The 115,077-nt window shown below is 71.5% G+C and carries 97 protein-coding genes and 1 riboswitch (2 of these 98 only partly in view); of the genes, 39 read left to right on the top strand and 58 right to left on the bottom strand.

All coding sequences use genetic code 11. The annotated features are described in order from the left end of the window. The 5 genes in view from ABZT06_RS02035 to ABZT06_RS02015 are tightly spaced (at most 26 nt apart) and all read left to right on the top strand, a layout consistent with a single transcriptional unit that may run on beyond the window. On the top strand, positions 1-2,583 hold the 3' portion of the coding sequence (locus tag ABZT06_RS02035) for an amino acid adenylation domain-containing protein (protein ID WP_355733393.1). It extends 2,445 nt beyond the left edge of the window; the window shows 2,583 of its 5,028 coding nt (coding positions 2,446-5,028); its start codon lies off the left edge, out of view; its stop codon occupies positions 2,581-2,583. 1 nt (position 2,584) lies between these two features. Then, positions 2,585-3,301 carry an alpha/beta fold hydrolase gene (locus ABZT06_RS02030; protein WP_355733390.1) on the top strand — a complete coding sequence of 239 codons (717 nt, stop codon included), beginning with the start codon at positions 2,585-2,587 and terminating at the stop codon, positions 3,299-3,301. A gap of 26 nt (positions 3,302-3,327) precedes the next feature. Then, entirely contained in the window at positions 3,328-4,185 is an 858-nt protein-coding gene (locus ABZT06_RS02025) for a glucose 1-dehydrogenase (RefSeq protein WP_355734089.1), read from the top strand. Further along, positions 4,182-7,034: an amino acid adenylation domain-containing protein gene (locus ABZT06_RS02020; protein WP_355733387.1), complete on the top strand. Its 2,853-nt coding sequence runs from the start codon at positions 4,182-4,184 to the stop codon at positions 7,032-7,034. Before ABZT06_RS02025 ends, ABZT06_RS02020 begins: the two co-directional genes overlap by 4 nt. After that, positions 7,031-8,248: an ATP-grasp domain-containing protein gene (locus ABZT06_RS02015; RefSeq protein WP_355733384.1), complete on the top strand. Its 1,218-nt coding sequence runs from the start codon at positions 7,031-7,033 to the stop codon at positions 8,246-8,248. Before ABZT06_RS02020 ends, ABZT06_RS02015 begins: the two co-directional genes overlap by 4 nt. 229 nt (positions 8,249-8,477) lie before the next feature. On the opposite strand, the gene ABZT06_RS02010 is transcribed toward ABZT06_RS02015, so the two are convergent. The 5 genes from ABZT06_RS02010 to ABZT06_RS01990 form a co-directional block, all read right to left on the bottom strand. After that, positions 8,478-9,803: an LLM class flavin-dependent oxidoreductase gene (locus ABZT06_RS02010; protein ID WP_355733383.1), complete on the bottom strand. Its 1,326-nt coding sequence runs from the start codon at positions 9,801-9,803 to the stop codon at positions 8,478-8,480. After that, positions 9,800-10,855, bottom strand: coding sequence for an aliphatic sulfonate ABC transporter substrate-binding protein (locus ABZT06_RS02005; RefSeq protein ID WP_355733381.1), 1,056 nt, complete (start codon positions 10,853-10,855; stop codon positions 9,800-9,802). The genes ABZT06_RS02010 and ABZT06_RS02005 overlap by 4 nt, the downstream gene beginning before the upstream one ends. A 61-nt stretch (positions 10,856-10,916) precedes the next feature. Further along, entirely contained in the window at positions 10,917-11,648 is a 732-nt protein-coding gene (locus tag ABZT06_RS02000) for an ABC transporter ATP-binding protein (protein ID WP_355733378.1), read from the bottom strand. Further along, positions 11,645-12,538, bottom strand: coding sequence for an ABC transporter permease (locus ABZT06_RS01995; protein WP_355733376.1), 894 nt, complete (start codon positions 12,536-12,538; stop codon positions 11,645-11,647). The genes ABZT06_RS02000 and ABZT06_RS01995 overlap by 4 nt, the downstream gene beginning before the upstream one ends. Further along, positions 12,535-13,431 (bottom strand): TauD/TfdA family dioxygenase, encoded by an 897-nt coding sequence (locus ABZT06_RS01990; RefSeq protein ID WP_355733373.1) that lies wholly within the window; start codon positions 13,429-13,431, stop codon positions 12,535-12,537. The genes ABZT06_RS01995 and ABZT06_RS01990 overlap by 4 nt, the downstream gene beginning before the upstream one ends. An 849-nt stretch (positions 13,432-14,280) precedes the next feature. Here ABZT06_RS01990 and ABZT06_RS01985 point away from each other — a divergent pair. From ABZT06_RS01985 to ABZT06_RS01945, 9 genes are all read left to right on the top strand, one after another. Beyond that, entirely contained in the window at positions 14,281-15,384 is a 1,104-nt protein-coding gene (locus ABZT06_RS01985) for an LLM class flavin-dependent oxidoreductase (protein ID WP_355733371.1), read from the top strand. Beyond that, positions 15,381-16,781 carry an NtaA/DmoA family FMN-dependent monooxygenase gene (locus tag ABZT06_RS01980; RefSeq protein ID WP_355733368.1) on the top strand — a complete coding sequence of 467 codons (1,401 nt, stop codon included), beginning with the start codon at positions 15,381-15,383 and terminating at the stop codon, positions 16,779-16,781. The genes ABZT06_RS01985 and ABZT06_RS01980 overlap by 4 nt, the downstream gene beginning before the upstream one ends. A gap of 133 nt (positions 16,782-16,914) precedes the next feature. Beyond that, positions 16,915-17,838: an LLM class F420-dependent oxidoreductase gene (locus ABZT06_RS01975; protein ID WP_355733365.1), complete on the top strand. Its 924-nt coding sequence runs from the start codon at positions 16,915-16,917 to the stop codon at positions 17,836-17,838. Positions 17,839-17,927: 89 nt separating this feature from the next. Next, positions 17,928-18,752 (top strand): DUF1684 domain-containing protein, encoded by an 825-nt coding sequence (locus ABZT06_RS01970; protein WP_355733363.1) that lies wholly within the window; start codon positions 17,928-17,930, stop codon positions 18,750-18,752. Between the two features lie 89 nt (positions 18,753-18,841). Then, positions 18,842-18,955, top strand: a riboswitch (SAM riboswitch). Between the two features lie 19 nt (positions 18,956-18,974). Next, entirely contained in the window at positions 18,975-19,106 is a 132-nt protein-coding gene (locus ABZT06_RS01965; RefSeq protein WP_355733361.1) for a putative leader peptide, read from the top strand. 214 nt (positions 19,107-19,320) lie between these two features. Continuing rightward, entirely contained in the window at positions 19,321-20,940 is a 1,620-nt protein-coding gene (locus ABZT06_RS01960; protein WP_355733358.1) for an ABC transporter substrate-binding protein, read from the top strand. Between the two features lie 4 nt (positions 20,941-20,944). Continuing rightward, a complete protein-coding gene (locus ABZT06_RS01955; RefSeq protein WP_355733355.1) occupies positions 20,945-21,904 on the top strand; it encodes an ABC transporter permease in 960 nt (319 codons plus the stop codon). Next, a complete protein-coding gene (locus ABZT06_RS01950; RefSeq protein WP_355733352.1) occupies positions 21,901-22,824 on the top strand; it encodes an ABC transporter permease in 924 nt (307 codons plus the stop codon). The genes ABZT06_RS01955 and ABZT06_RS01950 overlap by 4 nt, the downstream gene beginning before the upstream one ends. Continuing rightward, entirely contained in the window at positions 22,821-24,494 is a 1,674-nt protein-coding gene (locus ABZT06_RS01945; protein ID WP_355733349.1) for an ABC transporter ATP-binding protein, read from the top strand. The genes ABZT06_RS01950 and ABZT06_RS01945 overlap by 4 nt, the downstream gene beginning before the upstream one ends. A 322-nt stretch (positions 24,495-24,816) precedes the next feature. Here ABZT06_RS01945 and ABZT06_RS01940 read toward each other — a convergent pair whose 3' ends face one another. Then, positions 24,817-26,871, bottom strand: a complete 2,055-nt coding sequence (locus ABZT06_RS01940) for an alpha-L-fucosidase (RefSeq protein WP_355733346.1) — start codon at positions 26,869-26,871, stop codon at positions 24,817-24,819. 155 nt (positions 26,872-27,026) lie between these two features. Here ABZT06_RS01940 and ABZT06_RS01935 point away from each other — a divergent pair, with 155 nt between their 5' ends. Beyond that, positions 27,027-28,016, top strand: coding sequence for an SDR family oxidoreductase (locus ABZT06_RS01935; protein WP_355733343.1), 990 nt, complete (start codon positions 27,027-27,029; stop codon positions 28,014-28,016). Between the two features lie 87 nt (positions 28,017-28,103). Here the strand turns inward: ABZT06_RS01935 and ABZT06_RS01930 are convergent, their stop codons facing one another. Further along, complete coding sequence (locus ABZT06_RS01930; protein WP_355733341.1) at positions 28,104-29,354, bottom strand: cytochrome P450; 1,251 nt, start codon at positions 29,352-29,354, stop codon at positions 28,104-28,106. Between the two features lie 127 nt (positions 29,355-29,481). Here ABZT06_RS01930 and ABZT06_RS01925 point away from each other — a divergent pair, with 127 nt between their 5' ends. The 7 genes from ABZT06_RS01925 to ABZT06_RS01895 all read left to right on the top strand — a co-directional run bounded on the left by ABZT06_RS01925 (position 29,482) and on the right by ABZT06_RS01895 (position 34,223). Beyond that, positions 29,482-30,192, top strand: a complete 711-nt coding sequence (locus ABZT06_RS01925) for a DUF2071 domain-containing protein (protein ID WP_355733338.1) — start codon at positions 29,482-29,484, stop codon at positions 30,190-30,192. Continuing rightward, positions 30,189-30,863: a hypothetical protein gene (locus ABZT06_RS01920; RefSeq protein ID WP_355733335.1), complete on the top strand. Its 675-nt coding sequence runs from the start codon at positions 30,189-30,191 to the stop codon at positions 30,861-30,863. The genes ABZT06_RS01925 and ABZT06_RS01920 overlap by 4 nt, the downstream gene beginning before the upstream one ends. 81 nt (positions 30,864-30,944) lie before the next feature. Further along, positions 30,945-31,136, top strand: a complete 192-nt coding sequence (locus ABZT06_RS01915) for a hypothetical protein (RefSeq protein WP_355733332.1) — start codon at positions 30,945-30,947, stop codon at positions 31,134-31,136. Between the two features lie 175 nt (positions 31,137-31,311). Continuing rightward, positions 31,312-31,716 carry a hypothetical protein gene (locus ABZT06_RS01910; protein WP_355733329.1) on the top strand — a complete coding sequence of 135 codons (405 nt, stop codon included), beginning with the start codon at positions 31,312-31,314 and terminating at the stop codon, positions 31,714-31,716. Further along, positions 31,713-32,285 (top strand): hypothetical protein, encoded by a 573-nt coding sequence (locus ABZT06_RS01905; protein WP_355733326.1) that lies wholly within the window; start codon positions 31,713-31,715, stop codon positions 32,283-32,285. The genes ABZT06_RS01910 and ABZT06_RS01905 overlap by 4 nt, the downstream gene beginning before the upstream one ends. A gap of 164 nt (positions 32,286-32,449) precedes the next feature. After that, positions 32,450-33,652, top strand: a complete 1,203-nt coding sequence (locus ABZT06_RS01900) for a hypothetical protein (RefSeq protein ID WP_355733324.1) — start codon at positions 32,450-32,452, stop codon at positions 33,650-33,652. Between the two features lies 1 nt (position 33,653). Continuing rightward, on the top strand, positions 33,654-34,223 hold the full coding sequence (locus ABZT06_RS01895; protein WP_355733322.1) for a hemerythrin domain-containing protein: 570 nt from the start codon (positions 33,654-33,656) through the stop codon (positions 34,221-34,223). A 79-nt stretch (positions 34,224-34,302) separates the two neighbouring features. Here ABZT06_RS01895 and ABZT06_RS01890 read toward each other — a convergent pair whose 3' ends face one another. Next, entirely contained in the window at positions 34,303-36,204 is a 1,902-nt protein-coding gene (locus tag ABZT06_RS01890; RefSeq protein ID WP_355734086.1) for an ABC transporter ATP-binding protein, read from the bottom strand. Positions 36,205-36,354: 150 nt separating this feature from the next. On the opposite strand from ABZT06_RS01890, the gene ABZT06_RS01885 reads away from it, so the two are divergent. From ABZT06_RS01885 to ABZT06_RS01875, 3 genes are all read left to right on the top strand, one after another. Beyond that, positions 36,355-37,329 carry a lysylphosphatidylglycerol synthase transmembrane domain-containing protein gene (locus tag ABZT06_RS01885; protein WP_355733320.1) on the top strand — a complete coding sequence of 325 codons (975 nt, stop codon included), beginning with the start codon at positions 36,355-36,357 and terminating at the stop codon, positions 37,327-37,329. Positions 37,330-37,363: 34 nt separating this feature from the next. Beyond that, complete coding sequence (locus tag ABZT06_RS01880; protein ID WP_355733317.1) at positions 37,364-37,519, top strand: hypothetical protein; 156 nt, start codon at positions 37,364-37,366, stop codon at positions 37,517-37,519. Between the two features lie 159 nt (positions 37,520-37,678). Beyond that, positions 37,679-38,761 carry a mechanosensitive ion channel family protein gene (locus ABZT06_RS01875; RefSeq protein WP_355734083.1) on the top strand — a complete coding sequence of 361 codons (1,083 nt, stop codon included), beginning with the start codon at positions 37,679-37,681 and terminating at the stop codon, positions 38,759-38,761. Between the two features lie 204 nt (positions 38,762-38,965). Here ABZT06_RS01875 and ABZT06_RS01870 read toward each other — a convergent pair whose 3' ends face one another. Beyond that, on the bottom strand, positions 38,966-40,498 hold the full coding sequence (locus tag ABZT06_RS01870; RefSeq protein ID WP_355733315.1) for a M1 family metallopeptidase: 1,533 nt from the start codon (positions 40,496-40,498) through the stop codon (positions 38,966-38,968). Between the two features lie 206 nt (positions 40,499-40,704). Here ABZT06_RS01870 and ABZT06_RS01865 point away from each other — a divergent pair, with 206 nt between their 5' ends. Then, the gene (locus tag ABZT06_RS01865; RefSeq protein ID WP_355733312.1) at positions 40,705-42,924 is read left to right on the top strand and encodes an NADP-dependent isocitrate dehydrogenase; all 2,220 of its coding nucleotides are present in this window, start codon (positions 40,705-40,707) and stop codon (positions 42,922-42,924) included. Positions 42,925-42,985: 61 nt separating this feature from the next. Here ABZT06_RS01865 and ABZT06_RS01860 read toward each other — a convergent pair whose 3' ends face one another. After that, the gene (locus ABZT06_RS01860) at positions 42,986-43,315 is read right to left on the bottom strand and encodes a DUF5713 family protein (RefSeq protein WP_355733309.1); all 330 of its coding nucleotides are present in this window, start codon (positions 43,313-43,315) and stop codon (positions 42,986-42,988) included. 47 nt (positions 43,316-43,362) lie between these two features. Between ABZT06_RS01860 and ABZT06_RS01855 the strand changes: the two genes are divergently transcribed. Beyond that, positions 43,363-44,136, top strand: a complete 774-nt coding sequence (locus tag ABZT06_RS01855; protein WP_355733306.1) for an N-formylglutamate amidohydrolase — start codon at positions 43,363-43,365, stop codon at positions 44,134-44,136. 240 nt (positions 44,137-44,376) lie between these two features. Here ABZT06_RS01855 and ABZT06_RS01850 read toward each other — a convergent pair whose 3' ends face one another. From ABZT06_RS01850 to ABZT06_RS01840, 3 genes are read right to left on the bottom strand one after another with little or no spacing between them, the layout of a single operon-like run. Continuing rightward, on the bottom strand, positions 44,377-44,862 hold the full coding sequence (locus ABZT06_RS01850) for a hypothetical protein (RefSeq protein ID WP_355733303.1): 486 nt from the start codon (positions 44,860-44,862) through the stop codon (positions 44,377-44,379). Next, positions 44,859-45,434: a sigma-70 family RNA polymerase sigma factor gene (locus tag ABZT06_RS01845; RefSeq protein ID WP_355733301.1), complete on the bottom strand. Its 576-nt coding sequence runs from the start codon at positions 45,432-45,434 to the stop codon at positions 44,859-44,861. The genes ABZT06_RS01850 and ABZT06_RS01845 overlap by 4 nt, the downstream gene beginning before the upstream one ends. A 59-nt stretch (positions 45,435-45,493) precedes the next feature. Further along, complete coding sequence (locus tag ABZT06_RS01840) at positions 45,494-46,921, bottom strand: S8/S53 family peptidase (protein WP_355733299.1); 1,428 nt, start codon at positions 46,919-46,921, stop codon at positions 45,494-45,496. A gap of 148 nt (positions 46,922-47,069) precedes the next feature. Here ABZT06_RS01840 and ABZT06_RS01835 point away from each other — a divergent pair, with 148 nt between their 5' ends. Next, complete coding sequence (locus ABZT06_RS01835; protein WP_355734081.1) at positions 47,070-49,637, top strand: CHAT domain-containing tetratricopeptide repeat protein; 2,568 nt, start codon at positions 47,070-47,072, stop codon at positions 49,635-49,637. Positions 49,638-49,744: 107 nt separating this feature from the next. On the opposite strand, the gene ABZT06_RS01830 is transcribed toward ABZT06_RS01835, so the two are convergent. Continuing rightward, entirely contained in the window at positions 49,745-51,445 is a 1,701-nt protein-coding gene (locus tag ABZT06_RS01830) for a LuxR C-terminal-related transcriptional regulator (RefSeq protein ID WP_355733296.1), read from the bottom strand. A 95-nt stretch (positions 51,446-51,540) separates the two neighbouring features. Here ABZT06_RS01830 and ABZT06_RS01825 point away from each other — a divergent pair, with 95 nt between their 5' ends. Then, complete coding sequence (locus ABZT06_RS01825) at positions 51,541-52,626, top strand: M12 family metallopeptidase (protein WP_355733293.1); 1,086 nt, start codon at positions 51,541-51,543, stop codon at positions 52,624-52,626. 142 nt (positions 52,627-52,768) lie between these two features. Next, complete coding sequence (locus ABZT06_RS01820) at positions 52,769-53,281, top strand: AAA family ATPase (protein ID WP_355733290.1); 513 nt, start codon at positions 52,769-52,771, stop codon at positions 53,279-53,281. On the opposite strand, the gene ABZT06_RS01815 is transcribed toward ABZT06_RS01820, so the two are convergent. Both ABZT06_RS01815 and ABZT06_RS01810 read right to left on the bottom strand, forming a co-directional pair. Further along, on the bottom strand, positions 53,262-53,705 hold the full coding sequence (locus ABZT06_RS01815; protein WP_355733287.1) for a GNAT family N-acetyltransferase: 444 nt from the start codon (positions 53,703-53,705) through the stop codon (positions 53,262-53,264). The two genes, ABZT06_RS01820 and ABZT06_RS01815, sit on opposite strands and share 20 nt — an antisense overlap. An 8-nt stretch (positions 53,706-53,713) precedes the next feature. Beyond that, a complete protein-coding gene (locus ABZT06_RS01810) occupies positions 53,714-54,694 on the bottom strand; it encodes a WYL domain-containing protein (protein ID WP_355733283.1) in 981 nt (326 codons plus the stop codon). Positions 54,695-54,790: 96 nt separating this feature from the next. Here ABZT06_RS01810 and ABZT06_RS01805 point away from each other — a divergent pair, with 96 nt between their 5' ends. Then, positions 54,791-55,159, top strand: a complete 369-nt coding sequence (locus tag ABZT06_RS01805; protein WP_355733280.1) for a hypothetical protein — start codon at positions 54,791-54,793, stop codon at positions 55,157-55,159. Here ABZT06_RS01805 and ABZT06_RS01800 read toward each other — a convergent pair. The 12 genes from ABZT06_RS01800 to ABZT06_RS01745 form a co-directional block, all read right to left on the bottom strand. Continuing rightward, positions 55,138-56,286 carry an LLM class flavin-dependent oxidoreductase gene (locus ABZT06_RS01800; protein ID WP_355733277.1) on the bottom strand — a complete coding sequence of 383 codons (1,149 nt, stop codon included), beginning with the start codon at positions 56,284-56,286 and terminating at the stop codon, positions 55,138-55,140. The genes ABZT06_RS01805 and ABZT06_RS01800 overlap by 22 nt on opposite strands. Then, a complete protein-coding gene (locus ABZT06_RS01795; RefSeq protein ID WP_355733274.1) occupies positions 56,279-57,412 on the bottom strand; it encodes an LLM class flavin-dependent oxidoreductase in 1,134 nt (377 codons plus the stop codon). Before ABZT06_RS01795 ends, ABZT06_RS01800 begins: the two co-directional genes overlap by 8 nt. Next, positions 57,409-58,788 carry an NtaA/DmoA family FMN-dependent monooxygenase gene (locus tag ABZT06_RS01790; protein WP_355733271.1) on the bottom strand — a complete coding sequence of 460 codons (1,380 nt, stop codon included), beginning with the start codon at positions 58,786-58,788 and terminating at the stop codon, positions 57,409-57,411. Before ABZT06_RS01790 ends, ABZT06_RS01795 begins: the two co-directional genes overlap by 4 nt. Positions 58,789-58,809: 21 nt before the next feature. Beyond that, positions 58,810-60,012: an LLM class flavin-dependent oxidoreductase gene (locus ABZT06_RS01785; protein ID WP_355733268.1), complete on the bottom strand. Its 1,203-nt coding sequence runs from the start codon at positions 60,010-60,012 to the stop codon at positions 58,810-58,812. Between the two features lie 81 nt (positions 60,013-60,093). Further along, positions 60,094-60,180: a putative leader peptide gene (locus tag ABZT06_RS01780; protein WP_342364948.1), complete on the bottom strand. Its 87-nt coding sequence runs from the start codon at positions 60,178-60,180 to the stop codon at positions 60,094-60,096. A gap of 56 nt (positions 60,181-60,236) precedes the next feature. Then, the gene (locus ABZT06_RS01775) at positions 60,237-60,965 is read right to left on the bottom strand and encodes a GNAT family N-acetyltransferase (RefSeq protein ID WP_355733266.1); all 729 of its coding nucleotides are present in this window, start codon (positions 60,963-60,965) and stop codon (positions 60,237-60,239) included. Positions 60,966-61,062: 97 nt separating this feature from the next. Continuing rightward, entirely contained in the window at positions 61,063-62,082 is a 1,020-nt protein-coding gene (locus ABZT06_RS01770; RefSeq protein WP_355733262.1) for a transporter substrate-binding domain-containing protein, read from the bottom strand. A gap of 69 nt (positions 62,083-62,151) precedes the next feature. Continuing rightward, positions 62,152-62,931 carry an amino acid ABC transporter ATP-binding protein gene (locus tag ABZT06_RS01765; protein WP_355733259.1) on the bottom strand — a complete coding sequence of 260 codons (780 nt, stop codon included), beginning with the start codon at positions 62,929-62,931 and terminating at the stop codon, positions 62,152-62,154. Then, positions 62,928-63,911 carry an amino acid ABC transporter permease gene (locus ABZT06_RS01760; RefSeq protein ID WP_355733256.1) on the bottom strand — a complete coding sequence of 328 codons (984 nt, stop codon included), beginning with the start codon at positions 63,909-63,911 and terminating at the stop codon, positions 62,928-62,930. Before ABZT06_RS01760 ends, ABZT06_RS01765 begins: the two co-directional genes overlap by 4 nt. A 441-nt stretch (positions 63,912-64,352) precedes the next feature. After that, positions 64,353-65,219 carry a glutathione S-transferase C-terminal domain-containing protein gene (locus ABZT06_RS01755; RefSeq protein WP_355733253.1) on the bottom strand — a complete coding sequence of 289 codons (867 nt, stop codon included), beginning with the start codon at positions 65,217-65,219 and terminating at the stop codon, positions 64,353-64,355. A gap of 99 nt (positions 65,220-65,318) precedes the next feature. After that, positions 65,319-65,441, bottom strand: a complete 123-nt coding sequence (locus tag ABZT06_RS01750; RefSeq protein WP_355733251.1) for a putative leader peptide — start codon at positions 65,439-65,441, stop codon at positions 65,319-65,321. Positions 65,442-65,557: 116 nt separating this feature from the next. Next, entirely contained in the window at positions 65,558-67,270 is a 1,713-nt protein-coding gene (locus ABZT06_RS01745) for an IlvD/Edd family dehydratase (RefSeq protein WP_355733249.1), read from the bottom strand. A gap of 174 nt (positions 67,271-67,444) precedes the next feature. On the opposite strand from ABZT06_RS01745, the gene ABZT06_RS01740 reads away from it, so the two are divergent. The 4 genes from ABZT06_RS01740 (at position 67,445) to ABZT06_RS01725 (ending at position 70,433) form a co-directional block, all read left to right on the top strand. After that, the gene (locus tag ABZT06_RS01740) at positions 67,445-67,783 is read left to right on the top strand and encodes a hypothetical protein (RefSeq protein ID WP_355733246.1); all 339 of its coding nucleotides are present in this window, start codon (positions 67,445-67,447) and stop codon (positions 67,781-67,783) included. A gap of 177 nt (positions 67,784-67,960) precedes the next feature. Further along, positions 67,961-68,992: an alcohol dehydrogenase catalytic domain-containing protein gene (locus tag ABZT06_RS01735; protein WP_355734076.1), complete on the top strand. Its 1,032-nt coding sequence runs from the start codon at positions 67,961-67,963 to the stop codon at positions 68,990-68,992. Next, the gene (locus ABZT06_RS01730; RefSeq protein WP_355733243.1) at positions 68,989-69,588 is read left to right on the top strand and encodes an acyltransferase; all 600 of its coding nucleotides are present in this window, start codon (positions 68,989-68,991) and stop codon (positions 69,586-69,588) included. Before ABZT06_RS01735 ends, ABZT06_RS01730 begins: the two co-directional genes overlap by 4 nt. Before the next feature lie 146 nt (positions 69,589-69,734). After that, positions 69,735-70,433 (top strand): phosphatase PAP2 family protein, encoded by a 699-nt coding sequence (locus ABZT06_RS01725; RefSeq protein WP_355733240.1) that lies wholly within the window; start codon positions 69,735-69,737, stop codon positions 70,431-70,433. A gap of 12 nt (positions 70,434-70,445) precedes the next feature. Here the strand turns inward: ABZT06_RS01725 and ABZT06_RS01720 are convergent, their stop codons facing one another. From ABZT06_RS01720 to ABZT06_RS01620, 21 genes are all read right to left on the bottom strand, one after another. Continuing rightward, a complete protein-coding gene (locus ABZT06_RS01720) occupies positions 70,446-71,771 on the bottom strand; it encodes a glutamate-1-semialdehyde 2,1-aminomutase (protein WP_355733238.1) in 1,326 nt (441 codons plus the stop codon). 7 nt (positions 71,772-71,778) lie between these two features. Beyond that, on the bottom strand, positions 71,779-72,330 hold the full coding sequence (gene rfbC, locus ABZT06_RS01715) for a dTDP-4-dehydrorhamnose 3,5-epimerase (RefSeq protein ID WP_355733235.1): 552 nt from the start codon (positions 72,328-72,330) through the stop codon (positions 71,779-71,781). Continuing rightward, complete coding sequence (locus ABZT06_RS01710; protein WP_355733232.1) at positions 72,327-73,547, bottom strand: polysaccharide pyruvyl transferase family protein; 1,221 nt, start codon at positions 73,545-73,547, stop codon at positions 72,327-72,329. The genes rfbC and ABZT06_RS01710 overlap by 4 nt, the downstream gene beginning before the upstream one ends. After that, positions 73,544-74,491, bottom strand: coding sequence for a glycosyltransferase (locus tag ABZT06_RS01705; RefSeq protein WP_355733229.1), 948 nt, complete (start codon positions 74,489-74,491; stop codon positions 73,544-73,546). The genes ABZT06_RS01710 and ABZT06_RS01705 overlap by 4 nt, the downstream gene beginning before the upstream one ends. Then, on the bottom strand, positions 74,488-75,786 hold the full coding sequence (locus tag ABZT06_RS01700; RefSeq protein WP_355733227.1) for a hypothetical protein: 1,299 nt from the start codon (positions 75,784-75,786) through the stop codon (positions 74,488-74,490). Before ABZT06_RS01700 ends, ABZT06_RS01705 begins: the two co-directional genes overlap by 4 nt. Continuing rightward, a complete protein-coding gene (locus ABZT06_RS01695) occupies positions 75,783-77,066 on the bottom strand; it encodes a DUF4910 domain-containing protein (protein WP_355733224.1) in 1,284 nt (427 codons plus the stop codon). Before ABZT06_RS01695 ends, ABZT06_RS01700 begins: the two co-directional genes overlap by 4 nt. Further along, positions 77,054-78,079, bottom strand: coding sequence for an SDR family oxidoreductase (locus tag ABZT06_RS01690; protein WP_355733221.1), 1,026 nt, complete (start codon positions 78,077-78,079; stop codon positions 77,054-77,056). The genes ABZT06_RS01695 and ABZT06_RS01690 overlap by 13 nt, the downstream gene beginning before the upstream one ends. A 3-nt stretch (positions 78,080-78,082) precedes the next feature. Continuing rightward, positions 78,083-78,730 carry a PIG-L deacetylase family protein gene (locus ABZT06_RS01685; protein WP_355733218.1) on the bottom strand — a complete coding sequence of 216 codons (648 nt, stop codon included), beginning with the start codon at positions 78,728-78,730 and terminating at the stop codon, positions 78,083-78,085. Further along, complete coding sequence (locus tag ABZT06_RS01680; protein ID WP_355733215.1) at positions 78,727-79,521, bottom strand: glucose-1-phosphate cytidylyltransferase; 795 nt, start codon at positions 79,519-79,521, stop codon at positions 78,727-78,729. Before ABZT06_RS01680 ends, ABZT06_RS01685 begins: the two co-directional genes overlap by 4 nt. Next, positions 79,518-80,786, bottom strand: a complete 1,269-nt coding sequence (locus tag ABZT06_RS01675; protein WP_355733212.1) for a class I SAM-dependent methyltransferase — start codon at positions 80,784-80,786, stop codon at positions 79,518-79,520. Before ABZT06_RS01675 ends, ABZT06_RS01680 begins: the two co-directional genes overlap by 4 nt. Continuing rightward, positions 80,783-82,024 (bottom strand): glycosyltransferase family 4 protein, encoded by a 1,242-nt coding sequence (locus tag ABZT06_RS01670; protein WP_355733209.1) that lies wholly within the window; start codon positions 82,022-82,024, stop codon positions 80,783-80,785. The genes ABZT06_RS01675 and ABZT06_RS01670 overlap by 4 nt, the downstream gene beginning before the upstream one ends. Before the next feature lie 2 nt (positions 82,025-82,026). Further along, positions 82,027-83,259: an O-antigen ligase domain-containing protein gene (locus ABZT06_RS01665; RefSeq protein ID WP_355733206.1), complete on the bottom strand. Its 1,233-nt coding sequence runs from the start codon at positions 83,257-83,259 to the stop codon at positions 82,027-82,029. A 1-nt stretch (position 83,260) separates the two neighbouring features. Next, complete coding sequence (locus ABZT06_RS01660) at positions 83,261-84,808, bottom strand: right-handed parallel beta-helix repeat-containing protein (RefSeq protein WP_355733203.1); 1,548 nt, start codon at positions 84,806-84,808, stop codon at positions 83,261-83,263. 8 nt (positions 84,809-84,816) lie between these two features. After that, entirely contained in the window at positions 84,817-86,745 is a 1,929-nt protein-coding gene (locus tag ABZT06_RS01655; RefSeq protein WP_355733201.1) for an alginate lyase family protein, read from the bottom strand. Further along, positions 86,745-88,937, bottom strand: coding sequence for a bi-domain-containing oxidoreductase (locus ABZT06_RS01650; RefSeq protein ID WP_355733199.1), 2,193 nt, complete (start codon positions 88,935-88,937; stop codon positions 86,745-86,747). Before ABZT06_RS01650 ends, ABZT06_RS01655 begins: the two co-directional genes overlap by 1 nt. Positions 88,938-88,953: 16 nt before the next feature. Beyond that, a complete protein-coding gene (gene asnB / locus ABZT06_RS01645) occupies positions 88,954-90,888 on the bottom strand; it encodes an asparagine synthase (glutamine-hydrolyzing) (RefSeq protein WP_355733197.1) in 1,935 nt (644 codons plus the stop codon). Positions 90,889-90,891: 3 nt separating this feature from the next. Beyond that, a complete protein-coding gene (locus ABZT06_RS01640) occupies positions 90,892-92,412 on the bottom strand; it encodes a Wzz/FepE/Etk N-terminal domain-containing protein (RefSeq protein WP_355733194.1) in 1,521 nt (506 codons plus the stop codon). Then, positions 92,409-93,779 (bottom strand): Wzz/FepE/Etk N-terminal domain-containing protein, encoded by a 1,371-nt coding sequence (locus ABZT06_RS01635; protein ID WP_355733191.1) that lies wholly within the window; start codon positions 93,777-93,779, stop codon positions 92,409-92,411. The genes ABZT06_RS01640 and ABZT06_RS01635 overlap by 4 nt, the downstream gene beginning before the upstream one ends. Next, on the bottom strand, positions 93,776-95,044 hold the full coding sequence (locus tag ABZT06_RS01630) for a glycosyltransferase family 4 protein (RefSeq protein WP_355733188.1): 1,269 nt from the start codon (positions 95,042-95,044) through the stop codon (positions 93,776-93,778). Before ABZT06_RS01630 ends, ABZT06_RS01635 begins: the two co-directional genes overlap by 4 nt. Beyond that, on the bottom strand, positions 95,034-96,350 hold the full coding sequence (locus tag ABZT06_RS01625) for a nucleotide sugar dehydrogenase (RefSeq protein ID WP_355733185.1): 1,317 nt from the start codon (positions 96,348-96,350) through the stop codon (positions 95,034-95,036). The genes ABZT06_RS01630 and ABZT06_RS01625 overlap by 11 nt, the downstream gene beginning before the upstream one ends. 73 nt (positions 96,351-96,423) lie before the next feature. Then, a complete protein-coding gene (locus ABZT06_RS01620; protein ID WP_355733181.1) occupies positions 96,424-97,902 on the bottom strand; it encodes a sugar transferase in 1,479 nt (492 codons plus the stop codon). Positions 97,903-99,104: 1,202 nt separating this feature from the next. Here ABZT06_RS01620 and ABZT06_RS01615 point away from each other — a divergent pair. From ABZT06_RS01615 to ABZT06_RS01605, 3 genes are read left to right on the top strand one after another with little or no spacing between them, the layout of a single operon-like run. After that, the gene (locus ABZT06_RS01615; protein WP_355733178.1) at positions 99,105-99,341 is read left to right on the top strand and encodes a hypothetical protein; all 237 of its coding nucleotides are present in this window, start codon (positions 99,105-99,107) and stop codon (positions 99,339-99,341) included. 5 nt (positions 99,342-99,346) lie between these two features. Further along, a complete protein-coding gene (locus ABZT06_RS01610) occupies positions 99,347-100,210 on the top strand; it encodes a hypothetical protein (protein WP_355733176.1) in 864 nt (287 codons plus the stop codon). Next, positions 100,207-100,707: an RDD family protein gene (locus tag ABZT06_RS01605; protein WP_355733173.1), complete on the top strand. Its 501-nt coding sequence runs from the start codon at positions 100,207-100,209 to the stop codon at positions 100,705-100,707. Before ABZT06_RS01610 ends, ABZT06_RS01605 begins: the two co-directional genes overlap by 4 nt. A gap of 757 nt (positions 100,708-101,464) precedes the next feature. Here ABZT06_RS01605 and ABZT06_RS01600 read toward each other — a convergent pair. From ABZT06_RS01600 to ABZT06_RS01565, 8 genes are all read right to left on the bottom strand, one after another. Continuing rightward, positions 101,465-101,911 (bottom strand): hypothetical protein, encoded by a 447-nt coding sequence (locus ABZT06_RS01600; RefSeq protein WP_355733169.1) that lies wholly within the window; start codon positions 101,909-101,911, stop codon positions 101,465-101,467. Between the two features lie 31 nt (positions 101,912-101,942). Then, entirely contained in the window at positions 101,943-102,407 is a 465-nt protein-coding gene (locus ABZT06_RS01595; protein ID WP_355733166.1) for an SHOCT domain-containing protein, read from the bottom strand. 739 nt (positions 102,408-103,146) lie between these two features. Then, on the bottom strand, positions 103,147-103,809 hold the full coding sequence (locus ABZT06_RS01590; RefSeq protein WP_355733163.1) for a DUF308 domain-containing protein: 663 nt from the start codon (positions 103,807-103,809) through the stop codon (positions 103,147-103,149). Positions 103,810-104,316: 507 nt separating this feature from the next. Continuing rightward, complete coding sequence (locus ABZT06_RS01585) at positions 104,317-104,514, bottom strand: hypothetical protein (protein WP_355733160.1); 198 nt, start codon at positions 104,512-104,514, stop codon at positions 104,317-104,319. Between the two features lie 123 nt (positions 104,515-104,637). After that, positions 104,638-105,156 (bottom strand): hypothetical protein, encoded by a 519-nt coding sequence (locus ABZT06_RS01580; protein ID WP_355733158.1) that lies wholly within the window; start codon positions 105,154-105,156, stop codon positions 104,638-104,640. Between the two features lie 15 nt (positions 105,157-105,171). Then, positions 105,172-106,800 (bottom strand): MFS transporter, encoded by a 1,629-nt coding sequence (locus ABZT06_RS01575; protein ID WP_355733156.1) that lies wholly within the window; start codon positions 106,798-106,800, stop codon positions 105,172-105,174. 111 nt (positions 106,801-106,911) lie between these two features. After that, positions 106,912-109,590, bottom strand: a complete 2,679-nt coding sequence (locus tag ABZT06_RS01570; protein ID WP_355733153.1) for a LuxR C-terminal-related transcriptional regulator — start codon at positions 109,588-109,590, stop codon at positions 106,912-106,914. A gap of 253 nt (positions 109,591-109,843) precedes the next feature. Further along, a complete protein-coding gene (locus ABZT06_RS01565) occupies positions 109,844-111,658 on the bottom strand; it encodes an ABC transporter ATP-binding protein (protein ID WP_355733151.1) in 1,815 nt (604 codons plus the stop codon). A gap of 167 nt (positions 111,659-111,825) precedes the next feature. Here ABZT06_RS01565 and ABZT06_RS01560 point away from each other — a divergent pair, with 167 nt between their 5' ends. Further along, positions 111,826-114,786: a GH59 galactosidase gene (locus ABZT06_RS01560; protein ID WP_355733149.1), complete on the top strand. Its 2,961-nt coding sequence runs from the start codon at positions 111,826-111,828 to the stop codon at positions 114,784-114,786. A 221-nt stretch (positions 114,787-115,007) separates the two neighbouring features. Here the strand turns inward: ABZT06_RS01560 and ugpC are convergent, their stop codons facing one another. Next, positions 115,008-115,077: the end of a sn-glycerol-3-phosphate ABC transporter ATP-binding protein UgpC gene (gene ugpC, locus ABZT06_RS01555; protein ID WP_355733147.1), read on the bottom strand. 1,118 nt of this gene lie beyond the right edge of the window; 70 of the gene's 1,188 nt are visible here — the last part of the coding sequence; its start codon lies off the right edge, out of view — the gene reads right to left on this strand; it ends in the stop codon at positions 115,008-115,010.

The following is a 115,077-nucleotide window of genomic DNA, read 5'->3' as shown; positions in this document are numbered from 1 at the left end:
CAGCAGCTCTTCAAGCACCAGACCATCGCCCGGCTCGCCCACTGCATCGAGGACGCGGACGAGTCCGCGACGGCCGAGGCGGACGTCGCGGCCCGCGGCGCGTTCCGGCCCTTCGAGCTGATCGGCGACGCCGACCGAGCCCTGCTCCCGGAGGACGCCGAGGACGCCTACCCGCTCTCCATGCTCCAGGCCGGTCTGATCTTCCAGACCGAGATCACCGGCGGCCTCGGCCAGTACCACGACGTGCTGAGCTACTCGATCACCGGCACCTTCGACACCGAGGCCTTCACCGAGGCCGTACGCCTCCTCACCGCGCGCCACGCGATCCTGCGCACCACCTACCACCTCACCGGCTACAGCGAGTTCCTCCAGATCGTGCACCGGGAGGTCGACCCGCCGCTGACCGTCGCCGACCTGCGCCACCTCGACACCGCCGGGCAGGAGGCCTGGCACCAGGAGTGGCTGGCCGCCGAGAAGGCCCGCCGCTTCGTGTGGGAGGAGGGCGGGCTGGTCACCCTGCACGTCCAGGTGCTCGGCGACGACCTGTTCCGCTACACCGTCAGCCAGCACAACTCGGCGCTCGACGGCTGGTCCATCTCACTGCTGCACACCCAGCTGTTCGAGCTCTACCACCAGCTGCGCGAAGGCCGCGACACCTCCCACCCGCCCGTCGACAACCACCTGCGCAACTTCGTCGGCCTGGAGACCGAGGCACTGCGCTCCCCTAAGTCCCGGGACTTCTGGCTGAAGGTGCTGCAGGACCCGCACCCCGCAGACGTGCCGCCCCGGCCCGGTGCCGAGCCCACCGACGACTTCCGCGTCGTCCTGCGGGACGTGCCCCTGCCGAGCGGGCTCACCCAGCGCATCGAGGCCACCGCCGACGCCCTGTCGGTGCCCTTCAAGGACGTGCTGCTCGCCGCCCACATGAAGGTCCTCGCCCTGGTGTCCGGCCAGGACACCGTGATGACCGGCTACGAGCACAGCGGCCGGCCCGAGCTGCCGGGCGCGGAGACCACCCTCGGCCTGCACCTCAACACCGTGCCCTTCCAGATCGACCTGGCCGGCGGGACCTGGGCCGACCTGATCCGCCGCGTGTACCGCGCCGAGGCCGACCTGCTGCCGCACCGGCGCTACCCGATGGCCCGGATGAAGCAGGACCTCGCCACCCAGCGCGTCCTGTTCAGCACCACGTTCAACTTCACCCACTTCTACCTGCTCCAGAACCTGAAGAAGCTGCCGGAGTTCTCCATGCTGGACATGCGGGTCGACTCCGAGACGGAGTTCCCGTTCCGCACCGAGTTCTCCCAGCACTTCTTCGACGACGAGCTCCAGCTCTGCCTGCACTTCCACACCCACCTGTACGACGAGGCGCAGATCGACCGCATCGGCGGCTACTTCGTACGGGTGCTGGAGCTGATGGCCGCGGAGCCCGACGCGCCGCACGACGCCCACGCCCTGCTCGCGGACGAGGACCTGGTCCTGCTGGGCCGCACGCCCGGGTCCTCCACCCCGGCGGCGGCCCCGGCCGCCGCCACCGCCGGCAGCGCGTCCGAGGCCACGGTCACCCGCATCCGGGAGGCCTGGGCGAACGTCCTCGGCACCCCGCCCTCCGCCATCGCCCGCGACGGCGACTTCTTCGCCCTCGGCGGCAACTCCCTGTCGGCGCTCCGCGTCGTGCTGGAACTCGACGGACTGGTCACCCTCTCCGACCTCACCCGCATCTCACGCCTCGGTGAACTGGCCGCCCTGGTGGACGAGCGCTCCGCGCGCGAGGAGGGCGCCGGCCAGGAGGACGGCGAGCTGCTCCAGCGGCTGACCAGCACCCCGGGGGAGGCCGCCCTCGGAGCGGTGATCTGCGTCCCGTACCCCTGCGGCCACCCGGTGAACTTCAAACCGCTCGCCGAGGCGATCGAGAAGCTCACCCCCGACCTCGTCGTGTACGGCGTCGAACAGCCGGGCCACAGCCCCGAGCGCCGGGGCGAGTTCACCGACGTCGCCGAAACCGTGGTGCGGATCGTCGACGAGATCGAGCAGCGCGCCGACCTGCCGCTGATCCTCTGGGGCCACTGCGGCGGCGCCGCCGTGACCGTCGAACTGGCCCGCGTCCTGGAGGAGCGCGGCTTCGACCTCCGGCACGTCTTCATCGGGTCCAAGCTGCTGCCGCCCGCCTCCGACATGCGCGAGTCCATCGCCATGATCGACGGCTGGAGCGACGAGGAGATCATCACGTACATGGTCGAGGAGACCGGCTACAGCGAACTGGACGGCCTCGACCACCGCTACCTCTCCTTCCTCGGCGACTCGTTCCGCCACGACGTGTGCGGCGGCTACCGCTACTTCATCGGGCGGACCGAGCAGCCGTCCGGGCGGCGCATCGAAGCGCCGTTCACGGTCGTCGTCGCCGACGACGACCAGGGCCTCACCCACGCCGCCGAGGCCCACCGCTCCTGGGAGCTGCTCGCCGAGGACGTGCGCTTCCAGCGGCTGGCGTGCGGCGGCCACTACTTCGTACGAGGAAACCCCGCCGGCACCGGCGAACTGATCGAGCGGGCGTGGGCCACCACGACCGAGATGGAGGGCTGACATGCCGCAGATACCCGTCCTGTGCTTCCCGTTCGCCGGCGCCGGCGCCTCGGTGTACCGCCGCTGCCAGGAGTACGGCAGCGACACCGTCCTCATCACCCCCGTCCAGCTCCCGGGCCGTGAGGAGCGCTTCGGCGAGCCGCTGCACACCGACGTCGTCGCCGCCGTCGACGACCTGCTGCCGTCCGTGCTCGACCGGATCGCCGGCAGCCCCGCCGTCGCCCTGTTCGGCCACAGCCTCGGCGCCGTCCTCGCCTACGAGATGGCCCACCGGCTGTCCGCCCTGGGCCGGCCCGAGGTGGTCAAGCTCATCGTCAGCGGCTCGCCCGGCCCCTGGACACAGCGCCGGACCAGGGCCACCGGTCTCACCGACGAGGCGTTCCTGGCGCAGGTGCGGAAGTTCGCCGGGTACACCCACCCGGCACTGGAGCACCCCGACCTGCGCGAGATGCTCCTGCCGCCGCTCCGCGCCGACGTGGAGATGCACGAGAACTACCGGGCGCCCTCCGGCAAGCCCCTCCCCGTCCCGGTCGTCTCCGTGCGGGGCGACCACGACGAACTCGTCTCCCGCGACGAGGCGGCGGAGTGGGAGGCGGCCACCACGGCCGCGTACCACCACGCCGAACTGCCCGGCGGGCACATGTACGTGGTGGAGTCGCCCGACGGCCTGATGCGCCTGCTCGACGCCGAGCTGGCCGGACTGGCGGTGCGACGGTGACCACACCGGCCCCCACGGCACACGACGTGCCGACCGCACCGGCCGGGCGCCCGCCCGGCCGGCTCGCCGGGAAGACCGCCCTGGTCACCGGCGCCGCACGCGGGATCGGCCGGGCGTGCGCGGTGGCGTATGCCCGGGCCGGCGCCGACCTGCTCCTCACCGACATCGGCCGCGACCTGCCCGGGGTGCCCTACCCGCTGGGCACGGCCGACCAGCTGGCCCACACCGCGCTCCTCTGCCGCGAGCAGGGCGCCGGGTCCGTCGTCACCGTGCCCGCCGACGTCCGCGACACCGAGGACGTGCGCGCCGTGGTGGACGCGGCCCTCGACAGGTTCGGCAGGATCGACGTCCTGCTCAACAACGCCGGGATCGCCGCCCCCTCGGGCAAGACCGTGCACGACATCACGCCCGACGAGTGGGACCTGATGCTCGACGTCGACGTCTCCGGCGCCTGGCGGATGATCCGGGCCGTCGGCAGCGCCATGACCCGGCAGCGCTCGGGCAGCATCGTCAACGTCGCCTCGACCGCCGGCCTCGTCGGTTACCGCCACTTCGCCGGGTACGTCACCGCCAAGCACGCGCTGGTGGGCCTCACCAAGGCCGCCGCCCTGGACCTCGCGCCGTTCGGGGTCCGGGTGAACGCCCTGTGCCCCGGCTCGGTGCGCGACGACGAGGCGGCCGAGGGCCGGATGCTCAGCGAGATCGCCCGGTCCCTCGACGTCCCCGTCGAGGAGCACGAGCAGACCTTCATGGCCGCCCAGCCGATGAACCGGCTCATCGAGCCGGACGACGTGGCGGGAGCCGCGCTCTGGCTCGCGTCCGACGAGTCCCGACAGGTGACCGGTTCGACGGTCACCGTGGACGGAGGGTTCACCAGCCGATGACCGACGACCACCTTTACGATCCCTCCGCCGCCGGGCGGCTGTGCCGCGCCGTCGCCCTGCGCGTCCACACCGGCGCCGACCCCGAACGGCTGGGACGCGACCTGGCGCTGCTCACCGGCACCGCCGGCGCCCGCCTGTGGGTCGAGGACGTGCCCGACGGGGCGGAGTCCCCCGCCGCGGCCCACGCTCGGGAACGCGAGCTGACCCGCCCCACGGACCCGGACACGGGACCCGGCCTGCGGGCGGTCCTGCTGCGGTACGCCGACGGGGGCGCCGACCTCGTCGTCGTCGCCCACCGGGCGGTGCCGGCGGACCCGTACGAACTGGCCCGCGCCCTGCTGGACCCGGCCGCCCGGCCCACCGCCCCGGTCACCGCGCCGCACGACGCCGCTGGGCGGCTCGGCGAGCAGGTGGCCCTGCTCGGCCGGGCGCCGGCCCCCGACTGGGGCCTCGGCGAACCCGGCGCGGCCGGCGCGGGCAGCCGCTCCTTCACCCTGCCGGTCCACGGCGACGCCCCGGCGGCCGTCACCGCCGCGGCGGCGCTCGGGCTGGTCCTGGCGCGCTGTGCCGGCGGCCCCGACGTCGAACTGGGCACCGGCCCCGGGCACAGCATCACGTTCACCGCCGACCCCACCGCCACGGTCGGGGAGTACCTGGAGCGGGTACGCCACGCCGAACCGGTGCCGTCCCGCGCCCCCGCGGCCGGCCTGTACGTCACCGAGCCCGCCGAGGTGCTCACCGGCGAGGGCCTCAAGGCCGAGGTCATCGAGGACCGGCCGTTCCTCGCCCCGCTCCACCCGCTGTCGGTGCACGTGGCGGACGATGGCTCCACCGTCCTGTCCGGTGTGTGCCACCACCGGCGCTCCGCCTTCGGCGACTCCGCCGTCGAGTGGCTCACCGGCATGCTGGTCACTGCCCACCGCGCGCTGGTCACCGCACGGCCTGACACGCCGCTGGCCGACGTCCCGCTCTTCGACGACGAACAGCGGCACCGCCTGGCCGTCCTGGGCGGCCTGGGACGCGCACCCGCCGCGCCCGAGGCGGCCGGCGAACGCATCGAGCGGACCGTGCGGTCCTGGGCCGAACGGACCCCGGACGCGACGGCCCTCACCTTCGAGGGTGAGGAACTGACCTACCGTCAACTCGACGAGCGGGCTGGTCGGATCGCCGGCGCGCTGCGGACGCTCGGCGTCGCACCGGCGGACCGGGTGGGCGTCTGCCTGGACCGCACGGCCGACCTCGTGGTGATCATGCTCGGGGTGCTCAAGACGGGCGCGGCGTACGTCCCGATGGACCCCGCCTACCCGGCCGACCGGCTGGCGTACATGACCGAGGACGCGGAACTGTCCCTGGTCGTCACCGAGTCCGACGCGTTTCCCGCCGCGGAGGGCGTGCGGACGGTCCACCCCGGCGCTCTCGCCGGGGTGGACCCGGACGAGCAGGCGCCGGTGCCCGGACCGCTCTCCGCCGACGCCGCCGCCTACGTGATCTACACCTCCGGCTCCACCGGCCGCCCCAAGGGCGTCGTCGTCCCGCACCGCAACGTGGCGGCCCTCATGGACGCCACCCGCGCGGACTTCGGGCTCGGCGGCCGGGACGTGTGGACCCTCTTCCACTCCAGTGCCTTCGACTTCTCCGTCTGGGAGATCTGGGGCTGCCTGACGACCGGCGGCCGGCTCGTCGTCGTGCCCTACTGGGCGTCCCGGGACCCGGAGCGGTTCGCCCGGCTGCTGGGCGAGGAACGAGTGACCGTCCTCAGCCAGACCCCGAGCGCGTTCGCCCAGCTGATGGAGGCCGACCGGGCCGAACCGGTGACCGACTCGGTGCGCCTGGTCGTCTTCGGCGGCGAACCGCTGGACACTCGCCCGCTGCTGTCCTGGCTGGACCGGCACCCGGCGTCGCGGTGCCGGCTGGTCAACATGTTCGGCATCACCGAGACCACCGTGCACGTCACCGCCCAGACCGTCACCCGCCGTGAGGCGCTGACCGGTTCGAGGTCCGTCGGACACCCGCTGCCCGGCTGGCACCTCTACGTCCTCGACACCGAGGGCCGCGAGCTGCCCCCGGGCGTCGCCGGCGAGATCCACGTCGGCGGGGCCGGAGTGGCCGGCCAGTACCTGAACCGGCCCGAGCTCACCGCGCAGCGCTTCGTCCCCGACCCGTACGCCCCCGGCCCCATGTACCGCAGCGGCGACCGGGGCCGGCTCCTGCCGGACGGCAGACTGGAGCACCTGGGGCGCCTCGACAACCAGGTGAAGCTGCGCGGCTTCCGCATCGAGCTGGACGAGATCCGCGCCCGGCTGCTGGACGCGCCCGGTGTCGCGGCGGCCGCCGTGGTGCTGCGGCAGAATCCGGGCGACGCGGCCGGGGCGCGGCTGGACGCCTATGTGGTGCTCCGCGGCGAGGACGGGGGCCCGGGCCCCGACGGTGCCGCGCCCTCGGCCGGAACCGAGGAGGTGCGGCGCCACGCGGCACGATTCCTGCCCGAGCACATGGTCCCGTCGACGGTCACCGCGCTGCCCGCCCTCCCACTCACCCCCAACGGCAAGATCGACACGTCCCGGCTGCCGGAGCCCCTCGCCGGCGTGCGGAGCACACCGGCCGCTGCGGACGAGGAGGCCGACGACCTGGAGACCCGGCTGCGCGGCGTGTGGGAGAAGGTCTTCGGGTTCCGCGTCGGACCGGACGACGACTTCTTCACCCTCGGTGGCAACTCGCTGCTCGCCGTACGGCTGCTGGCCGCGCTCCGCGAGGCCCGCATGCCCGTCTTCCCCCTGCCGCAGCTCTACCTGCACCGCACGGTACGCACCCTGGCCGCCCACCTCGCCGAGGCGGAGGCACGCGCATGAGGAGAACACTCGCCCTCGTCGGCGCCGGCTCGCAGATCTATCGGGAGTACCTGCTGCGCTCGGTGGCCGGAGAGTACGACGTCCACCTGCTCGCCGACCGCGCGCCCACCTGGGAGGCGCCGTACCTCACCGGGCACACCGTCCTCGACACCGCCGACCCGGCCGCGCTGGCGGCCGCCGCCCGGGGCCTGGGCTGCGCCGGGGTCATCACCTGGGACGACACCCGGGTCGTGCAGACCGCCGAACTGGCCCGGCTGCTCGGCCTGCCGGGCAGCCCGCCCGAGGCCGTGCTGCGGTGCCGCGACAAGCGGGCCACCCGCGAGGCGCTCCGTGCCGCGGGGGTGCCGCAGGCCGAGTCGGTGCCCGTCACCTCGCTCCCGCAGGCCCGCGCCGCCGCCGCGCGGGTGGGCTACCCGCTGGTGCTCAAACCCCGGGCGCTGAACGCCAGTACGGGCGTGGTGAAGGTGGAGTCCGCCCACCTGCTGGCCGGCCGGTTCCGGCTGGCCCGCGCGGCGACCGCGCCCGGCGCCGTGGAGGTGGCCCCCGGGGACGTCCTGGTGGAGGAGTACCTCGACGGCCCCGAGATCAGTGTCGACGCGGCCTGGTACGAGGGCCGGATGTCGCTGGCCTTCGTGGCCCGCAAGGACTGCGGCTACCCGCCGTACTTCGAGGAGGTCGGCCACCTCGTCGACGGTCGCGACCCGCTGATGGACGACCCGCGCGTACGGGACGTGGTGGCCGGTGCGCACCGGGCCGTCGGCTTCACCACCGGGTGGACCCACACCGAACTGCGGCTGACCGCCGCCGGCCCCAAGATCGTGGAGATCAACGCCCGGATCGGCGGCGACCGCATCCCGGACATCGGCCGGCTCGCCCTCGGTGTCGACGCCGCGCTCGTCGCCGCCCGCGTGGCCTGCGGCGACGAGCCCGACTTCCGCTCCGACCGGCACCGCGTGGCGGCCGTCCGCTTCCACTATCCGGAGGCGGACTGCATCGCCCGCCACGTGTCGATCGACCGCGCGGCGCTGCCCCCCGGGGTGGACGCCGCCCTGGCGGTCGCCCTCCCCGGCCAGGAGCTGCGGCTGCCGCCGCACGGCCATGTCGCCGGCCGCTACGCCCTGGTCACCGTCGTCGGCGACACCCGCGAAGGGTGCCTGGCCGACCTCGACAAGGCCGCGCCCGCGATCGGTCTGGAGGTGCTGCGCCCCCTGTGACGCAGGGCGGCCACCCGGCTTGCCCGGTGGCCGCCTCAGCCGCGCACGGGGCCGACGAGAGCAGTAGGCGATACCTGCGGCCGGCGAGCGGACCTGTTTGCAGGGCGGGATCCTCCTGACGGTGCATCAGACCTCGCGAAGGGCGCTCAGGTCGTTCTCGCTCCCCTGGGCGCCCCTTCGCGAACGGCCGCGACCAGCGTACGCAACGGCCCCCGAAGACCTCAGCGGGTCAGTCGTGGAACTGGTTCGCAGGCACCGGGAGCCCGTAGTGCTCGCGGAGGGTCGTGCCTTCGTACTCCTCGCGGAACAGCCCCTTGCCGCGCAGGATCGGCAGGACGTGCTCGGCGAAGGCCGCCAGGCCCGACGGGAGAGCGGGGGCCATGATGTTGAAGCCGTCCGCGGCACCGCCCTCGAACCAGGCGATGATCGTGTCCGCCACCTGCTCGGGTGTGCCGATGAACTCGAAGTGACCGCGGCCGCCCCCGAGCCGGGAGATGACCTGCCGGACCGTCAGCCGCTCGCGCACCGCGAGATCGATGATCAGGTCGGAACGGCTCTGCGAGCCCTCCAGCTTCGGCCTCGCCAGGATGAACTCCGGCAGCGGCTGGTCGAGTTCGAAGACCGACGGCTCGGTCTCGAACACCGCGGCCAGCTGGCGCAGCCCGTACTCCGGGACGCGCAGTTCGTCGAACTGCCGCGCGAGCGCCCGGGCCTCCTCCTCGGTCGAGCCGATGTACGGGACGATGCCGGGCAGGACGATGACGCCGTCCGGGTCCCGCCCCGCCGCCCTGGTCCGTGCCTTGATGTCGGCGTAGAAACCGGCCGCGCGCTCGTACGTGGTGTGGGCGGTGAAGATCGCCTCGGCGTGGCGGGCCGCGAAGTCCTTGCCGTCCTCGGAGGAGCCGGCCTGGACGAGCAGCGGGTAACCCTGGGGCGGGCGCTCGACGTTGAGCGGGCCGGCCACCTTGAAGTGCGCGCCCTCGTGGCCGAGACGGTGCAGCCGCGCGGGGTCGGCGTAGCGCCCGGCGGCCTTGTCCGCGACGACGGCCTCGGACTCCCAGCTGTCCCACAGCGCCTTGGCGACCTTCAGGAACTCGTCGGCCCGGGCGTAGCGTTCGGCGTGACCGGGGCGGTTGTCGAGGCCGAAGTTGGCGGCCTCGTCGGCCCCCGCCGAGGTGACGATGTTCCACCCGGCGCGGCCGCCGCTGACGTGGTCGACGGACGCGAGCCGGCGGGCCAGGTTGTACGGCTCGTTGTACGTCGACGAGACGGTCGCGATGAGGCCGATCCTGCTGGTCGCCTGGGACAGCGCGGTCAGCAGGGTCAGCGGTTCGAGCTGGCCCGGGGGCCGGAACTCGCCGGTCCCGATGAGGGCCGGGCCGTCCGCGAGGAACAGCGAGTCGAACTTGGCGCTCTCCGCCAGCTGGGCCAGTTCGATCCAGTGCCGCAGGTCGAAGTCGGCACGGGGGTTGCTGTGCGGGAGCCGCCACGCCGCCTCGTGGTGGCCCGCTTCCATGAGGAAGGCGTTGAGGTGCAGCCGCCGTCTCCCGCTCATGAGGTGACCTTCAGCTTCGAGCTGTCGTAACCGGACGGGAGGAGGTTGTCGGTGATCGACTTGACGTCGACCTTCTTGGTGATCTGGCCGGCCTCCAGGAAGACGTCGGCGAGCTTCTGCTCCAGTTCGATATCCGACTGCTCCACCGGGGTCACCCGGTTCGAGTAGGCGGCCAGGGACGCCTTGGCGTCGGCGAGCGGGATGCCCTGTTCCTTCGAGAGAGCCTGCGCGTACTTGTCGGGGTTCTTGATGCCCCAGGCGAACTCTCGCGACAGCCGCTTCAGGACGTCCGTGAGAGCGGCGCGCTTGGTCTTGTCACTCAGCGACTTGTCGGTCGCCACGTAGTAGCTGCTGGTTTGGTCGACCGGCGGGAGGCCCTTCACCAGGATCCGTGCGCCGTTCTTGACCGCGATCGCCGACTGCGGGTTCCAGATCGACCAGGCGTCCACCTTGCCGGTGTTGAACGCAGTCGCGCTGGCCGCCGGGTCGAGGAAGACCAGCTTCGCGTCCTTGGGACCCAGGCCGACGCTTTTCAGCGCGTTCAGGGCCAGACCGTGCGCCGAACTGCCCTGCGGAACCGCGATCTTCTTGCCCTTGAGGTCGGCGGCCGTCCTCAGCTTCGAGCCCTTGGGCACGATGATGTTCTCCACGGCCTGGTCTGGCGTGAGCGAGCGGTTGACGGCGACGACCTTGAAGCCGTACTCCTTCGCGGCGCCGGTGATCGGCGGTACGTCGCCGACGCTGCCGAGGTCGATGTCGCCCGACACGGCGGCCTGCACGAGCGGCGGGCCGTAGGTGAAGCGGGCGAACTTCACCTTGTAGGGCGCGTTGTCGAACACGCCGGTGATCTTCGCCAGCTCCTGGCTGCCGTCACCGCCGTTGTCGCCGATGGTGAAGGTGTACTTGCTCCACTCGGGGTGCCCCGCGTCGCTCGCGTCCGCGGCGTTGCTCAGCGGCGCGGTGGTGTCCGAGGAGGATCCGCAGGCGACGAGGGTGCTCGCGAGGGCGAGCGAGCCGACGGCGCCGATGAGTCCGGTCGTTGTTCTTCGCATGGTGACGGTGCTTTCTGTGCAGGGTGAGGGTGTTCGGGGAGGTCAGTGGTGTTCGGGGAGGTCAGTGGTGGCCGGCGAGGCCGAGGTCCGCCAGGAGTCGGGCGCGAAGTTCCTCGCGTGCGGCGCTCGCCTCGCGGTTCGCGGCGGAGAGGTCCACCTCGTGCGAGCTGCCGATACGACCGCTGCCCATGACGACGATGCGGTCCGCCAGCGCGATGGCCTCGTCGACGTCATGGGTGACGAGCAGCATGGCCGCCTGATGCCTGGTCCGCAGCGCCCGTACGAGGTCGTGCATGCGCAGCCGGGTGATCGCGTCGAGGGCGGCGAACGGCTCGTCGAGCAGGACGAGTTCAGGCTCCGAGACCAGCGCGCGGGCGAGCGACACCCGCTGGGCCTCGCCGCCGGAGAGCTCCTTGGGCCACGCCTTCTCGCGGCCAGCGAGGCCGACCTCGGCGAGCACGTCGCGGGCCCGCTGCTCCGCGTCGGCACCGTGCAGGCCGAGCGTGACGTTACGCAGGACGCGCTGCCATGGCAGCAGCCGGTCGGCCTGGAAGACGATCGCACGCCGTGCCGGGACTTCCACGCGCCCGCCGTCGGGCCGGTCCAGTCCGGCGAGCAGACGGAGCAGGGTGCTCTTGCCGCAGCCCGAGGGGCCGAGCAGGACCACCAGCTCCTCGTCCGCGATGGTGAGGTCGAGGTGGTCCAGCACCACCCGGTCACCGAACTGACGGACCACCTGCTCGACGACGGCCCCGGTCTGCCGACGCGGCTCCGTCGCGATCGTGCTGCTCATGACGCCTCATAACTGGGTCGCCACCGCAGCAGCACCCGCTCGAGAGCCCGGACGACCTGGTCGGCGATCAGACCGAGGAGCGAGTAGATCACCAGCCCCACGAAGACCTGGTTGGTCTGGAGATACGTCTGCCCCTGGGTGATGAGGAAGCCAAGTCCCTTGTCGGCGTTGACCGTTTCGGCGGCGACCAGGCCCAGGACGCTGTAGGCGAGGGAGAACCGGAGGCCGACGAGGAACCCCGGCAGGGCTCCGGGCACCAGCACCCGCGTCACCAGGCGCCACGTTCCCGCGCCCGTCGTGCGCGCCATCTCGATCAGCCGCTGGTCGACACCCCGGATCGCGGCGAACAGGTTGAGGTACATCGGGACACCGGCGCCGAAGGAGATCAGCAGCACCTTCGTGAGCTCGTCGATGCCGAACCACACGATCATCAGCGGCAGCACCGCGAGGAGCGGGATCGTGTTGAGCACCTGCACGAGGCCGTTGAACAGGTACTCGCCGCTGCGCAGCAGCCCCCCGAGTACCCCGGTGACGATGCCCACGGTCAGACCGATCGCGAGACCGATGCCGGCCCGCTGCAGCGAGATGGCCAAGTCCGGCCCGAGGACGCCCTGTTGCCACAGGGCTACGGCGGATTTCACGATCGACGTCGGCGCGGGGGCGTAGGTCTTCGACACCGCTCCGGCCCGGGCGAGGATCTCCCAGGCGAGGAGGATCACGACCGGGGTCGTGTAGATGCCCAGCGGCCAGCGCAGGCGCTCGCGGAGTGTGCTGAGCGGCGTCCGGCCGCGGGCGTCGCGTGGCAGGAACACCTCGCGTTCCCGCGCGTTCGTCGTCTCGGCGTCCGGGGCCTTGGTGACGGCCGGTGCCTTGATGCTGAGTTCGGTCATGCCGCCACCGCCGGCACGCTGCTGTAGTGCGAGGCGTCGCCGACGAGCTGCTCGCTGCGGCGGCCGTCGACACCGGTCGGTACCTCTCCCGCGATCGTCACCCGGTTGAGGCGGCGCGGGTGGTCGTCGTAGTTGTCCACCGCGTAGTGCTGGGTGATCCGGTTGTCGAAGATCAACAGCTGGTTAGGGGACCATGTCCAGCTCAGGATGTTCTCCGGACGGGTCACGTACGACTGGAGGATGCGCAGCAGATCGGCCGAGTCGCTGCTCGACAGGCCGACGAGCCGCTTGGCGAACCCGCCGATGAACAGCCCGCGTTCGCCGGTGAGCGGATGGACGCGCACGACCGGGTGCTCGGCCTCGTAGGGCGTCGAGACGAAGGCCCGGTCGTACTCCTGTCGCTGCGCCGTCGTGGCCGCGGAGCGCGCGTAGTCGTACTGGTTGGTGTGCACGACCCGCAGCGTGTCCGCCAGGGCGCGCAGCGGTTCGGGCAGGTCGCGGTAGGCCGCGGCGGCGTTGGCGATGAGCGTCTGGCCGCCATAGGGCGTGGTCACGATGGACCGGAGCGTGGTGAGCTGCGGCGGGTTGACCACGAAGGTGACGTCCGTGTGCCACTCGTTGGCCTTGGACGTCGCGCTGTCGACGGCGAGGACGTTCGTCGTACCGTCGGCGGCCGGCACGTTCGGGTGGGCGGTGGTGAGGTCGCCGAACCACCCGGCCACGCGCTCCTGGCCGGCGTTGTCGAGGTCGACGTCGGCGAAGACGATCGCCTTGTGCTCGTTGAGGGCGTCACGCAGCGCCGTGACCGTCGAGTGATCGGGAGGCGCCGCGAAGTCGACGCCCTCGACGACCGCGCCGATGCGGCCGGTGAGCTTGCGGATGGACGGAGGCATGAGGAGGTCCCTCCCAGGCAGTTGGGCACGCCAAGGGGTGCTGGGGAACGGGCAGTTGAGTGAAAGGGGTCGGTGCTGCGCAGGACTGGCCGACCACGCGGAACACCGGACCGGGCCGGCCGGAGAGAAGACCCGTGGTCGCGGAAGACGCGTGGCCGAAGAAGACCCGTGAGCTCAGGACCGCTACAGCCGCGTTCTCAGTGACCGAGTCGGCGTGCGTGAACAGGCTCCCGGCTCATACGAGAAGGAGATGAGAGGAGAGGGGAGCCGTCAGGAGAGGGAAACGACGATCCCTTGCCGCGTCAGCGACAACAAAACGCGCTGGAGACGTGCGCCAGATCGATGTGGCGCCGCCGAGTGAGGTCCACGCGCGGGTTCATAAGACTGGAGTTCAGCAGAGTTCAGCCACGTCGGTCAATAACTTTCCGGACAGGTCTTGCATTGCGGACACGGAGAACACCTCCGCCTGTTCGTGGAGAGCGCACAGGGCGCCGCACTTACCCCTCACGTGCGCGTCAAGAGCCGGCGTCGGCGCGCACGCACCGAAGCGCTACCGCCGCAGCACCGTGTGCGCCGTGCCCATGGTCGACCTTGACATTCACAGGGGCGGACGACATACGTTGAACGGGAAAATTGCTGACCGGTGGAGGCTTTGATGCACGTACTGGGCGCGGCACCGCGAGGTGTGTGCACTGGTGCGCGGCTGATCACCCGGCGGCACGTCGACTACTGCCGCACCTCCTCCGCCGTCTGTCCTTCCGTACACGTCTGACTCCTGCCGGCCAGTCCGCCGGCTGTCTCGTCGTGGCCCCGTGGCCGCGAATCGCCGTGTTTCCCGGAAGGAACCCCATGTCCGGCCCCGCCCTGCACCTCGCCGTCGAGATCGACGGCGACGGCGCCCACCCCGCGGCCTGGCGCCGCGCCGCCCACTCCCCCGATCAGCTGCTCGCCCCGCGCCGTGTGGCCCGGGTCGCCGCCATCGCCGAGAACGCCGGCTTCACCCTGATCACCCTGGACGACGGCGTGCTGCCGCCCGGCGCCTCACCGGATCCGGTGGGCCGTATCGGCGCGGTCGAGCGGGCGGCCTTCGTCGCGGCGTCCACGAGCACCATCGGGATCGCACCTGTCGTCCCGGTGACCTATGCGGAACCCTTCCATGTCTCCAGCCAGTTGGCATCGCTGGACCACATCTCCGCCGGTCGCGCCGGGTGGGTGGTGACGGAGGAGGAGCGCCCCGAGGCGGCCCGCGCCTGGGGGCGCTCGCCGGTCGCCGACGCGGACGCGCGGGCCCGGGAGTCGAGGGACGGGGTGGAGGTGGCCCGCGCCTTGTGGGACTCGTGGGAGGACGACGCGGTCATCCGGTCGGTGGCCACCAGCCGCTACCTCGACCGGGAACGGCTCCACTACATCGACTTCGCCGGTGACACGTATGCCGTGAAGGGCCCGGCGATCGTGCCGCGCCCGCCGCAGGGACAGCTCGTCGTCCTGGGCCGGCCCGACCGGGTTCCCGCCGCACAACTCGACGTCGCCCTCGTCGAGGGCCGCGACCCCGCGTCGGTCGCCACGGCCGCCGCCGGCGCCGGAACCCCACGCGTCTTCGCCGAGGTCGAAGTTGCGCTGGACACCCCGGTGGCCAGGGCCGTCGAACGCGTCGCCGACCTGGAGCGGCACACGCCGTGGCGGGACCGGGGAAGACTCCGGCACATCGGTTCCGTCGGCCAACTGGTCGCTCTCCTAGGTGATTTGAGCCGCCACGTCGACGGCGTACGGCTGCATCCGCTGGTGCTGGACGAGGACCTCGCCGTCCTCTCCCGCCTCGTCCTTCCGGCCCTGTCCGAGCGGCGTCTCGTCGCCCGCCCGCTGCCCGGTACCTCTCTGCGCTCGACCCTGGGTCTGGAGCGCCCCGCCAATCGCTTCGCCGCCGCCCCGGCCGGCCAGGAGGACGCCCGATGACCCGCACCGATCCCCTCGACGTCCCCCGGCCGCACGCCCAGCTCCACTTCGGGGTGTTCTTCCAGGGCGTGAACCACTGGACCGTCTGGTCGGCCCCCGACAGCGGCTCCCAGATCGACCCGGCCTCCTTCCGCCGGGTCGCCCAGACCGCCGAACGCGGGCTGTTCGACGCGTTCTTCCTCGGCGAAGGGCTGCGGCTGCGCGAGGTCGACGGCAGGATTCACGATCTCGACGTGGCCGGACGGCCGGACGCCATCACCCAGCTCGCCGCGCTGGCCGCGGTCACCCGCCGCATCGGCCTGGTCTCCACCTCCAACTCCACCTTCAACGAACCCGCCGACCTGGCCCGCCGCCTGTCCGGCCTGGACCTGCTCTCCGAGGGCCGCGCCGGATGGAACGTGGTGACCACGGACAACGCCTGGACCGGCGCGAACTTCCGCCGCGGCGGCTACCTCGACCACGCCGACCGCTACCGGCGTGCCGAGGAGTTCCTCACCGTGGCCCGCGCCCTCTGGGACGGCTGGCAGGACGGAGCCGTCGCCGACTCCGCCGGCGCGCCCGCCTGGTCGGCACCCGGCGCCGTACACCAAGTACGCCACAAGGGACCGCAGTTCGACATCGACCTCACTCCGACCCTGCCGCGCAGCGCCCAGGGCCACCCCGTGATCTTCCAGGCCGGTGACTCCGGCGAGGGACGCGACTTCGCCGCCCGCAACGCCGACGTGATCTTCTCGGCGCACGGCAACGACTTCGACGACGCGCTGGCCTTCGCCGACGACATCCGGCACCGGCTGCGGGCGGTCGGGCGGCCCGACGACGATCTGCGGATCCTGCCGGGCACCGAGATCATCCTCGGCGCCACCGAGGAGGAGGCCCAGGAGAAGAAGCACTGGATCCGGCTCCAACAGGTCACCCCGGCCACGGCCTTGGGGATCGCCGGACTGCTGTGGGGCATCGACCTGTCCGACCGCGACGCGGACGGGCCGCTGCCGAAGGAGGACCCGGTCGTCAGCGAGAACGACGGCTCCTTCTGTGCCCGGCGCATCGCCGACCCGCGCACCGTCGTGGCCGAATGGCGGGCGAAGGCAGCGGCACACGGCTGGTCGCTGCGCGAGACCGTCATCGCGCTCGGCCCGCAGCGCGGGCACGTCGGCACCCCGTCGGGTCTGGCCGACAAGTTCGCCCACTTCGTACGGCACGGCGCGGTCGACGGCTTCAACGTCACGCCGTACCTCATCCCCGACGGCCTCGACGACATCGTCGACCTGCTCGTCCCGGAACTGCAGGAACGCGGGATCTACCGCACGGAATACACCGGCACCACCCTGCGCGAGAACCTCGGCCTGCGCGCACCTCTCACCCACCGGGCCGCAACGGAACGACGACAGGCGGGCTGAGCACCCGAGCCGGCCCTCCACCTCATAACCGAGTGCACATGACTGCTACTCATGACTGCGTACACATGACTGACAAGAAGCTGTCACACACGGACCGGAATGCGGGTTCGACCGACGACCGTTCTGAACTGACATGACTGTTGGAGTAGCGCTCAACGCGTCCGACGCGCCGAACCAGATCGACGCGACCGTCCAACTGGCCGAGGAGGCCGCGGAGTTCGGTCTCACGTCGGCCTGGTTCGGGCAGACCTTCGGCGCGGACTCACCCCAGCTCGCGGCGATCGTCGGGCGGGCGGTCCCCGGACTGCAGGTCGGCACCTCCGCGATCCCCGTCTTCGGCCGCCACCCCCTGCTGGTCTCCAGCCAGGCCCAGACCGCCCAGGCCGCGACCCACGGCCGCTATCACCTCGGCCTGGCTGTGGGCACGAAGCTGCTGACCGAGACGGGCTTCGGCCTGCCCTTCGATCGGCCCATCGCCCGGCTGCGCGAATTCCTCACCGCCCTCAGGCAGTTGACCGAGACCGGCACGGCCGACTTCCACGGCGAGCTGCTCACCGCCACCACCCCGATCCCGGCGCGGGTGCCGGGCGCCGAGAACGGCGTCCCCCTGCTCGTCGCCGCGATGGGCCCGCAGGCACTGCGGGCCAGCGGTGAGCTGGCCGACGGGATCCTGCCCTATCTGGCGGGACCGCGCGCCCTGGCGGACCACATCGTGCCCGCCCTGACCGCCGCGGCCGAGGCAGCAGGCCGCCCCGCGCCGAGGATCGTGGCCCTGGTGCCCGGCGTGGTCACGGACGACGTCGACGCGGTGCGGGCCAAGGCCACCGAGAACCTCGCCTTCTACGAACAGATCCCGTCCTACGCACGGGTCATCGAACTCTCCGGCGGCCGGCGGGCCGCCGACCTGGCCGTGATCGGCGACGAGAAGACGGTCGAGGCCGAGGTACGCCGTTACCGCGATGCCGGCGCCACCGAGGTCGTGTTCTCGGCCACCGAGATCGCGGGAGAAGCCGACCGTCGACGCACCTGGCGACTCCTGGGCGAACTGGCCGGCTGAGTACACGCGTCGCCTCGACGACCCCCTGCACCCCCTGCACCTCCTGCACCCCCTGCCCGAAGGCACCCCCGGCACAAAGGAGATTCCCCATGACCACCGAGGCCACCACCACGGACCTCCATGCCTTCACCGAGACCTGGCTGGAGTGGTACCGCGCCCAGGAGGCCCGGCTCGCCGCCCCGCACGGGTTCCTGGCGATCACTGGTCTGCACTGGCTCGACGACCGGCCCCAGCGCTTCCCGGACGCGCCCGGCGCGTGGCGCACCGGCCCCGAAGGCGTCGTCGTGGACCTCGACGAGGGCGAGGAACTGGTCGTCGACGGCACGCCGGTGCGCGGCGAGCACCGCTTCGGCGTGCTTCCCGAGCGCGGCGGCGTCGACGCCGTCTGGAAAGACGCCGTCATCGAGGTCGCCAAGCGCGGCGGCCAGGACATCGTGCGCCCCCGGCACCCGGACGCACCGCTGCGCACCGCCTTCACCGGAACACCCGCCTACGCCCCCGACCCGCGCTGGGCCGTGACGGGCCGCTACATCCCGTTCGACACTCCGCGGCCGACCACCGTGGGCGCCGCGGTCGAGGGCCTCGAGCACGTGTACGTCGCGCCGGGCAGGGTCGAATTCGAGCTGGACGGGCAGCAGTTGTCGCTCACAGCGTTCCCCGGCCATGGTGCGGGCCGGCTGATGGTGCTGTTCACCGACGCGACCTCCGGAGTCACCACCTACGCCGCCAACCGGACGCTCGCCCTCGATCCGCCCACCGCGGACGGCACGGTCCTCCTGGACTTCAACCGCGCCGCGAACCTGCCGTGCGCCTACACGGACCTGGCAACCTGCCCGCTGCCCCCGGCCGAGAACCGGCTGCCGGTGGCGATCGAGGCCGGCCAGAAGATCCCCCGCGAGCGCGGCGGGTCCTGAACCGGACGCGATCCCGACCCGAACTCCCCGGACAGGGCGTTCTCTTGCGCCATTGACGTACGACAAGACCGCTCCGTACGATCACGAACGGCATTGAGTGTCAGCGTCAAGCCCTGGCTCGCTGACCGGCAACCCTCCCACGCGGTGGGGTGCTCCAGGTGAAAGCCCGGCGGGATCACCGACGATCTCCGCAAGCGCGTGGCCCCGTGACCGGGGCCGGACATGTGGAGGACCGATATGCGGCACGGTGGTGAGCTCAGCGCCCGGTTCGCCGGCGCCACCGTGTTCTCCCGGCTCTCGCGTCGGCGCCACATCGACCTCAAGCGCTCGACCAGCTGTCTCTGTCAGGCCTGACGGGTCTTCCGCCCGCTGGTCGCAGTGCGGCACCTGTCGTCGCCGTACCCATCTGCGCCTGATCTCCGTCTGTCGTTGATCCGCGTTTCCCCCTGATCCCCGTCTGCACAGCGCTCCCCGGCGCCGGCGTCGCGCCGGCCGGGGCCGCATGCCCGCGCACGGCCGCGCCCTGCACCACCCCCGTGCCCGGTGACACGAGTAGGAGAAGCCCTCCGTGACTGCACTTTCCGATGTCAGAACCTCCCGGTGGGCGGCACTGACCGCCCTTGTGACCACCAGTGTTCTGCTGACCGCCTGCGGCTCCGGCGGCGGCGACTCCGCCACCGGTTCCGGGCAGCCCCGGTCCGGCGGCACCCTGAACTTCGCGGTGGGTTCGGACGCCGGCTGCGTGGATCCGCAGCAGGTCGGCAGCAACGAGACCATCTACTCGGTGCGCCAGGTCGTGGACTCGCTGACGGACCAGGACCCCAAGACCGGCAAGATCGTGCCGTGGCTGGCGAAGAGCTGGGACGTCAGCTCCGACGCCACGACGTTCACCTTCCGTCTCAGGTCGGGCGTCACCTTCAGCGACGGCTCGAAGCTGACCGCGCAGGTGGTCAAGGACAACTTCGACGCGGTGCCGAAGCTGGGCGCCCTGGGCACGCTCGCCGAGGGCTATCTGAGCGGCGTCAAGAACACCACGGTGGTCGACCCGCTCACCGTCAAAGTGACCTTCAGCCAGCCCAACGCCCAGTTCCTACAGGCGACTTCGACTCACTCGCTCGGAATCGAGTCGTCGGCGAGCGTGAAGAGGACCCCGCAGCAGAAGTGCAGCGACGGGGTGATCGGGTCCGGGCCCTTCGTGCTGAAGCAGTACGTGCAGAACCAGTCGATCACCCTGGCCAAGCGCACGGGATACGCGTGGGGTTCCTCGCGGTGGAGCAAGAAGGGCGAGGCATACCTGGACAAGCTGGTGTTCAAGGTCGTCCCGGAGGCGGGCGTACGGGCCGGAAGTCTCCAGTCCGGCCAGGTCGACGCGATCAGCAGCGTGGGCAAGGCCGACGAGGCGGCGCTCAAGGGCGGTCAGGTCACGCTCCAGCGACGGGCCAACCCCGGCGTCGTGTTCGGTCTCGGGCTCAACAACTCACGGCCGGCCCTGAAGGACCCGAGGGTGCGCCAGGCGATCCTGTTCGCCGTCGACCGGCAGCAGGTCGCCGACACCGTCTTCCCCACCGGCACCCAGGCGGCGACCAGCGTCCTCGCGCACACCACGCCCGACTACACCGATCTCACCTCCGACCTGACCTTCGACGCGGCCAAGGCCAAGTCCCTGCTGGATGCGGCCGGTTGGAGGGCCGGCAGCGACGGCATCCGCGCCCGGGCCGGCAAGAAGCTGAGTCTGACCGTCAAGTGGTTCCCCAACGCCTCCACCAACCAGCCCGCGCTGGAGCTGATCCAGCAGCAGCTCAAGGCCGTAGGGGTCGACGTGGTCCTCAAGCAGCTCCAGGTCACGCAGTTCGCCGCGACCCTCCAGTCGGGTGACTTCGACGCGGTGTGGGGGAACGTGACCCGCGCCGACCCGGACATCCTGCGCAGCTCGTTCTCCACCGAGCTGGCCAACTCCTATCAGCTGCCTGCGAGTTCCCTCGACACCGCGCTGTCCGAGCAGGCTGCGACCGTCGACTCCGGCAAGCGCCGGCAACTGGTCGGTCAGGCACAGCAGTCCCTCGTGCGGAACGCCTACTACGTGCCGGTCGTGGAACTCCAGACCCAGCTGGGCGTGGCGAAGAAGGTGCACGACCTGAACTTCGACGCCTCCAGCCGCATCCAGCTGCACGACACCTGGGTCGGCTAACCGCATGCGCCGCTATGTGATCAAACGGCTCGCCCAGGCGGTCGGGGTGCTGTGGGCCGCCTACACGGTCTCGTTCCTGGTGCTGGACTATCTGCCGGGCGACCCGGTCACCGCGATGGCCGGCGCCGGAATGGACTCGGGGCAGGTCGACCCGAAGCAGATCGCCGCCCTGCGGCACGAGTACGGCTTCGACAAACCGGTGCTGGTGCAGTACGCCGAGTCCCTCGGCCGGGCGGTGCGCGGGGACTTCGGCGACTCGGTGTCCACCGGCCGTCCGGTGACCTCGACACTGGCCGACGCCCTGCCCCAGACACTGCAGTTGACCGGCGCGGCTCTGCTGCTCGCGGTGGTCCTCGGCGGCGGTCTGGCGGTGCTGGCGACCTACACCGCTCAGCGCTGGCTGCGGCAGCTGCTGCTGTCGCTGCCGCCGCTGGGAGTGTCCGTCCCGACGTTCTGGGTGGGGCTGCTGCTCGTCGAGACGTTCTCCTTCCGGCTGCACTGGTTCCCCGCGTTCGGCAACGGCGGATTCAAGGGGCTGGTACTGCCGGCGCTGACGCTGGCCATCCCGACCGGCGCGCAGATCGCCCAGGTGCTCGCCAAGAGCCTGCTCACCGCGCTGGACCAGGCGTATGTGGAGACAGCGCGGGCCAAGGGCGCCGGGCGGTGGCGGGTCCATCTGCGGCACGCGCTGCGCAACGCGTCCCTGCCGGCGCTGACGGTCGTCGGCCTGCTGGTGGGGCAGCTGATCGCCGGTTCGGTGGTCGTCGAGACGGTGTTCTCCCGCGACGGCCTCGGCCGGGTGACCGCGGCGGCGGTCACCGCCCAGGACATCCCGCTGGTCCAGGGGGTGGTGGTGTTCGGGGCGCTGATCTTCGTGACCACGAACCTGGTCATCGACCTGGTCTATCCGCTCCTCGATCCGCGGATCGTGGTGGCCTCGGGCAGAAGGGCGGCACTCGCATGAGCCAAAACCTTGTCGACGACCCCGCCGAAACGGCACTGGGACTGGCCCGCCCGGTCGAGGCGGGGCCGGAGCCTGATCCCGGGCGCCGTGTGGACGTACGGCGGCTGCTGCGGTTCGTGGTGCGCCGCCCGGGATTGGTGCTGTCGGTGGTCGTCCTCCTGCTGGTGGTGCTGGCCTCGTTCCGGCCCGGTCTGTTCACCTCGCAGGACCCGCTGAAGGGCGTGCCGTCGGAGAACTTCCGTGCTCCGAGCGGCAGTCACTGGTTCGGCACCGACGAGTTGGGCCGCGATGTGTTCTCCCGGGTCGTCCACGGCGCCCAACTGTCCCTTAAGGCGACGCTGATCGCGGTGCTGGTCGCGTTCGTGGTCGGCGGTCTGCTGGGCGTGGTCGCCGGGTTCGTGGGCCGCTGGGTGGACGACGTACTGATGCGCTTCGTCGACGTGCTGCTGTCCATCCCCGCGCTGTTCATGTCCCTGGCCCTGGTCACCGCGCTGGGCTACGGCACGGTGAAGGTGGCGGTCGCGGTCGGCATCGCCAGTGTGGCCGCGTTCGCGCGGGTGGCGCGCGCCGAGGTGCTGCGGGTGCGGCAGGCCGTCTTCGTCGAGGCCTCACGCGCCGGCGGAGCGCGCTGGTACTCGGTCCTTGCCCGGCATGTGCTGCCCAATGCGGCGGGCCCGGTGATCGTGCTCGCCACCCTCGACTTCGGCTCCTCCATCCTGGCCGTGTCGGCCCTGAGCTTCCTCGGCTACGGCGCTCCCCCGCCGGCTCCGGAGTGGGGGACGTTGATCTCCGACGGGCGCAACTACCTCGCCAACGCCTGGTGGCTGACCGCGCTGCCCGGGCTGGCGATCGCCGCGACCGTACTGGCCACCAACCGCGTCGCCCGGGCACTGGACGGCGAATGGTCCCGGCAGCGATGACCGACGAACCCGAGATCGGCGAGAACGGTGACGACGTGAGCACACCACTGCTGGAGATACGCGGGCTGTCGGTGTCGTACCGCACCCGGGGCGGCACGGTCGAGGCCGTCCGGGGCGTGGACCTCGACGTGTGGCCGGGACAGGTGACGGCGGTGGTCGGCGAGTCCGGCTCCGGCAAGAGCACGACCGCGCACGCGATCACGCGGCTCCTGTCGGCGAACGGCCGTATCGACGCGGGCACGGTCCGTTTCGGCCGGCACGACCTGGCCACGCTGTCGGAGGCGGAGCTGCGCACCGTGCGCGGAGCACGGATCGGACTGGTGCCGCAGGATCCGACGGTCTCCCTCAACCCAGTCAAGCGGATCGGCGACCAGGTCGCCGAGGTGCTGCGCATCCACGGCCTGGCGACCCGCCGCTCGGCTTTCGCCGAGGCCGTCGCCGTGCTGGAGCGGGCCGGGCTGCCCGACGCGGCCACCCGCGCCCGGCAGTACCCGCACGAACTCTCCGGCGGCATGCGGCAACGCGCCCTGATCGCCATCGCCATCGCCGCCCAGCCCGAGCTGATCATCGCCGACGAGCCGACCAGCGCGCTCGACGTCACCGTGCAGCGGGTCATCCTGGACCATCTCCAGCGCCTCACCGAGGAGTCGGGCACCGCGGTCCTGCTCGTCACCCACGATCTCGGGGTCGCCGCCGACCGGGCACAGCGGCTGGTGGTGATGTCCCAGGGCAAGGTCGTCGAGGCGGGCCCGACCCGCGACATCCTGGCGGACCCGCAGGACGACTACACCCGGCACCTGCTGGCCAGCGCCCCCAGCCTGACCACCGCCCGGCCCCGCACTCCGGCCGCCGCCGTCCCCGAGCCCGATACGGCGCCCCTGGTCGAAGTGCGCAGCCTGGTAAAGGAGTTCAGGCTGCCCCGCGCCGGGGACGGGCCGCGCACCCTGCGCGCCGTCGACGACGTCAGCTTCACCCTGCACCGGGGCCGGACCCTCGCCCTGGTCGGCGAGTCGGGCTCGGGCAAGTCCACCACCGCGCGACTGGTGCTGCGCCTCGCCGACGCGAGCGCCGGACAGATCCTCTTCGACGGTGCCGACGTCACCAGCGCCAGGGGCGCCCAGGCCAGGCGGCTGCGCCGCCGCGCCCAGCTCGTCTACCAGAACCCGTACGCCTCGCTCGACCCCCGCTTCTCCATCGGCGAGGTGATCACCGAACCCCTCCGGGCCTTCGAGGTCGGCGACCGCGCCTCCCGGCTCACCCGCGCACGCGAACTGCTCGACCGGGTGGCCCTCCCGGCCGCCACGCTGGAGCGCCGCCCGGCGGAACTGTCCGGCGGGCAGCGCCAGCGAGTGGCGATCGCCCGCGCCCTCGCCCTCTCCCCCGACCTGGTGGTGTGCGACGAGCCGGTCTCCGCGCTCGACGTGTCCGTACAGGCCCAAGTCCTGGACCTGCTGGCCGAGTTGCAGGCCGACACGGGGGTGGCGTACCTCTTCATCTCCCACGACCTGGCCGTCGTGCGTCAGATCGCGCACCAGGTCGCCGTCATGCGGGCAGGCCGAGTCGTCGAGACAGGCCCACCGGAGGAACTGTTCACCCGCCCCCGCCACGAGTACACCCGCGAACTGCTCGCCGCGATCCCCGGCGGCCGCGTCGCCACCACCACGAGCTGAGAAGCGGCCTCGCATGAGCACGCTCCCGATCGCTTCCCTGACCTTTCTCACCCTGGGCAACTTCGCCGACGACGATCCGTGCACCGGCCTGGAGCCGGTGTCGGGCAGGCCCACGTCCCGGGGGCCGAGCTACGCGCGGCGCCTTGAGGAAGGCCCCAGTTCGTCCAGGCTCGGGTCGCGTCGCACACGCACAGCTTGGGAACACGCCGCCTTTCCCGCATCGAGGAGAACACCGGCGTGCCTGTCCCAGGAACCGCTACAACGAGCACCACATGTCCCTGGTCGGCAAGTAGGAGAAAGACCTCGCGGCGGGCTTCCTCAGTCAGGCGACCGGGCGGAACGTCCACAGCAGGTTGGTGCTCTGCTGCCACGTCCACTGCTTGGTCACGGCCCCCGCGGCGACGGCACCACCACCGTCGAGGACCAGTCCCGTGCTCCGGTTCGCCAGGGAGTACTGGCCCTGACCGCGGTGGACGATCTGCCACTGCTGGGTGTCACTGCCGTCCCAAACCTTCTGCCGGGCCGGGTCGCCGTTGCCGGTGGCGCCCCAGCCGTCGGCGACCATGCCGTTGGTGCGGTTCACGAGCCGGTAGTAGCCGTTGCCGAGTTCGACCGCCTGCCACTGGAGGTTGGTGTGGTCGATGGACTCCCACTGTTTCAGGGGCGAGCCGGCGGCTACCTTGCCGCCGCTGTCCAGCACCAGGTGGTTGGTGACGTTGGTCAGGCGGAAGTACTGGTCGGGCCTGAACGTCACCTTCAGCGAGGCGATGACGTCGTTGTTGCCGGTGACCCGGAGGTCGGGGGTGTCCGAGGTGAACGTCCAGGCGGTGCCGGTGAAGTTGTCGCCGGAGTAGCCCGTCACCTGGTAGCCGTCGGGCACCAGGACGGAGGAGGTCATGGCGGGCCCCAGGCCGGCGGCGGACAGTTGGGAGGAGGTGTAGCCGCCCAACGGCAGGACTGCGCGGGCGCCTTGGTAGCCGACGTTCTGGCACACCGTCGCGGAGACCCTCACGGGCATGCCCTGGACCTCGACGCACACCACGGAGACGTCGGCGTTCGGTGCGCCGGCCGGCACGGTGACGTCGATCTGGTCGGTGACGGCGTACGGAAGCGAGACCGAGGGGTTGTTCAGCAGGTAGACGCGGCTGATCGTGTTGTCGATCGCCGGGATCCGGAGCTGACCGTTCGTGGGCCAGGTGAAGACGTGGGCGAAGAGCTTGCCGTTCTTCCTGGTGACCTTCCCCCACGCGGGTTCGGTGGCGAACGGGCTGCCGCTGGTGCCGTGCACGCTGTCGCTGTGCACCGACATCCACGAGGCCAGGCCGTTGAGGACGGTCTGGGTTCCGGCGGTGACGGAGCCGTCGCCCTTGGGGCCGATGTTCAGCAGCAGGTTGCCGTCCCGGGAGACGACCGTGATCAGCTCCTGGACGATGTCCTTCACGGATCTGTAGGAGTTCTCACTCGACGCGTTGTAGCCCCAGGCGCCGTTCATGGTGCTGCACCGCTCCCACGGCCGGTTCATCGGCTCGGCGGGTATCCCGAACTCCGCGACCGCGTAGTCGCCCAGACCGTGGTCCCGCTTGACCCGCTCGTTGACGATCAGGCCGGGCTTGCGGGCGATGAGCCAGTTGTAGAGGTCGACTCCGTCCGATGTCAGCCACCAGTCCTGCAGGGTGGGGCTGGAAGGCTCGCCGAACCAGTCGCCGTCGAACCAGAGCAGGGCCGGGTCGTAGCGGTCCAGCAGCTCCTGGAGCTGCGCCTTCATGTCTGCGATGTAGGCGGTGCGGGCGGTCTGCGAGGACATCGTGGTGAGACCGCCTTGGTGACGGTCGGTCTGGGACGGGTGGTTCCAGTCGAGGATCGAGTAGTACAGACAGAACTTGATCCCCCGGCTCTCGCACGCTGTCTTGAGTTCCATGAGCGGGTCGCTCTGGACGCCGTTGTAGTCGTGCAGGTTGTACAGCCTGGTGGCCGTGGTGTCGGTGAAGCTCGCCACGTCGGAGTTCCACATCGCGAAGCCCTCGTGGTGCTTGGCTGTGATCACGAGGTACTTCATGCCCGCGTTCTTCGCCAGTTCGGCGACGGCAGCGGCGTCGAACCGGGTCGGCGCGAAGTTCTTGGTGACCTGGTTCTGGTAGTCGGCCTTGCTCCACTGCTGGCTGTCGAACGCCCACTCGCCCTGGCCGAGCTGCGAGTAGGACCCGAAGTGGATGAACATCCCGAACCTTGCCTGGTACCACCAGTCCATCTTCGAGGGGACGGCGTACGCCTCGGCGGTGGTGGGCCACAGAGCCTGGGGCAGCCCGAAGACCGCCACTCCTCCGGCAAGAGCGGCGGCCTTCATCAGAGAGCGTCGGCTGAGGGAGTCGGAGGGCATGGCGCGGCTCCATGTCTTGAGGGGGAACTAGACATCGGATGGATTTATAGGTGCCGAGAGCTAGCCGCGTCTACAGTCAGGACAGTATTGGCCAACACACTGCGAAGGCCGCGTCATAGATAGGATGTATTCGCGCAACTCTGCGTATACGACGTATGGGACTGCGCGAGCATGTGGTGGTGGTGACCGGAGCGTCGAGCGGCATCGGACGGGCCACGGCCGAGGCTTTCGCCCGCAAGGGCTACGCCGTGGTGCTGGCCGCGCGCCGCGAGGAGGCGCTGGAGGCGGCGGCCCGGGAGTGCGAGAAGCATCGCGGGCCACGGACGCTGGTCGTACCGACGGACACGACGGACGCCGGAGCGGTCGAGAACCTCGCGCGGCGGGCGGTCGCGGAGTTCGGCCGGATCGACGTCTGGGTGAACAACGCGGCGGTCAACGCCTTCGGTCGCTTCGAGGACGTGCCCCTGGAGGACTTCCGCAAGGTCCTCGACGTCAACGTGATGGGATACGTGCACGGGGCCCGGGCCGCGCTGCCGGTGATGCGGGAGCAGGGGACGGGGACGCTGATCAACGTCTCGTCCATCGTGGGCGCCGTGTCCCAGCCTTACAGCCACCCGTACGGCATGTCCAAGCACGCCGTCCGGGGGCTCGGTTCGAGCCTGCGGCAGCAGCTGAGGGTGGAGGGCGTGAAGGGCGTACACGTGTGCACGGTGATGCCCGCGACCATCGACACCCCGCACTTCCAGCAGGCGGCGAACTACACCGGGCTGAAGGTGGTCGCCATGCCCCCCGTCTACACCCCGGAACGCGTCGCCCGGACGATCGTGGACCTCGCCCGCCGACCCCGCCGCGAGGTGGCGGTCGGTCCGGCCGGCCGTGCTCTCGTACGCCAGTCGCGGTTCGCGCCCGGCCTCGCGGAGCGGGCCATGGCGCGGCAGACGGACAAGGGCCATCTCGATCACGACGAGGAGGCCCCGGCCACCCACGGGGCTCTGCACGTGCCGGCGTCCGGGGAGGGCGCGGTGCACGGCGGCTGGCACGGGCGGCGACGCACCGCGATGCGCAGGACCGCCGTCGCCGCCGCGCTAGCCGGAGCGGCCGTGACCGCCGGGCGCAGGATCAGCCGTGGCGCGGCGGTCGCCTGACCGGTGAGCGGGGTCCCTCCTCGGTACGCCGTTGCCCGCCCGGTGCGACACCGGGCGGGCAACGGAGTGACTCAGTGGCTCAATGGCTCAGTGAGCCGCCGCCGGTACACGCACCGGGAGCGCGTGGATGACGAACCCGCTGCGCACGCGCGTCGGCATGCGGTTCAGCGGGATCCGCAGATCCTGTTCGGGCACGTCGTACTCCAACCGGGCCAGCCTCGGACCGAGGGCTGCCAGTAGCGCGACGGTGACGTCCTCGCCGGGGCAGCGGTGGCCGGTGGCCCGGTCCGCGCCCCCCTGCGGAACGAGTTCGTCGCGCTGCGGCGGCCGCCCCACGAAGCGCTGCGGGGCGAATGCGTACGGCTCGTCCCAGAGGCCGGGATCGTGGTTCTGCCCGTACAGGTCGAGCAGGATCAGGGTGCCGGACGGGATCGGCTCGCCCCGCCACTCAAGATCGGTCACGGCCCGGCCGCCGAGGAAGGGCGCGAAGGGGTAGAAGCGCCGCAGCTCGTGGGCGAACGCCACGGCGTAGGCGGGGTCGTCCTCGCGCAGCCGTTCCCGCACGCCGGGGGTGCGCAGGGCGTGACCGGCGTAGGCGACGAACCAGCAGACGGCGACGGTGGGACGGATGACGTTGAGCAGTTCGACCGCGGCGGTGTGCGGGTCCAGGAGCCGGCCGTCGGTGTCGCGGTGCCGGACGATCGCGTCCAGCGCCGATCCGGTGGGCGCCGTGGCGTTCCCCGCCCGTACGTCCCCGACCAGACCTGCCAGCCATGCCTCACTGCGAGCCCGGGCCCGGCGGGCCCGCCAGTGGCGCGGTCCCGGCGTGGCGAAGCCGTCGACCATCGCGACCATGTCCCGGGCGGTGGAATCGGCGTCGTCCAAGGGGATGCCGACCCACTGGCAGACCCCCTGGGTGAGAATCCGGCTCGCTTCGTCGAACAGGACGACCGGGCGCTCGCACCACGACCGCACCGCCTCGTCCCACACCGCCGTGACGCGGTCGACCAGCTCGGCGACCGCCTTGGGGCCGGTGAGCAGGGAGAGGAACATCTCCTTGCGCCCGCGGTGGGCCTGACCGTCGAGGGTGTGCACGGCTCCGTGGCCGAAGAGAGTGCTGAGCACCGGGCCCGGGAGCGCGGTTCCACGCTCGACATGCCGTTCGTCGTAGAAGAACCGCACCGCCTCCGGGCCGTGCAGGGCGACCGCGTGCTGTCCCATCAGCCGGGTGCGCACGAGCGGGGCGTCGGTACGGCGCCGGCGGTCGGGAAGCCAGGTGTACGCCTTGGCGAGGAGGGCGAGCGAGCTGTCGGCAAGGGGCGGACGACTCTGATTCATGGCGCCGCGAGTGCCCGCCGCCCCCGACCGGAAACTCGGCCTGGTACGGCGGCATCATCTGCTCCGGTCAGGGCCCTTCCCGTGGCCTGTGCGTTTCCCGACCTCCTCGGGTGGGGACCCGGCGCTCGTGGTGGCGTACGGAGCGGAGCAGCGGGTACGGGTGCCAATTCTGCGGGCCCGGTGGCTGCGGCAGACGTTCGTGCACTGGCCGTTCCGGCCGGCCGCGGTGCAGGCTCTGCTGCCGCGGGGGCTGGTCGTGGACGAGTACGACGGGGCGGCGTGGGTGGGTTTCACTCCGTTCGTGATGGCGGACGTGCGCCCCGGGGGTGTCCCCGCCTCGGTACCCGGGGTTCCGACGTTCGCGGAGACCAATCTGCGGACCTATGTGCGACGCGAGGACGGACGGGACGGTATCTGGTTCCTGTCCATCGAGGTGGCCTGCCCGCTGATGCTGGCGGCTCGTGCCGTCGGGGCGCCGTACACACTGGGCGACCTGCGCGTCAGCACGGACGGCGACACCGTGTCGTACGCGGGCTCGCGCGGGGCCGGGCGGGTCTCGTACCGCCTGGACGTGCGTCCCGGTGATCTCGTCCAGCCGACGGAGCGCGATGTGTGGCTGACCTCGCGTTGGCGGGCGTACACCCGCCGACTCGGGGTTCTCCTGGAGACGCCCGTGGAACACGAGCCCTGGCCGCTGGCCGGCGCGGCCGTGGACGTGCTGGAGGAGACGCTGACCGCCGCGGCGGGTCTGCCCGCCCCGCTCGACGAGCCCGTCGTGCACTTCTCCCCCGGGGTCCGGCACGTCCGGCTCGGGCCCTCGCGGCCCCTTTTCACGTGAGCGGGCGGTCGGGCGATGCCTTCCGTGGCGGGCGGCTGCGCTTCGACGGCTGGATCGCCGGCCTGGGCACGGCCTCCGGGACCCGCATCGTGCTGGGCCACTGGCCACGGTCGCCCTTCGGGCCGTTCAGCGATGTGATGCTGGAACGGCCCGACGGGGAACGGCTGTTGCTCGCCCCCACCCGGGAGACGGCGGATTTCGTCAGCGGCACCTACGTCTTCGACACCGTGCGCGTCGTCCCGGTCGCCGTGCGCGTCGTGGACGACGTCTGGAGCGTGACCGCCGGCCCCCTCGACCTGCGTTTCACTACGGGCCGCCGACGACTCCTCGGGCTGCTGCTGTGCGCGGTGCCCGGCGTGCTCGCCGCTCGACCGGGCTGGTCCGTGCTCACGTCCCTTCCCGCCCGCCTGCTGCTGCCCGGTGTGCGCACCCGCGGCAGCGCGCGTGCGGGCCGCCGTGAGTGGTACGGCGCCCGGGACCTGCGGCCGATCCGCACGGTGACGGGGGTCTTCGAGGGCGACGACCTCGGCCCGGCGGCCCCCGTCGCCCCGCCCGTGCGCTTCGGGTTCGGGTCGGTGCCGAGACGACCCGCGCTGACCAGAGTGACGACGACGGTGGCCGTGGAGCCGGAGTGGGGACGCGTGTCCAGGGGTACCCGGCCGCGCGGATGAAGAGGGGAATGAGCGCCCGGCCGCCGTCCCTCCGCCCATGTCTCCCCGGACGCATCCGGACCCCCGAGAGTGAGGCCGACGATGAGTGAGCAGACCCCGTCCCAGGCGGAAGGCGAACCGCTGGAGACCACGCCGGACGAGGAACAGCAGTCCGGCCGTCGTGACGCCCCCCGGACCACCCCTTCGCAGGCGGAGGGCGAGGACACGGAGGACGAGGACGGCGAACAGAGCGAAGAGCGCGAGGCAGGGGAGAGCGGCTGGTCCGGTCCGTGAGGCGGGACGAGGTCCGGGACTCTCGGCGGCGCCAGGAGCGGACGCCGGAGCCCGTCCCCGCGGCTGAAGCCGGCTTCCGTCGGCTGGCCCGGCTGCGCGGGGCTCCCGCTCTGCATCCGCAGGGGCTGACCTGCACGGCCACTCTGGACGTCGTGGACGGCGACGAGCACTGGGGGTGCCCTGGCTGGACGCGCCCAGGCGGTACGGCGCCACGGTCCGGCTCTCGCGAGCGGCCGGTCTGCCCCGGCGGCAGCCCGACGGACTGGGTCTGGCTGTGCGCGTGGAACAGGCCGACGGCCCGGACGACGCCCTCGATCTGCTGTTGACGAGCTGTGGCCGCGGCCGGGTCAGCACCGGCTTCACCGCCGCCGACCTGCGGCACGGCGCCGAGTGGATGTACTACGGCGGCGACCTCGTGGAGGCGGGGCCGGCCGTGCTGATGGGGGTGGCCTGGTACGCCGGCGCCGGGCGGGCCCGAGCCCGAGACCGGCGCCGGGGTCTTCAGGACACAGTGGTGGACCGGCCCGGCGGGGGCACTCGGAGGCCAACACAGGACTCCGGCAGCCGGAGGGGACCATGAACACGACGGCACGGACCTCCCTCGACGGTACGACGCGGCAGAAACGGCTGGTGATCTATCTCAACGACCACCTGGCCGGCGCGACGGCGGGCGTCGAACTCGCCCGCCGGATGACGCAGGAGCACCGCGGCTCGCCGTATGCGGAGACCCTGGAGAGCCTGCGGAAGGAGATCTCCCAGGACCGGCAGGCCCTGGTCCGCCTCCTCGCCGACCTGGACGTCCCCGTCAGGCGCTACAAGACGTACGGGGCGTGGCTCGGCGAGAAGGTCGCGCGGATGAAGCCCAACGGCCGCCTGCTGCGCCGCTCCGGCCTCGCCCTGCTGGTCGAGACCGAGGCACTGCGGCTGGGAGCGCAGGGCAAGGCCTCGCTGTGGCGCGGGCTGCTCGCCGCGTCGGCACAGGACGCGCGTCTGGACGCCGACCGGCTGGAGGAGCTGCTGCGCAGGGCGGTGCGGCAGGTCAAGACGCTGGACTCCCTGCACGCCACGGTCGCCACGGCACTGCTGTTTCCCGTGACGCGGCCGGAACCCGCGTCGACGCCCCCCACGGAGACGAACTCCTCCGCCTGACCTCGCCGGCCCACCGCCGGTACGGACGGGATGCGACAGGCGGTGCAGGCGGTCCTCGTCCGTCTGGCCGATTCCGTCCCTCCACACTCTTCACCTCTCGGTTACACCCCGGGGGCACGGGTACCCGCGCGGCTCCGCTCCGGCCCACAGCCGAGGAGAACCCCATGGGCTTCAACCCACTGGAACATCAAGGCATCCCCCTGGACCGCCAGTTGCGCAACTGGCGCGAGCTCGACGTCGAGCCCGTCGACCCCGACCACGGTGACCCGTACACCAAGTGCCGCATCATCGCGATGAACGGCATCGAGGTCGAGGCGATCCTCTTCAGCCATCAGTTCGCCCGTCACTGTCCCGACCTCGACGTCAAGCGGCAGCTGGCGGAGGTCCGTTACATCGAGCAGCAGCAGCAGAAGGCCGTCAACTGGCTGCTGCCCGGTCTCGCCTCGGTCCTGGAGACGACGATCTCCTACGAGCAGGTCGCGGTCGACCTCACCGGCTGGATCGCCCGCCACGAGCCCGACCCGTACCTGCGGCAGGCGTACGAGTTCGGCGTCCTGGAGGACTTCGACCACCTGTACCGGTACTCCAACCTCTACGAGATGATCGAGCACCGCAAGGCGGAGTCGATCGTGGAGGGCCTCACGGAGGTGATGCCGGGACGGCCGACCAAGTTCCATCACCGGCACCCGGCCGACAACGTGCGCGAGCCCTACGACCGGACGACGGTCGACCCGATCTCGCGGTTGCACGCGCTGACCATCATGGCGGCCGAGCAGCAGACCCTGAACTTCTACCTGAACGTCGGCCCCCAGTACATGGAGCCGATCGCCCGCCAGCTGTACCAGGAGATCGCCCTGGTCGAGGAGGAGCACGTCACCCACTACGAGTCCCTGGTCGACCCGGGCGAGACGTGGTGGGAGCAGCTGGTCAACCACGAGTACAACGAGTGCTACCTCTACCACTCCTTCATGGAGCAGGAGCCCGACCCGAAGGTGAAGGCGATCTGGGAGCTCCACCTGAACATGGAGCTCGAACACCTGCGGATCGCCTGCGATCTGATGCGCCGTCACGACGGCCGGGAGCCGCAGGAGATCCTCGCGCCGGAGCTGCCGAACGTGCTGACCTTCGAGGAGAACAAGCAGTTCGTACGGGGTCTGCTGGACACCCAGATGGACCTGACGACCCTGGGCACCGGCTATGTCCGGGACGCCCACGAGCGCTTCCAGAAGATGCAGGAGCAGATCCACGGCGGCGAGGAGCCGCCGAGCGAGCGGGTGATGGCCCAGCACCGGGAGATGTTCGGCCGCGAGTACCGCATCGAGTCGGAGGGCGAGCACCCCGACGTCGCCTCCCGGGAGAGGAGCTGACATGGCCGGGATCGCGGCGAGCGATGCCGACGTCGTGGCGCTGCTGATGCGGCAGCACGGTGACATCCGCAACCTCTTCGACGAGGTGGAGCGGACGGCCGGGGACGAGCGCCGGGCGGCGTTCCGGAACCTGGTCCGGCTTCTGGCCGTGCACGAGACGGCCGAGGAGGAGGTCATCCGTCCCTTCACCCGTACCTCCGTGCCGGACGGCGCGAAGGTGGCGGACGAGCGGCTGGCCGAGGAGCGGGAGGCGAAGGAACTCCTGTCGCGGCTCGACGGGATGGACACCGACGACCCCAAGTTCCTTCCCGAACTGCTGACGCTGCGCCTGGACGTGATGAAGCACGCCCGCGCGGAGGAGCGGTACGAGTTCAACCACATCCGCCGCCACGCGGACCAGGCACGCCTGTCCTCGATGGCCACCGCCCTGAAGGCGGCCGAGACCGTGGCCCCGACCCACCCCCACCCCGGGACCGAGTCGGCGGCCAAGAACATGGTCATGGGGCCCATGGCCGCCCTGGTCGACCGTACGCGGGACGCCGTACGCAAGGCCATGGGCAAGGACGGCTGACCCGGCCCCGACCCCTTGTCCCGCACCACAATCCTGGGCTGTGGCTTCGGCAGTGACGGCCGCGGCTCAGGAGACGTGTCTATGCCACGGTCTCGCCCGCTGCCGCGATCTCCGGCAGCCCGCTGTCGTGTGCGGTGAACTGGGTCCGGTAGAGCTCCGCGTACCGCCCGTCGACGGCGAGCAGTTCCTCGTGCGTGCCCCGTTCCACGATCCGCCCGTCCTCGACCACCAGGATCTGGTCGGCCGTGCGGATCGTCGACAGACGGTGGGCGATCACGATCGCCGTCCTGCCCTCCAGCGCCTCGGTGAGCGCTTCCTGGACGGCGGCCTCCGAGGTGTTGTCCAGGTGGGCGGTGGCCTCGTCGAGGATGACGACACGCTGGCGGGCCAGCAGCAGCCGGGCGATGGTCATGCGCTGGCGTTCGCCGCCGGAGAGCCGGTAGCCGCGCTCGCCGACCACGGTGTCGAGGCCGTCGGGCAGGGACCGTACGAGAACGTCGAGGCGGGAGCGGCGCAGCGCGTCCCACAGCTCGCCCTCGGTCGCCTCCGGGCGGGCCAGCAGCAGGTTCGCGCGGACCGTGTCGTGGAAGAGGTGGCCGTCCTGGGTGACCATGCCGAGGGTGGCCCGCAGGGAGCCGGCGGTCAGGTCGCGGACGTCGACGCCGCCGATGCGGACGGCGCCCTCGTCGACGTCGTAGAGCCGCGGCAGCAGTTGCGCGACGGTCGACTTGCCGGCGCCGGACGAGCCGACGAGTGCCACGGTCTGGCCGGGTTCGGCGCGGAAGGAGACACCGTGCAGGACCTCGGCGCCGCCGCGGGTGTCGAGGGAGGCGACCTCCTCCAGGGAGGCCAGGGAGACCTTGTCGGCGGACGGGTAGCCGAAGCGGACGTCCGAGAACTCGACGGCCACCGGCCCCTCGGGAACCTCGCGGGCGTCCGGTTTGTCCTCGATCAGCGGCTTCAGGTCCAGCACCTCGAAGACCCGCTCGAAGCTGACCAGCGCGCTCATCACCTCGACGCGGGCGCCGGCCAGGGCGGTGAGCGGGGCGTACATCCGGGTCAGCAGCAGGGCCAGGGAGACCACGGCGCCGGGTTCCAGGCTGCCGCGCAGCGCGAACCAGCCGCCGAGGCCGTAGACCAGGGCGAGGGCCAGGGCGGAGACCAGGGTCAGGGCGGTGATGAACACCGACTGGGCGGTGGCGGTCCGGACGCCGATGTCGGCCACCTGACGGGCCCGGGCCGCGAACTCCACGGACTCCTGCTCGGGGCGCCCGAAGAGCTTGACCAGGGTGGCGCCCGGCGCGGAGAAGCGTTCGGTCATCCTGGTGCCCATGGCCGCGTTGAGGGTGGCCGCCTCCCGCTGCATCCGGGCCATCCTGCTGCCCATGCGCCGGGCCGGGATCACGAACACCGGGAGCAGCGCGAGCGCGAGCAGGGTGATCTGCCAGGACAGGGTGAGCATCACCACCAGGGTCAGCAGCAGCGTGACCAGGTTGCTGACCACGCCTGACAGGGTGTTGCTGAAGGCGCGCTGGGCGCCGATGACGTCGTTGTTGAGACGGGAGACGAGCGCTCCCGTACGAGTGCGTGTGAAGAACGCGACCGGCATGCGCTGCACATGATCGAACACAGCCGTGCGCAGATCGAGGATGAGTCCCTCCCCGAGCGTGGCCGACAGGCGTCGGGCGAGGATGCCGAGCGCGGCCTCGGCGACCGCGATCAGGGCGATGAGCAGGGCCAGGCGTACGACCTTGCTCTCGTCGTCGCCCGACACGATCGCGTCCACGACCTTGCCGGCCAGTACGGGCGTGGCCACGGCGAGCAGCGCGGTCGCCACCCCGATCACGACGAAGCGGGCGATACGGGTACGGTGCGGGCGGGCGAACGAGCCGATGCGGCGCAGCGTCGTGCGGGCGAACGGGCGGCGCTCCTGCTCGGCGTTCATGACACTGTGCAGCTGTGTCCAGGCTGTGGTCTCCATGCTCATGGGAGAGAACTTAGAACCTCAAGCGTTATCGAGGTCAACGCCCGCACTTCAACCGCCCGCCGGAAGGACTCGATGACCGTACGTAAGACCCTGGCCCCGCTTCCGCAACCCGCCGTTGGCGTGGCGGGGAGAACCTCTCCCGGTGTGACAGCGGTAGAACTCCCCCAGGGACGCTCTTTCCAGCGCCTCCCCGTCCGCCGTATCCGCCAGATCCTGTGTCTGGTCCCGCTCCTGCTGGTCGCCGTCGTGGCGGTGCGGCACCGTTCCGTGCTCGCCGAGGGCTTCGGTCATCTGCGCCACGCCGAGTGGCCGTGGCTCGTGGCCGCGGCCGGTACCACCTGTCTGACGTGGGTGGCCGCCTCCTTCACCCGGCAGGGCGCCGTGGTGGAGAGACTGCCCCGGCGGCGGCTGCTGGCCACCCAGTTCGCGGCGGGCGCGGCCAACCACCTGCTGCCGACGGGTCTCGGGGCGGGCGCGGTGAACCTGCGCTTCATGACCGTGTGCGGGGTTCCGCTCGCCCGCTCCTCGGCCGCACTGGCCCTGTATCTGCTGGCGGAGTCGGTCGGCCGGCTCGCCCTGCTGACCGCGCTCCTGGTGGCCTTCCCGGACGCGCTGCGGCTCGGCACCCTGCTGCCCGACACGGCGGCCGGGCCGCTGCTGCTGGGCCTGGGCGCGGTGCTGGCGGTGGCCGTGGGTGTCCTGGCCGGTGTCCGCCGGGTGCGGACAGCGGTGGGCTCCTTCCTGCGGACCGCGCTGTGCGAGGCCCGTTCGGTGCACACCCGGCCGTCCCGGGCGCTCGCCCTGTGGGGCGGCTCGCTGGCCTTCCCGGCGCTCCAGGCGGCGGGTCTCGCCGCGGTGGGGCAGGCACTGGGGCTGTCGGTGCCGCCCGTGCACATGGCCCTCGCGTATCTGGCCGCGACCTGCGCGGTGGCCCTGGTCCCCACCCCGGGCGGGGTCGGCTCGGTGGAGGCGGCCCTGGTGGTGGCCCTGGTGGCGGCCGGCGGACCGGTGGCCGTGGCCACGGCGGTGGTGCTCGCCTACCGGATCATCACGGTCTGGGTGCCGCTGGTGCCGGGCGCGCTGACGCTGGGCGCGCTGGTGCGGCTGAAGGTGATCTGACCGGTCGCGGACCGGGCCCGACGCTCCCCGGTCCGTGAGCCGTAGCGCGTCCGACTGCGGCTGCGCGCGGGAGTCGTTTTCAGCCGGGTCGGTGGAGCCCGGGCAGGTGGAGCGGCCTTCGTACGGAACGCCCACGACGGCCGCGTACTCGGACCGGGAGCGGGCCGAACTCGCCGAGGGCATCGTCTGAAACCCGGCGATCCGACGCCTCGCCCGGTACGAACTCCCGTGCCGGATACGGCAGGATGAGCGGTCGCGTCGGCCACGGAACCTCCACACGGCCGACGCGATCGCACTTCCGCAATTTCGAACAGGTGGCAACGTGACGGCATTTCAACGGGAACTCACCATGGACGACATGGTCGGCGCCGGCATCGCCGTGGTCGCGGGCCTGGTGGCGGCCTTCCTGCTGCGCATGCTGCTCAAGTGGCTGGGCAAGCACGCGGACCGCACCAAGTGGGGCGGCGACGACGTCCTCGTGGCCGCGCTGCGGACCGTGGTGCCCTCGGCGGCCGTCGCGGGTGGTGTCGCCGTCGCCGCGGCGGCCCTGCCGCTGACCAAGGCGGTCCAGCACACCGTCAACCAGGTGCTGACCGTGCTGCTGATCTTCGTGGTCACGGTGGCGGCGGCCCGGCTGGTCGCGGGGCTCGTACGGACGGTCACCACGTCCCGCTCCGGAGTCGCCGGTTCGGCCACGATCTTCGTCAACATCACCCGGGTGCTGGTCCTGGCGATCGGCTTCCTGGTCGTGCTCCAGACCCTCGGCATCTCCATAGCGCCCATGCTCACCGCCCTGGGCGTCGGCGGTCTCGCGGTCGCGCTGGCCCTCCAGGACACCCTCGCCAACCTCTTCGCGGGCATCCACATCCTCGCCTCCAAGACCGTCCAGCCCGGCGACTACATCCGGCTGGCCAGCGGCGAGGAGGGTTACGTCGAGGACATCAATTGGCGTCAGACGACCGTCCGCGCGCTCTCCAACAACCTGATCGTCGTCCCCAACGGCGAGCTCGCCAAGACCAACATGACCAACTTCATGCGTCCCGAGCAGCAGTTGACGATCCTGGTCCAGGTCGGGGTGGCGTACGACAGCGATCTGGAGCACGTCGAGCGGGTCACCTGCGAGGTCGTCACCGAGGTCATGACGCGGGTCGAGGGCGCGGTCCCCGAGCACGAACCGTTGGTCCGCTTCCACACCTTCGGCGACTCGCGGATCGGCTTCACGGTCATCCTGGGCGTCGGCGAGTTCAGCGACCAGTTCCGCATCAAGCACGAGTTCATCAAGCAGCTGCACAAGCGCTACCGCGAGGAGGGCATCCGGATCCCGGCGCCGACGCGGACCGTGGCCCTCCAGCAGGGCTCGGTGTCGATTCCGCACCAGCGCGGCGCGCAGACCGTGATCGAGCCGGGCGAGATGTCCGCCCGGCTCGACTAGGTCACGCCCTCCGGGCCAGGCCGGAGATGAGGAACGGCGCACCGGGCCTGGCTCGTACGGGGCTCGGAACGGCCAGGACGGGGCCCACCGCACCGCCCGGCCAGCCCCCCGCCAGTTGGACACGTCGGCGCCCCACAGGCCCGCGAAGCCGAAGCCCCGCGGGCCGTCCGGGCCGATCGGGAGCACCGGCCCCGCCGTGATCGGCTACAGGGTGGCCGAATTGTCGTGCGGGGCGCTCGGCCGGCTCTGCGGCTGCCGCAGCGCGGAGCTGACCGGCGTCACCGTCCAGTCCGGATGGCCGGGCATCCTCGGGGTCCTGGTGCCGTACAGCCAGTCCCGCAGGAAACCGGACTGGTCGGTGCCGGAGACCTCCGAGGCGACGGCGATGTAGTCGGCGGTCGACGCCGAGGCGTTGCGGAAGCGCTCCAGGAACGTGGACTCGATCGCGCCGAAGACGCTCTCGCCGACCTGCTGGCGCAGCGCGTACAGCACGAGGACGCCGCCGAGGTAGCGCTGGCTGTCGAAGAGGTTGGCCTCGTTCGGGGCGGCGACGGGGCCTGAGGACTTCCGCCACTGGTCGCCCCGCGCGTACGTGTCCTTCATGCGGGCTTCCATGGTGGTGAGGCCGAGGGAGTCGGTCCAGCCGCGCTCGTAGCGGTACAGCAGCCCGTAGAAGTCGGCGTGGCCCTCGTTGAGCCACAGGTCGGACCAGGTCGCCGGGCTCACGCTGTTGCCGAAGTAGGAGTGGACCAGCTCGTGCATCATGTGCGAGCCGATGCTCTTCTCCGCCTGGAGCAGGAAGTTCGGCTTGTACAGGGTGAGGGTCTGGGTCTCCAGGCCCGTGAAGTCGAAGGCGTCCGAGGCGTCGCTGTTGCAGGGCAGCAGGCCGTACGTCTCGAAGGGGAAGGCCCCGAGCCGCTGCTCGATCCAGCTCACCAGGTTCGGGGTCAGGGCGAGGGCGGGCTCCAGGGCCGTGGCACGGGCGGTCGGGACGACGTCCCTGAGCGGGAGTCCGTGCGGGCCCTGCCGGTCCTTGATCACGTAGTCGCCGACCGTGATCTGTACGAGCTCCGTGGCGATCGGCTCCCGGGACCGGTAGCTGGAGGCGGTCCGGCCGTCGCCGAGGTCCTCGGTGCTGACCAGGTGGCCGCTCGCGACGCCCTTGAGACCGGCCGGGACGGTGATGCGGAAGGTGAAGTCCGCCTTGTCCGAGGGGTGGTCGTTGCAGGGGAAGACGGTGTGCGCCGAGTTGGGCTGGGGGCAGACCGCGAAGCCGTCCGGGGTGGGGACCCAGGCGGTGTGGGCGAGGGCGGCCCGCGGGTCCGCCGTGTACGTCACGGTCACGGTCGCCGTGGTCCGCGCGGCCAGCGGGGCGGCCGGGGTGATCCGCAGCTTCTCGCCGACCTGCTCCCGGGCGGCCTGCACGCCGTCGAGCAGCACCTCGTGTATGTCGAGGCCCAGCGCGTCCAGGGAGAGGCGGGCGAGCTCCTGGGTGGTGGCGATCGTCAGGGTCGCCGTCGCGTCGACCAGCCGGGTAGTGGCGTCGTACGTGAGGTCGAGGTGGTAGGCGGAGACGCGGAAGCCGTCATTGCCGAGGCCCGGGAAGACGGGATCCCCGAGGGTCTCCGGGCCAGGGGTGGCGGTCTGCGGGTCCGCGTGCGCCGGGGCGGCCACGGCCAGGGCCGCCACGGTGCCGAGCAGAGCTGCCGGTGCCGTCACTCTGGTGCGATATCTCATGGTCTGCTTTCCCTCGGGCAGCCGGGTGGTCGGGCCCGGCCGTCGGATGACTGCGATCAACGTGCATGACTACAAGATCAGACGACTCGGTTGCCTCAGAGGCGGCACGAGATCTTCCGAAGCAGTCGAGGACCGCTGTCGAGCCCGGCTCGATCACGAGATATCTTGATGTCGAGCAATGTTGCAGACGTGGAGCGGAGCACCCGGTGACTGACTCGACCATCATCTATACGCACACTGACGAGGCCCCGGCCCTGGCGACGTATTCCTTCCTGCCGGTGGTCCAGGCGTACGCCTCGCAGGCGGGTGTCTCCGTGGAGACGCGGGACATCTCGCTGGCCGGGCGCATCATCGCCGTGTTCCCGGAGTACCTGACCGAGGACCAGCGGATCCCGGACGCCCTGCACGAGCTGGGCGAACTGGCGAAGACGCCCGAGGCCAACATCATCAAGCTGCCGAACATCTCGGCGTCGATCCCGCAGCTCAAGGCCGCCGTAGCCGAACTGCAGGCCCAGGGCTACGCGCTGCCGGACTACCCGGACGACCCGAAGACCGACGAGGAGCGGGACATCCAGGCCCGCTACGACAAGGTCAAGGGCTCCGCCGTGAACCCGGTCCTGCGTGAGGGCAACTCCGACCGCCGCGCCCCCGCCTCGGTCAAGAACTACGCCAAGACCCACCCGCACCGCATGGGCGCCTGGTCCTCGGACTCGAAGACGAACGTGGCGACCATGGGCGTGGACGACTTCCGCTCCACCGAGAAGTCCGTCGTGATCTCCGAGGCCGGCTCGCTGAGGATCGAGCTGGTCGGCGACGACGGCTCCACGACCGTGCTGCGCGAGTCCGTACCGGTCCTCGAGGGCGAGGTCGTCGACGCGTCGGTGCTGCACGTGGCCCCGCTGCGCGAGTTCCTCACGGCGCAGATCGCCCGCGCCAAGGCCGAGGACGTGCTGTTCTCGGTGCACCTGAAGGCCACGATGATGAAGGTCTCGGACCCGATCATCTTCGGTCACGTGGTGCGCGCGTTCTTCCCGAAGACCTTCGCGCAGTACGGCCCGACGCTCGCCGCGGCCGGCCTGACCCCGAACGACGGTCTGGGCGGCATCTACAAGGGCCTGGAGTCCCTGCCCGAGGGCGCCGAGATCAAGGCGTCCTTCGACGCCGAGCTCGCCGAGGGCCCCGCCCTGGCGATGGTCGACTCCGACAAGGGCATCACCAACCTGCACGTGCCGTCCGACGTGATCGTCGACGCCTCGATGCCGGCCATGATCCGCACCTCCGGCCACATGTGGGGTCCGGACGGCCAGGAGGCCGACACCCTCGCGGTCCTGCCGGACTCGTCGTACGCCGGTGTCTACCAGGCCGTGATCGAGGACTGCCGTGCGAACGGCGCCTACGACCCGTCGACCATGGGCTCGGTGCCGAACGTCGGCCTCATGGCGCAGAAGGCCGAGGAGTACGGCTCCCACGACAAGACCTTCGAGATCCAGACCACCGGCACGGTCCGCCTGGTGGACCAGAACGGCAACGCCGTCATCGAGCAGACGGTCTCCGCCGGCGACATCTTCCGCGCCTGCCAGACCAAGGACGCGCCGATCCGTGACTGGGTGAAGCTGGCCGTCACCCGCGCCCGCGCCACCGGGAACCCGGCCGTGTTCTGGCTGGACGAGACCCGCGCGCACGACGCCAACCTGATCGCCAAGGTCGAGCAGTACCTGACCGAGCACGACACCGAGGGCCTGGACATCCGCGTCCTGAACCCGGTCGAGGCGACCAAGCTGTCGGTGGAGCGCATCCGCCGCGGCGAGGACACCATCTCCGTCACCGGCAACGTGCTGCGTGATTACCTCACCGACCTGTTCCCGATCCTGGAGCTGGGCACCAGCGCCAAGATGCTGTCGGTGGTCCCGCTGATGGCGGGCGGCGGCCTGTTCGAGACGGGCGCCGGCGGTTCCGCCCCGAAGCACGTCCAGCAGCTGGTCAAGGAGAACTACCTGCGCTGGGACTCCCTCGGTGAGTTCTTCGCGCTGGTCCCCTCCCTGGAGCAGTTCGCCGACTTCACGGGCAACTCCCGCGCCAAGGTCCTCGCCGACACCCTCGACCGCGCCACGGCGACCTTCCTCAACGAGGACAAGTCCCCGACCCGTCGCGTCGGCGGCATCGACAACCGCGGCAGCCACTTCTACCTGTCCCTGTACTGGGCCCAGGAGCTGGCCGCGCAGACCGAGGACGCGGACCTGGCGAAGGCCTTCGCCGCGCTCGCCGAGACGCTCGCCGCGAACGAGCAGAAGATCGTCGAGGAGCTGAACACCGTCCAGGGCAACCCGGCCGAGATCGGCGGCTACTACCAGCCCGACCCGGCCAAGGCCGCGAAGATCATGCGCCCGTCGACGACGTGGAACGAGGCGCTCGCGTCCCTGAGCTGACGCGGACCCGCTGTGCGACACCGCCCCGGTCGGCCTGTGCCCGGCCGGGGCGGTGCGCGTCTCACCAGTCGCGGGGGGCGATCAGCTCCTCCACGTCCGCGTCGGCGAAGCCGTAGGCCCGGGAGACGAACCAGAACTCCCCGGCCAGCTCTTCGCGGGCCACGGTCTCTATGTCGAAGTCCTCGTCCTGGAGGTCGTTGAACTCCTCGGTGGCCGCGTGGGTCAGGACGTACAGCGCGGCGAGGTCCGCGGGCCGCTCGGCCTCGATGCGCTCGCACAGGCGCAGCAGGATGCCCTTGCCCCGGTCCACCGCGTCGTCGGGGTAGTAGCCGTCCTCGTAGAGCGCCTTCAGGAACGGGTGGGCGCTCACCTGCGTGTTGCTGATGTCCATGCTGAGATGGTGCACCACGCCACTGACAACGCCCCGGGAGCAGCCGTATGCCCTCTTTCGACCTGTTGCCCGGTGCCCCGGAATCGCCGGTGATCCTCCATGTCCCGCACTCCGCGCGGGAGATCCCGGCCGAGGTGCGGGCCGGGATCGTGCTGGACGACCTGGCGCTGGAGCGGGAGCTCGACCACATCGTCGACGCCCACACGGCGGAACTCGCCGAAGAGGCGGCAGCGCGCGCCGGTCTGATGCCGTGGCGGTTCGTGAACCGCCTGTCGCGGCTGGTCGTGGATCCCGAGCGGTTTCCGGACGGGCGCGAGGAGATGCTCGCCGTGGGGATGGGGGCCGTGTACACGAAGACCACGCAGCGGGAGGAGCTGCGGCCGGCCGGTGCCGATCCCGGGCCGCTGATCGCGCGCTACTTCCGGCCGTACGCCCGGGCGATGACCGACGCGGTGGCCCGGCGGCTGGCCGTCACCGGGCGGGCCGTCATCATCGACGTGCACTCCTATCCGAGCGCGCCGCTGCCCTACGAGCTGCACGGCGAGGGGCCGCGGCCGCCGGTCTGTCTCGGCACCGATTCCTTCCACACGCCGCCCGAGCTGCTCGCCGCGGCCCGGGAGGCGTTCGGGGAGGCCGGGCTGGACAGTCCGTTCAGCGGGACGTACGTGCCGCTGGAGTTCTACGGTCGCGATCCCCGGGTGAGCGCCCTGATGGTGGAGATCCGGCGGGACACGTACATGGCGGAACCGGGCGGGCCCGCCGGACCGGGGCTCCAGAGGCTCGCGCAGGTACTCGCCGCACTCGTGGACGCCCTGGCCTGACTTGGCCCGGAGCGGCGGTCACCGCGACGAGGAGTCAAGCCGGGGTTCGGCGGGGGCCGCGCGCTACTGCCCCGGCGCCGTCCTCCCGCGGCTCCGGACCGGGCTCCTCGCCGGCACGCTCCCCGGCCGGCAGCGGCTGCTGCCACTCTCGGTTCCGGGCGGCGACATCGTCCGGCGTCGGTGGACGATGATCCGCGGGCCGCAGATCCCGCCGTCACCTGGTGCGCGCGCACCCGCGGTTCAGACGGTCAGCCAGTCGGTGACGATCACTGCTTCGCCGGTCCGCAGCCGTAGCGCGAAGGGACCGGCCGGGGACGCCTCGTAGGTGAAGCGGCCCATGTCGTCGGTGGTGAGCGGCGCGCCCGCCTGCGGACCGCTGAGCACCTCGATCCGGGCCGACTGGGGTGGCAGCACCTGCCCCATGAGGCCCTGCGGGGTGAGTTCGACGTCGACCGTCACCTCGCCCGCGTGGAAGGTCAGCATCCGCGGCGCCCCCGTCGCTCCCCTCACCGGGAGGGCGTCCACCACCGAGTCGAAGGTCAGCTCGGCGATCCGGCTGTCCAGGTCGTGCAGTGCGAACGCCTCGACGGCGATCTGCCGCAGGGCGGGTGGTACGGGGTCCAGGATGGCCGTCGCCTGCCGGAGCTCCTCCTCCAGCAGTTCGAGGGCGAACTCCTCGTCCGGCAACGCCTCTTCGTCGAATACGTCGTCGTTCATGTCGCTCATACCGCCCCCCGGGCCTCGAGCCGCGCCCGCAGCCGCCTCAGGCAGCGCTGGCGCAGTGGTCCGATGCTGCCCACCGCGATCCCCAGGGCGGCGGACACCTCCTGGTAGCCGGGCCTCGGCGAGGCCATCAGAATCCGCAGCAACTGCCTGCAGCGCTCGCCGAGTTCCTCGAACTCCTGCCACAGGTACCGCACGCGCTCGCTCTGCGCGGCGGCCTCCTCGGAGTCGATGAACGACTGCTCGGGCGTACGGTCCTCGCTGATCCGGTCGAGGAGCTGCGGGTCGTCCGTGACGGTCAGCCGCCTTAAGCCCTTGAGCACCTTCAGGCACTCGTGGCGCGCGGTGCTCGCCAGCCAGGACTTGGCCTTGTCGGGTTCGCGGATGCGTCCGAGGTGCTGGGCGAAGCGGAACCACACGGTCTGGTACACCTCGTGCGCGTCGGCGTCGGAGAGCCGGTGCGCGCGCACCACGGCCCACACCAGTGGGCTCAGCCCTTCCACGAGCGCCTTCCAGGCCGCCGCGTCACCGTCGACGGCGGACTGGACCAGCGCACCGACGTCTGCTCGGTCCACGGTCCCACCCCTCGTGTACGGCAAGTCATCGTACGCCGTGGAAGGGACCACTCCGGCCCTCATGTGCCGACCGGGCGCTGCACGACCGGCACCGGGCGCCAGCCGGCCGGCTTCAGCGCCGGTACGTGCGCCCCGCGCACTTCGGCGAACTGCGTGTTCGCGGCGAGCAGTTGACGGCGGGCGGCGCGCGGGTCGGTCTCCTTGTCCGCGGTCATGTGGGCGGCGACCAGACCTGCCACGACCGGGGTCGCGAAGGAGGTGCCGCTCCAGTGCGCGTACCCCTCGAACATCACCTGGTCCGGCTTGGCGGTGGTGCCGTCCTCGCTCAACACGCCCACGTGGGACGGGGACTGGCAGGTGCACACGTAGGTGAAGCCGTACCGGCAGGCCTCGTAGGTGGAGTGCTGGTAGAGGTACGGCACCGGTGCGTCGAAGCCGGTGAGGGTGCTGGTGAGCCGCTCGCCGGGGGCGTAGACGTTCACCCAGGAGCCGTGGTTGCTGAAGCAGGCGCCGAACTCGCCGTCGCCGCGCAGCGCGCCGACCGACAGGACGACGTCCCGGTAGTCGGGCAGGTCGGCGTAGGCGGCGGGCCAGAAGGGGCTGGCGCTGGCGTTGTTGCCGGCCGCGGCGACCAACAGGGTGCCGTGGGCGCGCAGTTCCCGCATGAAGGCGTCCATGCCGAGCAGGCCGTCGGTGCGTCCGTTGGAGGTGCCCGCGGAGAGGCTGATGATGTCGGGCCAGCCGTCGGCGACCGCCTCGAAGAGCTTCTCGCCGAGTTCGGACTCGAGGATGGCGCCCGCGTCGTTGAGGGTGCTGCGGACGGTGATGTCGGTGTTGGGGGCGACGGCCGCGAGGACACCGGCGATGAACGTGCCGTGGCCGACGTACTGGAGGAGGTTGCCGGCCCCGTCGGTCTCGGTACCGTGCAGGTCGCCCTGGACGTGCGTGAGCAGCGGGACGAGCGCGTGGTCGTGGGTGAGGCCGTTGTCGACGACCAGGACGCCCACGGCGGTGTCGGGGTCGTGACCGCCTTCCGCGGGAGCCGGGTTGGTGCCCTGGCTGAGCGAGGCGGGCACCGGCTCGTCGCCGGGGCAGGAGTTGACCGCGATGGAGACCACGTGGTTGCGGCTGACCAGGCGGTGTCCTGCGCGTCCCTCGCGTTCGCTCATGGCGCGCAGGGCGTGGGTGACGGCACGGTCGCCGCGCCGGTCGCCGTGGCCGGGGTCGCCGACCTTGATCCGGGTGATGCCCGAGCGGTTGGTCTCGGGGCTGTCCCGCTGTACGTAGTCGCCGGTCAGGCCGGTCGCCTCGGTGAAATGGGTGCGGACGGTCTCCTCGACGAGCGCCGCGTCGCGGCCGTCCCGGGCGAGGATCACGCCCTTCTCGTAGATGAACTCCGAGGCGTCGTCGGGCCCCAGTGCCAGCGGGACGTCGGGCATGGAGCGTTGGATCTGGTCGAACTGCTCGTGGAATCGCTGAGGTGCCATGGCGTGTCCTCCCACTGGGGCGGCGGTCGTCAGTCAGAGCCGCGGGACCGTTGATTGATACAGCGCCAAACCGGTGTGGCCTGCCACCTGGGCCACTACCATCCTTTGAGTGACAGCGGGAAGCGACCAGGTTCTCGAACTGCTGCCGATGGTGTTCGCCGCCCCCAACCAGGCGCTGGCGAGGGCAGAGGAAGTACTCGGCTCAAAGCCCTCACCGCTGCACGCCTCCGTGGCCCACCAGGTCATCGGCATCTGGCAGCGGGACTGGGGCGACCTGCGGATCGCCTTGGACCACCTGCGCCGGGCCCGCGATCTCGCGGCCCGCTCGGAGTCGGCCGACCGAGAGGCGGACGTGCTGGCCGCGCTCGGGGTGGCGCTGGTGCACGCGGGGCGCACCCGGCAGGGTCTGGCCGCGCTGGAGCGGGGTGTCGAGGTCGCCAGCGGGCACACCCGCGCGCGCGTCCTGTTCCGCCGGGCCTACGCCTCGTGGGTGCTCGGGCAGCACCGGGCGGCGCTGGAGGACGTACGGCGGGCGGTTCCGGTGCTGCGGCAGGCGGACGACGTGATCTGGACGGCGCGGGCGCTGACCCTGCGGGCCACCGTGCACCTGGCGCTCGGGGCGGTGGAGCGGGCGGACGCCGACTTCACGGCGGCGGAGGCGCTGTGGGACACCACGGGCCAGGAGCACGACAAGGCCGACGCGGTGGAGAGCCGGGGCCTTGCCGCGTACCGGTCCGGGGACATTCCCGCGGCGCTGCGGCTGCTCGACGAGGCACAGGAGCGGTACGCCAAGCTCGGCACCCCGACCTTCATGCTCACCATCCGGCGCTGCGAGGTCCTGATGGCCGCGGGGCTCGCCCCGGAAGCGCTCGCGGAGGCGGACGCGGCGATCAAGGTGCTCGACGGGATGGGCGGGCAGTCCACCCTCAAGGCGGAGCTGCTGCTGGCCGCCGCACGGGCGGCCCGGCACACGGGTGACGCGCACACCGCGATCGCCCGCGCCGACATGGCCGTACGGCTGTTCGCCGGACAGCGGCGCACCTGGTGGGAGACGCATGCCCGGCTGGTGCTGATCGAGGCGCGGGTGGCCGCCGGGCGCGGCTCGGGCCGGCTGGTGGCGGACGCTGCCGCGGTCGCCGACCGGCTGGCCTCCTTCGGCGCCCCGGCCGCCCCGGAGGCCTCGCTGCTGGCGGGCCGGATCGCGCTCGGCCTGGGGTGGCGGGAGGATGCCCAGCGGCATCTGGAGGTGGCCGCCCGCAGCAGGCACAGCGGGCCGCCGCTGGCGCGGATGACGGGATGGGCGGCGCGGGCGTTGTGGGCGCGGGCGATGGGCTCCGACCGAGGCGTGCTGGAAGCGTGCCGCCGTGGGCTGGACGTGCTCGACGATCACCGTACGACCCTCGGCGCCTCGGAACTGCGGGCCCGGGCCACCGCGCGGGGCGCCGAGCTGGCCGGGCTTGCCGCGCGGGCCTCGCTGGCGTCGGGCGGCCCACGGCGGCTGCTGGTGTGGAGCGAGCGCTGGCGGGCCACCGTGCTGTCCGCGCCGCCGACCCGCCCGCCGGCCGACCCGGCCCTGCTCAGCGACCTCACCGCCTTCCGCGAGATAGCGGCACGCGCGGAGGAAGCCCGGATGGAGGGCCGGCCGGTGCCGACGCTGGAGCGTGAACAGCGGCGCCTGGAACGGGAGATCCGCTCCCGGACCCTCCACATGCGCGGCGACGCCCCCGGTGACGGCTACCGGTTCGACCCCGGCAGGCTGCTGGAACGGCTCGGTGACGACGTACGGCTGGTCGAACTCGCCGTGCTCGACGGGCGTGTTCAGGTGCTGCTCTGCGCGCAGGGGCGGGTACGGCGGTTCGAGGCCGGACTGCTGGCCGACGCCGAGCGCGAGGCGGAGCACGTCCAGGCGGGGCTGCGGCGGCTCGCGCACCCCGGCGCGGAGGCGAGGCTTCCGGTGGTCGAGGCGGCAGGGCGGCGGCTGGAGGAGCTGCTGCTCGGGCCGGCCGCGGCGCACCTCGGGTCCGGACCGGTCGTGGTGGTGCCGCCGGGGCGGCTGCACCGGGTGCCGTGGGCGCTGCTGCCCTCGCTGCGGGAGCGGGTGTTCAGCGTGTCACCGTCGGCGAGCAGCTGGCTGCGCGCTCGGGAGACCGCGCCGCCGCCGGGCGGACGGCGGGTCCTCGTCCGCGGGCCGGGCCTCGCGACCGGGGGCGCCGAGGTGCCCGAACTGGCCGGGCGGCACGGCTCGGCGACCGTCCTGGAGTACGACGACGCGCGCGTGCCTCGGGTGTTGGAGGAACTGGACGGGGCGGCGCTGGCGCACATCGCCGCGCACGGCACGTTCCGTGCGGACAGCCCGTTGTTCTCGGCATTGCGGATGGCCGACGGCCCGCTCATCGTCCACGACTTCGAGCGCCTGGACCGCAGCCCGCACCGGATCATCCTGTCCTGCTGCGACACCGCGCGCTTCGCCTCGGTCGGCGCGGACGAACTGCTCGGCCTGGTCACCGCGCTGCTGCCGCTGGGTACGGCGGGAGTGGTGGCGTGCAGCGCGCCGGTCAACGACGAGGCGGTGGTGCCGTTGATGCTCGCGCTGCACCAGGGTCTCGGTGCGGGGGCGTCCATGGCGGAGGCGCTGCGTGACGCTCGGGCCGCGCTGCCGGGGGACTCGGTGCATCGGGCGACGGGGTGGGCGTTCTCGGCGTTCGGGGCGGCGTGAGAGGTGCTTCCCCGGTGGTGCGGGTGATGTGGGGCGGGTGATGTGTGGGGCGGCCTGACCCCTCCCCCGAATACTGGGGGTCAGACCGCCCCGGTCCGGTGTGCGGCTCAGGCCGGCTGGGCCTGCGGCAGCTCCACCAGGCACGGCAGCGCGTCGCGGTCGCTCGCGCCGAGGCGGGCGTACGCGCTGTAGAGGTGGTTGCCGACGGTACGGATCGACAGGGTGAGTCTCTCCGCGATCTGGCGGTTGCTCAGGCCGGCGGCCGCGAGGGTGACGATCTGCCGCTGGCGGGCGGTGAGTTCGCCGAGGACGAGTCCCGACAGGGCCGGGGTGCGGGCACCCTGGCAGCGCCGGGCCAGGGAGACGGCGCGGGTGCGTGAGGTGCGGGTGGCGCTCGGGTCGCGGTGCGCCCCTGCGGCCTGGGCGTACGCCTCCGCCGCGAAGAGCAGGAAACCGCGCTCCTCCAGGGCCTGTGCGGCACGGTCGAGGGCGGGCCCGTCCCCCTGGGCCAGCGCCTCGGCGTGCGTGGCGAAGACACCGGTCAGGCGGCCGACGGCCCGGTCGGGCGCACCGAGGCGGACCGCGTCGTACGGGGCCTCCCCGAGGGTGCCGAGAGCCGCGTCGAGTTCGTGGCGGCAGGCCGGATCGTCAGCCGCGGCACGCAGTCCCTCCCTAGCCCAGGCCGCGGCCTCCCGCAGTTCCCCCCGCAGGCGCGCGAACCGTGCCCGTACGGCGGCGTGCCGGGCCGGTACGCCGGTGCCCTCGTCCAGGAGCCACTCCCCCACCGGGGCCGCGACGGCTCGTACGTCCGTCTCGGCGATCGCCCGCGTCAGCGTGGCCGTCTCGGTCTCCAGGGCGGCCGCACGGCGGTCCGGGGCGCCGGCCAGGCGGCGGGCCCGCAGGCGTCCGGCGGCGGCTCGCAGCACGGGGCCGTGGAGGGGGTGGGCGAGGCGGGTGGCGCCCTGCTCGTCGACGTGGACCAGTCCGTCGGCCTCCAGGGCTTCGAGGGCGTCCAGGTCGAGCGTGTCGGCGTCCATCGGGAGCGGCTCGGCGAAGGCCAGGCGGTCCAGGGTCTCCCGCTCGCCGGGACCGGTGCGGTCGAGGAGGTGCGCCGTGCGCGCGCGTACGCTCGCGGTGATCGGCACCGGGCCGCGCCACTCCCACTCGGCCGAGTCCGGGACCCGGCGCAGCAGCCCCCGCTCGCGCACCGCGTCCACCAGCTCGCGCAGCAGTCGCAGATCGCCCCGGCACAGGCGGTGCAGCCGGTTGACGGTGAGGGCTTCGAGACCGCCGGCGCCGGCCGCGAGCAGCTGCGCGGTCTCCTCTCGGGGCAGCGGTTCCAGGGCGAGGCGCGGCAGGAGTTCCCCGGTCCACAGACGGGATATCGCGCCCGGCGTCCGCGCGCCGTCGGTGGCGACGACCAGGAGCCGGGTGCGGCCGTGCACCGCGAGCTGGTGGACCAGGGCCGCCGAGGCGTCGTCCAGCAGATGGGCGTCGTCGACGAGCAGAAGCCGTACGGATGACAGGAGGTGGACGGCTCGGTGGAGGGACACGGTCTCCGGCAGCAGGTGCGCGAAGGCGGCGAAGGGGAGCCCGCGGGTCGCGGGCGTGCCCACCGCCCGGGCGTGGTCGGTGCCGCGTACGGCCTCGGTGACGAGCCGGGTCTTGCCCCGGCCCGCGGGACCGGTCACCACGATGCCGTGCCGTCCCCCGGCAACCGACCTGCGGACCAGCTCGAGTTCGTCCTCCCGGCCGGTGAACGGCCAGGGCAGCTCCAGCGTCTTCGCGTCCCGTTCGAAAGTCGTCACGGAAGCATGAGCACCGCTACTCAGTCCTGATACAGGGGTACTTGAGTAGCCCCCGACTCAGGCGCCCCGAGACGCCCGAGGGCACGCTGAACCCCATGACCGCACGCTACTGCTCCCTCGCGCAGCAGTCGGCTCCGGCGTTCGCGCCGGGTCTGGCCGCCGAGCGGCTGAGTGCGCTCATCGGCGGCAGCCGGATGTGGGTCAACAGCACGGTCCTGCACTACTGCTTCTTCGACGGCGACGCCGACGGGTCGTTGATCGCGGTTCCGGGGACCGGGCAGTCCCGCCGGGTGTCGTGGGTCGGTGCCAAGGAGCAGCGGGACGTGGTGCGCGAGTGCTTCCAGGAGTGGCAGAACCTCGGGATCGGGGTGCGCTTCACCGAGGTGGAGGACCGTTCGGAGGCCGAGCTGCGTATCGGGTTCCAGCTCGGCGACGGCTCCTGGTCGACCGTGGGCAGGGACGCGCTCGCGGTCGGGCTGAACGAACGCACCATGAACTTCGGCTGGGACCTGACCGCGCCCGGGGAGCGCGGGACGGCCCTGCACGAGATCGGGCACGCGCTCGGCATGCTGCACGAGCACCAGAGTCCGTTCGCCGGGATCCACTGGGACGACGAGGCCGTCTACGCCGATCTGGCGGGCCCGCCGAACTTCTGGAGCCGGGACCGGACGTTCTTCAACATCCTGCGCAAGCTGGACCCGGACGAGGTCAACGGCTCCGTCTGGGACCCGCAGTCGATCATGGAGTATCCCTTCGAGGCGGGTCTGGTCCTGGAACCGGAGCAGTACCGCGCGGGCCTCGACCCGCCCGGCACCCTGTCGGCCGCCGACAAGGAGTACGTCCTGCGCTGGTACCCGTCGGCCGAGCAGGTCCGGACGCCGGCGCTGGTGCCCTTCCGGTCCGCGCCCCTCGGGCTCGGACCGGGTGAGCAGGCCGACTTCACCGTGGAACCGCCGGAGACCCGCGAGTACACCGTGGGCACCTTCGGCGACAGCGACACGGTCGTCGTGGTCTTCGAGGAGCGGGACGGGGAACCCCGCTTTCTCTGCGGCCGGGACGACGCGGGCACCGCGCACAACGCCACGCTCAGGGCCCGTCTCGTGAAGGGCCGCCGCTACTTCGTCCGTGTGCGCCTGTACTCCGCGTGGGGTTCGGGGGAAACCGCGGTCATGTGCTGGTGACAGCACAGACGGGCCGCACGGGCGAGGCTGGACCACTGTCCGGCGCCGGGGGAACGGCCGGAAGTACGTCGCCTTCGGGGGAGGGAGACGTACTTCCGGCCACACGGCGTTCAGCGGCAGATACGAGTGTGAGACTGGGCGCATGCTGATCGTCATCGGCGGCCTTCCGGCCACCGGCAAGACCACGCTCGCCCGGCTTCTGGCGTCCAGGACGGGCGCGGTCCATCTGCGGGTCGACACCATCGAGCAGGCGATCGTCCGCTCCGGACTGACCCGGCATCCCGTGGGGCCGGTGGGCTACGTCGTGGGGTACGCCCTCGCCGAGGAGCAGTTGAGGCAGGGGCTCACGGTCGCCGCCGAGTCGGTCAATCCACTGAGCGTGATCCGGGACGCCTGGCGCGGGACGGCCGTGCGGGCCGGTGTGCCCGTCCTGGAGGTGGAGGTCGTCTGTTCCGACGGGCAGGAGCACCGGCGGCGCGTCACCGCCCGCTCGGTCGACATCCCCGACCTGCCACTGCCCACCTGGCGGGAGATCGTCGACCGGGAGTACGAGCCGTGGGATCGGGACCGCTTGGTGGTCGACACCGCGGGGCGGGAGCCCGAGGACTGTCTGGGGCCGCTGATCGAGGCGATGGTCAGCGCAGGTCGCGGGTGAAGACCACGCGGTCCCGGCCCGGGCCGTCGTAGTCCTCCACCACCCGGTCCTCGAAGCCGAGGCTGCGGTGGAAGGCGATGGAGCCATCGTTGCTGAACGAGGTGATCGCCTTGAGGCGAACCGCGCCCTGGCGGCGGGCGGTCTCGGTGAACGCCTCGTAGAGGGTACGGCCGATGCCGGTGCCACGGGTGTCGTCGCGGGTGGCGATCAGGTGGACGTATCCGGTGCGGCCGGGGGTGACGAAGCCGATGAGGTAGCCGCGGATGCCGTCCTCGGCCCGGGCGACGAGACAGGTGGAGCCGAACTCCTTTACCAGCGCGCTGAGATGGAGGGCGCGAAGATCGCGTTCGCCCCAGTAACGGGCGTGGTCCGCCAGGACCTGGTGGAGGTCGCTCACGTCGGCGAGGTCGATCCGTACGGCCATGGCGCCGATCATGCCACGGGGTCGGCCGCGTCCCGGTAGCGGGCGGCGGTGCGGCGGGCGGTCGCCGCCAACTCCCGCCGGACGTCCGCGGGTTCAAGGACTTCGGCGTCCGGGCCGAAGCCGAGCAGGCGACGGCAGGCGGCGGTCCGGTCGTCGAAGTGGAGCACCAGGCGGTACCAGCCGGGCTGTTCCGGATCCGGGACTGCCCGCGCCCCCGCCCCGGCGTCGCCGAGCACCTGCGCGAGCGCGGCCAGGCCCGCCTCCGTGAGGCGTACGGTGACCGGGAGGCGGTCCAGGCTCGCCTCGAACTCGGCGGTCCAGCGGGCCCAGTAGGCCGGCAGGTCGAAGTCGTCGGGGCGGGTGAAAGCGTCCGGCAGGAGCTCCGCCGCCGTGATCCTCGACGCCCGGTGCGCGCGGATCCCCCGGTCGGACCGGACGACCAGGTACCAGACGCCCGCTTTCGCGACGAGGCCCAGCGGGTCCACCGCCCTCCTCGCACCGGAGCGGCTCGCGTGGGTCACACGCAGGCGCCTGCCGCGTCGTACGGCATCGACGAACACCGGGAGGTGCGGGACCGGCTCCGGTGGCCTGAACCAGGCCTGGGTGTCGATGTGGAAGCGGCTCGCCGTCGTGTTCGCCTGTTCGCGGCCCGCCGTCGGCAGGGACGCGAGGAGCTTCAGACGGGCCTGTGCCAGAGCGTCACCGAGCGCGATCCGCTCCAGTGGACCGCTTTCGGAGGCGGCTGCCAGCAACGCCGTCGCCTCCTCCGCGCTGATGCCGAGCAGCGGGCTGCGCCAGCCCTCCATCAGACGGCAGCCACCGCCTGGGCCGCCACTCGCCACCACCGGGACTCCCGCCGCGCTCAGCGCCTCCAGGTCCCGGTAGACGGTTCGGACCGACACCTCGAGCTCCGCCGCCAGTTGACGGGCCGTCACCTGGCCGCGCGACTGGAGGCTGAGCAGAAGGGACAGCAGGCGGTCCGCTCGCATGGGCCGGTCACCTCATCGACGTATGACTGACAGAGGATGTCAGTCATACAGCCGTAGCGTCATCCGCGAAGCCCCCGATCAGCAGGGAGACAGCACGTGATCACCGGATACGTCATCGGCGAGAGCCTCCGGCCGGGTGCGGTGTTCGAGCCGCGCGGACTGCGGTTGCGAAAGATCAGCAGGGTCGAGATCGACGAGGCCGCCGACGGGCAGCCGCCGGTGTGGACGCTCGTCGAGTGGGAGAGCGAGGGCCAGGATGTCGGCGCGCTCGCGGACGCGTTGGCCGAGGCATTGGATCCGGAGCTCGGCTGGTACGCCGACTTCGTCGCCGGGGACGAGCGCGTGGTCGTGTTCGCCGGGAGGGTGTTCCGCTACCGGCGCGGCGACCGGGCGGGCCGCGCCGAAGCGGTGGCGTACGGGCGGTCCGTGGGAACGCCCGGGCATCAGCTCGACTGGGAGGAGTGACCGCGGCGGCGCCATTCCTCCGCGAGAAGAGCGTAGGAACGCACCCGGTCCCGGTGGTCGTGGGTGATGGTGGTGATGAGCAACTCGTCCGCCTCCGTGGCCTCTTGGAGTTGCTCCAAGAGGTCGGCGACCCGGCCGGGGGAGCCGACGAACTGGGTGTCGAGACGGTCCCGGACGAGCGCCCGGTCCTCCTCGGTCCAGACGTGGGCGCGGGCCTCCTCGGGAGTGGGGAACTCGATGGCGCCCTCGGCGGTGCGGATACTGCGCACCCAGACGCCGTAACCCGTGGCGAGTTCGCGTGCGGTGTCGTCGTCCTCGGCCACCACGACGTCGGCGGAGACGCTGACGTACGGCTTGTCGAGGATGTCGGAGGGCTGGAAGGCCGCCCGGTAGCCCTCGGCGGCCTCCAGGACCGTACCCGGGCTGACGTGGTAGTTCGCCGCGAAGCGCAGCCCACGGGCCCCGGCGGCCTCGGCGCTCTCACCGCCGCTGCTGCCGAGGATCCACACCTGCACGTCGGCCCCCTCGCCCGGGACCACGTGCGCCTCGAGGCCCTCCGGAGAGCGGTAGGTGCCCGCGAGCAGGGCGAGGATGTCGTCGATCTGCTCGGCGTAGTCCTGTGACTCGGCACCGGGCAGCAGGAGCAGCTTGCGCTGGAGCGCGACGCGAGGTGAGCCGAGCAGGTACGCGAAGGAGAAGCGGGGCGGGACGAGCAGGCCGTTGGGGGCGCGACCGTCGACGACCGGGGTCGCGGTGGCGAGCGGTGCCTTGGCCGCGCCCGGCGGGCGGCCGCCGGACCGTCCGAGGCCCAGGTCGAGCCGGCCGGGGTGCAGGGTGTCGAGGAGCCCGAACTCCTCGACCGTGCTGAGCGCGGTGCGGTGGCCGAGCTGTACGGCGCCGGAGCCGAGGCGGATCGTGGAGGTGGCGGACGCGGTGAGCGCCAGGACCACGGCCGGGGACGTGCCCGCGACGCCCGGGTTGAGGTGGTGCTCGGCGAACCAGTAGCGGGCGTAGCCGAGGCGTTCGGCCTGCTGGGCGAGGTCGATGGAGTTGCGCAGGGCGTCGGCCGCGGTGGATCCGGATGGGATCGGCACCAGGTCCAGGACGCCGAGGGGGATGTCAGGCATGGGCCGCCTCCTCCGGGCCGGGCACCTTCGCCGCGGACGCCGCCGACACGGACGCCTCCGGCACCGGCTCGCCCAGTACCGGCCCCCAGGCGAACGGCGGGTCCGGGATGGCGCGCCGCAGCACGGGGGCGACCTCGGACTGGAACAGCTCCAGCGAGTCGCGGTGCTGGGTGTCCGTCAGCCCGCCGGCGTCCGCGTGCAGATGGAGGACGGTGTGCCCGAACTGCTCGTGATAGCGGTGCACCTTGTCGATGATCTGCTGCGGGCTGCCGATCAGCGCGGAGCTGCGCTCGGCGAAATCCTCCAGGGTCTCGAAGACGACGGGGAGACCGGCCTTCTCGTAGAAGGCGAGGTTGGCCTCGAACAGCGGCCGGTAGGCGTCGAGTGCCTCCTGGGAGGTGCGGGTGACCAGCAGCCCCGCCGTACCCGCTCCGACGGCGATGTCGGCGGGGTCGTGCCCGTGGAACTCCCAGCGCTCTCGGTAGTAGCGGATCAACTCCGCGTACGGCTCTATGGGATTGGTGACGTTCGCCGAGAACAGCGGGTCTCCGTAGCGGGCGGCGAGGTCGACCGACTCCTTGCTGGTGGCGCTGCCGTGCCAGACGCGGACTGGTCTCTGGTACGGCCGCGGCCATGCCTCGGCGTCCTGCAGCGGGGGCCGGAAGCGGGTCTGCGCGGTGACCTTGTCCTGGCGCCAGAGCTGCCGGAACACCTCGTAGCTCTCGGCGTTGCGGTCCCACTGGTCCTCGGGTGTGACGTGGAACAGTTCGCGCTGGGCGGCGCCGTTGCCCTTTCCGATGATGAGATCGAGGCGGCCCTCGGAGAGGTGGTCGAGGGTGGCGTAGTCCTCGTAGGCGCGCACCGGGTCGAGCAGGCTCAGGGTCGTCACCGCGGTGAAGAGACGGATGCGCCTGGTCAGGGCGGCGATGTGGCTGAGGACCACGGTCGGCGAGGAGGAGATGAACGGCCGCTTGTGCCGCTCCCCCACGCCGAAGCCGTCGAATCCCAGCTCCTCGGCGAGCACGGCATGGTCGAGTACTTCGCGGAAGCGGTCGTGGGTGGACTTCTGTACGCCGGTGACGGGGTCCGGGCGGTGCACGATGAGCGTGATGGCGAGGAATTTCACGACGCCACCCGCTGATCGCCTTGCAGGTCGTCCGGGTGCGCGAGGCCGAGGTGGTGGCGCAGGGTCGGGCCCTCGTACTCGGTGCGGAAGACGCCCTGTTCCTGGAGGAGCGGGACGACCTTGTCGGCGAAGGTGTCGAGGCCGGTGGGGGTGATGTGCGGGACCAGGATGAAGCCGTCGCTCGCGTCGGCCTGCACGTACGCGTTGATGGTGCGGGCGATCGTCTCCGGTGAGCCGATGAAGTTCTGCCGGTTGCCGGTGTGGATGACGAGGTCGCGGATGGACCAGTTGTTGGCGGCGGCCAGCTCGCGCCACTCGCGGGCGGTGGCCAGCGGGTCCCGGTACATACGGACCTGGGCACGCCCCTTGGAGATGTGGTTGTCGCTGACGTCCGGGTCGATGTCGGGAAGCGGCCCTTCGGGGTCGTAGGAGGACAGGTCCCGGTTCCAGACGAACTCCAGGTGCTTGAGGGCGGTGGCCCCGCTGACCTGCTGGCGTCGGACGATCCTCGCCAGTTCCTCGGCCTCGGCGTCGGTGTCGGCGAGGGCGAAGGAGGCGGCGGGCAGGATCAGCAACTGGTCTTGGCGGCGGCCGTACTTGGCGAGGCGGTTCTTGACGTCGGTGTAGAAGGCCCGGCCCTCGTCGAGGGTGGCGTACCGGCTGAAGATCGCGTCGGCGGAGGAGGCGGCGAACTCCCGGCCTTCCTCGGAGTCGCCGGCCTGGAAGACGACCGGGCGGCCCTGCGGGGAGCGGGGGACGTTGAACTGGCCGTGGATGTCGAAGTGTTGGCCGGTGTGGACGAAGGAGCCGGCCTTCGCGTCCCGCAGGAACACTCCGGAGGCCTGGTCGGCGAGGATCTCGTCGCCCTGCCAGGAGTCGAAGAGTTCCTGGGTGGTGGCGAGGAACTCCTTGGCGCGGGAGTAGCGCTCGTCCTGCGGGAGGAAGCCGCCGCGGCGGAAGTTCTCGCCGGTGAAGGCGTCCCACGAGGTGACGACGTTCCAGGCGGAGCGGCCGCCGGAGAGGTGGTCGAGGCTGGCGAACTGGCGGGCCACCTCGTAGGGCTCGTTGAAGGTGGAGTTGATGGTGCCGGTCAGTCCGAGGTGCTCGGTGACGGCGGCCAGCGCGGCGAGGATCGTGAAGGTGTCGGGGCGGCCGACGACGTCCAGGTCGTAAATCCTGCCGCCCTGTTCGCGAAGCCGCAGACCCTCGGCGAGGAAGAGGAAGTCGAACTTGGCGCGTTCGGCGGTCCGGGCGAAGTGCGCGAAGGAGCTGAACTCGATGTGGCTGCCGGCCTTCGGGTCGCTCCACACGGTGGTGTTGTTGACGCCCGGGAAGTGCGCGGCAAGGTGGATCTGCTTCAGCGGCTTGCTGGTCATGTCGGTGCGGGTCCTTCCGGCTCAGGCGGCGTAGCGGTTGGCGGGGCGGGCGAGGCCCAGCAGGCCGCGCAGGGTGTCGGCCTCGTAGGCGGTGCGGAAGGCGCCCCGGCGCTGGAGTTCGGGGACCAGGCCGCGGGTGATCGCCGGGAGGTCGTGGCCGAGGACGGCGGGCCGCAGCCGGAAGCCGGTGAGCCCTGCCGCCTGGAACTCGACCAGCAGGTCCGCGAGTTGCGCCGGGGTGCCGGTGAAGACACGGGCGTCGCTCTGGTACGGCTCTCCCGCGAGCGCGTCGAGGCGGTCCCGGCGGGCGGCCGCCGCTGCCGGGTCTTCGTCGAGGAAGACGACCAGGTCACCGAAGACGTGGAGGAGTTCACCGGCCCGGCCGGCCGTCTCCTGCTCCGCGCGGATCTCGTCGACGATCGCGCGGGCCTGGCCGGTGTCGTGCGGGGTGATGTAGCCGACGTCGGCCTGGCGGGCGATGAGCCGGTAGGGGACGGTCTGGTGGCCCAGGGCGGTGACGAGGGGCTGGCCCTGCGGCGGGCGGGGCGTGATGGAGGGCCCCTTGACGCTGAAGTGCCGTCCCTCGAAGTCGATGTAGTGCAGCTTGTCCCGGTCGATGAAGCGGCCGGTGGTGGCGTCGCGGATCTCGGCGTCGTCCTCCCAGCTGTCCCAGAGGCGGCGGACGGCCTCCACGTAGTCGGCGGCCTCGTCGAAGAGGTCGGTGACGAGTTCCTGGGTCGCGGGGCTGTCGTAGGCCTCGATCGGGGGGATGGTGCGGCGGCCGAAGTGCGCGGCCTCGTTGGGGCGGGCGGTGATCTGGACGCGCAGGCCCGCGCGGCCGGTGCTGACGTAGTCGAGGGTGGCGATGGCCTTGGAAATGTGGAACGGCTCGGTGTGGGTGACCACCGCGGTCGGGACCAGGCCGATGTGCCGGGTGAGCGGCGCGATGCGCGAGGCGATCAGGACGGCGTCGAGGCGGCCGCGGACCTGGTCGGTGCGCTCGTCCGGGTCGAGGAAGTGGCTGGACTGCGGGCCGAGTCCGTCCTCGATGGTGACGAAGTCGAGCAGGCCCTGCTCGGCCTCGGCGACCAGATCGGCCCAGTACCCGGCGGTCAACAGGTCGCGGGGCCTGGCCACTGGCTCACGCCAGGAGGCGGGGTGCCAGCCGGTGCCGTCCAGGGCGACGGCGAGATGCAGCAAGGAGGAGGAAGAAGAAGGGGACACGGGTGGGTGCCTTCCTGAAGGTCCGTACGAGAGGGCCCGCCCGCGGATGCGCGGGCACGGCGGCTGGGGCAGTGGGACGGGTCAGGAACAACAGAGCGCGGCGGACACGCGCTGGAGATCGATGTGGGGCCGGGAGTGGAGGTGGGCGGAGCGGAGTGTGCTGATCACGCCCGTCACCTCCCTCTTCCGGGCGCGCGACGGCGCCCGGCGGATCTCGTCGTGAGTCACAACACCCCGTTCTCGCGTGGTGTTCCCGGACTGCGGACCAGGAGGACGGGTGAACGGCGGCGCAGCGTGAAGCCGATCGACCGGTAGAGCCGGATCGCGCGCGTGTTGTCGGCTGCGGCGTGCAGGAACGGGATGTCCCCGCGCTCCCGGATGCCTGCGGCGATCGCGCGCACCAGCCGGGTGGCCAGGCCCCGGCCCCGGTGGGCCGGGTCGGTGCAGACCGCGCTGATCTCCGTCCAGCCGGGTGGCCGGATCCGCTCACCGGCCAGGGCGATCAGGCGTCCCTGCTCGCGGATGCCCAGGTAGGTGCCGAGTTCCGTGGTCCGCTCACGGAAGGGGCCGGGCTTGGTGCGGGCGACCAGGTCCAGGATCTCGGGCACGTCGTCGGGGCCGAGCCGTACCGCCTCGGGGGCAGGCTCGGCGCGCAGCGCGGTGTCGACGAGCTGGACGCCCACTCCCCCGCCGACGACCTCCCATCCTTCCGGGACCCTCTCAACCGGCTTGATCCGTACGGTGGTTCCGGGGCCTACGAGTGTGTGCAGGTCGGCCCAGGCGGCCGGGTCCGTGGGATCGGCGAGGGCGGCGAAGGCGTAGACGTCGTCAGGGTAGCGGGCGGCACGGCCGACGCGTTCGGCGAGGTGGGCGTGCGGGCCGTCCAGGGCGGCCCATACGGCGTTGTCGAGGACGGAGGTGCCGGGGGCGGTGTCATGCGCGGTGGGTCTCAAAGAGGCTCCTCCCCCGCGGACGTCGGTGTGCTGGGCCACGGAGGAGGGGTCCCTTCTTACGTCGGCATGCAGGCGCACAGGGTTTTTTGAGGCTGTGTCAGGAGTTGTCGAGCGGCAGCCCGGGGGGGTTGACCTCCGACTTGCTGACGGCGTCGTTGGAGAGGTTCCACGCGGCGAGCCACTTGGCGTACTGGCCGTTGTCGATCAGGTAGTTGATCGCGTCGGCGAGAGGCTTGGCCAGTCCGCTGTCCTTCTTGGCGGTCGCGGCGATGAGACCCTGGAGCGTTTCTCCGGCGCCGGAGAACTGACCGGCGATCTTGGTCGGGTTGGGCGTGCTCGCGGTCTGGGTCGCGTGGTAGGAGAGGTTCGGGCTGGGGCCGAAGTAGGAGTCGATCTTGCCGCTGTTGAGGGCGAGATAGATGCTGGCGCTGTCCTGGAAGTACTTGATGGTCAGCTTCTTGCCCTCCTTCTTCAGCCTGCTCTGCCACTCCAGCAGGATGCGCTCCTGGTTTGTACCGGCGCCGACCGAGACGGTCTCACCCGCGAGGGCCTCGTAGTCGCCGTCGAAGCTCCACTTCGAGGTCTTGAGCGTCTCGAAGGCGAGGTCGTCCTTGCGGTAGGAGGCGAACTCGTACTTCTTCTTGCGTTCCTCGGTGTCGGTGATGTTGGAGAAGCCGACGTTCACCTTGCCGCTGTCGATGCCGACGAAGAGGTTCTCCCAGGTGAACTGCTTGACCTCGGGCTTCAGCCCGAGGACCGCGGCGACCAGGCGGGCCAGGTCGGACTCGGAGCCGGTGAGGGTCTTCTGGTCGCTGCCTATGTAGCCCAGCGGCGGGGCGCCGGAGGGCAGGGTGCCGGAGCCGATCAGCAGCTTGCCGCTCTTCTTGACGGTGTCGGGCAGTTCGGCGCTGATGGACTTCACCTCGGCGACCTTGAGGGCGGTCTCCTTGGCGGCGCCGTTGGACACCCGGCCCACGGTGACCGTGCCGGAGCTGTCCGTCGTGGTGGCGGCGTCACTGTCACCACCGCAGGCGGCGAGCCCGGTGGCGAGGGTGGCGACGGTGGTCGCCGCGGTGATGCCGCGTATCAGGCTGCGTCGGGTGAAGTGGGCAGACATGGCCGTCCTAGGTGTTCGATGAGAGGGGTTGAGGTGGGATGTGGGGGGAAGTCGTGGGACGCGGCGGGGTCAGAGGACCCGGCTCAGGAAGTCCCGGGTCCGTACGTGCCGCGGCTTGTCGAGGACCTCGGAGGGCGGGCCCTGCTCGACGATGCGGCCGCCGTCGATGAAGACGACCCGGTCGGCGATCTCGCGGGCGAAGCCGATCTCGTGGGTGACGATGACGAGCGTGGTGCCGCTGGTCGCCAAGTCCTTGATGACCGCGAGCACTTCACCGACGAGCTCGGGGTCGAGGGCGGAGGTCGGCTCGTCGAACAGGATCACGCCGGGGCGCAGGGCCAGGGCACGGGCGATGGCCACGCGCTGCTGCTGGCCGCCCGACAACTGCCGCGGGTAGGCACCGGCCTTGTCGGCCAGACCGACCCTGCCGAGGAGTTCGCGGGCCAGCTCCTGGGCCGCTGCCCTGGCGAGCTTCCCGGTCGCCACCGGGGCGGCGGCGACGTTGTCGAGGACGGTCAGGTGCGGGAAGAGGTTGAAGTTCTGGAAGACGAACCCGATGCGGCTGCGCTGGGTCAGGATGGCGCGCTCGCTGAGCTCCTTGAGTCGCTCGCCCTGCCGACGGACCCCGATCAGCTCGTCGTTGACGCTGACATAGCCGATCTCCGGCTTCTCCAGGTGGTTGATGACCCGCAGCAGGGTGGACTTCCCGGAGCCGGACGGGCCGATGATCACGGTGACCTCGCCGGGGCGCACCGCCAGGTCGACGCCGTCCAGGACCCGGTGGGAGCCGTACCACTTGTGCACGCCGTGCACTTCGAGCGCGACGGGGGTGATGTCGGTGACGGTCATATCGCGGTCTCCCTGCGGATACGGGCCCTGAGGTCGCTGAGACCGGCCCGCAGTTTCTGGAGCGGGGTCGGCGGCAGGGAGCGCGTCGCGCCCCGGGCGTAGTACCGCTCGACGTAGAACTGGACGACGGACACGGCGCTGGTGAGGATCAGGTACCAGACGGTGGCGACCAGCAGCAGCGGGACGATGTCGCCGGGGTAGGTCGAGCCCATCGACTGCACGGTGCCGAACAGGTCGAGCAGCGAGACGTAGAAGACCAGCGAGGTGCTCTTGATGAGGCCGATGAGTTGGTTGACGTAGTTCGGGGTGATGGAGCGCAGGGCCTGGGGGAAGACGATCCTGCGGAACTGGTAGCCCTTCGGCAGGCCCAGCGCGGAGGCCGCTTCGTGCTGGCCCTGGTCGACGGAGAGGATCCCGCCCCGGACGACCTCGGCGGCGTAGGCGGCTTCGTTGAGGCTGAGGCCGATCACGGCGATGACCATGTCGGTGGCCAGCCGGGACTCGTCGAAGGAGAAGAAGGCGGGGCCGAAGGGGACACCGATGCTGAGCGTCTTGTACAGGGCCGAGAAGTTGTAGAGGAACAGCAGGAGCACGATCAGCGGTATCGAGCGGAGCGCCCAGACATAGGTCCAGCTCACCGCGCGCAGCACCGGGCTCTTCGAGAGCCGGGCCAGGGCGAGGAGGATTCCGCCCAGCAGACCCAACACCGCGCTGTACGCGGTGACTTCGAGAGTGATGAGGAGCCCGTCGAGGACGGTCGGCCGCAGGAACCAGTAGCCGAAGCGGTCCCACTGGTAGAAGGGGTTGGTCGCCAGGCCGTGGACGAACTGGGCTGCCAGCACCAGGACGACGGCGGTGGCGATCCAGCGGCCCGGGCGCCTGAGCGGCTGGACTCGCTGCGCTGCGAGCGGTTTTGACGGGGTGTCGGTCTGCGGCGGTGCCTCGGTGACGGACACGGCCGCGCCTGGGGGTTCACTCATGAGGGGACTCCGGCAAGGTCGGGTTTCCCCTGGGACACGGCGAACAGGGCGTACTACGGCGGTAGGACGCGACGCGCGGGCACCGGGGGCTGGGCGGACGACGGCACACCGCGCGTGCGGTGTTCGTCAGGAACGCGGGGGCTGCGGAGGCGGAACGTCAGCCCCGACAGCGGGCACGGCCCGGTGCGGTACACAGTGCGCTGCTCACGCGGAGCAGGTCGACGGCCCGGTTGGCGACGAGGGGGTCGCCGTACGGCCGTACGCAGCCCGGAGAACGGCGTGCGGCCGTCCTGGGAGCTGCGTACATCTCGGTCACCGTCGCTGTTCTCGGGGGCCTCGCGGGGCCCTTGTGGACCTCTGGCTGAAACAGGCCCCTGATGGACCCGTAGGTTAAGGCAGTGGTGCGAACCGGTGTCAATGCCGGTCCACCAGGTGGAACGATCAGGACGTGCCGGTGGCGTGCGCGGCCCAGTCCAGGATCTGTACGGCGGCCCCGGCTGCCTCCAGGCCCCGGCAGTGGGCGTGGTGCCGGCGGGCGATGCCGTCGAGGTCGAGGTGGGTGCCGAAGGCCGGGTGCGCGGCCAGACGGCGGGCGTAGGCCCACAGGGTGGGGTGGTCGGCGATGCGCTGCACCGCGCCGGCGTCGAGGTGGTCACGGTGCACGGTGTCGAGTTGCACCAGTGTGACCCACAACTCGACGTCGGCTGCGGTGACGTGATCGCGGATCAGATGGTTCCGGCCGACGAGCCAGCGCTCCAACGAGCCCAGGAAGTCCATCAGTTGCTCCAGCGCGGCGGCCCGTTCCACGTCGTCGCCGCCCGCCGACCCGGCCTGCTGCGCGGCCCGCGCGATGCCCCGGCACATCCGCTCCACGGCCTCGGTCTCCGACTCCGCTCCGCACGGGTACAGCGCCGGGCGGCCGCCGCCGAAGTGCCGGGCCAGGTCGCGGGTGATGTCGGCGGCGTGGGTGCTGACGATCCGCCCCGACCAGTCGTCACTGAGCACCGGCGCGACGGCCGCGCCGGTGTACCGGTGCGCGCTGGCCTCGTACAGCGGACGCAGCGCGGAATGCCCTCCGTCGGGACAGTCGGGAACCGGGTCCAGGAAGGTCACGGGACAGACGTCGTCGAGGCCGAGGAGGCTGTGCACGACGGCGATGCGCAGACCGTCCGCACAGGCGGCGGCCAGGTGGAGCCGGTAGCGGCGCGGCACGGCGTAGTGCCCACTGCGCGCGTCCTGGCCGATCCGGCCCCGGAACGCGGGGACCGGGTGGGTGGCGGGGACATGGGCGAGCGGTGTGACGGACATGGGTCTCCCCGGGGTGTCGGTGCGCAGACGTACGCGCGGCGGAAGCGTCGTCGGTCCGGAAGTGAGCGTCAGGAGAAGCGGGGGCGGCCGCGGCCGGGCTCAGCCCAGGGGCCTGATCGCGCTGCAGACGCGCAGCAGGTCGATGTGACGGCGGGAGGTCAGAAGAGGCGAGGGCCGCGCTGTACGGCTCACTCGGCCGACGGCCGACTCAAGGCGCCCCATGTTTCCCTACCTGTTCACTAGGATTCCCATCTGGAGTGTCGATCGGGTCGGGGCGCACGTCAAGAGGGCGTCCACGAGGTGGGCACGGGCGGGACCCCCGTCCGTCGGCCTCCGGGTCAGTGCGACTCGCGGCTGACCTCGGAGCCGCTGGAGCCGACGAGGAAGTCCAGGTCTGCTCCCTTGTCGGCCTGTTGGACGTGGTCGACGTACAGCCGCTCCCAGCCCCGCCCCGGATCGGCGAACCCCGCTACGGTGGCCGCGTTCGGAGTGCGGGCGGCGAGTTCGCCGGCGGGCACCTCCAGGTCGATGCGACGGGCCTCGACGTCGAGGCTGATGACATCGCCGGTCCGGACGAGGGCGAGCGGGCCGCCCGCCGCCGCCTCCGGGGCCACGTGCAGGACGACCGTGCCGTACGCGGTGCCGCTCATCCGGCCGTCGCAGACGCGGACCATGTCCCGCACGCCCTGCTCCAGCAGCTTGGTGGGCAGCGGCATGTTGGCCACCTCGGGCATGCCGGGATAGCCCTTGGGTCCGCAGCCGCGCAGGACCAGGACGGAGTCCGCGTCGACGTCCAGGTCCGGGTCGTCCACGCGGGCGTGGAAGTCCTCGATGCTGTCGAAGACGACCGCGCGCCCCCGGTGCCGCAGCAGACGCGCGGAGGCGGCCGCGGGTTTGATCAGTGCTCCGTCGGGGGCGAGGCTGCCCCGCAGGACAGCGATGCCGCCCTCCTCGACCAGGGGCCGGGCGCGGGTCCTGATCACCTCGGCGTCCCAGATCGGGGCGTCGTCGAGATGGTCCACCAGCGGCCTGCCCGTCACGGTCAGCGCGTCGGGGTCCAGGAGGTCGGCGACCTCACGCAGCACGGCGAGCAGTCCGCCGGCCCGGTGGAAGTCCTCCATGAGGAAGCGTCCGGCGGGCTGGAGGTCCACCAGGACCGGCACCCGGGAGCCGATGCGGTCGAAGTCGTCCAGCGTCAGCTCGACGCCCAGCCGGCCCGCGATGGCGAGGAGATGGACGACGGCGTTCGTGGAGCCGCCGATCGCGGCCAGCGCCACGATCGCGTTGTGGAAGGACCCCTTGGTCAGGAAGGTGCTCGGACGGCGGTCACCGGCCACCAGCTCCACCGCGAGGCGCCCGGTGCCGTGCGCGGCCTCCAGCAGCCGGCTGTCGGGAGCGGGGGTGCCGGCCACCCCGGGGACGACCGTGCCCAGGGCCTCGGCGACCAGGGCCATCGTCGAGGCCGTGCCCATGGTGTTGCAGTGTCCGCGGCTGCGGATCATCGACGACTCGGAGCGGGTGAACTGCTCCTGGGACAGGGTGCCGGCACGGACCTCCTCCGACAGCCGCCACACGTCCGTGCCGCAGCCCAGCGGGGTGCCGCGGAAGGTGCCGGTCAGCATGGGCCCGCCGGGCACGACCACGGCGGGCAGGTCCACCGAGGCGGCAGCCATCAGAAGCGACGGGATAGTCTTGTCGCAGCCGCCCAACAGCACCACCCCGTCAAGGGGGTTGGCCCGCAGCATCTCCTCCGTGGCCATCGCCGCCATGTTGCGCCAGAGCATGGCCGTGGGCCGCACATTGGTCTCGCCCAGCGACACCACGGGCAGGTCGAGGGGGATGCCGCCCGCCTCGTACACGCCGTCGCGGACGGACCTGGCCACCTCGTCCAGATGCGCGTTGCAGGGCGTGAGGTCGGAGGCGGTGTTGGCGATGGCGATCTGGGGCCGGCCGGTGAAGGCGTCGGCCGGGACGCCCCGGCGCATCCAGGCCCGGTGGATGTAGGCGTTGCGGTCCTGTCCCGCGTACCACTGCGCGCTACGAAGGCTCATCGCTCGGCTCTTTCCGGTGATCGGGACGGCGGTCTGCCGGCCGGAACGCGATGCAGCATACGCAGGCGCTTCACGCTTCGACAGCCCCCGCCACGGACCGTGCGGAGTGCGGCCGTCCCGTGGACAGGACCGGGTGCTCGCTCCGCTCAGGGAACTCGCCCGGCATCCGACGGGGTGGCGCTCGACGGGCTGCCCCGGGCGATCGCCGGCCCGGCGCAGCGCGGCCGCCATCTGCTGGGTGACGAGCTTCCGAGGGTGGCGTTCGCCCGTCACGAGGCCCGCCCCGGACACGCGCGGGTCCGGCCGCTGCCGGAGACCCTGGCTGCCCGGTTCGGTGAGACGGCCCACCACGCCGTCCGCGAGGTCGTCCACCGCACCAAGCTCGCCCCTCCCCCGCCGGTGCCGTGGGGCCGACCTCCACGGTCGGCGGCCGCCGCGGTCGGGAAGGTGTTGCCGGCGCAGGAGTTGGGCAGGCTCGACGACGTACCGGCGCGGGCGCCCGCGAACACCTGACACCTCGACCCCCGTGTGCGACCGAGGGGTTGCACCGCGAGCCGCCGGCCACTAGCGAGCGGGGGGGGAGAGCGAGACCGGCGTCAACTACCGTGCGCTGCCGGTCCACGGCACCTCGCCCACGGTGAAGGAGCCCCTGCGTTGAACGTCCCCGGACTCCCCCCTGGCGCCGCCGAGATGCGCGCCTTCGTCCTCACGGCTCCCGGCGAGTTCGCGGTCCAGGAGGTGCCCGCGCCCGTCGCCGCTCCCGGTGAGGTCGTCGTCGATGTCGAGCGGGTCGGCGTGTGCGGCACCGACCTGGAGTTCTTCACCGGTGCCATGGCCTATCTGCACCAGGGACACGCCGGCTATCCGATGCGGCTGGGTCACGAGTGGTCCGGCCGGGTGCGTACGGTCGGTGCCGGGGTCGATCCCGGCTGGGTCGGGCGCCGGGTCATGGGCGACACCATGCTCGGCTGCGGAACCTGCCGCCGCTGTCGGCGCGGGCGGCAGCATGTGTGCGAGAAGCGCGAAGAGGTGGGCATCCGGGGTGGCCGGGCGGGTGCCCTGGCCGAACAACTCGCCGTCCCCGCAAGCTCGTTGCACGTCCTGCCCGACTCCGTGGACCCGGTGCTCGGCGCGCTCGTCGAGCCGGGCGGCAACGCCCTGCGGGCCGCGCGGGCCACCGGTGCGGGGCCCGGCGACCGGGTCCTGGTGCTGGGGCCGGGCACCATCGGGCTGCTGGTCGCGCTGTTCGCCCGGGCCGCCGGTGCGGAGGTGCACCTGATGGGCACCACCGAGGACTCCCTCGCCTTCGCGCGCTCGCTCGGCTTCCAGCACGCCTGGCGCGGGGACACGCTGCCCGACCTGCCGTTCGACGCCGTCGTGGACGCCACCAACGCCGTCCATCTGCCCGCCCTGGCACAGGAGTTGGTCGAGCCGGGCGGGCGGCTCGTGTACATCGGGCTGGCCGGTGGGCCCAGCAGGATCGACACCCGCGCGCTCGTCCTCAAGGACGTGACGGCGGTCGGCGTCCTGTCGGCCTCCCCCGGGCTCGACGCCACCATCAGGGCGTACGCCGAGAAGATCGTCGACCCGAGGCCGCTGGTGGCCGCCACCGTCGCGCTGGAGGCGATCGGCCCGGTGCTCGCGGGCGAGCGCCCGCCCGGCGCCGGTCCGGGCCCGAAGATCCACGTCGATCCCGGCGAGACGAAGGGATCAGCCCGGTGACCATCAAGGTGCAGCCGACCGCCCAGGTCGACGAGACGGCGGCCATCGGTGAGGGGACGACGGTCTGGGACCTGGCCCAGATCCGCGAGGATGCCCGGCTGGGGAGCGGGTGCATCGTGGGCCGGGGCGCGTATGTCGGTCCGGGGGTGCGGATCGGCGACAACGTGAAGCTCCAGAACTACGCGCTGGTCTACGAGCCCGCCGTGCTCGGCGACGGGGTGTTCGTCGGCCCGGCCGCGGTCCTCACCAACGACCACTTCCCCAGGTCGGTGGACCCGGAGGGCCGGCTGAAGCGCGGCGGCGACTGGGAGGCCGTGGCCGTGGAGGTGGCCGACGGGGCGTCACTCGGGGCCCGTTCGGTGTGTGTGGCGCCGGTGCGGATCGGTCGCTGGGCGCTGGTCGCGGCGGGCGCCGTGGTGACCAAGGACGTACCGGACTTCGCACTGGTGGCCGGCGTTCCCGCGCGCCGGATCGGCTGGGTCGGCCGGGTCGGCGTCCGGCTGGTCGAGCGGGACGGCGAGCCGGGCGCCTGGGAGTGCCCGGAGTCGGGAGCGCTGTACGACGAGAAGGACGGCCACCTCGTCGAGCGCCCATGACGCGATGGCGGTGCCGCCGATGTGGCCCACCGGCCACGGCTGCCTGGGCCTTCGGATAGCGTGTTGTCCGTGATCACGGGCACGCGCTTGTTCTTCATCAGGGGGCTGGACGAGGTCACCGCGGGTCGACCGGACGCGGTGGGCGTGTGACCGGGCGGCCGACGACCGCGGTGCTGCCCCCGTCGCTGCGCGCGCGGCTCGGGCTGGTCGCGGCCCTCGCCGCGCTGGTGGTCGCCGTGCTCGCCGCCCTGTTCGCCGGCCACAGCCAGGGCAGCAGGGTGGACAGGTGGATCATCCCGCCGACGGCGGACAGTGTGCGGCCGCCGTGGCGGTTCGTCGCTCAGACCCTGGACTTCCTGGGGGAACCCGCGGGTTCGGCGATGGTGGTCGTGGCCGCCGTTACGGGCTGCCTGCTGCTTCGGCGTCCTCGCGCGGCCGTACTCATGGTTGCAGGCCCCGGCCTCGCCGTGGGAGCGGCGACGCTGCTCAAACACCTGGTGGGACGCACCATCCACGGCGCCGACAATCTGTCCTATCCGAGCGGACACACCGCCTTCCTCACCGCGCTCGCCACGGTCGCGGCGCTGCTCGCGACCGACCGGCTCGGCCTCGGCGGTACGGCCGGCACGTCACTCGTGCTCGCCGCGGCGCTGGTCGCCGGCGCCGCGATGGGATGGGCGCAGGTCGCCCTGGGCGCGCACTATCCGACCGACGTGCTCGGGGGCTGCTGCACCGCGCTGGCTGTGACTCCGGCGACCGCGTGGCTGGTCGACCGGGCGGCCGACCGGATGGCCGTCCGGTCGGCCGAGCGAACCGCCGGCGCCGGTCAGCGGGAGCGCCGCTGACATCACGTCACGTCATGCCGAGCGGCGGAAGACGGGCTTCACCGGTCGTCCGCCCACCCACGGGGTGGGGTCGGCGGCGTCCAGTGCCTTCCGGTACACCGCACACGCCTGGGCCACCACGTCGACGGTGTGATCGATGTCGGCGTCGCTGAGCGCGCTGCTCACCACGAACGACGGGGCCAGCACCCCGCCCGCGAGGAGCCGGCGCAGGAACAGCGTGCGGTACTCCTGCGACGGCTGCCCGTTCTCGTCGAGGGTGGCGAAGACCAGGTTGCTGGCCCGACCCCGGACGACGATGTGCTCGCCGACGCCCATGCCGGCCGCCGCGTCACGGACACCGGCGGCCAACCGCTCACCGAGGGTGTGCAGCCGCGCGGTCACGCCCTCTTCGGCGTAGACGGTCTGCACGGCCATCGCGGCGGCCAGCGAGTGCGTCTCCGCGCCGTGTGTGGTGGACAGCAGGAACACCCGGTCGCCGGAGTGGCGCAGCCCGCCCCGCTCCATCAGGTCGCGGCGCCCGGCCAGTGCGGAGACGGCGAATCCGTTGCCCAGCGCCTTGCCGAACGTGGAGAGGTCGGGGACGACGCCGTACAGGCCCTGGGCGCCGGCCTCGGACCAGCGGAAGCCGGTGATCATCTCGTCGAAGATCAGTACGCAGCCGTGCCGGTCGGCCAGTTCGCGCAGGCCGGCGAGGTACCCGGGCGGCGGCTCGGTGTGGGTGGCGGGTTCGAGGATCAGACAGGCGACCTCGTCCCGGTACCGGGTGAGCAGTTCCTCCGTCGCGGCCAGGTCCCCGTAAGGGAAGGCCACGGTGAGCTCGTTGGTCGTCGCCGGAATGCCGGCGGACATCGGTGTGGTGCCGATGAACCAGTCGTCGGTGGAGAAGAACGGATGGTCGGCGCAGAGGGCCACCCGCTGGCGCCCGGTGGCGGCGCGGGCGAGGCGTACCGCTGCGGTGGTGGCGTCGGAGCCGTTCTTCGCGAACTTCACCATCTCGGCGGTCGGCACCGTGGCCAGGAAGCGTTCCGCGGCTTCGACCTCCACGATGGAGGGCCGGACGAAGTTGCTGCCGCGGTCGACCTCCCGCCGCACCGCCTCGGTCACGCGTGGGTGGGCGTGTCCCAGGCTGACCGACCGCAGGCCGGAGCCGTATTCGATGTACCGGTTGCCGTCGACGTCCCACACGTGGGCACCGCTGCCGTGGCTGATGACCGGGGCCAGGTCCTCGGGGTACTGGTCGTCGCCCTTGGCGTAGGTGTGCGCGCCCCCGGGGATCAGGGCGTGCAGCCGTTCGTTGGCCGCACGCGACCGGGGCAGCTGGAAGTCTTCGCTGTGCAAGCCGACTTCACCTTTCCTTGTGCTTCAGGACCTCGGCGAGGCTCGGTGCCTCTCGGTCCCGCTGGGACATCGATGTGACCGGCAGTGGCCAGGGAATGGCGAGTTCCGGGTCGTCGAAGGCGATGGTCACGTCCTCGGACGGATCGTGCTCTCGGTCGATACGGTAAGAGGTGTCCGCGATTTCGGTAAGAGCCTGGAAGCCGTGAGCGCATCCCGCCGGGATGTACACGGTCTTCTGCGTCTCACCGGACAGCTCGAAGAAGGCCCGGTTCCGGTACGTCGGCGAGTCCGGCCGCAGGTCCACGACGACGTCGAAGATCTGCCCGTACGAGCACCGCACCAGCTTGGCCTCGCCGGCGCCGGAGCGCAGGTGCAGGCCGCGCAGCACGCCCCGGACCGAGCGGGACACGCTGTCCTGGACGAAGGCGTGCGGGTCGAGGCCCACCGAGCGGACCACGTCGACGTCGAAGGTGCGGCAGAAGAAGCCGCGTTCGTCGGCGTACGGTGTCGGCTCGAACAGGTACGCGCCGGCGATCTCGGGGACTTCGGTCGCTTTCATCGGGCCTTCCGCGGAGCGTGGGCGTGGGACTTCGCCGGGAACAGGGTGGTGGTCAAGGCGGTGAACTGCTGGGCGAGTTGCTGTGCGGCGACCCTGTTTCGCTCGGCGAGGGTCTGCCGTAGCTCCACCGCGTGCTTCTCCAGGTCCCGGAACTGTTCGAGCAGCCGGTCGGCGTCGACCTCGCGTGCCGGGTGGCAGTACGCGCCGAGCCCCATCCGGTCCATGAGGGCATCGCTCTTCGCCGCATAGGAGACGGCGAGCACGGGCGTTCCGGTCTTCAGCGCGCAGATCAGGTTGTGGTAGCGGACGGCCACCACGGTGTCGGCAGCCGCCATCTCGTTCATCAGGTCGGTCAGTGAGGCCGGTTCGGCCGCGGTGACCAGCGGTGAGTCGACGGCGTCGAGGATCGCGGCGACCACCGACAGATCGCACTGGTCGCCGGTGAGGAGCCGGACCGGTCTGCCCTCCGCGACGAGCGCGCGGACGAACGTGATCGTGCCGTCGAGGTAGCGCCGGTAGATCTCCTCGGCCCGGGCGCGGTCGTCGTTGCTTCCGTGGAAGTCCATGACGCCCAGGCAGACGGGGCCCGGTGTGCCGGTGGACGCGCTCGCCCGCGGTGCCGGCAGGGAGAACGCGAGGTCGGGGTAGACCTCGTCGCGCGCGGTGTCCACGCCCATCGCCCGCATCGCGTCGCGGGACTGGGTGTCCCGGTACGAGCGGTACGCGGCGAGCCGCGCCGACCAGCGCACCAGGGCACGGGTCGGCCGGTTGCGGATCTCGGCGGCGCCGACGCTGACCAGCGCGACCCGGGTGCCCAGCAGCCGGCCGCTCGCGCAGAGCAGGAAGAGGGAGTACGGGAAGCCCCACGGGCGCAGCGGCAGGGTGGCCTCCAGGACGCCCATGCCGGGCACGATCACCACGTCGTGCCGGCGCACCCAGGCTGCGGTGCGGAAGACGTCGACGAGTTTGCCCACACCCTTGCCCGCGATCGCCGCCGCGCGTGACGCGGTCCGGTACTCCCCGCGGTACCAGTGCAGCCGTGTCGCGGGGATCCCGAACCTGGCGGTCACCGCCTCGGGTCCGCCGCAGAGCGCGTCCACGCTCGCGTCCGGGTGCTCGGCACGGAGGTATCCGAGGACGGCCTCGAGCGATCCGTCGTTGCCGAGGTTGCCGGAGCCGAGGAGACCGAACACCCCCACACGCGTCGCCGTCTTCACGCCCGCCTCCCCTCACGGCCGGCGACGAGGTCGTCGACGGAGACGGTCAGCTTGGCCGGGTCGACCGGGGCGCGGTCCTCGACCCGCTCGCCGGCGCCCGGCCGGACCCGGCTGGTCATCCAGGCGGCCAGGTGGCGGTAGCACTCGCGCCGGTCGGCCGGGGACAGCGGGGCCCGCCGGATCGCCGAGGCGAAGCCCCAGACGTACTCGGCGAGCAGCCTGGGCGTCGGGTGCAGCAGGCCGGCCCGGCGCGGGTCCAGGTTGACGCACCGGGAGCGCTTGGACGGGTTCGCGCGCTCGGCGCGGTTGGGGTGGTCGCGGCGGAAGTACAGCAGTTCCGGCACCTGGTGGAAGCGCCCGTGCAGGGTGATCTCGGCGACGTAGGTGCGGTCCGCGTGGTGGTAGCTGTCCATCGGTTTCACCCGGCGCAGCACGTCGGTCCGCATCACCCCGTAGAAGTCGTCGCCCCCGGGCTCGAACAGCAGACTGCGGAAGCGGTCCGGTGCGTGCGGCGAGTCGGTGGCGAGCGTGTACTCGTAGGGGACCTTCACCTGGCCGTCGCCGTCGATGACCGCCTGGTCGGTGTGCGCGAGGATCACGTCCGGCCGCTCGTCCAGAGCCTCGATGCAGCGCCGCAGCAGGTCACGGCCGTAAAGGTCGTCGTGCGAGGCCCACTTGAACAACTCGCCGCGGGCTTCGTCGAGCACACGGTTGTGGTTCGGCGTGGCGCCGACGTTCCGGGGCAGCCGGACGTACCGGATGCGCGAGTCCTGCGCGACGTACTTGCGGCAGATGTCCTCGGTCCCGTCGGTCGAGGCGTTGTCGGAGATGACCAGTTCGAAGTCCTCGTATGTCTGGCCGAGCAGCGCGTCGAGCGATTCCGCCAGGTACTCCTCGCCGTTGTACACGGGCAGGCCGATGGTCAGCCTGGGTTGGGAGGTCATGAAGTCCTCACTTCAGGAACGGAGTTGGGGTGGTGCTCACGCCGGGCGGACCGCAACTGCAGCCACCACACGGCCGAGCCGCTGACGGTCGCGGCGGCGACGCCCCAGGCCGAGCCGACCGTGCCGGCTACGACTGCCCCGCCGAGACCGCCGCTGACGTAGCAGGCGGAGGCGAACAGCTGGGAGCGCAGGCTGCGGCGGGCGGCGCCGAGCGCGCGCAGCCCGGCCGCCGCACCGGTGCCGAGTCCGGCGCCCGCGACGCTGAAGGTGATCGGCAGGATGAGATGCGAGGAGGAGTGCCAGACGCTGCCGAGCGCCAGATCGCCGAGCCGGTCCGGCATCAGCAGCAGTGACCCGCCCCAGAGCAGCGCGGCGGCGGCCTGCCCGCCGCCCAGCAGGAGACAGAACCGGCCGAGGCGGTGCGGGGCCTGCCGCAGTACCCGTGCCGCCTCCGGGACGGTGACCAGCGACAGTCCCATCAGTACGGCGAGGAAGGGGCCCATCAGGAGCTCGGCACCCCGCACCGCGCCCACCGCGCCGACCCCGACGATCGCGCCGAGCCCGTAGGCCCGCAGTTGGCTCGCGCCGCTGAGGCTGACGTTCTCGACCAGGTACCGGTAGCCGAGATCGCGCTGTTCGCGAAGCCAGCCGCGCGCCTCGGTCATCCGGGGCCGGATGCCGGACTGGAGGCAGCCGTACGCGGCGGCCACCGCGGCGGACGCGCCCCAGGCGAGCACGAAGGCGGCCACGGTGTCGACGTGGGCCGCCACCACCATGGCCGGGACGAGCGCCACGCACCACACGACGTCGTTGACGAAGGCCTTCCGGCCGTTGCCCGCGGCAAAGAACGAGAACCGCCAGGCGTCCTGCAGCAGCAGTCCCGGCAGCATGACGCCCAGGCAGGCGAACGCGGGCCCCAGCCGGCCGCCGAGGGCCAGTCCGGCCACCAGGGACACCGCGCCTATGGCGGTACCGACGCCGAGTGCCGTACCCGTCGACCGGGCCACCGCCCCGCGCCAGGAACTCTCCGGCACGCCGCTGAAGCGCACCACGAGCGGATCGGTGGCCAGGCCGCGGGAGACGTTGAGCACCACGCCGTAGGTCACCCAGGCGAGGCTGAACACCCCGAACGCGGTCACCCCCAGTGAGCGGGCCACGTAGATGCCCACCGCGAAGTTGGAGATGCTGGAGGCCGCCTGGTCGGCCAGTCCCCAGGACAGCCGGCCGACCAGGGCCCGCTTGGCGGATCGGGCCGGTGACGCGGGATTCTCCCCCTCGACGGGCATGGACGTCATGTCTTGATCAGCCCTGCCTCGTGCAGGGCGCCGGCCGCGTCCGCGACGGTGTCGAAGGGCAGCCCGGACCGCTGGGCGACGTCCAGCAGACTGTGCTCGCCGTCGGAGAGGCTGAGCACCCAGAGCATGGCCATCTGGGCCTGCTTGGTGTCGCTGCGGCCGCCGAGCGCGTCGTACAACCCGCGACGGCCCAACTGCGGTTCGCCGTAGGGGCTGAGGTTGAGGTACCGCCGGTTGCGGTCCAGGACGGCGAACGCCTCACGGCAGACGGCGAGGGTGTCCGCCATCGCCTCCGGGGAGACGAAGTCCATGTTGTCCGCGGACGTGTGGTACTCGGGGTAGCCCGCGTAAGGGGTCCGGGTGAGCGAGCCCACGCCGAGGTTGAATCCGGGCGAGCAGTACTGCCGCTCGTCGTAGCCGTACGGGGTGAACTCGTTGACCTGGTAGGGGCGTTCGGAGTCCGCCAGCACGTGCCGCATCACCCGGTCGATCTCCGCGTCGCCGCGCCTGCTCTGCTTGTACGTCAGTTGACCCCGGTCGCCGGCGCAGGCCAGCACGACGCCGTGCTTGACCCGTTCCACCCGTTCCCTGTTCTGCGCCAGCCAGGTGATCGCCCCGATGGTGCCGGGCGCGAAGATGAACCGGTAGGTGTAGTACGGCGTTTGCTCGGCCAGCGCCTTGGCGAGGAACACCGCCACCGCGACGCCGGCCATGTTGTCGTTGGCCAGCGCCGGGTGGCAGACGTGGCAGGAGACGATCACCTCGTCGGCGACCTGCCCGGGGACCACGTGCTCGGCGTAGGTGAGGTGGCCGTCGGCGAGCCTGGAGTCGACGCGCACCTCGTACTCGCCGTCCGGCATCGCGTCCAGGGTGTCCTGGGCCAGGCAGAAGCCCCACTCCGGCTTGTAGTAGCTGGTCCGGTACGGCACCCAGGACGGCTGGTCCGGCAGGGTGTGCAGGTGTGCGCGCAGCTCGGCCAGCGGCATGGTCTGCGCCACCGGGACGCTGTAACCGAGCACGTGCAAGCTGGACTCGGCGAAGTCGACGACCCGGTTGCCGGCCGGGTCGGCGATGTACGCGTCCCGGATGTTCCACTCCTGCGGCACCGTCCAGTCGAGGACCTGGGTCCCGGTCGGCACTTCGTGCACCTGCAGCGGGATGTACTCGCCGACGATGTCGAGGGTGGCGCGCACACCGTCGCCGGTGATGCTCCGGCAGAGCGGGTACAGCCGCTCCACCAGGGCGTACATCTCCTCGCCGGGTGTGGTCATCGGCGCCACCGCAGGGTGTCGTCGACGGTGCCGGCGTCGGACGCCGCGCGCAGCACGGCCAGGCGGGTGAAGCGCTGCTCGAAGTTCTCCTTGGTCAGCCCGAACTTCTGGTAGGCGTCGGCGAGTTCGAGCGCGCCGCGCTTGACCGACCACTCGATGTCGAAGCCGGGGATCGCGGCCCGGAACCGGGAGAAGTCCACCCGGTACGACCGCGGGTCGGCGCCGTTCTCCCCGGTGATGTTCACCTTGGAGCCGGGCACCGCCTCGGCGACCTGCTCGGCGATCTCGGCGACCGTGACGTTGTTGGTCTCGCTGCCGATGTTGAACGCCCGGTCGTGCACCGCTTCCCGCGGCGCGGTCAGCGCGGCCGTGAAGGCCCGTGCGATGTCGGCGGCGTGCACCAGCGGGCGCCAGGGCGTGCCGTCGGAGAGCACCAGGACCTCGCCGGACAGGAGCGCGTGGCCCACCAGGTTGTTCAGCACGATGTCGGCGCGCAGCCGGGGCGAGTAGCCGAAGGCGGTGGCGTTGCGCATGTACACCGGGGTGAAGTCGCCGTCGGCCAGCGCGTGCAGGTCGTCCTCCACCCGCACCTTGGACTCCGCGTACGGGGTCACCGGGCGCAGCGGGGCGTCCTCGCCCACCAGGTCGTCGCCGCCGGCGGCGCCGTACACCGAGCAGGTCGACGCGTACAGGAAGCGCCGCACTCCGGCATCGCGGGCCAACCGGGCGAGGTGGACGGACGCGTGGTGGTTGATGTCGTAGGTGAGTTCCGGCGCCAGCGATCCCAGCGGGTCGTTGGAGAGCGCGGCCAGGTGGATCACGGCGTCGACGCCGGCCACGTGTTCGGCCGTGACGTCGCGCAGGTCCACCCGGTGCCCCGGCGGGTCCGCGGGTGTCTCGCCGAGGACGGAGTCGGCGAACAGGCCGGCGTCGAGGCCGACGACCTCGTGCCCTGCGGCGGCGAGGACCGGGGCCATGACGGTTCCCAGGTATCCCTGGTGTCCGGTCAGAAGTACGCGCATGGTTCAAGCCCCCAGGTTGAGCGTGAGTTTGGTGACGGCGAACGCTTCGGCGTATCGCTCGTGGCATTCGATGCCGCGGATCCGTGCGAGGCCGAGGAAGGCCTCCCGGTCGTACCAGGGCCGGTGCCGCTGCGAGGCGTAGTGCTCCTGCAGCAGCCGTACCTTCTGTTCGGCGATCTCCGTCGACAGTGGCTGGTACGCCGCCATGCGGCCGAGGTCGCCGTCCCACTTGACGATCTCGTAGCCGAGCACGAGGTGGTCGCGGAAGGCGGTGGGTATCAGCTGCGCCAGGCCGCGGTGGTCCTGGTGGGCGTCGTCGGTGCGCGGGGCCAGGATCAGATCCGGGTCGGTCTGCGCGCGCAGTTCCTCGACCGCGGCCTTGGCCTCGTCCCAGTGCACGGGCATACGGCCGTCCGGCAGTTTGAGCACGGTCAGCCGAAGGTCGGCGCCGGGGCAGAAGGCGGCGAGCGCGGCCCGCTCCTCCTGCTCGCGCTCGCTGCCGCCGCCGGAGAGCACCAGCGCGTCGACACGGATACCCGGCCGCGCCTGACACAGCGTCAGCAGTGTGCCGCCGGCGCCGATGGCGATGTCGTCGCAGTGCGCGCCCACCGCGACGATCCGGTCCGGGCGCCCGGCGGTGAGCGGGATCACGCGCTGACCCCGGCGTCGTCCCGTTCCCACACGGCCCACGGGCGGTCGCCCAGGGTGTAGGCGGCGTCGAGCGCGGCGCGCTCCTTCACGGTGTCGGTCGGCTTCCAGAAGCCGCGGTGCTGGTGCGCGACCAGCCGCCCGCGCTTGGCGAGTTGGCCGCATCCGTCGGCCACCAGGTCACCGTTCTCCGGTATGTGGTCGAAGACCTCCTGGCGGAGCACGAAGTAGCCGCCGTTCTCCCACAGCGGCATGTCGCTCACCGCGGTGATGCCGCCCACCAGGCCGTCCTCGCCCAACTCCACGCAGTGGAAGGAGGACTGGGGCGGTACGACCATCATCGAGGCCCCGGCGTCACGCTGGGAGAACTTCTCGATCATCTCCGGCAGCGGGGCGTCGGTGAGGACGTCGGCGTAGTTGGCGAGGAACATCTCGTCGCCGTCCAGGTGGTGGCGCACCCGGCGCAGCCGCTCCCCGATCGGTGACTCGATGCCGGTCTGCGCGAACGTGATCGTCCAGTCGGCTATGTCGGTGGACAGCAGCTCGGTCCGGCCCTTGCGCAGCACGAAGTCGTTGGACGTCGTCTCCTCGTAGTTGACAAAGAAGTCCTTGATGTGGTGGGCGCCGTAGCCGAGGCACAGGATGAACTCCGTGTGCCCGAAGTGCGCGTAGTAGCGCATGACGTGCCAGATCAGCGGTCTGGGGCCGACCATCGCCATCGGCTTGGGCACGTCGTCGGAGGTGCCGTTGCGCATCCGCATCCCGTAACCGCCGCAGAACAGAACGACCTTCATGCTGTGACCTTTCGGGACGCGCCCTCGACGACGCTCAGTTCCGGGATGGGAAAGACAAGCCGGCCGCCCCACTCGTGCACGAAGGACAGCTGCTCGGTGAGTTCGGCCCGCAGGTTCCACGGGAGGACGAGCACGTAGTCCGGCTTGTCGGCGGCTATCTGCTCGGGCGGCAGGATCGGGATGCGGGTGCCCGGGGTGAACCGGCCGTGCTTGTAGGGGTTGCGGTCGACGGTGTACGCGAGCAGGTCTGGCCGGATGCCGCAGTGGTTGAGCAGGGTGTTGCCCTTGCCCGGGGCGCCGTAGCCGACGACCGTCTCGCCGCGCTCGGCCGCCTCGATGAGGAACTTGAGGAGGTCCCGGCGCACCTTGGCCACCCGGGCGGAGAACTCGGTGTAGCCGGACAGCTCCTGCAGCCCGGCTGCCTTCTCCCGGGCCAGCACGTCGGCCACCCGCTGCGTCGGCTCACCGGCCACCTCGGCCGGGCGGGCCCACAGCCGGATGGAGCCGCCGTGCGTGGGCAGCAACTCGACGTCCACGAGGGTGAGTCCGCCGCTGGCGAGGGCCTGGATCGCGGACGCGACCGTGTAGTACTGGAAGTGCTCGTGGTAGATCGTGTCGTACTGGTTCTCCTCGATCAGGGTCAGCAGGTGCTGCACCTCGATGGAGACCCAGCCGTCGTCGGCCACGAGGGCGCGCAGCCCCTGGGTGAAGCCGACCACGTCGGGGATGTGCGCGTACACGTTGTTGGCCACGACCAGGTTCGCCGGGCCGTGTTCGGCGCGGACGGCCGAGCCGGTGTCCGGGCTCAGGAACTCGGTGAGCGTGGGTACGCCCGCGTCGCGCGCCGCGGCGCCGACGTTCACCGAGGGCTCGATGCCGAGGCAGCGGATCCCCCGGTCCACCACATGCCTCAGCAGGTACCCGTCGTTGCTCGCGACCTCGACCACGAAGGCGTCGGAGCCGTCGGAGCCTTCGGTGTCGAGTCCCACCCGCTGTACGGCGTCGGCGACGAAGGTACGCGCGTGCTCCACCCAGGAGGTCGAGAACGAGGAGAAGTACGCGTACTCCTTGAACGTCTCCTCCGGCGTGATCAGCGGCGGGATCTGCGCGAGCCAGCAGTCGGTGCAGACCTGCAGGTGCAGCGGGTACGCGGGCTCCGGCTGGTCGAGTTGGTCCGCGGCGAGAAAGCTCTCACATGGTGGCGTCGCCCCGAGGTCGACGACGCTCGCCATCGCTTCCGAGCCGCACAGTCGGCATCGTGTCATCTGTTGTTCCCATCCCCCCTGCTCGCGCGGGTGTCCCCGCCGCGAGTCTGTGCTGACCGACCCGCGATCGCGGTGCGGTACTCGTCAACCAGGCGGTCGAGGCCGACCGTCGGGCTGAAACCCTGTTCGTAACGGCGCCGGGCCGCCTCGCCCATCTCCCGGTTGGCGGCCGGCTCGGCCGCGATCCGGCGTATGCAGGACGCGAGCGAGGCGGACTCGCCCGGCTGGTGCAGCAGCCCGGTCACCCCGTCCTCGACGAGTTCGACGAAGGCGCCGTGGCCGGCGGCGACGACCGGGACCCCGGCCGCCATCGCCTCCACGACCACCAGGCCGAACGCCTCCAGCCACGTCGACGGAGCCACCACGGCGACCGACCGCGCGATGGCCTTCTGGCACTCCGCCGTGTCCAGCAGGCCGACGTACCGCACGTCGTCCCGGCCCGCCGCCCAGGCGATGACCTCTGCCTCCAGCGGTCCCGTCCCGGCGATCACGAGCGGTACTCCCACCCCGCCGCTCGCCGCGATCTCGTCCCACGCGGCCATCAGCAGCCGTACGCCCTTGGCCTCCGCGAGCCGGCCGAGATAGAGCAGATGCTCGCCCGCGTCCGTTCGGCGCGCGTCCGGGTCCGGCACGAAGTTGTGCTTCACCGCCAGCCGCTCGGCCGGCATCCCGGCATGCACCAGAACGTCACGCTGCGCCGCGGAGATGCAGAAGAAGCGCTCGACGCCGGACCACCACCGCCGCCGGTTGGCCGACAGGCTGACCGCGAGCGGCACGGTCGCGAGGCGGGAGCCCCGGTAGCAGCCGTGCCGGACGGCGGGCAGCGGCGTCGAGCCGACGCACTCGGTGCACGGCCGGCCGTCCCGCTGCAGAGTGCCGGGCGGGCAGACCTGGGTGTAGTTGTGCAGCGTCGCCACGGCGGGCACGCCGGCGTCGGCGCAGGCGGCGAGCACCGCGGGCGACAGGAGCGGGAAGACGTTGTGGACGTGGACGATGTCCGGCCGCTCGGTGCGGAGCCGGGTGGCGAGTTCGGTGCGGACCGCCGCGTTCCACGGCACCCGCAGGGGCACCGCGACCTTGGCGAGGAGGGACATGGCGCCGATGTCGTCGCTGCGCCGCTCGAACATCTCGACCCGGTGTCCGCCCTCGCGCAGCAGCTCCACCTCCTGGTCGACGACCTTGTTCTCGCCGCTCGGCTGCGCCGAGCCGTAGCGGTTGTGCACCACGAGGATGTGCATGCTCACCTCACCTCCGATCTCTGGGCCCAGCGCGGGATGCGTTGTCGAGGGACGACGGGCGTCGCGAGGGGGGTGGCCTTGACCGGTGCCGCCAGCAGCGAGGCGGCCAGGGCCAGATGCAGCAGATACGGCGAGGCGTCGCCGAGACCGGCCTCGGTGTACGACGCGATCGCGCAGTAGCTGATCAGGAAGATCGCGCAGGCCCGCTGCAGCGACGGTGGCCGCAGCAACGCGACGCCGCCCAGCACGATGATGATCGCCGCGACGAGGCCGACGCCGATCAGGCCCTGCTCGTTGTAGACGGCCAGCCAGCTGTTGTCGATCGGCAGGCCGCCGAACGACTTGTCGCCCAGGCCCACGCCGAACCACTTCTCTCCGGTCGACCGGGGAGCGGCCAGCAGGGCGTCCCAGACCTTGGCGCGACCGGTGAGGCTGGAGAAGTTGTCCTTGCTCTGTCCGCGCAGGAACCACGCCTGCAGCGCGGAGGCGAACCCCACCGCGGCCACCGTGGCGATCGCCACCGCCCAGGTGAAGAAGCGGCGGGCCGCGGCGCTGGTCAGCAGGAGCGAGCCGATGGCCAAGACCAGCCCGAGGAGCAGGCCGAGCGTGGCCGTCCGGGTATGGGTCAGCGCGAGCAGGACGAGTGACGGCACGATGACCACTGCCGCGCTGGTCTTGTCGGTCCGGCGGCCCAGGAGGAGCAGCACGGTGAGCCCGATGATCACCGCGGCGTACTGGCCGATCTGCGGCGGGGTGAGCGGCCACAGCGCGCCGACCAGCCGCCCGCCGTAGAGGTCGGGCAGGGCCGCGCCCGGTGAGACGGCAAGGCCCAGGGCCACCGACCCGAGCACGGCGAAGTACATCCGGATGTGGTGCCGTACGAACGTCAGGCTGCCGTCCCACCAGCGGCTGAGCAGCCACAGCGTGCCGACGAAGAGCATCAGCCGGAAGCAGCGGAACAGCGCGCCGAACCCGGACTCCAGGTGAGCGCTGGAGATCACGCTCGTCACCAGGAGCAGGGTGAGCAGGAAGACGTACGCGCCGGCTCGGATGCGCAACCGGACATTGATCGCGAGCGCCAGCGCGAACGCGGCGACCAGCGCGCCCATGGTGACCATCTGGATGAGGGAGCGGGGCAGCGGGACGATGGTCTTCGCCCCGGCGGAGCCGAGCGTGTTGAGGACCAGCAGCCCCCAGACCACCCCGACGATCCTCGGTGTGCGCTCTGTCTCCATCTCAGCCACCGGCCTTCGGGTCGGGGGCGAGGGTGCTGCCCGTGTCCTGCCGGTACGGCATGCCCTGCCAGCGCGCGAAGTCGAGCACCTTGCTGGGGTCTTGGGCGACGAAGTGCCATGGCCCGACGTAGACGTTGTCGTGCCAGCGGTTGTGCTGCTTCTGCGTGATCGCGTCGGCCACCTTCTCGCCCTTGTACGGCGACCAGTCCGGATAGGTGCCGTAGTTGGACAGCACCGCCATTCGGTCGCACTTCGTCGTGCACTTGACGACCGACGTGTCCAGCACGAAGCGGTTGTCGTGGATGTCCACCCGCTGGGTCTTCCACCGGCAGTCGGCGTAGAGCGGCGCCTTGGCGATCGCCGGCTTCGCGCAGCTGCCGGTCTTCTTCACCAGCAAGGTGCAGTCACCGGACGAGGTGTTGGCCGGGCTGTTGCAGAACCGGTCGGCGTTCTCCCACAGGGTGATCCCGGACCAGTTGTTCTCCAGCACGTTCTTGTAGATCTCGATCTTGTCGGTGCGGGCCTTGATCCGTGGTTCGCCGCCCGACTCGGACAGGTAGATCGTCGCGAACGGGAAGCTGTCGCCTTTGTCGGCCGCTTTGCGGCCCTCGACCCAGTTGTTCCGCCGGATCGTGTTGTTGCGGATGATCGCGTTGTAACTGATCTCGTAGATCAGCGCGGCACCGTCGTTGGCCTCGATCACGTTGTTCTCGATGAGGAAGTCGTTGTTGTTGGTGTCCGCCCACAACCCGGTTCCCCGGTTGTCGTGCACCCAGTTCCCGCGTACGTCGGCGCCGTTGACGTCCCAGAACTTGATGCCTCCGGTGCAGCCGCAGCCCGGCTTGCGCCGCTCCCAGTCGCCGGTGTTGTTTCCCGCGATCTCGTTGCCGTCGACCACCAGGCCGGTGACACGGCCGTTGCCCTTGTACGCGTTCATGCCGTACTGGCCGTTGTTCCGCAGGCAGTTGCCGCGGACCTGCTGGCGGGCACCGGCCATCAGCCCGGCTCCGTCGTTGTCCTGGATCGTCGAGTCCTCGATCACCCATCCGTCGGCCGAGTCGTGGTTGACCACGCCCTCGTCGGACGGCGCCGCGAAACGCTGCACGGTCAGGTAGCGGATGGTGACGTCGTCGGCGCTGCCGCTGAACGCGTACTGGTTCTTCTTCCCGCCGTCGAGCACCGCGCCCGGCGCACCGAGGTAGCGGTCCCCCTTCTTGGGAACGACCTGGGCGTAGCGGTCCGGATCGAGCCTGTGCTTGCCCGGTCGGAGCCAGAACGTGGTGTTCGGCGGGTTGCTCTTGGTCTTGGCCGCCAGGTCACCGACCTTCCCGGGGTCGACCGTCACCGCACCCGCCGGTGCCTTGGCCGGCCCGGCCGCGGGGTTGGCGCACACCCGGGCCAGGGACGTGGACCGGACCCCGGACGTGGTCGGCGTGGCGGTCGGTTTCGCATCGGCTTCCGATGAGCTGCTGTCGCAGCCGGTCGCCGCCAGCAGGGCCAGCGTCAGCGGTGCCGCCGCCAACGCCCAGGGCCGCCAGTTGATCTCCACGCGCCCCCCTAGCCGCGGAACCCGAGCACGGTGGTGAAACCCTCCGTGCCGTCGGTGGAGCCGGTACCGATCAGGGTGGTGGCGGGTTCCTTGCGCCCGAATCCGGCGGAGTACCAGCCCAGCGGCGGTTCGCTCTCGCCGCGGTGCGCCTGCCAGGACAGTTGCGCGGGCAGTTCGAGTACGGCGGAGCGGTCCTCGCCGTCGCGGGTCCAGGTGAGCCGGGCCCGGTTCCCGACCAGGTCGGCGGTGATCGCCGGGCCGAGGTGGAACGCCAGGCGTGCCTCCCGGCGCGGGCCACGCACCTCGTCCACGATCCTCAACTCCTGCTTCTCAGCGGTCAGTTCCACCTGCCGCCGGTGCACGGAGCCCTGGTAGCCGTCGTGTTCGGCGCTCCAGCGGGCGGTTTCCGCCGTCAGGACCCGGCTCTGCGCATGCCGGGTCCACAGGAACGGGCCGCCGGAGACGGACTGGTCACCACCGTCCAGCTGCAGGGTGTTGTGGCCGAGGGTCGACCGGAAGTACTGCCGCCACTCGGGCTGCCCGTGGTAGCAGTACGTCCCCGGGTCGGCGAGCACGTCGACCCCGTCGTGCCGGACCTCCACGGACAGCGCGTCCGCGTGGGCGTGCGCGGCGATGGACAGGAAGCCGTGCGGCCCGCCGTCGCAGCGGCACCAGATCTCCTCCGGGCCGCGCAGGATCGTCATGCCCGCGTCGGCGAAGTGGGCCGGCCGGCTCGCCGGGCGGGTCACGGACAGTTCGGTGGGTTTGACGAGCGCGGCCAGCAGCGGGGTGCGCACATCGGTGGCCGTCACCTCCGGCCACCAGTCGAGCCGGCCGAACACGGCGTCCCCGGTGGCCAGCAGCGAGGCCCAGCGGTCGGTGCCCGCGCCGTCCACGATCAGACCGTGCCCGTCGTCCGCGTCCCCCTGACGCGGCGGCCGCAGCCGGTTGTCCACGACGGCCGCGAGCGCGTCCGTCATGCGCAGCAGCACCAGACGGACGGACGCGGGGACCGGCACCGCGGCGGCCTCCGCCTCCGCCAACGCGGCCAGGCCGAGCTCCAGGACCAGCCCGTGGTACTCGGTGGCCAGCTCGCGGTTGAGGCCGGAGCCGTAGGTGTTGCCGCGCAGATGCCGGTCCAGCGAGCGCAGCGCGTCGGCCCGCCAGCGCGGCGAGGAGGAGAACCAGTCGAACGCGCAGGCCGCGGCGAACTGACCGGCGGTCTCGGCGATGACGTGGTTGTTCGCCGAAGAGCCCCGGCTGGGGAAGGCGGCCAGCCAGCGCTGGTGGTGCCAGATCTGGTTCCGCGCCACCGGGTTGCCCTCGAACAGGTCGGCCGCGCCCGGCCAGCCGTCGAGCAGCCGGCGGATCCACACCCAGGACAGCAGCCGGATGCCCAGCTCGATGCCGCTGATCCAGTGGACGCCGCGCAGCGGCGGGTTGGCCGACCACCACGACCGCAGGTGCTCGGCGACGCGCTCGGCGTACCGCTCGTTCCCGGTGATCGCGTAGGCGGCCGCGAGCTGGGTGAGGTACTGGTGCCGGGACGGCTCCCAGATCTGCTTGATGTCCCCGACCGCGTCCTCACTGCGGTACGGCACGTCGAAGGCGTAGCCCGAGGGGGCCCGGCGCCCGGTCTTCGGGTCGCGCCACCAGTCCGGGTCGGCCAGGTCGTCGCGGATCACGCCGAAGAACTCGGCGTGCCCGTCCATCAGCCGGTCCGCCTCGGCGATGAGGCGCTTCGCGGCGTCGTCGGGTACGGCGGAGATCGCCCCGGCGGGCAGTACGGCGGTGAACCGGGCGCCGGTCACGTTCGGGCAGTCGGGCGGCGCCGACCGCCAGCGCCGTCTGCGCACCGTGTCGCCCACCCGGCCCGCGACCTCCTGCGGCCCCATCCGGGACAGCCGCCGGAGGTACCAGCCCACGCTCATGGTCATCAGGGCCTCGCCAACGTCACCGGCACGCCACCGGCCAGGCCGGCCTGCACGGCGAGGGTGGCCGCCGTGGTGGCGACCAGCGACTCCAGCGGCACCGGCATCGGCCCGCCGGTCCGAACCGCCTTGACGAACGCGGCCAGTTCGGCGTTCTGGCCCTTGTCCCGGGCCTTGGGCAGCCGCGAACTGACCCACTTCTTACGGCCGTACACCGAAGCGCGCACGAAGTCGTCGAGTCGCAGCGCGCGGCCGTCCGCGACCAGGTCCAGCGTCTCCTTGGGGAAGCCGGACGGGCCGGTGGTGACGTAACTGATGGTGGCGGTGGAGCCGTCCGGGTAGCGGAGCACGACCTGCAGGTCCTCGTTGCCGGACGTCGCCGTCGCGTACACCGAGACCGGGTCCGCGTCGAGCAGCCAGCTCGCCGTGTCGATGAAGTGTCCGCCCTCGCCGGCGAACCGCGAGCCCTCGGTGCCCTGCTGGAGGTACCAGCTGCCGTGCGTGAGGCGGCCCGCGTTGACCAGGTAGCGGAGGTTCGCCGGACCGGTCCGGGCGCCGAACCTGGTCCTGGCCTCCTGGAGCAGCGGCGCGAACCGGCGGTTGAAGCCAACCTGGAGCCGGTCGTTGCCTGACTCCTCCACCGCCGCGAGCACGCCGGCCAGTTCGTCCTCGGTGAGGGCCAGGGGCTTCTCCACGAACACGGTCTTGCCGGCCAGGAGGGCCTGCCGAGTCAGTTCGGCGTGCGAGCTGTGCCGGGTGACCACGAACACCGCGTCGACGGACTTGTCGCCGAGCACGGCGTCGAGGTCGGTGGTCGCCTCCTTGAAGCCGAACTTCCGCTGCGCGTTGGCTCCGGACAACGCCGTCGTCGTGACGACGGTCGACAGCTCGACGCCCTCACGCTGTGCGAGGTGCGGCAACAGCATCGACGTCGCGTAGTTGCCCGCGCCGATGAACGCGAGACGCACGGGCGTGTCGGCGGCCCGGGCCGGACTTGCCTTCGTGCTTTTTGTGGACACGGCCACCGCGGGCACGGCGACCACCGGGGCCTTCGCTTCCCCCGCATCCCCCGCCTGTTCGGGGTACCGGAACAGCGCGGTGATGGCCTTGAGCTCACCGTCCTTGAGGCGCTGGTAGGTCTCGACGGCGTCGTCGAAGTCGGCGACGTGGGAGATCAGGGGCTCCACGTCGACCTTGCCGCGGGCGGCGAGGTCGAGGAAGCAGGCCAGGTTGCGGCGCTCGGTCCAGCGGACGTAGCCGATCGGGTAGTCGCGGCCCTCCAGCTCGTACGACGGGTCGTAGCGCCCGGGGCCGTAGGAACGCGAGAACCGGACGTCGAGTTCCTTCTCGTAGTACGCGTTCCACGGCAGGTCGAGGCGGCACTTGCCGATGTCGACGACCCGGCCGCGGTCCCGGGCCAGCTTGGCCGCCAGCTCGACGGGCTGGTTGCTGCCGCCGCCGGCGGCCAGGTACACCTGGTCCACGCCGTGTCCGTCGGTGAGTTCGGCGACGGCGTTCTCCACGGCGGCGGAGGCGGGGTCCCCGCAGGCCGCGGCGCCCAGGCGCTCGGCCAGCTCGCAGCGCGCCGGGTCGGGGTCGGCGCCGACGACGCGGACTCCGGAGGCGGCCAGGAGCTGCACCACCAACTGACCGATCAGGCCGAGGCCGATGACGAGTGCCACTTCGCCGAGCTGCGGTTCGCCCTGGCGGACGCCCTGCATCGCGATCGACCCGACGGTGCCGAAGGAGGCGTGCTGCGGCGCGAGGCCGTCCGGCACCGGTGCGTAGAGGTTCTTCGGCACCCAGTTCAGCTCGGCGTGCAGCGCATGCTCGTTGCCGGCGCAGGCCACGAGGTCGCCGACCTTCACGTCGTCGATCCCGGCGCCGACCTCCTCGACCACCCCGCACAGCGAGTAGCCCAGCGGTGTGTAGGAGTCCAGCTTGCCCATCACCTTGCGGTAGGTGGCGGGCACCCCGTTGGTGGCCACGCTCTGCATGACCTTGGCCACCTGGTCAGGGCGGGAGCGGGCCTTGCCCAGCATCGACATGCCGGCCTCGGACACCTTCATGAGCTCGGTGCCGGTGGAGATCAGCGAGTAGGCGGTGCGGACCAGCACACCGCCCGGCTTGCACCCCGGGACCGGAACGTCGAGCACCGCCAGCTCGCCGCTCTTGTAGTTCTGTACGACCTGTTTCACCGAAGTCCCCTGATTCCTAAGCCGATTGCCGAGTGCTCTGGCCGGACCCGGAGGTCGCGTCGCGATACCAGTACTCGAGGGTCAGCACATGCCACAGATGCTTGGAGAAGTCCTGCTGTCCGGCGGCGTCCTCGGCGACCATCCGGTTCAGCGCGTCACGGCGCAGGAACCCGGAGCGGACGAGCTCCCCGTCGTTGACCACCTCGCGCACCAGTGGTGCCAGATCCCGGCTCATCCAGGCCCGCAGCGGGGCGCTGAACAGGCCCTTGGGCCGGTAGACGATCTCCCGGGGCAGGATCGAGGTGGCCGCCTCCTTGAGGACCGCCTTGCCCTGTCGTCCGACGATCTTGCGGTCGCCGGGCACGGCGAACGCCGCCTTGACCACCTCGACGTCCACGTACGGCACCCTCACCTCGGTCGACGCGGCCATGCTGGAGCGGTCCGTGTAGGCCAGGTTCAGGCCCGGCAGGAACATCCGGGCGTCGCCCAGGCACATGCGGTTGACGAAGTCGTCGAGTTCGTTGTCCTGGTAGATGTCCGCGTGTTCGGTCAGTACGTCGTCGACCGTCTCGGCCAGGTCCGGATCGACCAGGGCGAGCAGCTCCTCCTGGTCGTACATGGTGTAGCTGCGCCGGAACGCGGTCTCCTCCGGCAGCTCGGCGAAGGACAGGAACCGCTTCGCGAAGCGCACCGACCTGAGGCCCCGGCGGGACGTGGCGACCGGCAGCCGGTCCACGGCCGCGGACACCCCGCGCCGCAGGGGTCGCGGGACGCGCTGGTAGCGCAGGGCGAGCAGGTTGGCCAGGTGCTTGCGGTAGCCGGCGAACAGCTCGTCGGCGCCCATGCCCGAGAGCATCACCTTGACCCCGGCCTCCCGGGCGGCCTGGCAGATCAGGAAGGTGTTGATCGCGGCGGGGTCGCCGATCGGCTCGTCCAGGGAGTACGTCATCTGCGGCAGCAGCTCGAGCACGTTCGGGGCGATCTCGATCTCGTGGAGGTCGACGCCGAACTGCTCGGCCACCTGCCGGGCGTAGCGCAGGTCGTCGGGCATGGCCTCGAACCTGGCGTCCTCGGCGCGGAACCCGATCGTGTAGGCGGAGATCCCCGGCTGGTGGCGGGCCGCGAGGGCGGTCAGCCAGCTCGAGTCGAGGCCGCCGGACAGGAAGGTCGCCACGGGTACGTCGGCGAGCAGGTGCTGCCGGGTCGACTCCTCGACGATGGCGGCCAGGTCCGGCTGTTCACCGGCCCGGGCCCGTTCCTGGCCCTCGGCGGCGACGTCCTTCAGGTTCCAGAACCGGCCGCGCTCCACGCGGCCGTCGGGCCGGCACCGCAGCCAGCTCCCCGGCGGCAGCTTCTCCGCCTCGCGGAAGGCGCACCGTGAGTCCGGCACCCAGTAGTAGAGGAGCGAGGCCACCAGCGCCGCGTGGTCCACCTCCAGCTTGCCGCCGGTCGCGGCGGCGAGCGCCTTGAGCTCGGAGGCGAACACCAGGCCCTCGCCCCGCCGGAGCAGGAACAGCGGCTTGATGCCCAACTGGTCGCGGACCAGCACCAGTTCACCGGTGCGCTCGTCGAAGACGGCGAACGCGAACATGCCGCGCAGCCGGGGCAGGCAGTCCGTGCCCCAGCGCCGCCAGGCCTCGAGCAGCACCTCGGTGTCGGAGGTGCCGCGGAAGCGCACCCCGGCGGACTCCAACTCGGCCCGCAGTTCGGGCGCGTTGTACAGCTCGCCGTTGTAGGTCAGGACGAGGCTGTCCTTGACCATCGGCTGGGCGCCGGTCTCGGACAGGTCGATGATGGACAGCCGACGGTGCCCGAGCTGCACCTCGCCGTCACCGACGGGGTGGCCGTAGCGGCCCGACCCGTCCGGGCCGCGGTGGGCGAGGGTGTCGGTGAGCCGGTCGGTCACGATCTTGCCGTCCGGCCATCGGTACGTCCCTGCGATGCCACACATGTCCTACCGCACCTCCTGGTCGCTGTCCGGGATCCGTGCGGCCCACATCGGCTGTCGCTCCGTCTTCACCTGGCCGTTCCCGTTCTGCCGGGCCGTCCGCCCGCTGTGTCCCCGCAGCGCGACGTGCAGCCCGTCCCAGAGCGTGCCGTCGGTCCGGTCCCGCGGATCGGGGTCGATCAGCACCACACCGACCACCGCGATGCGCTGGTCCGCGAGTTGGCGCGCCACGGTGTGCAGCCATGCGGCGCTGCCGTGCCCGGCACGCACGACGAGCACGGTCTGGGTACCGAGGTACTGGAGGTCGGTCCACGCGGTGCCGGGTGCCACCGAGCCGACGCCGAGCAGGCGCCCGTGATCCGGCACGGTCGTGGCCTGCCGGCCGCTGACCACGGTGGGGTCCCCCGGCTTCGGGCGGCGGCCGGAGAGCTCCGAGCCCGGCAGCCCGTCGACGACGACCACGGGCCCGTCGTCCGCCAGTGCCCTGGCGACGTTCAGGGCGATCGCGCTCGTGCTGCGCGCACAGCCCAGTTCCAGCAGCGACAGCGGTTCCGCGGAGCCGCGCGCGGTGCGGGCCAGGGACGCGGTGAGCCGTTCGCGTGCCAGCCTGGTACGTCGGCGCTGCCACGGCCTGCCAGTGCGGCGGGGCAGCTCCGAGATGACCGAGGCACCCAGGTTCGCCGCGATGTCCCGGCGCAGTACGGGGCGGTCCGCGACCACCACGCCGACCGCGGCCAGCGCGAGCCCGAGGAAGAGGCCGAGGACCAGCCCGATCACGGCGTCGGTGGCAGCGGCCTTGGGCAGGGAGTGCCGTACCGCGCTCGGGTCGTCCACGATCTGCGTGCCGGCGACGACCGCGGGCGTGCCGGTGCGGGCGTCGGCGGCGCGCTGGTCGAAGTCGGCGATCCGCGAGTTGAGTTCGGCCCGGCGGGCGTAGAGCGATTCGATGGTCGCCGCTCCCGTGGTGTCGCCGGTCGCGGCTCGTTCGTTGATCTCCTTGTTGACCGTGGCGAGCTCGTCGCGCGTGCGGTCACGCTGGTCGAGCAGGGCCTTGGATTCGGCCTTCGCGGTTGCCTTCATCCGCTGCACGTGGTCCGCGACGAACGCGTCGGCCAGCGCCTTGGCCCGGGCCACCGCCTGCGCGTCGTCGTCGCCGGTCACCTCGATCTGCAGCAGGTTGTTGGTCAGGCCGGTGCCCTGGTAGTCCTTCATGAAGTCCTCGGGTTTTTCCGGGGACTTGAGGGACTTCAAAGCCGCGTCGGCGATGCGCGTGGTCTGCAGCAGCGCGACATCGGTGCGGATCAGCGTTCCGGTGTCGTTCGGCTGGTCCTCCGCGTGGGCGACCAGCACCTTGGTCGTCGCGCTCGGCGGCGGCGGCAGCAGGACCGCCACTGCCAGGCCGGCCAGGAAGCCGAGGACCGCCATGGCGCACCACAGGCGGCGGCGCCTGCGCACCGACACCACCAGCGACTGAAGGTCCAGGAGCGGAGTGGCGGCCGGCTCCGGTGACGTCGTGTTCGTCGTCACGCCCGACCTCCCGTCCCGCGGCCGGGAACCGCGAACGTCAGCGTGGCGTCGTCCGGCAGGTCGGCGGCAGCACGCGTGGGGCCGGCCTGGACCGGGCCCGCGACGACGACGCCGACGACCTCGTGCCGGCCGTCCGCGCACGCCTCGGCGATGCCGGCGAGCTCCTCCGCGGTCCACCTGTTCGCGCTGAGGACCACCACGGCACCGTTCTCCGTCTCCCGGTCCGGCACGATCGGCCGGTCCGCCGACACCTCCACCACCCGCAGCTGCGGATCGTTCTTGGCCTCGGCAAGGAGCTGCCCCGCGGCCCGGCGGGCGATCTCGTCGCCGTCCGGTACGACGAGCAGCAGCCGCCGGGGAGCCGGCAGCTGCTCCCTTAGGCGGGCGCACACCCGCCGGTAACGAAGCCGTCTGCCGGCCTCGTCGCCGGACTTCTGCGGGGCCGGTACGTCCCACCGGGTGTCCGCGCCGAGGAGCCGGCGGATCCGGGCTCGCCGGCCCCCGCCTTCCGGCCCGTGCGCGGGCCAGTCACCGGCAACGTCCACAGCGCCGAGCGGCGTGGAGCCCAGTGCCGCGGCGATCTCGGGTTCGGTGCGCAGCCGGCGGTTCATCCGTGCGGCGACGAGATGGCCGAGGACCGCGAGCAGGAAGAACACCAGCGCTCCGCCGACGATGAGCTGAATCCGCGTCGGCGGCGCCTCACCGGTGGGCCGTGCGGCCTGCCCCATGACGACCATGCCTGCCTTGCTGGTCGACGGGTCGGCCTCTTCCAGCTTCTTCATGGCCGCCTCCAGCGAGGTGCGCAGGTTCTCGAGCGCCGTGCGGGACTGCACGCTCTCCACGGTCTGTCCCGGGTCGGCCGCCTTGGCCAGGTCGGAGATGCGCCGGTTGGTCTCCGCCACCTGCTTGCGCAGCGCCTCGGTCTGCGTGGCCACCGAGGCGTCGGTGCCGCTGCCCGCGACCTCCGCGGCGAACTGCACGAACTGCTGGGCCACCCCGTCGGCGAGCCGCTGCGCGCGCTCCGGGGTGTCGGCCGTACCCGAGATCGTGATGATGTTCCCGTCGGCGGCCGTGGCGCTCACGTTGTCCCGCAGCTCGGAGCGGCTGACGTCGGACCAGTGCAGAGCGTCGGCCGCACGGTCGACCACGGTCAGACTGGTGACGATGTCGACCTGGGTGAGCAGCTCTCGTTCCTCCCACACCCCTGGCAGCAGTACCGGTGCCGACGCGGTGTATCGCGGCGGGAACACCAGCACCGAGGTGCCGTAACCGAACAGTGCGCCCACCACGGCGAGGACGGCCAGAAGCCGCCACCGCCGACGGAGTATCCGCCCGATCGTGACGAGGCGGATGATGTCTTCGTTCAACTGCGCTGCCTCTTCTTCCTTGTGCGCACCGGACCGCTCGCCGAGACCGCTTGGCGGTCCCGGCACGCGGCGGCATAGGCGGCGAGCAGCGACGCCTGCGAGTTGGGCCAGGAAAGCTGCCCGCCGATCCGCTCCTGGCCGATCTTGCCCATCCGGGCCCGCTTGTCCGGATCGTCCAGCAACACCGTGATGAGCTCGGCGAACTGGGCCTCGTCGTTGGCCGGCGCGTAGACGGCGGCGTCACCGGCGGAGACGCGCGCCTCCTTCAGGTCGAAGGAGACGATCGGCCGGCCCATCGCCATGTACTCCAGGACCTTGTTCATGGTCGACACGTCGTTGAGCGGATTGCGCGGGTCGGGAGAGAGGCACACGTCCGCGGTGGACAGGTATCGCACCAGGTCGGCGTCGGGAATGCGCCCGGTGAACTGCACCTGGTCGGTGAGCCCGAGCTCCCGGGACAGCTCCACCATCGCCTCGAAGGCGTCGCCGGAGCCGACGAACACCGCGTGCCAGTCGGTACGCCCGAACTCGTCGCGCAGCTTCGCGAGGGCGCGCAGGGCGTAGTCGACACCGTCCTGCGGGCCCATGACGCCCAGGTAGCACAGCAGATGGGGCTTGCCGCGCTTCAACTCCGGTTCGGGCGGCACCGGTTGGAACCGCTCGATCTGGGGCGCGCTGCGCACCACGAAGACGTCCTCGGGCCGCTTGCCGCCGCGGCTCACGGCGACGCCCTTGTAGCTCTCGTTCGTGGCGAGCACGACGTCCGCGGCCCGGTAGGTCCGCCGTTCCACGGCGCACACGGCGCGGTAGAGCAGGTCCTTGCCGCGGTCGAAGCGGGAGAGGTACAGCTCGGGCACCAGGTCGTGCTGGTCGAAGACGAACCGTGCGCCGCGCCGCCGCAGCCAACGGGCCGAAAGGAACAGCAGGTCGGGCGGGTTGCAGGCGTGCACCACGTGGACCGGGCCGACCTTGCGGGCGAGCCGGGCCGTGTGCCAGAGCGCCGAACCGTACTCCTTGAGGTAGCCGGCCGGTCCTCCGGTGGCGGCGCGCAACGGGTAGCGGTGGATCCGCACCCCGTCGATCACCGCCTCCGGCTCCGTGTCCCGCTTCTCCCCCTGAGGACAGATGACGTGCACTTCCCAGCCCGCGTCGCGCAGCGTCGTGCACTCCTGCCACACCCGTCGGTCGAACGGCACCGACAGGTTCTCCACCAGGATCAGCGCGCGCCGGCCGGAGCCGTCGCCGCTGACTTCGTTACCAAGCAAGGCCCATGTATCCCGGTTCGGTCCGGCGCGTCTCGGCGTCGGGAAGGCGGATGAGGTCGACGATCACCGGGCCGCCGCCGTGAGGCAGGGCCGCGAGGACGGCCGGGTCTTTGGTCCCGACCAGGCACACCTCGGCGTGGTCGAGCACCTCCTCGACGGAGTCCGCGAGCAGCTGCGCGAGGTGCGGCAGCCGGGTCTCGATGTACTCGCGGTTCGCGCCGATCAGCCGGGACAGGCTCACGTTGGCGTCGTGGATCCGCAGGTCGTACCCCTTGCCGTGGAGCCGCTCCGCCAGCTCGACGAGCGGGCTCTCCCGGAGGTCGTCGGTGCCGGGTTTGAAGGACAGCCCGAACATTCCCACCCGGCGCTTGCCGGTGCGCTCCACCAGGTCCACCGCACGCTGCAGATGGTCGGAGTTGGAGGGCAGCACGTGGGAGAGGATGGGCACCGAGACATCGGCCCGCTGGGCCGCATAGACGAGGCTGCGCAGGTCCTTGGGCAGGCAGGAGCCACCGAAGGCGAAGCCGGGCCGCAGGTAGGCGGGGCTGATGTTCAGCTTGCGGTCGGCCAGGAACACGTCGATCACCTGGTGCGAGTCCACCCCGAGCGCCTGGCACACCGCGCCCAGCTCGTTCGCGAAGCCGATCTTCAGGCCGTGGAACGCGTTGTCCGCGTACTTGATCGCCTCGGCCGTCGGGATGGGCACCCGGAACACCTCGCCGGGCAGGCCCTCGTACAGCGCCGCCACCACGTCGCCGCTGGCCGGGTCGAGCTCGCCGATGACGGTCTTGGGCGGGTCGAAGAAGTCCCGCACGCTGGTGCCTTCGCGCAGGAACTCCGGGTTGACCGCGACGCCGACGTCCACTCCGGCGGTGCCGCCGATGTTCTTCTCCAGGATCGGCACCAGAAGGTTCAGGCAGGTGCCCGGGAGCATGGTGCTACGGAACACCACGGTGTGCCGCCCGCCCCGCTCCGCCAGCGCGGCGCCGATCTCCTCGGTGACCCGCTCCAAGTATGTGGTGCACAGGCTGCCGTTGGGCTCCGACGGGGTGCCCACGCAGATCAGCGACACCTCGCTGTCCATGATCGCCTCACGGACGTCGGTGGTGGCGCGGAGCGCTCCGGTCCGCACGACCTCCGCGGTGAGTTCGCCGATCCGTTCCTCGACCACCGGGGCCTTGCCGTCGTTGACCAGGTCGACCTTCACCTGGTTGACGTCCACGCCGATGACCTCGTGCCCCATGCCGGCCAGGCACGCGGCCGACACGCAGCCCACGTAGCCGAGCCCGAACACGCTGATTCTCATGACCCGCTCCTCCCCCCAGCCAGGCCCTTGTGGCCTGCTGTCTGCCCGCCGTCCGGACGGCGCCCCCCGCACATCAGTAGGCCCCCTGGCCGTAGAGCACCGCGCGCAGCGTCTTCCACAAGATCACCGCGTCCAGGGCGAGCGACCAGTCCTCCACGTACCGCAGGTCGAGGCGCACGGCCTCTTCCCACGGCAGGTCGCTGCGTCCACTGATCTGCCACAGGCCGGTGAGGCCGGGCTTGACCAGCAGTCGCCGCCGGATGTCCGGGCCGTACGCGGCGGACTCCTCCGGCAGCGGAGGGCGCGGACCGACGAGCGACATCGATCCGGTGAGTACGTTGAAAAGCTGCGGGAGTTCGTCGAGCGAGTACCGGCGCAGCACTGTGCCCACCCGGGTCACCCGCGGATCCCGGCGCATCTTGAACAGCAGCCCCGCGCCCTCGTTGCGGTCGGCCAGCTCGGCACGAGCCAGGTCGGCCCCCACGACCATGGTGCGGAACTTGAGGATGGTGAACTCGCGGCCGTCCTTGCCGACCCTGCGCTGGCGGTAGAACGCCCCGCCCCGGCTGTCGGTCACCACGAGCAGTCCGACGAAGAGCATCAGCGGCGCGAACAGGATCAGCAGGATCGCCGAGCCCAGCCGGTCGGCGACCGCCTTGATCGCCCGGCGGCCCCCGGTGAACGTCGGCATGCTGACCCGCAACAGCGGGATCCCGAGCACGGCGTCGACGTGCAGCCGCGGGCCGGCCACCTCCATCAGCACCGGGGCCACGACCATCTCGGCCTCGCTGCCCTCGAGGTTCCAGGCCAGCCTCTGCAGCCGCTCCGGCGTCCAGTAAGGGTCCGGTGTGATCGCGACGACACGATAGCCGTCGTTGTCCACGTACTTGGCGACGTCCGTCAGCTGGCCGACGACCGGCACTCCGTCCAGTTCGTCACTGTCGAGCCCGCGGCCGTCCGTCGTGCAGACCCCGTCCACGCGCCATCCGAGGTGGGGGAACTTGCGGGTGCGGCTGATCAGGTCGCTCACGGTGGCCGGGCTCCCGGCAGCGAGCACCGGTCTCAGGCACTGCCCTTCCTTGCGCTGTTTGTGCAGCCCGAGGCGGAGCACATACCGCGCGGTCATGGTGACCAGCGCGATGGCGGGGATCGCGACGAAGATCCAGAGCTTGATGTTGCGTGAGGTGAGGGCGATCCCGCCGAGCGCGAGCACGACGGTCGCCGCGAAGAGTGAACGTCCGAGCCTACGGAATTCCTCGGCGCCCTGGCCGAGCACGGCCGGTGCCCACGCCCGGCCCACCGCGAGCGCCCCCAGCACCAGCAGCTCGGTGCCGAACGCGAGAATTCCCCATTTCTCGTGCCAGTTGGCCGCGTCCCGGGCCCCGAAGAACTCGCCGATCGCCGCCACCACGAAGGCGGTGGTCACGGTGTCGCTGGTGATCACGGTACGGCGGTACCGCTGCTCCCAGACGTTCGCCGACTGGCCTATCGCCCCATCCGTCAGACGCTCGTGCGCCGACGGAAGGGGCCTGACTATTCCCCCCTCCCGCACAGAACCCCCCCGGTCCCCAGTGGTACGACGTGGTTGCCAGACATCGTTCCTCCCCCCGGGAGGCCCCCGCCTCCCGCACCGTTCCTCGCAGGACCCCCCGCCCCGCGCCGCGCTGTTCCTCTCCCGGGAGGCACCGGCACCTGCGCATGGCATGCCTACATCAACACTGCGCGAGCAATTCACCTTTGCAGCAGCAGACTTGCGCGTTGTGCCAGACTCTCGAGTTGCGCGGGAACCACTGGAACCTCGGATGCTCCCCGCACCCGAAGCCCCCCTCGGGTTCCAAGAACTGATCACCCCCGAGCCTGACGCCGAGACGTTTCTGCTCACTGTCCGCAGCGCCGGACCCATAGATCACTATTTGTCGCCCCGTGTCCCACCATGGGCAGCAAGGTCAATCTAGACCATCGAGACCCGTCTGCAGAGGGGGATGTGTGGAATATGTGCTTACGATTTGAAGATGGGGCAGTTAAGCCACCACCGCAACGCGTGTTTCGGCCACGAAGGCGGGCCTTGCGACCTGCGACAACGGAGTCCCGGGTTCCAGGATGGCGTCCCGCGGAGTGACCGCCGGGTGACCTCGGGGTGACGCAGCCGATCAGGACGCCGCAATCCGCAGGCCCGGTAGGGCGGCTCCGCTGGACGGGTGGTCCAACTCGCCTCAGCAGGGGGCCTCGTGGACGGCTGCCTGCCGACAGCCGAAGGCCGGACAGGATTTGAACCTGCGAACCCTTGGTAACCAGCTCCTGCGTTCCGTGTACGTGGCCATGCCGCCTTCGAGGCCGGTGTGATTGGCTCGTACCGCTCCCGGTCTTCAGCGTAAGGCCAGGGCGGCAGCTTTTGGGCGTCGACCAGGAATGCCGGCGGGTCAAGAAGCGCAGCCGATACCCCCTCGGCAGCGGATCGCTCCTCACGGTCCGCGCGGCACCCCGCGCAGGACGGCCCTGGACACCCGGACCAGGTAACTGACGCCCAGTCTGGAGTCGCATCCCATCACCCTGGACGGCAGGACCTACCTGGTCCGGGGTCCGCTCTCCGGCGTCCTGCCCGGCACCCCTGCAGCGAAGGTCACCCGTGACGGGTGAGGCCCCGGCCGCGTGACCGGCCGATCCTGCGAGGACACGGCGATCCGGCCCCGGAAGACCGGTCGGCGGCGTGGTGAGGGCCGAGAGGGCGGACGGCCACCGTCGAAGGGACAGTCCATGACCACCGGGCACGGCACCCCGCAGGCCACGGGCCCTCCGCGGGCCGTGCCAGGGATCGTCGTCGCGGCGGAACCCCTGACCGATGTGGACACCACGGCCGCGGACGTCCTGCACGCACTCGACGAACCTGGTTGGTTCTTCCCCACCGTGGAGGCGGCCGTGGCGGCCTGCTGTCGGAGCACCGGCGCCGAGTGGGCCGTCGGCTCCCCCGTTCGTCCACGTGGCGGGAGGTGATCGCGGTGGGTGTCGTCGACAGGGACGCCGTCGGACGGGCGACGCGACTGGCCGTGGGGCTGGTCGACCTGGCCGTTCGGGCAGCCGCCGACACCGCGCAGGGCGCGGCGAACGCCCGGCCCCGGGACGTCAGGGCCGTACCGGACGCGGCGCTCGGCCTCGCCCTGCAGGTCCAGCGCCGATCACTGTCGGTCGTGGCGGGTGTCGGCGGTGTGGCCGTGCCCTGTACCCGTGCCGTGGTCCGCCTTCTCGTGCCTTCCGTCGCCGCCGACGCCGTCGGCCGTCGGGTGGCGCGCTGGCGGACGATCGGCGCGGCGGAACGGCTGCGGGCGCGCGACGAGGCAGCGCTGCGCACCCGGGCGCTGGTGCGTGAGCTGGCCGTCGCCGTCCTCGACGAGATCGACGTCGACGCGGTGGCCGACCGTCTGGACGTCGACCGCGTCACCGCCCGCGTCGACCTGGACTCCATACTCTCCCGGCTCGACCTGGACGCCGTCATGGCCGGCGTCGACCTCGACGCCGTGATCACCCGGCTCGACCTGGACGCCGTACTCACCCGTGTCGACCTGGACGCCGTCCTGTCCCGGCTCGACCTGGACGCCCTCGTCGGCCGCGTCGACCTCGACGCCGTTCTCGACCGCGTCGACCTCGTGCGGTACGCGGAGTCGGTCCTCGACGAGGTCGACATCGGACGGGTGGTCCGGGACACCGGAGGCAGTATCACCGCGGAGACGCTCGACGCGTTCCGTGAGCAGAACGCGCGTGCCGACCGGCTCGTGCAGCGGATCACCGACCGGCTGCTCCACAGAGCCGGTCCGTCGGCCGACGGAGGCGCCGAGGGGCGGCCTCCAGCAGTGGAGACGCCGTGACAGCCCCGGCCCGTCCGCGTCGCCCACCGGAGGTCCAGGGGCATCCGGCGGGACTTGTGTCACGGACGGCGGCGGCAGCCGTGGACGCCCTGGTCGTGCTGGCACTCCTCCTCGCCCTCCAGTTCGGGTACGCGGCGGTCCGCTGCCTGCTGACGGGGCCGCCCTTCACGGTCCCCGATCCCGGACCCGGCCTCACCGCCGTCGTCGGCTACGTGTCCCTCGTCGTCTATCTCACGGGCAGCTGGCTCTCCAGCGGGCGCACGGCCGGGGACCAGCTGATGGGCCTGCGGGTGACGGACGGCGCGGGGCAGCGCCTCACTGCCGGTGTCGCCCTGCTCCGGGCCGTCCTGTGCGTCGCCCTGCCCTGGGGGCTGTTGTGGATCCCGGTGAGCCGGCGCGGGGCGTCGCTCCAGGACGCGGTGACGGGCAGTGCCGTCGTGCACGACTGGTACGGCCGCACACCTGGCCGTAGCGGCGGCCTCGCCTCCGACAGGTGAAGCGCGGGTGCTGGACCTGCTGTTCCTGCATCCGGACCGCGCGCGTGAGGACTCGGTGAGGTAGTCCCGCGTCGGTCAGCCTGTCCCCCGGCCCGGGGACGGACCGCCGAAAGGTACGCCGTCCCCGGCCCCTTCCGAGTGTCGCCGGCGCGGTGCTGCTGCGGCCCCGGAACAGTCCGCCCCGGGTCGGCCGCGCCATCGTGGACGTGGACGCCGCTGACATCGCGGTCGGCATCGACGGCGAGTACGTCGTGCTGCCAACGACCTCGTGGGCATGACGGATCCGAAGCGCGCACCACGCACCAGGCGAGCCGCCTGGGCGGTGTCGGTGCTTTCACGGGCTGGAGTGCGACGCGCGGGGGTGCCAGGCGACGCGCGCCGAGGCGACCGCCGGCATCCACCAGGGCGAGCGACAGACGGGTCGGCTCCAGCATCCCCGAAGCGCTGTAGAGGGAGAGCACGGTGAGCGGCGCGGTCACCGACGGCACCAGTCCGAGGACGCGCGGCGTGCCGGAGCGGGACGGCGTCCACCACACGCCCACGGCGGCGAGCGCCAGTCCGGCGATGCCGACGAGCGCCCACAGCACGCTGCCCGGTCCGCCGCGAGGAGCGGTACCAGGATGCCGCCCAGGGGGCGAGGAGAGCGGGGCGTGCCCGGAAGGCGCTGCCGGTGTCCGTGCGGCTGCTCGCGTGGCGTCCCATCTCCTCGCCTTCCCTTGACCCCTTTCCTTCCGGCGGACCGGTGCATGACGGGTCGTCAGATGTTGCGCCCAGGACGCTCGAACGGTTCGAAGGAGTCGTCACGCCGGACCACGCACAGGGCCCAGATGACGAACGCCGAGAACGCGATCATCACGAGCGACCAGACCGGGTAGTACGGCAGGGAGAGGAAGTTGGCGATGATGACGAGCCCGGCTATGCCCACCCCGGCCACCCGCGCCCAGGTGGCCGCCCCGAAGAGTCCGAGGCTGACGACCACGGCGATCACGCCCAGGGCCAGGTGGATCCAGCCCCAGCTGGTCAGGTCGAACTTGAAGACGTAGTTGCGCGTGTTGACGAAGACGTCGTCCTTGGCGATGGCCATGATGCCCCGGAAGATGTCGAGCACTCCGGCGAGCATCAGCATGACGGCCCCGAAGATCATCGTGCCGGAGGCCCAGTCCTGCTTGGCCGTGCTCGTGTGCGTGGTGTGTGTGGCGGTCATCCTGACCCCTCGTTTCTGTCGGACGGCGTGTTCAGCGCCGCGAGGTGGCGGCGACGCCGGGTGACGTCCCCGCGCCGTGGCCGCTCAGGACCAGCTCCTTCGCCCTGGCGAACTCCTCGTCCGTGATGTCGCCGCTGGCGCGGATCTGCGACAGCTTGGCGAGTTCGTCGGCGCTGCTGGTCGCGGCGCCGTCCTTGGCGGTCTCCCGGACGTACGAGTCGAAGGCCTGCTGCTGCGCACGGGCCTGGGCGACCTCGCGGCGGCCCATGTTCTTGCCGCGGGCGATCACGTAGACGAAGACGCCCAGGAAGGGCAGGACGATCGTGAAGACCAGCCAGCCGGTCTTGGCCCAGCCGCTCAAGGCGTCGTCGCGGAAGATGTCGACGACCACCCGGAAGAGCAGCACGAACCACATGATCCACAGGAAGAACCACAGCATGGACCAGAAGACGCTCAGCAGCGGATAGTCGTACGCGAGGTACGTGTTCGCACTCATGGTCTCTCTCCTCCGTCCGGGGCCTTCGCCCGGCGGCCTGTCTGTGCCGTCTTCAGCGTGCCCACGGCAAAGAGGGGGTGACTTCACCCGGCGCGGGTGAGCGGCAGCCGCGGCCCCGTCACGGGTGGCTGGACGGCCCCGGAAGACGGGGCTTGCGCGGTACCGGACGCCCATCGGCCAGCCCCAGCGGGCGGAACTCGTCGAGACTGCGTTCCATGGCGACGGGCAGGACCAGTCGGTCCGCCCCGCTCAGCGCGACCGTCCCGCTGCCCGCGAGGACCGATCCCGGAAGCAGACTCCGCCAGCTGATCCGGCCACCCAGCAGCAGGTACTGGGTCCACCACCACAGCGGCGCCGCCGAGGGGCAACGGCCGGGCCGCCGCCGAACCCCCGCCGCAACGGCGCCCGGACCGGCAGGAACACCTCGGCCCGGCGCAGACCCTCATAGCTGGCACTCGGCCCGCAACGACGCCCGACGCAGACGCCGACAGCGTTCACAAGACCAACGGCAGGGCCTGCGCCGAACCCCGCCACAACGGCGCCCGGACCGGCAGAAACACCTCGGCCCGGCCCTGACCCTCATAGCTGGCACTCGGCCCGCAACGACGCCCGACGCAGACGCCGACAGCGTTCGCGCACCGTCTGTGGAGCCCGGCTGAACGCCGTCGCGGAGGCCGGCAGGCGGTCGAGGCGGGATTCGCGGTGTCTGCCTCGTAGCGCCCGGCGGCCGGGCACGGTCTCAGACGTCCGCCGGGGCCTCGTGGAGTTCCGTGCCGCTGGATCGGCGCAGCGCGGCCCGCCAGGCGAGGGCGAGCGCCAGCTCGAACAGGCCGAGCAGCACCAGCCACAGACCGAGCAGCCGGGTCAGCACACGGGCCGACTCGGCCGGCAGGGCCAGCACCACGATCCCGGCGACGATGGCGAGCACCGCCACGCCCAGCACGAAGGCGCGGTGCGGCAGGTCCTCGGCGGCGATCGCCGTGTAGAGGGTGAGGATCCCGGACACCAGCCAGACGACTCCGACGACCAGGGAGAGCGCGGCGATGGTCTGCAGCGGATTGCGCAGGCACAGCACCCCGGCGAGGACGTACAGCACGGCCATGAGCAGCCCGAGCAGCCGTTCGCCGGGTCCGGTACGGCCGAAGACGGCGACGAACCGGAACGCTCCGCTCACCAGCAGGTGCAGGCCGATGAGGACGGCGAGGACATGGAGGGTCTCGTCCGGCCAGACCAGCACGAGGACGCCCGGCACGAGCGTGGCGATCGCGGAACCGAGGATCCAGGTCCAGGAACGGCCCAGGCGTTGCAGTACGTCCGAGCCGTCCGCCGTGCGATCGGGGGCGGCCCCGTCGGGACGGTGCTCCGGAGCGGTACGTGATGCCGGACCACGCGGCAGGGTCATGGCTCCTCCTCGCCCGGTCGAACCGGTCGTCCGCGCACCGCCCGGGACGGTGCGCAGGCCCTCACGCGGCCAGCGTCCCGCGTGGTGCCCGCGGCCGGGTCACCCCCCACGGGTGATCCGTCGGCAGCACGGTGCCGGTGGGCCGAAACGCGAGGTCGTACGGGCGAGCCGAGCGCTCTCCCCGCAGCCGGACGGAGCACGGCCTGCCCCACTGCGGCGGAACCCGTCCGGGCGGTCGCGCGCGCCCCGGGTGGGCCCGGGCCGCCGGGCGTGGGGCCGCCCACTCCGATCGCCATCGCCGCCCACCTGGACTCCGGTGACCGCTTCGGCCGTGCCCTCACGAGCGGGACTGCGGGGCATCGGCGACCGCGGTGCGCTTCGGCCAAGTGACCGCGGAGGGCCTCTGAGCGTCGGCGGAAATACCTCGTGGCCGGTCGCCGAAGATCCAGTGGGCCACCACGGCGGAGTCACCGTGGGCCACCAGGGAGAGTGGCGCCGCCACGTCGCTCACTCCGGCATCCGGCGCATCTCCACCACGTGCAGGCCCAGCGACTGGCAGCGGGCCAGCAGGCCGAACAGGTGCGCCTCGTCGATGACGGAACCGAACAGGACGGTCTGTCCGGCCATCATGACGCGTTCCAGCTCCGGAAAGGCTTCGGCCAGCGTCTCCGACATGTGTCCGTCGACTCGGATCTCGTAGCGCATGGCGGTCCTCCCGCGCGCGGCCGGGAAGGCGTTTCGTGTCCTGTCCTGCGATGGTCCGCCCGGATGGCGCTCCCGGCCTCACCCGGCGGAGGTGATCCGCCGTCCGGCGCTCAGGCGACCCGCTCAGTGTTTCAGGAACACCTTGAAGGAGATGATCAGAAGTCCCAGCAGCAGGTTGACCGCGGCGGTGGCGGCGACCAGGCGCCAGGAGGCACCGGCGCGACGGGCCGCGGCCACGGACCATCCCACCTGCCCTGCCACCGCGACGGACAGCGCCAGCCAGAGGGCACCCTGCACGTCCAGCCCCAGCAGCGGACTGACCGCCACCGCCAGGGCCGGCGGTACGGCCGCCTTCACGATCGGCCACTCCTCGCGACACGCGTGGAACACGACATGGCGGTCGAGGGGCTCCTTCGCCAGGCGGGAACCGAACAGCTGGGCGTGCACATGCGCGACCCAGAACGCCACACCGGTGAGCAGCAGCAGGATCACCAGCTCCAGTCGCGGGAACGAGCCGAGGGTGCCGGCACCGATCACCACGGATGCCGCGAGCATGGATCCGTAGACACCGCCGGTGTAGTCGGCGCGAGCCCGCCGTCCGGTGTCGGGCCCGCGAACCGTCGTGTGGTCGGTCGTGGACATCGGTGCTCCCTGGGGTCAGCGCGTCGGGTCGGCAGCTGGGGCCGACGCGGCGGCCTTGTGTGCCTTCGTGCCGCTCTTCCGTCCTGCCGGGAGGTTCGGGGTCACGAGGAAACTCGCCAGCGTGACGCCACCGGTGGCGAGGATCGCCGCCTTGAGACCGTTGATCTGCGCGGAGGCGTAGGAGTCCGTGACGGCCTCCACCTCGGAAGCGGGCAGTCCTGCGTCCACCGCCGCCGAGTGCACCTGGTCGGTGGTGACGAAGGAGATGCCGGACTCCAGGGCGACGCCGGTCTGCGTACGGGCCTGTTCGGAGATCTGCGGGTCGTCGGCGACCTGCGCGGTGAACGCGTGGGCCAGCGCCCCGAGGAGGATCGAGCCGATCAGCGCCGTGCCGAGTGCGGAGCCGAGGTTCTGCGCCGTGAACTGAAGTCCTCCGACCTCGCTGCGTTCCTCCTCGCCGACGCTGGACTGCACGACGTTGCCCAGTTGCGAGGCGAGCAGGCCGGTGCCCACGCCCACCAGGGCCATGGCGCCGGCGAACTGCGCGTCGTCGATGACCGGGTCGATGGTGGCCAGCAGCCACACGATGGCGACCGCCAGGGTGGCGAGGGCCAGCCGGACCATCCGGCGCGGTCCCACGGCCCGTCCCAGCGAGGAGGCGAGCATGGAGGCCGCGAGCATGGTGATGGAGACCGGGAGCAGTCGAAGTCCGGTCTGGAAGGCGTCGAATCCCTGCACCACCTGCAGGTACAGCGGGATGACGAAGAACAGCCCCAGCAGGATCAGGTTCTGGCCCATCAGGGTCAGCAGACCGGAACGCAGGTCGGGCCGGTGCAGCAGGGGCAGGTGGACGAGGGGATCGGTACCCCGGGCGTCCTGGCGCCGCTCCCAGTGGACGAAGCCGGAGAGTACGGCCGCTCCCGCCCCGACCACGAACAGCGTCGGGGCGAATCCGAGGACGGTGAAGGGCGGGTTGCGGGGCGAGACCCACCCCCAGGTGCTGCTCTGGAGGACCCCGAGCACGCAGAGCGCCAGCCCGGCGGCCGACAGCACGGCGCCGACCCCGTCCAGACGGGGGCGGGTCCCGGTGCGAGCGGACTCCGTGATCATGCGGTGGCAGCACAGCATGGCCAGGACGATCACGACCTCGCCGGCGAACACCAGCCGCCAGGTGAGGTAGGTGGTCACCCAGCCGCCGAGCAGGGGACCGACCGCGATGCCGGCCCCGGCGAGTCCGCCGATGACGCCGTAGGCGACGGCCCGGTCCGGTCCGCGGTACGACTCCGCGACGAGGGCGGCCATGGCCGGCAGCACCATGGCGGCGCCGAGACCCTCGATGACCGACCAGCCCAGGGCGAGGACCCACACGGTGGGGGCCAGCGCGGTCAGGGCCGATCCCGCGGCGTACACCATCAGCCCGAGGAAGAAGAGCCGACGGCGCCCCAGGATGTCGCCGAGCCGGCCACCGATGATCATGAACGCGGCCATGACCAGCGCGTACAGGGTGATGACGGCCTGGATGGTGGTGACCTCGGTGTCGAAGTCCTCGACCAGCTGGCTGATCGAGACGTTCATGACGGAGGTGTCCAGGACCATCAGGAACTGAGCCGTCCCCAGGACGACCAGTGCGCGCCAATGTCTCATGTGACCACCTCGCCAGGTCGGTCCGGAGCGGCGGTGGAGGCGGCCGCTGCTCCTATCGCAGCGGACGGGGGCGCGCCGCGCCTCACCCGTCGCGGGCGACCTGCCGGGCCCTCACAGCAGCCCCAGGTCCCGGGCGCGGCGGACCGCCTCGCTGCGGCGGTTCACCGCCAGCTTCCGGTACAGGCTCTTGAGATGGGTCTTCACCGTGTTCACCGACAGGTACAGGTCCGCGGCGATCTCCTGCGTCGACATCATCTGCGCCAGCCGCCGCAGGACGTCGCGTTCGCGTTCGCTCAGCTCCTGCACGACGATCGGCACGGGAGGCGTGGGTGCCGCGGCCGGTCCGCCGGGGACCGACGAGCCGGGCAGGAGCCAGCCGACGGCCAGGTCCCGCAGGGGCGGCGCTGCCAGCAGCGGCCTGATCCACCGTCCGGCGTCGAGGAAGGGGCGCCTGAGCCGTTCGGTCCGGGCGCCGAGCAGGGCCTGCGCGACGAACCTGCGGGCGGCTTCACCGTCCCCCGCCGTATGGGCGGCCTGAGCCCTGACCAACGCCGCCCGGACGGTCACCGCGGGCCCTGGCCGGCTCTCGGCGGAAACGCTGTCGAGCAGGTCGATCGCGGCGCCCCGATGTCCCGCGGCGAGCTGGATACGCGCGGCTTCCACGGCACAGGCCGACTGGTCGTCCGGCAGGTCCCGGAGCAGCTCGGCAGCCGTCTCGGACCGCCCTTCCGCCAGATGGGCGGCGGAGGCGACCAGCTGTTCCAGGCTGTCGGCCCACGGTGAGGCGACAGCGGTGGAGGCGGGCGGGGCCGCCGACTCCACGGCCGCTCGCGCGTTGCCCCGGGCCAGCTGGAGCCGGGCCGCGGTGATGGCTCGCCCGGCGGCCTTGACCGGGTCCTGGATGTCGTCGGTGAGCTCGTCGACCTCGTCGAGGAGGGCTTGGGCGCGGCCCAGTTCGTTGCGGTCGACCGCCACGGCGGCCAGGACCAGTCGCCCGATGCCGGAGCCGGCGGGCTGGGGAAGGCTGAACCGCTCCGTCTCGGTCACCGCCGCGAGGGCCTGGCGCTCGGCCCTGCCGAGCCAGCCGTCCAGGTAGTCGATCAGCGCCAGGTGGCCCATCGACTCCTCCCGGGGCAGCACCGTCGAGACCCCGCCGGGGCAGTCGGCCGCCTCGGACAGAGCGGCCCGCGCGTCCTCGAAGCGTCCCGCCCACAGCCGCGCGCAGCCCAGATGGGTCAGCAGGAGGGCGGGCAGCTCGGGGTGCTTGTCCAGAAGGTGCGCGGGAACCTCCGACCGCGCCTCCTCGGCGGTCTCGGCGGCCCGTTCCGCCTGTTCGGGCGAGCCGGCCAGTCTGGCGGCCGCCGCCTCCAGGAGCGCACAGCTGAGCTGGGCGGTCGCCGCATCGCCCGCCTCGTCGGACAGCCGCTCCTCGGCGTGGTGCAGGTGGGCCCTGCCCCGGTCGAGGTCGTTGCGCGCCAGGTCGCGGGCCGCCCGGACGATCTCGGTCGCGGGGCCCGTGGCGTCGGGTGCCATCCGGGAGAACAGCTCGTTCAGGTCGTCGGAGCGCAGACCGGTGAAGAACTGTCCTATCGCCAGGTCGTCGACGAGGGCACCGGCCGTGAAGTCCCAGTCCTCGGCGGCTGCACCGTGGGCGAGCACCTCCGGGAGGGTGCCGTGGCGCCGCAGCCACCGGGCCGCGGACCGGTGCAGATCGGGTTCGAGACCGGGGTGGCGCACCCGCAGATGGGTCTGGAGTATCTCCCCGAACAGGGGATGCAGGCGATACCAGCCCTGTCCCAGCTGTTCGACGAAGGCGTTCTCGCGGTGCAGCTCGGCCAGGATGCGGCCGGCGTCGGTGCGGTGGGTCAGCCCGTTCACCAGATCGGGGCAGAAGCGCTCCAGAACACTGGCGCGCAGCAGCAGGTCCTGGGTCTCCTCCGGCTGGCGTCTGAGTACTTCCGCCAGCAGGAAGTCGGCGACGGTACTGCGGTCGGCCTCGAACTCCTTGAGATACGTCTCCGGGTCCGGGCTCTCCTGCGCGGCCAGGGCGCACAGCCGCAGACCGGCGGCCCAGCCGCGGGTGCGCTCCACCACGGCGCGCGCGGCACTTGCGGGCAGGCGCAGTCCGTGCAGTTCCAGCAGTGCCGCCGCCTCCTCGGGGGTGAAGGCGAGCTCGGCGTCGCGGATCTCCGTGAGGGCTCCTGCCGTCCGGTACCGGTGCAGGGAGAACATCGGCTCGTTGCGGGTGACGAGGACCAGACGCAGACCGGAGCCTGCGTGCTGGAGCACGAACTCCAGCTGTTCCGCGACCTCGGAGGCGCTCACCCGATCGAACTCGTCGAGCACGACGACGGGGGCCGGATCACGTCCGACGAGATCCTCGGCGATCTCCGAGAGCACCTGGTGGCTCACCCGGCTCGGGTCCGCCGGGCAGTGGACCCGGCCGGACAGCGGTGTGCCGGAGGCGTCGAGAGCCTGGAGGAAATACGCCCAGAACATGCCGGGGCGCTGGTCCTCCGCCTCGACGGTGAGCCAGGTGACCGGCCGGTCCAGGCTCGCGGTCCAGTCGGCGACCAGCACGGTCTTCCCTGCGCCGGCCGAGCCGTTGACCATGGTCAGCGGGGTCTCGAGCGCCTGTCCGAGGTGCCGGGTCAGGCGCGGGCGCGGGAGGTAGGTGGCCGGTTTCGACGGTACGGCGAATCTTGTGCGCAAGAACGGATCCCCGAGCGGATCGACATGGCCTCCGGCCGGAGCCGAAGTGCCCCTGTCCCCTGTAGCCACGGCGCTCACCACCACGCTCAGTCAGATCCTGGGCAGCGCTCCCTTTCGCTCAGCTTCTCACCTTTCCCGAGCGCGCACCTGGCGTACAGGACCCCCTGGTCCCTTCGGAGGGCCGGACAGCCCTACGAAGGGACCGATGGACCTGCCCCGCGCCAACCCGCTCCGGCCGGCCGCGCCGGTGGCGGGGCAGTCACGTTGGGTAGTGAGCCGTTCGTCCTGAGGCCCTGCCCCCTTCAACGGGACCGCCCGCTCCGGTCCCCGCTCAGTGCAACTCGGCCTCCACGGGATCGTCTTCGAGGAACCCGCCCGACTGGTGGTGCCACAGCTTCGCGTACGGGCCGTCCAGGGCGAGCAGTGCCTGGTGGCTGCCCTGCTCGACGATCCGCCCGCGGTCGAGGACGACGAGCTGGTCCATGCCCGCGACCGTGCTCAGCCGGTGGGCGACCACGAGCGCCGTCCGGCCCTCCATGAGCCGCCACAACGCCTCCTGGACCAGGATCTCGCTCTCCGAGTCCAGGGCACTGGTCGCCTCGTCGAGCAGCAGGATCGGCGCGTCGCGCAGGATCGCCCGGGCGAGGGCGACCCGCTGGCGCTGTCCGCCGGACAGCTTGACGCCGCGCTCGCCCACCAGGGTGTCGAAGCCCTCCGGCAGCGCGTCGGCGAACTCCGTGACATGGGCCGCCTCGGCGGCGCGCCGGATCTCGGCGTCGGTGGCGTCCGGGCGCGCGAAGGCGATGTTCTCCCGCAGGGTCCGGTGGAACATGGCCGGGTCCTGCGGAACATAGGCCATGAGACTGCGCAGGTCGCTCTGGCGGAGCCTGCTGATGTCCTGTCCGCCGACCAGGATCCGGCCGCCGTCGATGTCCTGCATCCGCAGCAGCAGCCGGGTCAGCGTGGTCTTGCCGCCGCCCGACCGTCCGACCAGTCCCACCTTCGTCCCGCCGGGCACGAACAGGTCGAGTCCCTCGAAGAGCAGCTCCGCGCCCGCGTGGGCGAAGCTCACCTGCTCGAAGCGGACATCGGCGGCCCCGGGCAGCAGCGGCTCCGGGGACGGCGGGTCGAGCACGGTCGGCGGGGTCAGCAGCAGCTCGGTGAACTGCGCGGCCTCTGTCATCGAGCTCTCCAGGCGACGATAGATCTGGTTGAACTCGAACATGATCCGGGTCGCGTTGGAGTAGTAGGTGAAGGCGACGACGACCGCTTCGACACCGTGCTCTCCCCCGCCGAGGGCGACCGCAAGCAGCAGCCCGAGCGCGTTGGTCAGCACGGACATCGGCGCGACGAAGGTGTCGATGCGCAGGTTGCCGTAGTCCCACGACCTGAGCGTGAGCCGGCGCGAGGTGGCGACCCGGGCGCGGTGTTCGGCGGCCTCGCGTTCCTCGGCACCGAAGGCCCGGACCGTGTCCATGTTCATCAGGCTGTCGGCGACGTGCCCCGACACCCGGGCGACCGCCGCCTCGCGCTCGGCGACCAGTTCCTGGCGGCGCCGGATGAGGGGTGCCGCGCACAGCGCCGTGACCACGATCATCGTCAACAGCCCTACGACGAGCAGCGGTTCGTAGCGCCACAGCACCGCGGCGCCGAACAGCAACGGCACGACGTTGCCGACGACCTGGAACGAAAGCGTGTCGACGAACGGCTCGAATCGGGTGGCGAAGCTCAGGACGCGCTTGGTGAGCGATCCGGCGAAGTTGTCGTGGAAGAACGTGGCGTCCTTGGCGAACAGTTCGTCCATCCCGATCACGTACAGGTGCTCGATGCCGAGGGCGTCGAGACGGTTCATACAGTGCAGGGCGACCCGCCACAGCGCTTCCGCGAGCAGCAGGACGCCGGCGAAACCCAGGACGTACGGCAGGGCCGACCTGACGGTGATCCGGCCGCCGTCGGCGATGTCCCCGGCGAGCTTGGCGACGATCAGTGGCGCGATGTAGTTGAGGCCGATGCCGCCCAGCGCGAACAGCAGCATGGCGGGAACCGTCAGCCGGCGGAGCCTGGCCAACTCCCGTCCGTAGTAACGAAGTGCGAGGAACACCGCGCCCTTGCGCGGTGTGATTTTCTCCAGCTCAGGCGTCTGCATCCTAACCCTGTGTTTATGGGGAGTAGCGTTCCGAGTTCGGCAGTGTCCCGCGACGGCACCCTCGCGGTCCACGCGTTTTTCGGCAGGTCACGCCGGCCGAGGAACGCCAAATCTCAAGTGACGCAAGGGGATTGACCTAGAAAGCGCTTGCCACCTACGGTCCCCCGATGGGTATGCAGCGAAGATTCGGGTGGGCGTCGCTCGCCGCGGCGACCACCATGGCACTGGCGGCAGGAGTGACCGCGGCGCCCGCCGCCCACTCCGCGGACGATCCCGTGCAGATCGTGGTCGACGGGAACGACGTACGCGCCGGCAACGTGAACGGCCTGACCTACAAGGGCCTCGGTCTGCTCAGCTGCAACAGCACGAGCAATCTGCTGATGGACTACAAGGCGGAGCACCCCGACCGTTACTGGCAGCTCGTCAGAGTGCTGTTCGGTGGCGCGAACCCCCTCATCAACCACGTCAAGGTCGAGATGGGTTCGGACACGAACACCTCGACCGGTTCCGATCCGGCGACCATGCGCACGGCGGACGAACTCGCCGACGCGTCCCGCTCACCCGGCTTCCAACTGGCCGCCGACGCCAAGACGGTGAACCCGGCTCTGAAGGTCTCGATCCTGCGCTGGGTCATGCCCCAGTGGGTCCAGACCGAGTGGAACAAGGGCACCGGCACCGACGAGATGTACAAGTGGTACAAGGAGACGATCCTCGACGCGTACCAGAAGTACGGGTACATGGTCGACTACGTGAATCCCGACACCAACGAGACCACGAAGCCCGACATCTCCTTCATCAAGTGGTACAAGAACGCCCTGGCGAACGACACCGAATTCAGCGATCCCCGCTATGGCTTGACGGATCGTCAGCAGCAGACCGCCGCCAAGGCGTACCACGACATCAAGATCGTCGCCTCGGACGAGAACACCACGAAGAACATCGGCCCCGCGATGCTCACCGACACCGAGCTCTTCGGCATGGTCGACGCGGTGGGCTACCACTACACCACCGACGACCGCCTCGACGGCACCCCGGACAGCGCCACCTACCGGCCCTACACGAAGCTGGCGACCGGTGCCGACGCCGTCGGCCAGGACAAGGAGGTCTGGTACAGCGAGGGCGTGGGCTCCTTCGGCTGGACGGACTACCGGGTCAACAACACCGAGGGCCCGGGCGGCGCGAGCACCGGGATCGGCGGGGTGCAGAGCGCCCTCGACATCGCCAACCGCTCCGTGAAGAGCTATGCCAACTCCAAGCGCACGCACTACATCTTCCAGCCGGCGATCGGGGCCTTCTACGAGGGCGCCCAGTACAGCCACAAGGAGCTGGTCAGCGCCCGCGACCCGTGGTCCGGGAGCATCCACTACGACGCGGCCGTGTACGTGATGCAGCACTTCACCCAGTTCGCGAAGACCGGCTGGGAGAACGACACCAACACGGCCGGCATCTGGCGCACCGTGCCGGAGGCGAGCTACAGCGGTGTGAGCGGCACCGAGAACGTCGACGGCTCCAACGGCGCGCCGAGTTACATGACGCTCGCCGACCCGAAGAAGAAGGACTTCTCCACGATCGCCGTCAACGACAGCGACCTGACGAGGAGTTACCGCATCAAAGCCGAGAACATGGACCTGGGCGGCGATCCCACCATGGAGGTCTGGGAGACCCGCGCGGCGGACCCCGGCCAGGCCTACGACGCGAACTTCAAGCACCTCGCCGCCGAGATCCGCCCCGACGGTGACGGTTACTACACCTACACGGTGAAGCCGCGCTCGATCGTCACCTTCACTACGCTCGACCGCGGCCGCGACAAGGCGACGCAACAGCGCCTGCCCTCCTCGTCGGCCCGCACGGTGCTCGACACCGACGCGACGGGCAAGAGGCACGACACCCACGACAGCGTCCTGTACGCCGACGACTTCGGGTACGAGGAGGAGGGCCGGGTCCAGGTCGGCACGGACGACGGGGCTCGCAGGATCTCCCAGCCGTACCTCGCGTCCCGTGGCAACCAGCCCCGTTACCTGGTCGACCAGACCGGCGCGTGGGAGGTCGGCAAGGACGCCGGCGGCGGCAACGTCCTGTACCAGTACCTGGACCAGTCCATGAAGGACACCGGTGCCTGGAACCGGAACACCCCCAACACCACGGTCGGCGACTTCCGTTGGGAGAACTACCGGGCCTCGGTCGACGTCTCCTTCCCGGACCCGCAGGGCGGCCTCGCCACCCTGGGCGTGCGCCAGCAGAAGGGCATGGCGGCGACGGACGCCGCGTACAGCGTCGGGATCGGCCCGTCCGGAAGCTGGACCCTCTACCGGTACGGCACGGCGCTGCGCACCGGTTCGGTCGCCGCGTCCGACGGCTACCGCCTCGCCGTCGAGGCCCGGGGCGCGACCGTCACCGCGTACGTCGACGGACAGGCCGTGGCCACCTACCAGGACCCGACGCCCGTGACCGAGGGGCGCGTCAAGCTCGGCACCGGCTTCCACCGGACCGCGTTCGACAACCTGAAGGTCGAGAAGGTCGCCGGATACACGCCGTACGCCACCGCGCTGACCGACAACATGGACAGCTCGGTCGCCTACGACGGCACCTGGAGCCGGAACGCCGCCCTCGGTGACGCGATGAACTGGTACCGGTCGACCTCCACCAGCGCCACCGCCGGCGCGACGGTCACCGTCCCGTTCCGAGGCACGGGCATCGATGTCATCGGCGGCAACGACGGAAGTGCCGTCCTCGACATCTCCGTGGACGGCCGCCCCGTCGCCCGGGACGCGAAGACCACTGCCACCGACAAGCGCCAGGCGACGTACTCGCTCCGCGGGCTGCCCGACGGCAGGCACACGGTGACGTTCACCCTGAAGTCCGGGAAGATCGTCCTCGACGCCTTCACAGCGATCTCCGGCGACGTGGACGGGCGGGTCGACACGGCACCGCTCAGCACTGCCCTGGACGCGGTGGGCTCCCCGGACCGGGCCGACTACACGGCCGGCTCCTGGGCCCTCTTCGCCACCGCGCGCAAGGCTGCCCGGGCCGCGGTGTCCGGGCAGCGGGGCCTCGACGCCCTCGGCGTCGAACAGCTCGTGAGCAGGCTCGGCGACGCCTACGAGGGGCTGGTCCGCGAGGACGCCTGACCGACGCGAGCGGCGGGCCCGCCAGTTCTGGCAGACCCGCCGCTCGTCACCGTCGGGACGACAGGATGTGAACCTGCGACCCCTTGACCCCCAGGAGTGCGGGTCACCTGCGTTGCACACCGTGTGGTCCCCAACTGGCCCCCAGCCGATTCAGACGAGCGCCTTGCACCGGCCGCCGGTGACGCCTGACACGGATGCGGATCGCGCCCTGTGGTGCGTCGTCAGTCCGCCCTCAGTGGATGCGTGAGGTTCGCTCCGGTCGCCGGGTCGAACACGTGAGCCTTGGCCATG

It is taken from the genome of Streptomyces sp. NPDC005483 (genome assembly GCF_040606035.1).
GTDB lineage: Bacteria > Actinomycetota > Actinomycetes > Streptomycetales > Streptomycetaceae > Streptomyces.
This window is presented reverse-complemented; position numbering and strand designations above follow the sequence as displayed.

What these genes read in the sequence shown, in the direction of transcription:
- ABZT06_RS02030 (WP_355733390.1), top strand. Translation starts at nt 2,585, where the DNA reads ATGCCGCAGATACCCGTCCTGTGCTTCCCGTTCGCCGGCGCCGGCGCC.
- ABZT06_RS02020 (WP_355733387.1), top strand. Translation starts at nt 4,182, where the DNA reads ATGACCGACGACCACCTTTACGATCCCTCCGCCGCCGGGCGGCTGTGC.
- ABZT06_RS02015 (WP_355733384.1), top strand. Translation starts at nt 7,031, where the DNA reads ATGAGGAGAACACTCGCCCTCGTCGGCGCCGGCTCGCAGATCTATCGG.
- ABZT06_RS02010 (WP_355733383.1), bottom strand. Translation starts at nt 9,803, where the DNA reads ATGAGCGGGAGACGGCGGCTGCACCTCAACGCCTTCCTCATGGAAGCG.
- ABZT06_RS02005 (WP_355733381.1), bottom strand. Translation starts at nt 10,855, where the DNA reads ATGCGAAGAACAACGACCGGACTCATCGGCGCCGTCGGCTCGCTCGCC.
- ABZT06_RS02000 (WP_355733378.1), bottom strand. Translation starts at nt 11,648, where the DNA reads ATGAGCAGCACGATCGCGACGGAGCCGCGTCGGCAGACCGGGGCCGTC.
- ABZT06_RS01995 (WP_355733376.1), bottom strand. Translation starts at nt 12,538, where the DNA reads ATGACCGAACTCAGCATCAAGGCACCGGCCGTCACCAAGGCCCCGGAC.
- ABZT06_RS01990 (WP_355733373.1), bottom strand. Translation starts at nt 13,431, where the DNA reads ATGCCTCCGTCCATCCGCAAGCTCACCGGCCGCATCGGCGCGGTCGTC.
- ABZT06_RS01985 (WP_355733371.1), top strand. Translation starts at nt 14,281, where the DNA reads ATGTCCGGCCCCGCCCTGCACCTCGCCGTCGAGATCGACGGCGACGGC.
- ABZT06_RS01980 (WP_355733368.1), top strand. Translation starts at nt 15,381, where the DNA reads ATGACCCGCACCGATCCCCTCGACGTCCCCCGGCCGCACGCCCAGCTC.
- ABZT06_RS01975 (WP_355733365.1), top strand. Translation starts at nt 16,915, where the DNA reads ATGACTGTTGGAGTAGCGCTCAACGCGTCCGACGCGCCGAACCAGATC.
- ABZT06_RS01970 (WP_355733363.1), top strand. Translation starts at nt 17,928, where the DNA reads ATGACCACCGAGGCCACCACCACGGACCTCCATGCCTTCACCGAGACC.
- ABZT06_RS01965 (WP_355733361.1), top strand. Translation starts at nt 18,975, where the DNA reads ATGTGGAGGACCGATATGCGGCACGGTGGTGAGCTCAGCGCCCGGTTC.
- ABZT06_RS01955 (WP_355733355.1), top strand. Translation starts at nt 20,945, where the DNA reads ATGCGCCGCTATGTGATCAAACGGCTCGCCCAGGCGGTCGGGGTGCTG.
- ABZT06_RS01950 (WP_355733352.1), top strand. Translation starts at nt 21,901, where the DNA reads ATGAGCCAAAACCTTGTCGACGACCCCGCCGAAACGGCACTGGGACTG.
- ABZT06_RS01945 (WP_355733349.1), top strand. Translation starts at nt 22,821, where the DNA reads ATGACCGACGAACCCGAGATCGGCGAGAACGGTGACGACGTGAGCACA.
- ABZT06_RS01940 (WP_355733346.1), bottom strand. Translation starts at nt 26,871, where the DNA reads ATGCCCTCCGACTCCCTCAGCCGACGCTCTCTGATGAAGGCCGCCGCT.
- ABZT06_RS01935 (WP_355733343.1), top strand. Translation starts at nt 27,027, where the DNA reads ATGGGACTGCGCGAGCATGTGGTGGTGGTGACCGGAGCGTCGAGCGGC.
- ABZT06_RS01930 (WP_355733341.1), bottom strand. Translation starts at nt 29,354, where the DNA reads ATGAATCAGAGTCGTCCGCCCCTTGCCGACAGCTCGCTCGCCCTCCTC.
- ABZT06_RS01915 (WP_355733332.1), top strand. Translation starts at nt 30,945, where the DNA reads ATGAGTGAGCAGACCCCGTCCCAGGCGGAAGGCGAACCGCTGGAGACC.
- ABZT06_RS01905 (WP_355733326.1), top strand. Translation starts at nt 31,713, where the DNA reads ATGAACACGACGGCACGGACCTCCCTCGACGGTACGACGCGGCAGAAA.
- ABZT06_RS01900 (WP_355733324.1), top strand. Translation starts at nt 32,450, where the DNA reads ATGGGCTTCAACCCACTGGAACATCAAGGCATCCCCCTGGACCGCCAG.
- ABZT06_RS01895 (WP_355733322.1), top strand. Translation starts at nt 33,654, where the DNA reads ATGGCCGGGATCGCGGCGAGCGATGCCGACGTCGTGGCGCTGCTGATG.
- ABZT06_RS01890 (WP_355734086.1), bottom strand. Translation starts at nt 36,204, where the DNA reads ATGGAGACCACAGCCTGGACACAGCTGCACAGTGTCATGAACGCCGAG.
- ABZT06_RS01875 (WP_355734083.1), top strand. Translation starts at nt 37,679, where the DNA reads ATGGACGACATGGTCGGCGCCGGCATCGCCGTGGTCGCGGGCCTGGTG.
- ABZT06_RS01870 (WP_355733315.1), bottom strand. Translation starts at nt 40,498, where the DNA reads ATGAGATATCGCACCAGAGTGACGGCACCGGCAGCTCTGCTCGGCACC.
- ABZT06_RS01860 (WP_355733309.1), bottom strand. Translation starts at nt 43,315, where the DNA reads ATGGACATCAGCAACACGCAGGTGAGCGCCCACCCGTTCCTGAAGGCG.
- ABZT06_RS01855 (WP_355733306.1), top strand. Translation starts at nt 43,363, where the DNA reads ATGCCCTCTTTCGACCTGTTGCCCGGTGCCCCGGAATCGCCGGTGATC.
- ABZT06_RS01850 (WP_355733303.1), bottom strand. Translation starts at nt 44,862, where the DNA reads ATGAGCGACATGAACGACGACGTATTCGACGAAGAGGCGTTGCCGGAC.
- ABZT06_RS01840 (WP_355733299.1), bottom strand. Translation starts at nt 46,921, where the DNA reads ATGGCACCTCAGCGATTCCACGAGCAGTTCGACCAGATCCAACGCTCC.
- ABZT06_RS01835 (WP_355734081.1), top strand. Translation starts at nt 47,070, where the DNA reads ATGGTGTTCGCCGCCCCCAACCAGGCGCTGGCGAGGGCAGAGGAAGTA.
- ABZT06_RS01825 (WP_355733293.1), top strand. Translation starts at nt 51,541, where the DNA reads ATGACCGCACGCTACTGCTCCCTCGCGCAGCAGTCGGCTCCGGCGTTC.
- ABZT06_RS01820 (WP_355733290.1), top strand. Translation starts at nt 52,769, where the DNA reads ATGCTGATCGTCATCGGCGGCCTTCCGGCCACCGGCAAGACCACGCTC.
- ABZT06_RS01815 (WP_355733287.1), bottom strand. Translation starts at nt 53,705, where the DNA reads ATGGCCGTACGGATCGACCTCGCCGACGTGAGCGACCTCCACCAGGTC.
- ABZT06_RS01810 (WP_355733283.1), bottom strand. Translation starts at nt 54,694, where the DNA reads ATGCGAGCGGACCGCCTGCTGTCCCTTCTGCTCAGCCTCCAGTCGCGC.
- ABZT06_RS01800 (WP_355733277.1), bottom strand. Translation starts at nt 56,286, where the DNA reads ATGCCTGACATCCCCCTCGGCGTCCTGGACCTGGTGCCGATCCCATCC.
- ABZT06_RS01790 (WP_355733271.1), bottom strand. Translation starts at nt 58,788, where the DNA reads ATGACCAGCAAGCCGCTGAAGCAGATCCACCTTGCCGCGCACTTCCCG.
- ABZT06_RS01770 (WP_355733262.1), bottom strand. Translation starts at nt 62,082, where the DNA reads ATGTCTGCCCACTTCACCCGACGCAGCCTGATACGCGGCATCACCGCG.
- ABZT06_RS01765 (WP_355733259.1), bottom strand. Translation starts at nt 62,931, where the DNA reads ATGACCGTCACCGACATCACCCCCGTCGCGCTCGAAGTGCACGGCGTG.
- ABZT06_RS01760 (WP_355733256.1), bottom strand. Translation starts at nt 63,911, where the DNA reads ATGAGTGAACCCCCAGGCGCGGCCGTGTCCGTCACCGAGGCACCGCCG.
- ABZT06_RS01755 (WP_355733253.1), bottom strand. Translation starts at nt 65,219, where the DNA reads ATGTCCGTCACACCGCTCGCCCATGTCCCCGCCACCCACCCGGTCCCC.
- ABZT06_RS01750 (WP_355733251.1), bottom strand. Translation starts at nt 65,441, where the DNA reads ATGGGGCGCCTTGAGTCGGCCGTCGGCCGAGTGAGCCGTACAGCGCGG.
- ABZT06_RS01745 (WP_355733249.1), bottom strand. Translation starts at nt 67,270, where the DNA reads ATGAGCCTTCGTAGCGCGCAGTGGTACGCGGGACAGGACCGCAACGCC.
- ABZT06_RS01735 (WP_355734076.1), top strand. Translation starts at nt 67,961, where the DNA reads ATGCGCGCCTTCGTCCTCACGGCTCCCGGCGAGTTCGCGGTCCAGGAG.
- rfbC (WP_355733235.1), bottom strand. Translation starts at nt 72,330, where the DNA reads ATGAAAGCGACCGAAGTCCCCGAGATCGCCGGCGCGTACCTGTTCGAG.
- ABZT06_RS01705 (WP_355733229.1), bottom strand. Translation starts at nt 74,491, where the DNA reads ATGACCTCCCAACCCAGGCTGACCATCGGCCTGCCCGTGTACAACGGC.
- ABZT06_RS01700 (WP_355733227.1), bottom strand. Translation starts at nt 75,786, where the DNA reads ATGACGTCCATGCCCGTCGAGGGGGAGAATCCCGCGTCACCGGCCCGA.
- ABZT06_RS01690 (WP_355733221.1), bottom strand. Translation starts at nt 78,079, where the DNA reads ATGCGCGTACTTCTGACCGGACACCAGGGATACCTGGGAACCGTCATG.
- ABZT06_RS01680 (WP_355733215.1), bottom strand. Translation starts at nt 79,521, where the DNA reads ATGAAGGTCGTTCTGTTCTGCGGCGGTTACGGGATGCGGATGCGCAAC.
- ABZT06_RS01675 (WP_355733212.1), bottom strand. Translation starts at nt 80,786, where the DNA reads ATGACACGATGCCGACTGTGCGGCTCGGAAGCGATGGCGAGCGTCGTC.
- ABZT06_RS01670 (WP_355733209.1), bottom strand. Translation starts at nt 82,024, where the DNA reads ATGCACATCCTCGTGGTGCACAACCGCTACGGCTCGGCGCAGCCGAGC.
- ABZT06_RS01665 (WP_355733206.1), bottom strand. Translation starts at nt 83,259, where the DNA reads ATGGAGACAGAGCGCACACCGAGGATCGTCGGGGTGGTCTGGGGGCTG.
- ABZT06_RS01655 (WP_355733201.1), bottom strand. Translation starts at nt 86,745, where the DNA reads ATGACCATGAGCGTGGGCTGGTACCTCCGGCGGCTGTCCCGGATGGGG.
- asnB (WP_355733197.1), bottom strand. Translation starts at nt 90,888, where the DNA reads ATGTGTGGCATCGCAGGGACGTACCGATGGCCGGACGGCAAGATCGTG.
- ABZT06_RS01625 (WP_355733185.1), bottom strand. Translation starts at nt 96,350, where the DNA reads ATGAGAATCAGCGTGTTCGGGCTCGGCTACGTGGGCTGCGTGTCGGCC.
- ABZT06_RS01615 (WP_355733178.1), top strand. Translation starts at nt 99,105, where the DNA reads ATGACCACCGGGCACGGCACCCCGCAGGCCACGGGCCCTCCGCGGGCC.
- ABZT06_RS01600 (WP_355733169.1), bottom strand. Translation starts at nt 101,911, where the DNA reads ATGACCGCCACACACACCACGCACACGAGCACGGCCAAGCAGGACTGG.
- ABZT06_RS01595 (WP_355733166.1), bottom strand. Translation starts at nt 102,407, where the DNA reads ATGAGTGCGAACACGTACCTCGCGTACGACTATCCGCTGCTGAGCGTC.
- ABZT06_RS01590 (WP_355733163.1), bottom strand. Translation starts at nt 103,809, where the DNA reads ATGACCCTGCCGCGTGGTCCGGCATCACGTACCGCTCCGGAGCACCGT.
- ABZT06_RS01585 (WP_355733160.1), bottom strand. Translation starts at nt 104,514, where the DNA reads ATGCGCTACGAGATCCGAGTCGACGGACACATGTCGGAGACGCTGGCC.
- ABZT06_RS01580 (WP_355733158.1), bottom strand. Translation starts at nt 105,156, where the DNA reads ATGTCCACGACCGACCACACGACGGTTCGCGGGCCCGACACCGGACGG.
- ABZT06_RS01575 (WP_355733156.1), bottom strand. Translation starts at nt 106,800, where the DNA reads ATGAGACATTGGCGCGCACTGGTCGTCCTGGGGACGGCTCAGTTCCTG.
- ABZT06_RS01565 (WP_355733151.1), bottom strand. Translation starts at nt 111,658, where the DNA reads ATGCAGACGCCTGAGCTGGAGAAAATCACACCGCGCAAGGGCGCGGTG.
- ABZT06_RS01560 (WP_355733149.1), top strand. Translation starts at nt 111,826, where the DNA reads ATGGGTATGCAGCGAAGATTCGGGTGGGCGTCGCTCGCCGCGGCGACC.